This window comes from Brevibacillus nigriterrae (assembly GCF_049846925.1).
Lineage (GTDB): Bacteria > Bacillota > Bacilli > Brevibacillales > Brevibacillaceae > Brevibacillus_H.
Genome location: NZ_JBNCMT010000016.1, coordinates 1 through 115,329, shown reverse-complemented (window position 1 = coordinate 115,329; position 115,329 = coordinate 1). Strand labels below are relative to the sequence as shown.

The following is a 115,329-nucleotide window of genomic DNA, read 5'->3' as shown; positions in this document are numbered from 1 at the left end:
TCCAATAAAGTTGAGTTGATTCTAAACTGCAAAACAATTCACTTGGCTAGTGTTTTGATTCACTATAAAACGCTTTATTGTTCAGTTTTCAAAGAGCATCACAGATTTATAATACTATCACGTCGCCTTTCGAGTGTCAACATTTTTTTGTTTTCCCTCAAGCGACTATATTAATTTAACATATGTGAATAGTATAAGTCAACAGTTTCACGAAAAAAATTTCAACCAAATTAAAAAGATCGAGAATACCCGATCTTTTCGATGCTAACCTTATTTACTTCCCGTTGTTCCTCATTACTTTTTTGATGGATACACTGCGATTTTCCGCTAGATTAATAATCTTGCCGTTCGTCTCAATTAATGGTCTTGTCGGATTATTACGATCTGTAAAGATAATCTTCCCAATGACTCCATTACTTAGTTCAACTACCGTACCAACCGCAAACTGTGTAATTCCATTAATAAAGGTATGAACGATTCCAGGGTCTAACTTGCCGAAGCTATCTTGTAGCAATTGATCAACAACTTCATAGGGTGAGGCTGCTTTTTTATATACTCGATCAGAGCACATTGCATGGTATACATCTGCGACAGCAACAATTTTACTATAAATATGAAGCTGATTTCCTTTTAAGCCAAGCGGATATCCAGAACCATCTTCTCTCTCATGATGTTGAAGTGCAGCCAAGGCAACCCCTTCATTCAAACCTGGAGAAGCTTTAATTAATTGATATCCGTACAACGTATGTTTTTTCATTTCCTCAAATTCATCGTTGGTTAACTTTGTTGGTTTCCACAGAATTTTTGGATCAATTTTTGACTTACCGATATCGACCAATGTCCCTGCTAATGCAATCTGCATCCACTCTTTTTCGGGTAATTTCAACCACTTGGCAATGGTGTAAGAAAGCATACCAACAGCGATGGAGTGCTCGTATGTGTATGTATCAACACTCGCAACCCGGTTGAGGGCCAGCAAAATATTTGGTTGTTCCTGAACATTTTGAAGTAGAGGGGTAATAACCTCTCGTACCTCCAATACAGGAATATTCTGACCACCCTGAACCCGAAGCAATAATTTTTTTAAAGAATTAATGGCTTTATCATACTTTTGCTCAAAACTATTTTTTTCAACTGCTTTCTTAGCAGGGGTTTTGGCTTCGTTCTTTTCCTCTTTACTTTCATCTTTCTTTTCAACCTTGCTTACTTCTATTTCCTCTATGTGTACTTCTCCGATTAAGAAGGCTTCAAGAAACTCCAGATCCTTTTCTTGAATAATTGTACCCTTAGGGAATAAAAGCCCACCAAGCGATGTATGAACTTCTTCAGCTAAAACCGCCCCGATCGGTAGGTGTTTAACAGACACGATGGGCATACGTTATCCTCCCCGCAGCACAAATTCATATATTTATACTACTCTTTTCCCATACAAGTGAAAAGCCCTATCTACTATCCCCACACCCCAAACGCTCTTATATTACACAAAAATGAAAAAAGATGGCAGAATATATCTACCATCTTTATCGGCATTATTGTTACTCAATATTTGTGTCGTCCTCAACAACATCAGTAATCGCTGAGTCTTCATCCGAGCTTGTTTCTGTACTCTCCTCACTCATTTCCACAATAGCGATAGAGCGAACTTCCTCATTCTCGGCAAGTCGAATTAATTTGACCCCTTGTGTGTAGCGTCCCATTAACGAAATACCTTTGGTCTCAGTACGGATAACGATACCCGTTCCTGTGATAACCATGAGATCTTCCGTTGGTTCTACCATTTTCAAACCGACAACATATCCGCTGCGGTCAGTAACATTATGAGTTTTAATCCCTTTCCCGCCACGAGACTGGATTCGATACTCATCAATCGGTGTACGTTTTCCATAGCCCTTGGCAGTAACAATCAATACATCTGCTCCCTGTTTCACTACATCCATGTCAATGACATCGTCGCCTTCATCGAGGGTAATCCCTTTCACACCTGTAGCGGTACGACCCATTGTACGAACATCACTTTCCGGGAAACGAACAGACATACCTAATTTGGTACCCATCATAATCTCCTGATTGCCATCGGTTAATCGAACAGCAATCAATTCGTCGTCTTCCCGTAAGTTAACAGCAAACAAGCCACCTTTACGGATGTTTTCAAAGGACGACAAATCGGTTTTCTTCACGATCCCTTTTTTCGTTGCAAAGAAAAGGTTATGGTCAGCGCTGAATTCTTTTACCGGAATTACCGCACTTACCCGCTCCCCTTTTTCAATTTGAATCAGGTTAATGATCGGGGTTCCTTTTGCGGTACGGCTTAGATCAGGGATTTCGAACCCTCTCAAGCGATACACTTTCCCTTTGCTAGTGAAGAACATGATCGTGTCATGTGAATTGACAATATGGAGATGTTCAACGAAGTCATCATCCTTGGTGCCAGCTCCTTGTACACCTCTACCACCCCGTTTTTGACTCCGATAGGTAGTTGCTGGCAAACGCTTGATATAACCGCCATGGGTTAATGTAATGACGACATCCTCTTGTGGAATCAGATCAGCATCCTCGATACTGTTCTCATCAATCGTGATGACAGTCCGTCGTTCATCAGCGTATCTTTCTCTAATCTCAAGGATTTCTTCACGGATAATCGCATAGATTTTGCCTTCATCCGCAAGAATAGACTTAAGTTCAGCAATTTTAGCAACCAGCTCTTGGTATTCATTTTCGATTTTTTCACGTTCCAACCCGGTCAAACGTTGGAGACGCATATCGAGAATGGCTTGCGCCTGCTCGTAGCTTAACTCAAATCGATTCATTAACTCTTCACGAGCAGACTCGGCTGTCCGGGAAGCACGAATCAAGCTGATGATTTCATCAATATGGTCGAGAGCAATACGCAAACCTTCCAAGATATGCGCTCGTGCTTCCGCCTGTCTCAAATCGAACTCTGTACGTCTACGAACAATGACACGTTGATGCTCAAGATAATAGAATATGAGATCGCGCAAATTCAGCACGCGAGGACGGCTATCTACGAGTGCCAACATATTAACCCCAAATGTACTTTGCATCTGTGTCTGCTTAAACAGATTGTTCAGTACTACCTTCGGAACAACATCTCGACGCAGCTCAATAACAATCCGCATACCTTTACGGTCGGACTCATCACGCAAATCAGTGATACCGTCGATTTTTTTCTCACGAACGAGTTCAGCAATTTTTTCAACAAGTCTGGCCTTATTTACTTGGTACGGAATTTCCGTAACAATAATACGAGATTTTCCTTTGTGTTCTTCAATCAAGGTTTTCGCACGCATGACAATCGAGCCACGGCCTGTTTCATAGGCACGACGAATACCGCTATATCCAATAATTTCCCCATAAGTCGGGAAATCCGGCCCTTTAATAATCTTCATCAAATCCTGGATGGTTACATTCGGGTCATCAATCATCGCAATAACCCCGTCAATAACCTCACCTAAATTATGTGGAGGGATGTTGGTAGCCATACCTACGGCAATCCCCGACGCTCCATTCACAAGCAGATTCGGAAATCTGGAAGGAAGAACAACAGGTTCTTCTACACGTCCATCATAGTTTGGAATAAAATCTACGGTCTCTTTATCAATATCTCTCAGTAGTTCCGATGCTATTTTGGAAAGTCTAGATTCGGTATAACGCATCGCAGCTGCCGGGTCACCATCCACAGAACCGAAGTTCCCCTGACCCTCTACAAGCAAATACCTCATATTGAAATCCTGTGCCATCCGAACCATAGATTCGTAAATAGCAGAGTCCCCATGAGGATGATATTTAGCCATTACTTCCCCGACAACATTGGCCGATTTACGGAATGGTTTATCTGAAGTAAGACCCATATCATGCATGGCATAAAGGATTCTTCGATGTACCGGTTTCATACCGTCACGTACATCTGGAAGAGCACGACTGACAATTACGCTCATTGCGTAGTCGATAAAAGAGTCGCGCATTTCTTGGCTTATATTAATTTTCGTTAATCTTGATTCATCTACCATAATGGATAACCCTCCAACTGGTTTTCGCAATACTTTATTATATCATATTGCGCTTATCTCGTCCAAAAAAGAGAGTCTGATAAACATGAATACTAACCAATTTTCCCAGCAGCCTGGTTTTCTTCAACTCCCAACTTTCTAGCCACAAATGCTGTCGTACTTGCTTGTAATAGAATTGTAATGAGAATTGCCAAAAATGTTACAGAGGCAATGATATCGGCATGTGGAACGCCCATACCTGTTACCATACCGGATAATGCTGCAGGAATGACGCCAGTTTCTCGGACCCAGCACATAAAAAGACGTTCCTTTTGTGTCCATTCCGCTTTTCTGTCCGGGAGAGTACATAAATATACCGTTAGTGGCCGTGCAATAAACATGAAAACAAGGATGACTAAAAGTCCACTCCATAAATATTTACTAATCGCTAACAAATCAACCTGGCTGCCTAATAAAATAAAAATCATCATTCTCATTTTTAATGTCATATTATCAATAAAATGGTTCATCTCGTCCTGTTTTTCTTCCATATGGAATCCAAACAAATACGTATTCCCCCAAACAAGTCCTGCTACGAACGTCGCCATAAATCCACTCACATGGAGTAAATCACCAATTAAATACGGAGCAACTGCTGCTACTACCATAAATATGGTGGTGTAATCTTTGAAAAAGCCAAGCTTGGAGTGTGCTACGAGATAAGATATCGCTATCCCGATCACCAAGCCTACCAGTATCCCGCCAATGGAAACTTTCAGAAAATCTACCACGGCATGTCCCAAGGAAAAGCTTTGCGTTCCTAAAGCAACCGCTAAAACCGAAAACGTCAAGATTGAAGCAGTTGCATCATTGAAAGCTGATTCACTCTCAACCGTTTCTTTTACTTTATGCTTGATACGGATTTGCTTAAAAACTGGAATCAACGTTGCCGGGTCAGTCGAGGCAATAATACTAGCTAATAAAATAGCATAAATCCAAGGTAAATCGAAAAAAGCAACAACTGCATAGGCAACTACAGCGGTTGTAATAAAAACACCTGGAATACTTAACATAACAACTGATAGCCAAACTTTCTTTAGTGTCTCCATTCTGATCAGCCTGCCGCCGTCAAAAAGAATTAACGTTGCACCTAACGTTAAGATAAACTGATTCGTAAACGAGCGACTTGGTTCAATTATCCAATGAAGGCCCTGTCCCAGTATCAAACCAGCAATAAGAAATAGTACAACGTCTGGCAACTTAAGCTTGTTGGCAATTTTCCCTGATATGATCCCAAAAGTTAAAATGAGTACGAGTAATAAAAGAACATGATGAACTAATTGGGTCGTTTCTTCCAAAATCATTTCCTCCTAGAAATACAAATAGATGATTAATACATACATATTATCAAACCTTATGTCCTTTACCAAAAGTCTGCAAAAAAAAAAAGCCGTTTCACTTAACGGCTAAGAGTTTTTCTCCATTTTTAACTTACTCCTTTTAACAATCCAATGCAGATTAACAACAAAGGAGGTAGCCAGGTTAATCTCCGAAACCACTTGATTTGCTCACAACGTTCCCCGATGATGGTTCCAGTAAAAAGTAAAGCTGAACTCATGACAGCAACGAGAATCGAAGTAAGAAAAGGGGGGTAGCCCAATAAAGCAAAGCTCATTCCTGCTCCGAACGCATCCAATGACAAGGCAATTCCCAACATAACTGCTTCCCACCCGGTAATATGACCGGAACGATCCGAGTCTGCATACGAAGGATCACGCAAGATCTGAATGATGATCCCAAAAACTTTTATCTGCGAAATTGGTTTTTCTTCAGTGATTATTTCCGGCTTACTTTGTTCATGGTTTTGCACTTTCATCGTCAACGTTCGCCAAAGGGTAATTACCCCTAAAAAAATGAGTACACTGGCACCGATTTTTTGGCTTGTGGGCGGTGATAGCCATTCCATCAGGCTTATACCTACACTCATAACAAGAAAAACAGCAAAGAAAGAACATAACCCAATCACACACAACGAAAGAAAAGGGATTTTCATTTTTCGCAGTCCGTAAGTCAAACCTACACTAACTCCATCCAGACCGATTGCAATGGAGAGTACCAAGAGGGATAGGTATCCACTCATCTTCTCATCACCTCTTCCTCAGTACCTCTAGTGTATGTGGCTAGGCAAGTCTCTGTTTTAGTTTTTTCCCTATGTGGCGACGACGTTTTGAGGCAGGTCTGGTTGTACGTCGATGTAATCGCAATCTTCTACGCACTTTTCTCTTGCGGAAAGTTGTTCGTAATCGTGTTTTTTTGAATCGCGGCTTTTTAATCCGTCGCTTTCTGTATGGAGACCTTTGCTTTCTCAATCGAGCCTTTGTAGCTAAACAGTCGAAGATGTGTTGCAGAAATTGATCAAAGATCACATGGTGAGAGAAGTTTTCCAAGCAATAGTCGATTACTTCCTCTTGTTTACTCTCAAACAGTTCTTTATTTTGAGAGTACATCAGGATTTTTTGAACAATCTCATCAATATCTGCGCTAATAAACTCTTCAGGGTAAATCAGGTTTGCACCTGGCCATGCAATAATCATCGGAATACAACCCGAGGCCATCCCTTCCGCCAATGAACAGTGAAAGCTTTCAAACTCACTCATTGACAATATAAACCCGATATTGCGAAACCACTCTGGCACATCTGGTCCCTCTTGATCAAAAAACACACTGTCTTGATAAAGCGGGTTTTTTCGTTTTTGATGGATCTCATCCATGATCCGTCTGGCTTCCTCACTGACATTGGGCCTTTCGTTCTCGGTCGGCCCTTTAAAAAAAAGCTTATATCTACTGTCATGCTGTTTTAGTTTTTCAAATATCTCAAATGCTCTGTCTGCTCTTTTTATCTTCACAGAATAACCTAACATTCCGAGGTGGAACTCCGATCCTTCATTTTTATTAAGCTGGAATTTTTGGATATTGATCGGATTATAGATTGCAACTGACTGATGCTTTGACAAACCAATTAAATTTTCCATACGGGATTGAAAAATGGGGCTCGTTGAAACTAATTTATCAATGTTCTTTACTTCAAGCATTTTCGGATGCTCAGTTTCGATTTCAAAGCGATGGTACCGGATGATTAGCGTTTGATTCGGTTTCTTGTGCTGTGAGTACCATACAGCAGGAGCTAACACATAGTTGACTATGATAACATCTGCCCAATTTAATAGGATTTTACTATTTTCATTCGGAGTCCGATCGATCCATTTATCCAATTTGACATCAAAATCTGGATGTTTTTGAAATAATGAGATGACATCCTGCAAGAAAATAAAATTATGGCTTGCAAATAACAGCTTGATTTTCAATCACTCACCCCCGGTACCCTTCGCACTTCGATGTATATTATGTAGGGGATAAGCAAAATGAATAGACAAATTTTCCTCCACGACATCAAGATAAATGGAATTTTCCGCCTTTTTTAACACCAAAAAAGCACCCCCTGGAATTCATCAGATTAACCAAAAGATTTCTCCGATGTCTTCTAAAAGGGGTGCAATTGACTTCAACATATTCGTTTTGTATTGCTAAGCAATAAAAAGACCTCGTGGCTGGTTTATTTCACTGTGATCATTAGCTCATTAGATGCAACTGCCCAATCACCTACAGGCTGCACGCTGTATGTTACCCCTGCCACTAACTTCGCCCCGTTCTGCAGTGCAAACTTGCCGGTTGCACCTTTGCGGGACTGCAACGTATATTGCGCTTTCAGTTCCGACCCATCAGAGCCAATCAGCTTCACTTCACGAGATACGAAGATCTCATCTCCTGGATCATTTGCTAAGGTCACATTCAGAGTAGCTGCATCACCTTGGGAGACAGACATGATTTGCAGTGGTGCAGTTTCCTGTGCAATGAACGTAGGATTCTTGATCTCCAACCAATCGGATGTCACTGTATATTTTACACCTGACTTGAATTTTTCACCATTTGGCAGGCGGAACTTGGGTTCTTGTTTGCCGTCGGTTGATTGTGTAAATGGCAGGTATGCAGCCGTCATCGGCTCACCGCCATCCGGTGTGATCGTCACACTGCGGCTGCGCAAGGATGAGACGATTTGGAATGGCTGACCATTATACATATTGTTCTCGTCTAGAATAAACGCATTTTTGCCACGACCTGCAGAGTAAGCAGAGATTACATAGCCGTAATCCGTCACGCTGTCAGATTTCAAAATTTCGATTTCGAACGAGTCGTTGTCGACCTGACGAGCTTCATTCGTGCGGATCAATTCTTCGTTCCCCTCGACGTTAACACTCTGACGCCCTTTATAGTTCAGTGTGTAAGTCGTCCCTGCCATTTGTGTTTTCGTTGGCAGGATATAAGTTGAGAACGAGCCTGTTTTTAAGCGTGGCTGGTTCACGATTGCCAAATCATGATCAAAAACAAAATTTTTCAGTGATACATCGAGGCTCTCGTCTTCCATCGTCATCGGCCGATCGAACGTCAATTCCATTGTCACCTTATTCAGCGAACGGATAGAAGTGATTTTTGCCGCTTCGGAGCGAATTGATTTTTGTGCTGTTAGGAGTAATTGGCTAGTTTCACCACGGGTCGCAAATTTATTGGCACTAAACATGCCCTTCATCCAATATTGCACGGACATCACGTCTCGCTGTAGTGCTTTTGCAACCACTTGGCTCAACTCCGCATGTGTAACGGGCTTGTTCGGCAAAAATTTTCCGTTGTCACCTGACATGCCACCTAACTCGACGATCGTGTTGACGTAGCTTTGATACCAGTCGCCCGGATTCACGTCTTGCATTGACGTACTGCCGCTCTTTTTGCTTTCCAATTGGAGGGCAAGGACTACCATTTTTGCCAATTCGGCACGGGTTACATTCTGTTCAGATTTCATCTTGCTGCCTGCATAACCTTGCAAGACGCCTTGTCGAATCAACTCTTGAATCGCTTTCTCATATATACCGTAGTCGGCTTTTGCCGCAACTATATTTTTATGGTTCGGATTACTTGCAGCAGCTAATGTACTGCCTCCCATCAAAGCATTCGCTCCAAGGATGGCAACTACAGCCAAGGCTGACATTTTAGTAAGCTGTTTTTTCATCGTTTTCTTCCTCCCTGTTATCGATTCGCTTGCTTACAAAATCTATGATACACGGCGAATCTAAACGGGCTCGAAACGAATGATTAACAATTTCTAAACAGCATCGAAACTCTTTTTAAACGACTGTCATACCCTTATTTCTCATCACACCGTAAACCGATACCCCGCTCCCCAAACGGTTTCGATAAACTGCGGATTTGACGGGTCAGTCTCTATCTTCTCCCGTATCCGCCTTACGTGGACGGTGACTGTCGCAATATCCCCGGTCGAATCAAGTCCCCAGATGCGTTCGAACAATTCCTTTTTACTGAACACCCGGTTCGGGCGAAGTGCTAGAAAGACGAGAAGATCAAATTCCCGTGCGGTGAAAACAACTTCCTTCCCATGGACAAAAACACGGTGCGCCGCTTTATCAATCGTCAGCTCACGGATACAGATCTCGTCCGATGTTGCCTTCTTGCCACTACCGACCAGTCGCTTATACCGTGACAAATGGGCCTTTGCCCGGGCAACCAGTTCACTCGGACTAAACGGCTTCGTCACGAAGTCATCAGCACCGAGGCCGAAGCCCCTGATTTTGTCGACTTCCTCTTTTTTAGCGGAAACAATCAGAATCGGTACGTCGCAAATATCCCGAATTTGCTTGCACAACTCGAAGCCATCGATTCCCGGCAGTTGCAGATCGAGAATGATCAGATCGTAACCGCCATTACGGGCATGCCGCAATCCTTCAGTTCCAGTCAAGCAAATATCAACCTGAAACCCGTGCAGTACGAAGTAATCTCGCTGTAGTTCCGCAATTGCCAATTCATCTTCCACGATCAGAATGTTTGTCATGATTCTGCACCGCCATCTGCTGCGCTTGCCGCAGCTTTTTTCAATGTAAAAAAGACGGATACGCCTTGTCCCCACTCACTTTTCGCCCAAATTTCCCCGCCATGCCCCTCGATCAGTTGTCTAGCGATGGCAAGCCCAAGCCCACTGCCATCTTTATCTGTCTCACTCGGCGTTTCTGCTCTGTAAAACTTCTCGAAAACAAACGGGAGCTGTTCTGGACGGATACCCGGTCCATTGTCCTGGATTTCGATGGTTACTTTCTCTGCCTGTTCCGTAATTCGCATGGTGATACGCTTGTCCGGCTTATCCATATACTTCACACAGTTATCGATTAAATTTAAAACGACCCGCTTCAGCTTCTCTCGATCGATGATGACCATTACCTGATGGTTCGGGAACTCCTTGTCAATGCGGATGCCTTTTAACTCAAAATCAAACTGAACCTCATCGATCATTTCCTGGAAAAAGCAGCGAATGTCCACTTGTTCGAACGAATACGGTACCTTTTGCAAATCCAGCTTGGAATATAAAAAGAGTTCGTCCACCAGACGATCCAGTACGATGACCTTTGCATGGATTGTACCGAGGTACTTGTCCATCATCTCCTTAGAGCTCGCCACACCATCCCGAATACCTTCTACATATCCCTTGATCGTGGTGATTGGGGTTCGCAAATCATGCGAAATATTTGACAGCAGCTCTTTACGGTTTTCTTCATACTGCAACTGCATCTGGACGGAATGCTTCAACTGTCGACGCATTTCCTCAAATGACATGCCCAGTTGACCAATCTCGTCATTCCCCTGCACCTTCACTGAAAACTGCAAATCACCTTCTTTGATCCGTTCCGCCGATTGGCGAAGCCTGTTAAGCGGCATAATAATCGACCGGGTAACCAGACGGTATAATAACCCATTGGTGAGCAGCAGGAATGCAAATAAGACAACAATCAGGATGGGAAACAGCTTTCGGATCATTTCAGCAAAAGGACTTCGTTCCCGAAGCACATAAATGCTGCCTCGCTCTTTGTCCGGAAACATAAAATCGAATTTGGCATAGGAGAAAAAACGGCTCCCGTAGTTAAACGAGTTACGTATGGCATTATTGCTCATTTCGTAGTCAGGCAATGCAGCGCCAAGATTCGGTTCACGAAGGGAAGGCGAAATGAACAATTCATTTGATTCTTTCCGTAAATACAAACCAGCCTGTACCATTCGCAACTGAAAATCGTAATCGCTGAGTAGCTCACTGTCCATTAGTTTTTCGGGATTTGTTTTTACAAGGGACTTCAAATCCAGAAAAATTCGCTCTTCCGCTTCCGTCAACGGATTTAGCTTGTAATGGATTCTGTAAAAATCACTGAAGCTCCGCACGTCACCCGTCACGGTAACTGTGATCAAATAAGCGGTCAGTGCAAAAAGCACGACAGTGACCATAAGAGCGGTCGTGAACGAAAGTAGAAGCCTAAGACGTATGGACACCGCAATCCTCCCCTTATCAGTCGCTACTATTTTTCTCAAAATATAAAAAAGGACTTGGTTATTCAACAGAGTGTATTGTTAAACACTACGTTGGAATAACCAAGCTTTTTTGGGTTGATTAAATATCTAAATTACGCACATTTCTCGCATAATCTTCAATGAATTCACGGCGAGGCTCTACTTCATCACCCATCAGCGTCTCGAACACCATATCAGCATCCATCGCATCTTCCAGGTCCACCTGTAAAAGAGAACGAACTTCAGGATCCATCGTCGTTTCCCACAATTGTTCAGCGTTCATCTCACCCAAACCTTTATAACGCTGGATTGCCGGCTTAGGAATAGGCTTCAGTGTTTCAAGGATTGCGTCTCTTTGACGATCACTATACGCATAGTGCATTTGTTTTCCTTGCTTGATGCTGTATAGCGGCGGTTGTGCAATATAGACATACCCGCCTTCAATCAGCGGTCTCATATAACGATAAAGGAAGGTTAGCAGCAATGTACGAATGTGAGATCCGTCGACGTCGGCATCGGTCATGATGACAATTTTGTGGTAGCGTGCCTTTGAAATATCAAAGTCTTCACCGATACCTGTTCCCAAAGCGGTAATAATCGCTCGAATTTCGTTGTTAGCCAAGATTTTATCCAAACGAGATTTCTCAACGTTGAGTACTTTACCACGCAGCGGTAGAATCGCCTGAAAATGACGATCACGTCCCATCTTGGCAGATCCGCCCGCAGAGTCTCCCTCGACCACGAACAATTCACTCTCGTGAGGATCTCGTGAAGAACAGTCAGCCAATTTTCCTGGGAGTGCGCTTACTTCCAATGCGTTTTTCCGTCTCGTTAACTCTCTTGCTTTACGAGCCGCCTCACGAGCACGAGCAGCCATCAGTGCTTTTTCTACAACCTTTTTCGCAACAGCTGGATTTTCTTCCATGAAGCTATTGAACTTTTCGGAGAACACGGATTCCGTGATGCTTTTTGCTTCCGAGTTTCCTAATTTGGTTTTGGTTTGCCCCTCAAATTGCGGTTCTGGAATCTTCACAGAGATAATGGCAGTGATTCCTTCACGAACATCATCACCGGAGAGATTTTGATCCTTTTCTTTGAGGAAATTAAACTTACGGCTATAGTCATTGATTACACGTGTTAACGCAGCTTTGAAGCCGGATTCATGCGTTCCGCCTTCGTGTGTATTAATATTATTGGCGAAAGAGTAAATATTACTTACATAGCTGTCATTGTATTGGAGTGCAACCTCTACCTGGAGACCGTCTCTCTCACCCTCACAATAAATGACATCGTCATGCATTTTCACACGATTTTTATTCAAGTATTCAACGAAGGAAATAATACCGCCCTCGTAGTAGAATACTTCTGTTTTCTCTTGTTCTTCACGCTCATCATGAAGGGTAATTCGTAATCCCTTATTCAAGAATGCAAGCTCACGGATGCGCTTTTGCAAAATTTCATATTCGAAAACAGTTGTTTCTGTAAAAATGGTCGGGTCCGGCTTGAAGGTTACTGTTGTACCCGTTTTATCCGTCTGACCAACAATAGCCAAGTCTGCTTCTGGCGCACCAACATTGAATTTCATGAAATAAATGTTGTTGTTTTGGTGAACCTCTACTTCCATCCATTCAGAAAGTGCGTTAACAACCGAGCTACCTACCCCGTGAAGACCACCGGATACTTTATAGCCACCGCCGCCAAATTTACCACCAGCATGTAATACGGTCAAAACAGTTTCAACAGTTGATTTCCCTGTCTTCTCGTGGATACCAGTAGGAATTCCTCGACCATTATCCGTTACACGAATCGAGTTGTCAGGACGAATATAGACATGAATATCATCACAATGACCAGCTAACGCCTCGTCAATTGAGTTATCTACGATTTCCCAAACCAGATGATGCAAGCCGCGACTGCTAGTAGAACCGATATACATACCGGGACGTTTCCGAACAGCCTCTAACCCTTCCAAAACTTGTATCTGACTGGCATCATAATTCGTTTCTTGCGTTGGTACTTGTTCCACTACTCTGTCAACTCCTCCAAATCAGTTTGTACAGAAGGAAATTGGTCTAAGCTATTCACAAACTGCGCCCGTCGCTTGAGAGTCAGCGAGGAGATCGGTGAACAGTATATGGCATCCTTGGTTATTACGTAGGATTTGGCTTCTTCCATATCATCTTCTACTAAAACTTTATTTTTTCTTTCATCTTGGATGAATTTCCGCGAAATCTTAGAAGTTTTGACCGACTGATGGTCAATGATGGTAATGACTTCCTTGGTGCTCACCACAGTATCTCCACCGATATGGATAAACATGCCATTCCACCCTAACTTTCTTCGGATATTTTTCCTTCCTGTACGGTAAAACGTGCCGCTTGCTGTAACACCTGATGCTTTAAGCCTTCCACACCAGTCGTACTCACAAACGTCTGTACCTTATCCTGGATTGTTTCTAGCAATAACGTTTGTCTATATTCATCCAGTTCAGACAATACATCATCAAGCAGGAGAATGGGATACTCACCAATCTCCTCTTTAATCAACTCTATCTCAGCTAGTTTCAGTGAAAGAGCGGTTGTCCTTTGTTGACCTTGTGAGCCATAGGTTTGAACATCAATTCCGTTTACTTTGAGCGAGAAATCATCCCGGTGCGGACCGATGAGTGTACTGCCTCTTTGCTTCTCTTTCTCAAAAAGCTGTTCTAATGATTGTATCATGATCTCGCCCGCAAAAGTACTCTCCATCTCATCTCGGACAGGTGAAGAATTTTCATAATGAATCGACAATACCTCTTTGCCGTCCGTAATCCCAGCGTGAATCGTCCTTGCCCACACTTCCAGCTTGCGTAAAAACTCAAAACGTTTCTTTAAAATTTTTACTGTTAATTCAGCCAGTTGAATATTCCAAATGGGCATCATCTCAGTGGAATTCTGTTTCTTCATGGAAAGATCTTTTAACAACTGATTTCGTTGCGCTAGTACTTTATTGTAATTGCTTAAATAATACAGATAGGTTGGGGACACCTGGCCGATTTCCATATCCAGAAATCGTCTTCTCTGGGCGGGAGCCCCTTTCACAATCGCCAAATCCTCTGGAGCAAACATAACGACGTTAAGCGCACCGATGTATTCGCTTAGCTTCCGCTGCTCCAAACCGTTTATTTTGGCTTTCTTGCCCTTGTTTGTCAATTGTATCTCTAAACGAACAGATCCGTAGCGCCGTTCGATCTCGCTACGGATTGTTGCATACTCTTTTCCCCAAGCAATCAGTTCCTTATCACGTGAGGTTCGATGTGACTTTGCTAAAGCAAGGACATAAATCGATTCGAGAAGATTGGTTTTTCCCTGTGCATTATTCCCTACAAACAGGTTGATATTTTTATCAAAAGAAAGAGATACGGAAGAATAATTACGATAGTTGTTTACTTGTAAGTTACGTAACAACAAAACAACCGATCTCCTCTCACTTTCCGGTCACTTGATAGACTCCATATCCTTCCACTTCTACCTGGTCTCCTGGATATAGTTTGCGTCCTCGGCGGTTATCAATCTCTCCGTTAACCTTGATCGGAACTTCAGCGAGAAATGCTTTCGCCATCCCACCCGTATCAATAATCCCTGCTAATTTGAGAAATTGGCCAAGGGGGATATATTCGGTATGAATGGATACGAGTTGGTCCATGGGTAAATCCCCTTTCTACGATCATCTCTGTGACTAGTACGTACGAACCGGCAAAATGAGGTGCAATGTCCAATCATTATCGGTTGGACGAATAATAAACGGGCTCATCGCTCCTGTGAAGTTTGCACGGATTTCTCCACTGTCAACAGAACGTAATGCATCAATCATATATTTTGCATTAAATGAAATTTTTAATTCCTCACCATTCAAGGTGACTGGATAAACGATCTCGGTTACTTTCCCAATCTCCGGAGCATTGGAGGAAATCTCCACATTTCCGTCAGCAAGTGTAGCCAGACGAACCACATTGGATTTTCCTTCTCTGCTCAATAGAGAAGCACGTTCGATAGATTGCAGGAATTCTTTGGTATTCAACACCATGTCAGTTTTACTTCCTTGAGGAATGATTCGGGATGTGTCCGGGTAAGTGCCCTCAAGTAAGCGGGAATAGAACAAAATATTGCGTGAACGAACCAAAATCTGATTGTCACCAACAATAATATCCACTGGCGCTTGATCGTCATCAAGGATTTTCACAAGCTCGTTACAACTTTTTCCTGGCACTACTACATTGTTGAAACGTAGTTCATGAGAACATTCTACCACAGCAGATCGGCTAGCCAAACGATGACTGTCTGTTGAAACAAATTTTAACTGTCCATCTTCCAATGTCCACATCACACCAGTAAGAATCGGACGCATTTCGGAAGTAGACACTGCAAAAACGGTTTGTCTAATCATTGTTTTCAACAAATCGCTAGGAATGCTGAAAATCTTCTCTTCTTCAATTTGGAGAAGCTGCGGAAAATCGTTGGCATTCATCCCGTTAATTGTAAACTCCGCATGACCAGATTGAATCAATGTAGCCAAGCGTTCATCTACCAGCAGATGAACTTCGCTTCCCGGTAATTTGCGTACGATTTCACTGAAAATACGAGCAGGAAGAACGATACTTCCTTGTTGGTGAACGGTGACTCCCCAACTTTCCCCTTCTTCCAATGGCACATGTACTTCAATGGAAATATCTGAATCGCTTGCTGTTAACGTTAGCCCTTCTTCGTCTGCTTTCATTTTGATCCCTGTCAAAATCGGGATAGTCGTTCTAGTAGAAACGGCTTTCATAACATGAGAGACAGCGGTAGCCAATTTTTCTCGTGACACAGTGATTTGCATGATTGGGTAACCTCCATACAAGTGGATGGATTTAATTTTTGGTGCTTAGGCATATCTTTGTGATTCATTTCATAACTTACTAATTTACATTAATTTTTTAACAGAAGTAGTAGTAGGGCGTGTGAATTTGTGGATATCTACGTTAAATAGAATGAAGAGAGCCTATACACATGTGGGTAAGTTGTGTATAGGCCTTTCCTAGTTATTCACAGTTAACTACCATTCTTCAGTTTCTCAATCAGTGTTTGCACAGTTTGTTGAAGCTGGGTATCAGAAACCAATGATGTCGATATTTTCTCATGAGCATGAATAACAGTTGTGTGGTCTCTTCCGCCAAATTCATCTCCGATTTTGGGGAGGGAGGAATCCGTCAATTCACGAGACAGGTACATGGCAATCTGTCTTGGAAACGCTACCGATTTTGTACGTTTTTTTGCTTTGAAATCTTCCAGTTTGAGGTTAAATAAATCGCCTACTGCCCGTTGTATATCAATAATGGAAATGACTCTCGGTTTAGAAGAAGGAATGATATCCTTCAATGCTTCAGAAGCAAGTCCCGTATCAATATCGCGATTGATCAAAGAAGAATAAGCAACGACTCGGATAAGTGCACCTTCGAGCTCGCGAATATTGCTGTCAATTTGGTTGGCGATATACACCATGACCTCATTTGGAATATCGAGATTCTCTGCTTTTGCTTTTTTCCGCAAAATCGCAATCCTGGTTTCCAGATCCGGTGGTTGAATGTCTGTAATCAGACCCCATTCGAAGCGGGAACGCAGACGATCCTCAAGTGTTGGTATTTCTTTTGGCGGTCGGTCAGACGAAATGATAATTTGTTTGCTTTCCTCATGAAGTGCGTTGAAGGTATGGAAAAACTCTTCTTGTGTCTGTTCTTTCCCTGCCAAAAACTGAATATCGTCAATTAATAGAACATCGACGCTGCGGTATTTGTTCCGAAATTCGACTGTTTTATTGTCACGAATCGAGTTAATGAACTCATTCGTAAATTTTTCAGATGAAAGGTATACCACCTTGGCTGCAGGATTATGCTGAATAACATAATGGCCAATGGCGTGCATCAAGTGAGTTTTGCCTAACCCTACGCCCCCGTAAATAAAGAGCGGGTTGTACGCTTTTGCAGGAGCTTCTGCAACAGCAAGTGATGCTGCGTGAGCGAAACGGTTGCCTGATCCGATAACGAACGTATCAAATGTGTACTTTGGATTAAGGATACTCGGCGGTTGGTCATCTCCAACTGGAGAATGCGTATTTTCCTTCACTCGAGCCATAGGGATCTCGTCAAGTAAATGTAAATCGGGATTTTGGGGTACGACGAATTTTACTTTCATATTAATACCCGTCGTTTCATAAAGTGTATCTGTAATGAGTGGCGAGTAGCGGGTTTCTAACCAATCTCGGGCAAACTCATTAGGAGCAGTTACGATGAGTGCATCTTCTTCTAACGTTGTGGCCTTGGTTGCTTTCAACCAGGTATCAAAACTGGGCTTGCTTAATGTTTTTTCTATTGTAGCGAGGACTTTCCGCCATAGTTCACTTATAGCTGCATCCACCAAAAATCCCCCCTTTCTATACCAAACAATTGTGGATAATTTTATTATTAAAATAACGATTATCTGTAGTGAGGCGAAAAAAAGTAGACGGTTATCCGCATCCCTGTGGATGAACATTTTCACAGGAGTGGAAATCTGTCCACAATCTTATCCACATGCTGTGGAAAACAATATCATTGGATTAATTTATTCACGCTGTAAAACACAAACATAATATCAAATAAAATGAGTGTTTTCAATGGTTTTTTCGGGGTTATCCACAAACACTACGGATTGTGCCTAAGATCTATTCACACCTCAATATTTTGTGTACAAGCTGTTCATATCCATGTAGATAAAAAAATGTGGATATTTTCTTTGTCCACAATCTTGGGAAATAATGAATTGGGGATAATAGTTAACGGGTTATTATTGTAGAACACCTTGACTTTTTCATAGTATCTCTTTATAATGCGAAAGAATGCCTTTTGAAATGGAGGTGTAAACACCATGAAACCTTCTTTTAATCCTAACAACCGTAAACGCAAAAAAGATCACGGGTTCCGCACTCGTATGAGTACGAAAAATGGCCGTAAAGTTTTGGCTGCCCGTCGTCGTAAAGGTAGAAAAGTTCTTTCTGCTTAGGCCACAAAACGAAGTGGCCTTTTTTTTCTATATCCATGTCGAATATTTTGGATAAAAAAAGAGGCCATTTTGGATATACTAGGTGGATGGTGCGGTCTTTTTTTACTATAATGTTGATGTTAGGGGTTGTAGTCTTTGCATCACTCGCATCGACTAAGAAAGAATGAAGAGTTTCAAGTTGTTTTTCAGCAGGGGAAGTCAACGGCAAACAAACAATTCATTTTGTATGTGATGCCAAAAGAGGATCAAGCGAAATTCAGGGTTGGTATTTCTGTCAGCAAAAAAATTGGTAACGCTGTTATGAGGAATCGGGTGAAACGATATATTCGTGAAGCAGTTGCTAGTTTGGAAGATAGGATACTTCCTTCTATTGATTTAGTAATCATTGCTAGACCCGCCACTGCTGAGATGACGATTGACTTGATAAAAGGTTCTCTTGCACACGTAATGAAACGAGCCAACATATTTGCGCTTGGATCTATACATATGAAAAGCAGGGATGAATCATAGATGAAGGTTTTATTGGTTTGGCTCATCAGGGGATATCAATTATTCATTTCTCCGTTGAAACCACCGTCCTGCCGTTTCGCTCCTACTTGTTCGCACTATGCGATAGAAGCAATCAAGATGCATGGAGCTTTAAAAGGTGGATGGTTAGCCATTTGTCGTATTTTGAAATGCCATCCTTTTCATCCTGGTGGGTTTGACCCAGTTCCAGATAAAAAGAAGCAGTAATTAAAGGAGGAATACCCCCTTGCGTAGTCGTTTTACTCTTGTGCTCCTGTTTGGACTCCTTATGGTTTTCCTATCAGGTTGCAATGTTCAAAACCCTCCTCCGATTGGTCCTGACGCAACCGGTATATGGGACAAGTTTTTTGTATGGCCGCTTTCCTGGCTAATCAAAGAATCTTCTCTCGTACTAGCTGGAAGCTATGGGTTAGGAATCCTGGTAGCGACGATTATTATTCGTTTGATTACATTGCCTTTGATGATCAAGCAAATCAAGAGCTCCAAAGCAATGCAGGCGATCCAACCAGAACTGCAAAAAATTCGTGAAAAACATAAAAATGATCCGCAAAAAGCTCAACAGGAAACAATGGTTCTGTTCCAAAAGAACAATGTCAACCCATTAGCTGGTTGCTTGCCTTTACTGGTTCAGATGCCAATCTTGATTGCATTCTATCATGCGATTATCCGTACGCCGGAAATCAAGACACACACCTTTATGTGGATGTCACTGGGCGTTCCCGATCCGTACTATATCTTGCCAGTCTTGGCTGCAGTGACTACATACTTCCAGCAAAAGATGATGGGTTCTGCTATGACAGATAATCCACAGATGAAAATGATGCTGGTTATGATGCCATTGATGATCCTTGCGATTGCGGTAACGTTGCCTTCTGCTTTATCGTTGTATTGGGTATACGGAAACTTGTTTACGATCGTTCAAACCTATTTCTTGTATAAAGATACCAACAAGCAAGTGAGTCCTAAGGGGGGAACCGCCAAGTGAAAAAGGTGGTGGCCACGGCGAAAACGATTGATGATGCTATTGTAAAAGCCTTACAAGAGTTGCAAGTGCCTCGCGATCGGGTACAGATTCGTATTATTGAAGAGCCAAGCAAAGGATTATTCGGCTTGTTTGGTACTCGTGATGCGAAAGTTGAAGTGGAATTTCACTATGATCCGATTGAAGAGGGTATTAAATTCTTAAAAGATGTTCTGGCAAACATGAAAGTTGATGCTAGAGTAGAGACTCGTCAGCATGAAGAGGGCGTTCTTTTCGACATTTTGGGCAGCAATCTCGGTATAATCATCGGTCGTCGAGGGCAAACCTTGGACGCTTTGCAGTATCTCGTCAATGTTGTTGCTAATCGTCATGCAGAAAAGCATGTTCGGATTATCCTTGATGCGGAAAGTTATCGTCTTCGCCGCAAAGAGACGTTGGAACAACTAGCAGAACGAATTGCAAAAAAAGCAGTACAAACCAACCGGAATGTTCGTCTAGAACCAATGTCCGCAGCCGAACGCAAAGTCATTCATGCGTTCTTGCAAAAACGTTCTGAGGTCACGACGTTCAGCGAGGGAGAAGAACCTCACCGTTATATTGTAGTAGCACCAAAAGAGGCTTAATCAAAGCCTCTTTTTTTTTTGTGCGTGAAAAATGGTTATGGCAGTATTTTTGTCCACATTTAACGTAGGATGTTTCGTCTGCACTGATAAAGTTCATACTGTGGATAAGTGGATAGCAACCTGAATGGGCAGGTTGCTTTTCCTTTCCCTGTTAATTGTGGATAATGTATGATATCCTATTCTTTTAGGAAGACAGCTCTATTTTTTAAAGTAGTTTTGAGGTGAATCTTTGTGAAAATGGACACGATTGCTGCCTGTGCCACTGCTATGGGAGAAGGCGGGGTTGCCATTATTCGAGTGAGTGGATCAGAAGCGATTCCGATTGTGGATAGAATTTTTAGAGGAAAACACAAGTTATTAACAGTCGATACACATACCATTCATTACGGAACGTTGCGAGTTCCCGAGACAGAAGAGCTTGTGGAAGAAGTTTTGGTTTCCGTGATGAGGGAACCACGGACGTTCACACGAGAAGATGTTGTGGAAATCAATTGTCATGGCGGGCTTGTTTCCGTTGAGAGGGTATTGGATTTGGTCTTGGAAAATGGGGCAAGACTAGCTGAACCTGGTGAATTTACGAAACGAGCTTTCCTGAATGGGAGGATCGATCTATCACAGGCGGAAGCCGTCATTGACATTATACGATCCAAGACAGATAGAGCGATGAAAGTAGCTCTTTCGCAAGTGGAGGGAAAGCTCTCCAAATTGATTCGTGCGTTGCGGCAAGACCTGATTGAGGCAATGGCTCATATCGAGGTTACTTTGGATTATCCGGAACACGATGTGGAGGAAGTAACGCAAAATTTCCTGTACAAAAAGTGTGAAGAGGTTCAAAAGGAGATTTACCGACTGTTGCAAACAGCAAAGCAAGGTAAAATCCTGAGGGACGGCTTGTCTACTGCCATTGTAGGAAGACCGAACGTAGGGAAATCCTCGTTATTGAACAGCCTTGTGCAAGAGGAAAAAGCAATCGTCACTGATGTGGCGGGGACAACAAGGGACGTCATCGAAGAGTATGTGAATGTCCGTGGAGTTCCGCTAAAATTAATTGATACGGCTGGAATCCGCGAAACAGAAGATATCGTGGAAAAGATCGGGGTAGAAAAATCACGTCAGGCCCTTCAACAAGCGGATCTGATTTTATTAGTGTTGAACTACAATGAGCGTCTCACACAAGAGGATCTAGCCATTTTTGAGGCGGTAAAAGGCTTTAATGTAATCGTCATTATCAATAAAACTGATCTGCCTCAAGAAATTGATTTGAATTTGGTACAAAAGCATTTTCCTGGTCAGCCGTTTATCTTGACTTCGGTTAAGGAAGAAAAGGGGATCGAGTTGTTAGAGGAAGCGATTGCCCGGTTATTCTTTAGTGGGCGAGTCCAGCAGGAGGATTTGACCTATGTCAGTAATGCCCGTCATATTCACCTGCTGAGACAAGCAGAACAGGCCATTCGGGAAGCGATCAGCGGGATTGAGGCTCAAATGCCGATTGATATGGTACAGATTGATATTAAACGGGCCTGGGAGCTGCTTGGAGAAGTAATTGGCGATAGTGTGGGTGAAGATTTGATCGACCAGATTTTCTCTCAATTCTGTCTGGGGAAATAAGGGAGGGAAGACAACATGGTAGCGACATATGAAGGCGAAAGCTTTGATGTAATTGTAATAGGTGCAGGTCATGCTGGATGTGAATCAGCGCTTGCTGCAGCTCGTATGGGCTGTAAAACACTTTTGTTGACCATAAATCTGGATGCAGTGGCGTACATGCCGTGTAATCCGTCGGTTGGTGGACCTGCAAAAGGGCATGTAGTACGAGAAATTGATGCCCTTGGTGGAGAAATGGGGATCAACACAGACAAAACCTATATTCAAATTCGGATGTTGAATACGGGAAAAGGGCCTGCTGTACACGCTTTGCGTGCGCAAGCCGATAAAATTGATTACCAATTTGAAATGAAAAAAACCATTGAAAATACGCCGAATTTGATTTTGCGCCAATCGATGGTAGAACGATTGATCATTAATAATGGTGTTTGTGAGGGAGTTATTACACAAACGGGTGCTTGTTATAAAGCAAAAGCAGTTGTTTTGACGACAGGGACATACTTGCGAGGAAAAATTATTATTGGAGACTTGCAGTATGAGAGTGGACCGAACAATATGCGGCCTTCTGTTCAGTTGGCCATGCATTTAAAGGAACTAGGATTAGAACTGGTACGCTTTAAAACAGGGACCCCGCCACGTGTCCATAAGAGCAGTGTTGATTTTGAGGCGATGGAAATTCAACCAGGGGATAAAGAGCCTCGAGCGTTTTCTTTTGAAACGACAACGTATAAAGAAGATCAATTGCCTTGCTGGTTAACGTATACACAGCCAGAGACACACGAGATCATTAATAACAACCTTCACCGAGCTCCGATGTATTCCGGGGTGATTGAAGGAACAGGGCCTCGTTATTGCCCTTCCATTGAAGATAAAGTAGTGCGTTTCAGCGACAAGCCACGCCATCAGATCTTCCTGGAACCAGAGGGACGCAATACGGAAGAAATGTATGTTCAGGGCCTTTCTACAAGCCTTCCTGAAGATGTACAGCTCTCGATGCTTCGTTCCATTACCGGGATGGAAAATGTCAAAATGATGCGTCCAGGGTACGCAATTGAATATGATGCGGTTGTGCCTACACAACTGTGGCCGTCTCTTGAAACAAAAGCAATTGAGGGATTGTTTACAGCCGGACAAATCAATGGCACTTCCGGGTATGAAGAAGCAGCAGGACAAGGCCTGATGGCTGGTATCAATGCTGCTCGCAAGGTACAGGGCAAACCACCTGTGGTTCTTGGCCGGGAAGAAGCATACATCGGTGTGTTAATTGATGATCTGGTGACCAAAGGAACGAATGAGCCGTATCGTTTGCTCACTTCTCGTGCCGAATATCGATTGCTGTTGCGCAATGACAATGCTGACTTGCGGTTGACGGAGATCGGGTATCAGATCGGGTTGATCAGCGAAGAGCGCTATCAACGATTTGTTGCTAAAAAAGAGGCAATCGAGCGTGAAAAAGAACGTCTCCACAATACACGTGTCCGACCTGATCAAGAGATTGTGCAGCAAATGCTGCGAGAAGCCAATTCTCCGGAGCTTACAGAAGTCATTGATCTGGCACAATTATTGCGCAGACCGGAAATTACGTATAAAGACATCGCTGTTATTTCACCAGCACCTGAATCGCTGTCTGCTGAAGTTGCAGAGCAAGTAGAAATCCAAATCAAGTATGACGGATATATTCGCAAATCACTGCAACAAGTGGAAAGAATGCAAAAAGTTGAAGAAAAACGGATTCCGGCAGATATTGAATACAGCCGTATTTCTGGTATGTCGATTGAATCAAGAGAGAAACTGAATAAAATCCGTCCGTTAAACATTGGTCAAGCGTCACGTATTTCAGGTGTGAACCCTGCGGACATTTCGGTTCTCATGGTTTATCTTGAGCAGTATAACCGGGTAGCAGCTAGTTCGTCTGAATAGGAGAGGCGTCGCATGGAAAAAGCGTTGTTTGTTTCAAATCTTGCTGAGAAGGGGATCGAACTTTCCGGGCAGCAGATTGAGCAGTTTGACATGTATTACCGTTTGCTGGTGGAGTGGAATGAAAAGATTAACCTAACTGCAATTACGGAAGAAAATGAAGTATACACCAAGCACTTTTACGATTCCATTAGTGCATCATTTTATTACCCAATGAAGGATGTCAAAACGGTGGCTGATATTGGTGGGGGTGCCGGGTTCCCCAGTGTACCTTTAAAAATCTGCTTCCCGCACTTACAAATGACGATTATTGATTCACTTCAAAAGCGAATCACGTTCTTGGGTTTGGTGGCAAAGGAGCTTGGCTTTACTGGCCTCACGCCTGTTCATAGCCGTGCAGAGGATGCGGGACAGAACCCGAAATACCGTGAGTCATTTGATGTCGTAACGGCACGTGCTGTGGCAAGGCTCAATGTGTTGAGTGAGTTTTGTATGCCGTTAGTCAAGGTTGGCGGGAACTTCGTGGTAATGAAGGGGTCAGATGTCTCGCTTGAATTAAATGAAGCAAAAAAAGCAATTAAAACGCTTGGTGGGAAAACGAAAAAGGTTGAGTCATTTTCTTTACCAGACGAAGCAGGAGAAAGAAATATCATTATCATTGATAAAATCGAAGCCACACCAAAAACGTATCCTCGCAAAGCAGGAACTCCATTGAAAAAACCATTGATTTAATCAGAAAGGGGCGGTCCTTGAACAGGGTATCGCTCCTTTTCCATTGAGGTAGAAGAAAAATGCTTGTCTCAAACTGTCTGGGGGATCTTACAAGGACAACATTTTCTTTATTTCATCATCACTCATACTTTCCATTTCAAGCAATTTTAAATAAGGATCATCACATTCAATTTGAAAGTAGGCAACGAATGCAGGCTCTGTTTTATACCCTGTTGCTTTCAAATCTCTGATGGCGCGATACGATTCTGCACCACCTATAGAAAGGAGACGCTTTTCAATTATCATATGGCGATAGGCATTTTGCTGTTTGGTCGGGATGGGTTGTGCAAAGATTTCAAACTCAAATCCTTCGAAGAAAAAGTTGGTTACAGATGTCGGTATGTCATTGATGTGGAAATTGACCTGACAAAAGCCAGTATGATTACCATAGATATCTTGCAATAAGGGATTAAATGATGGAAAATCATGTACTTCACAAATAATATCCAAATCGCTATTCAATATATCAATTTTAAGTGGTATTGTACCAACCAGTATTGGATCAAATGCTTTTAATGTTTCAATGATATTTAGAGATTGTATTGTTTTATAAGCTGCTTTTTGACGCTCGGTACCACGCAATAAATAGGTAAGGGTTTGCCAATCCATCTAAAATTTCTCCTTTTTTCATATATGACAGGGTGGATGCATCGAATTAATAAGAGCAATATAATAACTCAAAAAGTGAAGAGCCAAGAACCTGACAATGGAATATAATATTAAATCATAAGGTGTTTGTTGAGGAGTTGACCATTTTGGATAGTTTGACTGCTTCCATATTTCCGCCTGAATTACCTACGATCTTACTAAGGCTTTTCCTGGCATTTGTTGCTGGAGCAGTTATGGGTTTAGAGAGAGAATGGTTCTACCGTGACGTCCATAGGCAAAAGGCAGCCGGTTTCAGAACATATAGTCTCGTTTGCTTTGGCTCATGCTTATTTGGACTAGCATCCATTTTTGGTTTTTCTTCCTCGGGTGTCAATCATGACCCCGGACGAGTGGCGGCACAGGTTGTCACCGGGATGGGATTTCTGGGTGCTGGTGCTATACTTAAGTTTAATGGTGAGGTAAAAGGATTAACTACCGCTGCGGGTATGTGGGTTGCGTCTGCTATCGGTTTGTTATTCAGCGCAGGCATGTATATTACGGCGATTGTCGCAGCATTGTTTGCTTACTTGACTCTCGACTTCCATCGGATTTTTCCTAAGTTATTCAAGTTCACGGTAGAGGAAGAGGCAAGTGATCCAAACCTGGTCAGAGATAAAAAAAGCAATATACAGGATGAGGATTAGCTGTGACAATGTTTCACGTGAAACAATCATAAAACTTTGTTTCCAAGGAGCGGTTTATTCTTTTTGCAAGCAGGATTTAGTAACTAAATGAAGAATACTTTTTCTGAGATACATTATTCGCAACAACGGCCCTGACGTCAACTCGAGCTCGGTTTAATCGCCGGGTTTATTTAACGAGTAACAATAATTGGGCATAACCGTTTTGTTGCTGCAACAGCCGTCGCATTAAGCTTGGCAGTCGCCGAGTTTTCTAAGAAGTGGGGGATTCCGGAATGGCAGTAAAAGACCAATTTTCAAGATTATTCGGTTTCTCGGATAAGACAGAAAATGAAGAAATTCGTCAAATCCCAGTTGATGAGATTGTCCCCAATCCTTATCAACCTCGAACTGTTTTTGATGATGAAAAAATTGACGAGCTATGCCAAACCATTCGAACCCATGGGTTAATTCAACCAATTGTTGTACGAATCCGAGATAATCGTTATGAGTTAATTGCTGGTGAGCGTCGTCTTCGTGCGTCAAAAAAGTTGGGGATGGAACGAATCCCTGCTATTGTTAAGGAATTTAATGATTCTCAGACTGCTTCCATTGCGCTCATTGAAAATTTACAGCGTGAAGGACTTACTGCTATCGAAGAAGCAATTGCTTATCAAAAACTGATTGACTTACATAACCTGACTCAGGAAAGTTTGGCACAACGTTTAGGCAAAGGTCAATCTACCATTGCAAATAAACTACGGCTTTTACATTTACCACAAGAAATCCAAGATGCATTACTTTCACGCAAATTGACGGAGCGCCATGCTCGTGCTCTTATCCCATTGAAAGATAGTGCATTACAGTTGCAAGTGTTACAGGAAATCATTGAGCGTGACTGGAATGTGAAACAAACGGAAACACGTGTGAAATATCTATTGGAAGCTACTGAAAATCCTCCGGTTGAAAAAGAGAAGAAACAGAAATGGAAGTCTTTCTCTCGGGATTCACGGATTGCAATCAATACGGTGAGACAGTCAATTAATATGGTCATTGATTCTGGTCTGCCAGTGGAAACAAATGAAGAGGAACACGAAGAGTTTTACCAATTTACGATTCGCATTCCAAAGAAAAAGGAATCGTAGATAGTCCCACAATATTGATGTAGGAGCGGCGGATAAGCCGCTTTCTTTTCGGTTAATTAGTACACAAGTTGCCTAGACCATGAAAAGTCTTTCGGCTATGCTAGTCGAGTAGACTTTTTATACTGTAAAAGGAAAAGTTTTATCCGATACTTGTCCTATTTTTTTACAGTCCATTGAGGTAGAATAGTAGAGTGAAATGGAGAAGGTCCCGGCGAGTTAGGTTATGAAAATGAGGTGAAGACGTTGGGAAAAGTGATTGCAGTAGCCAATCAAAAAGGTGGCGTGGGGAAAACAACAACTGCTGTCAATTTGAGTGCATGTCTTGCTTCCCTCGGTAAGAAAGTGCTCATGGTAGATATTGACCCACAAGGTAACGCCACGAGTGGATTGGGTGTTAATAAAGCAGATGTCAGGTATTGCATATATGATGTGTTAATTAACGATGTAAACCCAGTTGAAGCTACATTACCTACCGAGATTGAAGGATTATATGTTATTCCAGCCACGATCCAACTGGCTGGAGCTGAGATTGAGTTGGTTCCGACGATATCTCGTGAAGTAAGATTGAAAAAGGCTCTGGAAGTAGTAAAGGATAAATATGATTACGTGATTATTGATTGCCCGCCATCGTTAGGGATTCTCACTGTAAACTCATTAACTGCTTCAGATTCCGTTTTAATTCCGATTCAATGTGAATACTACGCACTAGAGGGTTTAAGTCAACTTTTGAATACCATTCGTTTGGTTCAAAAACATTTGAATTCTCACTTGGCAATCGAAGGAGTACTGCTTACGATGCTTGATGCTCGTACGAATTTGGGTATTCAGGTTATTGAAGAAGTGAAAAAGTACTTCCAGGAAAAAGTGTATCGTACCATCATTCCAAGAAACGTACGATTGAGTGAAGCTCCTTCTCATGGTCAGTCAATCATTTCTTATGATCCACGTTCTCGTGGTGCAGAGGTATACACTGATTTAGCCAAGGAAGTGATTGGACTATGAGTAAGCGTCTTGGTAAAGGATTGAACGCTTTGATTACATCCAATCTGATGGAGGAAGGCGAGCAGGTCACTGAGGTACATCTCGGAGAAGTTCGTCCCAATCCGTATCAGCCACGCAAGGAATTTGATCCAGAAGCATTAGAAGAACTTGCCGATTCAATCAAAGAACACGGAATTATTCAACCCTTAATTGTACGTAAAAGCATTAAGGGTTTTGAATTAGTTGCTGGTGAGAGAAGGCTGCGAGCTGCTGAAAAAGCAGGATTATCAAAAGTTCCAGTAATCGTCAAAGCTTATTCAGACCAACAGCTAATGGAAATTGCGCTTATCGAAAATCTGCAGAGGGAAAATTTAAATCCGCTTGAAGAGGCAGAAGCGTATCATAAATTAATCGAACATTGTTCTCTGACTCAGGAAAAGCTGGCTCAGAAGGTAGGGAAAAGCAGACCACATGTGGCTAACATGCTTCGATTGCTTCAGTTGCCTGAAGAAATCAGAAAAATGGTTTCTGCTTCCGCTCTTTCCATGGGGCATGCGAGAGCCCTTTTATCCGTCGAAAATGAGAAGGCTCAATGGCAATTGGCAAATGATGTCGTTGATAATGACTTGAGTGTTCGCCAACTTGAGGGTCTGATTAAACAACTGAATGTTTCACGTGAAACAAAAGTAAAAAAATTGCCGAATAAAGAAACTGTTTTGTTGCAGGTAGAAGAACGATTGCGGAGCAGATTCGGTACTGCTGTACAAATTAAAAAAGGAAGTAAAAAGGGTAAAATTGAAATCGAATTTTATTCCAACGATGATTTGCAGAGGCTAATCGAGTTGCTAGATATTTAAAGAGCCTGAAACATAGAGAATGGAACATACGGAGGTTCTGCAAGATGACGATATACTTGGACAATGCGGCCTCGTCCTGGCCAAAACCACCGGGTGTGAAAGAAGCAATGGCTGAAGTGATTGATCAATTTGCAGCAAACCCGGGGCGGGGCGGACATGCCTTAGCGATCAAAGCGAGTAAAGTATTGTTCCGGACGCGTATGCAATTGTCGCGGTTATTTGGGATTAAGAACCCAAATGACCTCTTTTTTTACTTAAATGCGACTCAAGCATTGAATCAGGCAATTAAGGGTTTTTTGCTGGAAGAAGGAGATCATGTTGTTTCAACTTCGATTGAACACAACTCCGTCAGAAGACCGCTTGAGTACTTAAAAAGAACCCGTAAGATTGAGGTTACTTACGTTAGACCCAGAGAAGATCAACAGTTTTATGCAGATGACTTTGGACAGGCCATTACAGAACGGACTCGACTGGTTGTTGTCAGTCATGCTTCGAACTTGACTGGTTGTATTTTGCCGATTGGGGAGATTGGGGCAATTACTCGTTCAAAAGGGCTTGCCTTTCTGGTGGATGCTTCTCAATCTGCAGGAGTGCTTCCTATCGATGTGGATGAGATGGGAATTGATATGCTGGCCTTTCCAGGGCATAAAGGATTATATGGTCCACAAGGGACAGGTGGTCTGTACGTTCGAAGCGATATCGATTTGGAACCAATGATTCATGGAGGAACAGGAAGTCAATCAGAAGCAATCGATCAACCGACGACAAGACCTGATCGCTATGAAAGTGGAACAGCCAATACGGTTGGACTTGCTGGCTTGCTGGCAGGGGTCAATTTTGTGTTGGAAAAAGGGGTAGAAGAAATTCATCGGCATGAATGGGAACTAGCGAAACATGCCATTATGCAGCTTACACAAATACCAGGGGTTACTGTTTATGGGCCAAATCCTGATATTGAGAGGGTAGGGGTAGTACCTTTTAACATACAGGGAGCGGATGCCTCTGAGGTTTCCTACATTCTCGATCAGCAGTACAACATAGCGACAAGAGCTGGCTTTCATTGTACCCCGTTAGCTCATCAAACTGCAGGGACAGAAACACTTGGGGCTGTACGGGCAAGTTTTGGTGTTTTTAATACGGTAGAAGATGTAAATCAGTTAATTGTGGCAATTAAAGAGATAGCTGAAGTATTTCACATATAAATGAGGAGTGAATGGCTTGATTCTGTTAGGAACGTTGATTAATGCACTTGCTATCATTCTGGGTTCCTTATTGGGACGGTTATTATCCGGGATTCCAGAAGGTATGAGACAAACAGTATTACAAGCCATTGGTTTAGCTGTTGTTTTGCTAGGATTAACAATGGGGTTGGGGACGAAAAACTTTTTGCTGCTCATTTTTAGCATGGTATTTGGGTCCATTATTGGAGAAGCCCTCAAAATTGAAGGTCGGCTGAATGATCTAGGGAACTGGCTGGAGAAGAAAATGGGTGGAAGCAAGCAAGGTTCAATTGCAACGGGATTTGTCACCGCAACGTTGGTATATTGCATCGGGGCAATGGCTGTTCTCGGAGCGATGGATAGCGGGCTTCGCAACAATCACGATATCTTGTACACAAAATCAATGCTGGATGGATTTTCGGCTATTATTTTTACCTCGACAATGGGGATCGGTGTAGCTTTTTCCGCTGTTCCTGTATTTATCTATCAGGGTGCGATTGCTTTGTTATCAACACAAATCTATTCCTTAGTAAGCAAAGAAATGCTGGACGCCATCCTGGTTGAGGTTACGGCTGCGGGTGGTCTTATGATTATGGCGATAGGGATTAATATTCTGGAGATCAGAAAGATAAATGTTGCCAACATGTTGCCTGCTTTAGTTGTAGCTGCACTTGGAGTTCCATTCATCGGGTGGATTTCAGAGGTAATGGGTAAATAAAAAGAGAAAAACGAGCCGTTAATAGGCTCGTTTTTTGCTGAGCGAATGAGTTATTTCTCTGTAGAAATATAACCCCATGATGTACGAAACGGTTTGGAAGAGAAAAACTGGTTGGATGCCTGAAACAGAGAATCAGCAATAATTTCGGACATGCTGAATACGACAAAAAGTCGTGTGTTCTGTAGCACAAAATACTCCATGAAGCCACCGACGTTAACAATTCCTGTGATGTGGAAGTCACCAACGGAAGGAAGTTCTTTTTTGACACCAGCTCCTGGCTTTAGCGGTCCATCAGCTACATTAATGGACCCAACATTGCTGAATTGTCCGAGACAAGCATCGATTGCGATAATAAAAGGATTCCGATGATTTTGATGAATGAGTTCAATCTTCTCAGTGAGATTCACAGCATGTACAGGTTCATCCAGTGAACCGTACACGTGTAAATTGGGTGAGAAATACGAGTTTAACTTGCTACCGACGAGCGGGCCGAGAGAATCACCAGTCGAGCGATCCGTTCCTATACAAAGGATAATGAGGTCTTGATCAAAGGATTTCAGGCGGAAACGCTGAACCAGGTGATGGGACAATTGCTCGACGGCATTATCGTGCTGGTATTCTACCTTAAACGGAGGATGGGGAAAATGTAACCGACCGTCGAATTTATTCATGGTAACCTCCAGAAAAGTAAGTATTCACAGTATATATCCGGAAAAGCCATTTTATACCTGTTTACTAGGGATATGCGAACAATTCGATGTCTGCTAGTCATGAACTGGCAAGGTTAGAAATAAATCGCTACAATAGAAAAATGGGAGGGGGGAGCCAGAAAGTGACTCATGAAACAGTAATTCTTGCCTTTGACTCAACACAACAGGCACTGCGTGCTGAGATGCTGTTGGAATATGCTGATATTGAGATTGATACACGACCTACTCCGAAAGAAATCACTGCGGGCTGTGCTTTGTCGATTGAGTTTCCCTTCGATGACTATGGTCAGGCCAGAGAAATTGTGATAAGTGAGAAAGTTGAAATACGTGGATTTTTTCGGATGGTAGATGGGAAATACGTATTGCTGGATGAAAGGGGATAGAGGATAAAAAAATGGCTGATATCAAATGGATGAATGAATTGTTTACCAAGATATACGATTATTTGGCTGACCCGACACTTTGGGTCAATATAGCTGCAGCATGTATCAAAATCATTGTGATAATAATTGCTGCAAGAGTGGCTGTTTCGATTATTGATACTGCTGTTAATCGAATCTTTCAGAATCGGGAAGGCGGGAAAATTCAATTTGACCAACGGCGAGTGGAAACGCTCCGAGTCCTGGTTAACAATGTTACCCGTTATACGGTGTATTTTGTAGCAATTCTGCTTGTTTTGAAGCAGTTAGGGTTTGACTTGCAGCCGGTATTGGTGAGCGCAGGAGTATTAGGATTAGCCGTTGGATTTGGAGCACAGAGCCTTGTACGTGATGTGATCACCGGATTCTTTATCATTTTTGAAGACCAATTCGCTGTTGGTGATACAGTATCTATTAATCAATTGACAGGAACGGTACAAGAAATTGGACTCAGAATAACCAAAATCAAAAGCTGGACAGGTGAGATGCATATCATACCAAATGGCACCATCGTTCAAGTAACCAACTTTTCGTTACAAAATTCAGTAGCGGTTGTCGATGTGTCAGTTGCCTATGAAGAAGATTTAACCAAAGTGCAGGAGATTATCGGTGAGGTAGCCAAACAAATGGCGGCAGAGTCTGAGGATATTGTCAAGGATCCAGAAGTTTTGGGAGTGCAAGCATTTGGACCGTCAGAAGTGGTAATACGTGTTACGGTTGAATGCAAACCAAACAAGCATCATGCGGTGACTCGAAAACTGCGTGAAATGATCAAGATGGAATTTGATGAACAGGGGATTGAAATACCATATCCCAAAATGGTAACCATGCCTACGGGTAAAGCATAAAGAAAAGCATAAAGAGGAAGGGGGAACGGATATGGAGAGGAAGCAGTTTGGGTTAGGAGATATTGTAGAAATGAAAAAAGCACACCCATGCGGCACGAATGCCTGGAAGGTAATTCGCATGGGGATGGACATACGAATTAAGTGCACGGGCTGCGAACACAGTGTCATGATTCCGAGGTTGGAATTCGAGAGAAAGATGAGAAAGATACTGGTACAAGCACCAACTGACAACAAGGTCGAGTAGACAGAGAGCTTCGTAGAAAAATATTTGTGTACCTCATTTTTCTTTTTCTATACTTGAGGTGAAAAGGGGGAATGAGGATGAAAGTTATAGTTGTCGGTTGGAGAAATTGGATGGTTTTCTTGGTAACTATTCTGTTCGCATTATCATGTGTGTTTTCTTCAGCGAATGTAAGCACTGCTGCAAGCGAGGTGTCAGAAAAAACGTCGGATTTGAACCTGACAATTCAGCCGCAGCATGGACAAACAGGAGTAGAGGTAGACAGCCAATTTCTCGTGGTCTTTAGTGAAGCGATCAAATTGGCCAATGGGGAGACATTGACATCAAAGAATGCGACAACCATTTTCTACCTTCAATCGGCTTCTGATCAGACAAAAGTAGAGACACAAGTGAAGTGGAGTCCTACCTATAAAAGGCTGACGATTCAGCCCAAAACACACTTGGCATATGCAACGAAATACGTTCTTACGATTCCAGCGGGCAAAGTGAAAACAAAATCAGGAACTGTGAATAATTTGTACAGGGTCGAGGTAATGACGGAGCAATTACTACCACCCTTGACCATAACAGTCGATCCCAAGCATAAGGATAAAGATATACCTTTGGAAACAAATATTACCCTTACGTTTAACAAAGACATGCTTTTGCCATCAAAAAAGAAAATAACGGAATCGTCCATTCCCACGTTTATCAAGCTGACAGATTCCAAAAAGAAGAAGGTCCCGTTCAGCGGAAAATGGGATGAAAAAAATTGGACAATCACATTGGATCCAACAGGCAATCTTGCACCGGGGAGTGAGCATACGATCACTCTTTTAAAAGACAAGCTGCAAGACAGTCAAGGTGCGCGAAATCCAGAAATAACATATACGTTTACAACAGTGTCACCTGCTGATACGATAGCCCCATCCATTACTTCAACACCTGCACATGGTGCCAAGGATGTATCGTTAACAGATTCGGTTGTCCTCCAATTTGCAGAGGATGTCGTATTAGCGAATGGAGATTCTCTGTCGAATAAAACAGTGGCTGATCTGGTTACATTTGAGGATTGGCAAGGGAAAGAAGTAAGTCATTATGCAACGTGGAACAAAAGCAAACGGACCATAACGCTTCGAATAAAAGGAAAACTAAGCAGCTATACAGCTTATGTAGTAAAGCTATCTGCAGGCTCTGTAAAAGATATAGCAGGCAATAAGAACAAAGGCTTTTCAGTAAGCTTTACAACTGCAGGAAAATAAGAATCAGGGAAAAAAGGATGCACCTGTGTAATCAGGGCATCCTTTTTTACTTGTTGTTACATGAATTCTCCCGGTGGATAAAAACTTATAGGGGACTAAGAGTGGTGTCCAATTATCGTGGTGATTGATTAATTTTCAGAAGCACCAACGATTACGAGAAGGATAAATAGTACAAGTATCAACGCAAAGTCATCGAAATCTCCGTTGAAAAGACCCAAAGTGAACACCTCCAATCCTAGATTCAATAACTATGCTATGATCATTACGCTGGAGGAGACTGGGCGTTTGTCTAGTGACAAAAGAAAAAAATTTGGGGCAAAAAATAAGGAAGAATAGTGGAGGATGTGGATAAAGTAAAAACCGTTAAAACCTTAGTAACGATAGGCTTGATAAGAATTTTTGCAAAGGGAAACCAAAAAATTTTCCACAGGGTTATCCACAGAAATCGCAAGAAAAAATTGAAATAAAAACGGAATTTTCAAAATAATTTTTATAATAAAGAGGATTTTACAGATTTATGGATAATTGATGTACGATATGCAAAGTTTAACAAAACAGACATAACTGTTTTGAAGCATGAAACATGGAGACAAGGGGGACATTCATTGAAAAAGAAACTATTTCTCTCACTAACTGCAATTGCTGTTTCACTTTCTACGGTATCAGTTCCATTTATTCCATATCAGACGAAAGTGTTGGCGGCTGTGATGGTCGACCAAGCCCCAACCTATAAAACACGTACGGAAATCCCTAACACGTATAAATGGAAACTGGATCATATCTACTCTTCACAATCTGCCTGGCAAACGGATGTGAAAAAAGTAGAAGAGTTGGCTAACCAGTTTGCAAAGTTTCAAGGGAAAGTGGCTACATCAGATACCATGCTGGCGCAAGCGTTGGATAAGTACACAGAATTGATGAGGCTGCATGATAAGGCCTACGTGTATGCTAAAATGTCCATGGATGTAAATACTTCGAATGCTGAGTTGCAAGCATTATCTGATCGTGCTGACAAAATGAGTTTGGTAGTCCGAGAAAAAACAGCATGGCTGGTTCCTGAATTAACAGCGATTCCTGATGATAAATGGAAACGTTTACTAAGCGCTCCGTCCATTGCTCCTTACAAAATGTTTATTGAGGATATCCTTCGTTCCAAGGCGCACACCTTATCCAAAGAGATGGAGGAATTGTTGGCGCAGTCAAGCCCATTGGCAGGAACACCGGAAGATATCTTTAAAATGGTGTCAAAAGACGTCAAACTCCCAAAAATCAAGAATGAAAAAGGGGAAGAGGTGCAACTGACCCGTTCCAACTTTATTTCTTACATGGATAGTAAGGATCAAAATGTACGAAGGGCTGCGTTCCAGGCATATTACAAAACACTTGGCGATTTCCAGGATTCCTTTGCTTCCACACTGGCTGGAAAAGTGAAGTCAGATAATTTTTATGCCAAGGCGCGCAAGTACGACAGTGCTTTGGAAGCCAGCTTGCATCCGAACAATGTACCTGTACAGGTGTACGATGAGCTGATCCAGACGGTAAACGATAACCTGCCACTGTTGCATCGCTACATGGAACTGAAGAAGAAAATGCTGGGTGTAAAAGAATTGCATATGTACGATATTTACACATCGATTGTTCCGGTAAACGACCGCTATATTCCGTATGAAGAAGCGCAAAAAATGGTTCTCGACGGATTGAAACCGTTAGGCGATGAGTATACGAGTGTATTAAAAGAGGCATTTGACAAAGGGTGGGTCGATGTCTATTCTACCGACGATAAGCGGACAGGTGCTTATCAATGGGGGGCGTATGATTCACATCCGTATGTACTCTTGAATTATCAAGGTACGCAAGACGATGTCTCAACGATTGCCCATGAGCTGGGGCATGCGATGCAGTCTTACTATACCAATAAAAAACAACCGTACATTTCTTCCAACTATCCGATCTTTACGGCAGAAGTAGCATCCACCATGAATGAGACACTTCTCTTCAAGAGCATGTATGCCCAAGCCAAAAGCAAAGAAGAAAAAATGTACCTGCTCAATCAGTACCTGGAGAATTTCCGTACAACCTTGTTCCGTCAAACACAGTTCGCTGAGTTCGAAAAGGTGATTCATGAAAAAGAGCAGGCGGGAGAATCGCTGAACGCAGAAGCATTGAAAAAAATCTACCTGGATATCAACAAGAAATATTACGGCAAAACGATGATCTCGGACGAAGAGATTGCCATGGAGTGGGCTCGTATTCCCCATTTCTACTACAACTTCTATGTCTACCAGTATGCGACCAGCTTTGCCGCTTCGGTTGCCCTGGCAAAACAGGTTTTGGATGAAGGCAAGCCGGCTGTTGATCGTATCCGTGATAAATTTTTGGCAGCAGGTAACTCTGCGCCTCCGATTGAAGTACTAAAAGCTGCTGGTGTCGATATGTCTACGGCACAGCCGATTGAGCAAGCGATGAAAGTGTTTGAAGAAACGTTAAATGAACTGGAGAAGCTGATCAACGAGAAGTAAAAGAAAAACGCCTTCCGACAATTCGGAGGGCGTTTTTCATGGAGATCGCTATACTTTGAATGAATGTACCAGCTCATATAAATCTTTGGACATTTGTTTCAAGTCCTGGCTCATTTTTTGCAATTCAACAACGGATTGTGTCTGTTCTTCTGTAGAAGCGGCAATCTCTTGTGTTGTCGCAACACTCTCTTCAGAAATAGCCGATATTTGTTCAACGGCTGACAAAGTATCGGTTGAGAGGGAAGCGATTTTATAGGTACTGTCAGCAATGCAATTGACACCTTTGGTAAGTTCATCAACAGACTGATAGATTTGTTCAAACAGAAGCCCGTTTTCAATAATCAGGGCAACACCTTTGTTGATTTCTTGGAAGCTTTGTTCTGTAGTTTCGGATGCTTTTTCTGTCTCAACAAGGATTTCTTTAATGTTGTCAACGATATGTCCAACGGAGTCATTCGTTTGTTTTGCCAGCTTCTGCACTTCCTGAGCTACTACGGCAAACCCTTTGCCATGTTCGCCAGCGCGTGCTGCTTCAATCGAAGCATTGAGGGCAAGCAAGTTTATATGGGATGCGATGTTACTGATGATATTAATAATATCTGAGATCTCTTTTGTCCGTTGTCCGAGGTTGCGTAGTTGGTGGGAATTGATCTCACCGTATTTTTGAATCTCGGTAATCTGGGACGAGATCACCTGAACTTGCTGATTACCTTTCTTTGCTAGGTTCTGTGCAGATTCAGATACTTCATTCATATTGGTCACTTTATCGTCTACAAACGACACAGAATCAGAGACCTGTTGCACCATATTGAATACTTCCTGGATGTGATTGGAGCGTTCTTCTGCTGCTTTGGCCTCTTCAGAAATAGACATGGTCGTAATTTTAGAGCTATCTGTTAATTTGACCGAGGCGAGTAAGAGATGATCACTAACCGTATCAATGGTTTCGGAATTATCACGGATCAGCGAAATCAACTGTAGCAATTTCTTTCTCATCTCTTCGAAGCCATTACTCAACGTACCTAATTCATCGATCCGGTCGGTAGTAATCGGGGTAGTTAAATCTCCCTGAGCTAGCATTTTGGTTCGTTCTGCAAGAGAAATAACAGGGATGATGATCATTTTTTTCGAAAGGATCGATAAGAATGCACCGATAATGACAGCCGCTACGACAAAGCCAACACTCAACCACAAGATATAATTTTCCAGGTTTTCAATAAAGGAGGCATCCATATCAATACCAATAACAGTATTTGAAGAGACAGGGAGGAAGAGTGATTTATGAACTCCCCAATCATCTTTATAGATGCTGCTCATCACACTCTGCTTTGTTTCCAAAGCCTGATTTTGCTCCGGAGTGAAGGGGAGTTCACTCATATACATATCGTCATTGCTTAATGCGAGGATAACGTCTTTTCCATCCACCTTTGCGATAACATACGCATTCTGCATACCCTCATATTTTTTGGTGAAATTAGTGAGAATGGTAAAAAGCTGTTCATACTTCGAACGGCTTTGTAAAGCCTCTTCAATCAGTTGTGGCGTGGCTTCAATGGTCAGTTTTTCCATATTGGATTCCAAACGGTTTTCAAACTGTACGATGACATGATTGTTGACCAAATTCATAGAGGTTTCATAGAGAACAGTGATGAAGACAAACGTAAACAAAAGCAAAGGCAATAAGACTATTGCTGTCAATTGACGCCGAATCGATTTTCTTAAGAAATTCATCTCTTTTTCTCCTCTTTATCTTAAATCTTTTTACTTTTATATATTTGAAACAATTGATTCGGAATGCTTTATGTATTGGGAGAGATCTAGTTCGAGATATTTTTGATTATCCTCCAGACGATCGGTTCGATAGAAAAGCACAGCCAATGTCCGGGGATCGTTTGGCATGTATGAATGCAGCAAATGAGAGAACTGCTTCTTCAAGGCTTCTACATTGAATTCAGTGATGGAATCAGGATGTATAGTGGTTGGGATGTCGGCACAGAAAAAAGAATAAACTGAGTCGTCCATCGTCGACTGGATGTTATCCCAATCAGGTACATCTTGTTGAATAAATGCTTCATATGGATTAACCCCATAAGCAAAATAGCCCAATTCAGTCGTACCAATTCCTGCGAACCGAAGCGGGTTCACTTCAATAGGGGCGATCTGGCCGTTCCGTTTGATCCGTACCTCGAGGTGGAGAGGGAAGTTGACTAAATTTGCTTTTGATCCCATTGTCTCAAGAAATGCTTTGATGGAATCAATTGATTCTTGCAGAACTGCTTTGCTCGTGAAGTAAATCCGATCAGATGTATCATTTTCATGCAAGAACATGCGCTTGAATACATTGACAATTACAGGAGCCCCTGAATAGTCGAAATAGGCGTCAATCGCATATTCGTCTCCCTGAATCCACTCTTCTACAATGAAAGTAGTAGAGTCAAAGACGGCACCGGAGTACAGAGAGTCGGATAGTAGTAGTTCGTTATGTAGCTGTTCGCAAATTGTAAACCATTCCTGTTCGTTTGTAATTCGATACACGCCCCAACTGGCGTACCCAACTGCTGGTTTTAAAATCACGGGGAAAGGTAAAGCTTTTGGGTCTAGTTGAGATAATTCGTGGAGTGGAAGCTCTAGGAAGAAAAACGAAGGGTCAATCTGTTTCATCCATTTGCGAAAGTTTATTTTGTTCTTGAAAAGAGAAATATTTCGTACCAGTTGAGAATCAGGGAGATGTTTCTCTAATAACTCGAAGGCATTCTCAGAAGTGGTAAGCAAAGGATAATGCTTCTGCTCTCTTATCTGTCCTAGTAGGCCCGGAAGAGAAGTAACATTTAATCGGGACTGTGATGGAACAGAAACATTTTGAATGAACACAGGTGCTTGAGTCTTAGCTAAGGTGTCAGCTAAAAAGGGGGATGCGTATGGTTTGTCTAAAAAGATCAAGCAAATTTACACTCCTTTCATAATTACCTGAAGTATGAAAAAATAAAAAGAGCTATCCACGAATGAGAATAGCCCAATACTCGAAGTATAGGAAGTAAGTAATACTTCTTCAGCCATTCGGTAACCCGGCTATCATAGTCATCTAGACCTTAGACCCGTTGGCTTTGCGTCCTCATTTTTCAATGAGTTTGCCTTTATCGTGGTTATATAAGGTATGAATATACACGATACCGAGTATATAATAGGAAGGAAGTAATTTCAAGAACAAGTAAAATAGTCCTAATATTTGTAACAAATTGGAGCCCTACCAATTAGTAGGGCTCGTTGTTGGTTTTTCTATATTTGCTTCATGATTCTAAGCAGTTGCCGGACGAGCTTCAACTGTTTCTTCGATATGAACCGTATCTTCTTCTACGATGCGATTTGGATCAAATTCATTTTCCATTTTTGCGACGACAACAGTTGCGACACCATTTCCAATAATATTGGTAATCGCACGAGCTTCTGACATGAAACGGTCAACACCGAGAAGCAATGCCATACCTTCTACAGGAATCATTGGGAAAGCGGCCAACGTTGCAGCAAGTGTGATAAATCCAGAACCGGTTACACCAGCAGCGCCTTTGGAAGTTAACATGAGAATTCCAAGGAGAGTAATTTCTTGCCAGATTGTTAAATCAATCCCGTAAGCTTGGGCGATGAAGATTGCTGCCATCGACAAGTAGATCGAGGTTCCATCCAGGTTGAAGGAGTACCCCGTAGGAATAACCAGACCAACAACAGATTTGGAACAGCCGTAGCGCTCCAGTTTTTTCATGATGGGAGGCAAGGCTGATTCGGAAGAGGACGTACCGAGCACTAAAAGAATTTCCTCTTTAATGTAGCGCAGGAAACTAAAGATACTGAAACCATAGTATTTTGCAATACCGCCAAGTACAAGTACGATAAACAGGAACATCGTAATGTAAACTGAAGCCATCAATTTACCAAGGGAGAAGAGAGAAACTAACCCGAATTTACCGATTGTATAAGACATGGCACCGAAAGCTGCAATCGGAGAAAGCTTCATGATCATGTTTACGATTCCAAAGAATACATTCGTGAACTTTTCAAACAAATGAATGACTGGCTTGCCGTGAGATCCCATAGTAGCCAAAGCAAAACCGAACAAGATCGCAAAGAAGAGAATCGGGAGCAGTTCACCTTTGGCAAAGGCAGCCATTACGTTGTCAGGTACGATGTTTACAATAAAATCAATTGCCCCGTGACTGGTTTCTTCCGCTGCTTTGGTGTATTTGGAGACGTCTCCTTTTACATTGCTGGTATCAAGCCCCACTCCAGGTTTAATGAAGTTTACGACTACGATCCCGATCGCCAAAGCGACTGTCGTAACGATCTCAAAGTAGAGAAGTGCTTTTCCGCCGATTTTCCCTACCTTTTTCACGTCACCCATACTGGCGATTCCGTTAACAATCGTAAAGAAAATGATTGGGCCAATTACCATTTTAATCAGTTTAATAAAGACATCCGCCAGTACTTTCAATTCCGCCCCGAATTTAGGAAAGAAATGACCGACTAAAATACCAACAATGATACCGAAGATTACCTGGACGGTGAGATTACGAAAGTTGAGCTTCATCTTTTCACATCCTTCTCACGATATTTTATTTGCATAATGTAAGCGCTTCACGTTTGTATTGTAAGAGTTGTTTGAATAATTTGAAATAATATGGTCATATTGGTCTTTTTGGTCTTTTTGTTCACGTAAAAAAACCACCCGACACAAGAAGATAGCTGGCGGTCGACTAAACGCAACATCCGTGTTGCATCGTCGACACTCGCACGTCCTGAGCATCGTCGTGTAGGGCCCAAAACTAAAGCCCGGGGTGTGATACCCCCGAGCCTGTCAGATCAACTGGATAGATCAATATTTAGGAAAAGTATACTTCATGCGGATCTCTTTGATTTTCGCTACCAGCTCGGGCCCGATCTTGTTGGCATACTTATCGTACAAGGAATCAGTGGCCACAATCCATTGATAGCGTTGCTCATCCGTTAGCTCATCAATTTTCATCACAGCCATATTGCGAAGCTGGTTCAATTGGATATCGTTCATTTTAATAGCCAGATTATTGTTCCATTCGGTAGTTTCCTGAATGGCTTCCAGTAAGACCGACTGAATGTCAGGAGAGAGCTGGTTCCAGAAGTCTTTATTCATAATTACGGCATAACCAAGATAACCGTGGTTGCTGATTGTCATGTACTTTTGTACACGGTAGAGTCGTTTGGAAAAAATGTTGGAAATGGTGTTTTCCTGTCCGTCTACAATTCCTTTTTCGATACTTCGATACACCTCGTTAAAAGGAATGGAAACAGCTTCTGCATGAAATGAGTTGAATTGATCCTCCAAGACCTCGCTTTGGATGATTCGGAACCTTTGACCACTAAAATCATCAGGGACTAACAATCTGCGTTGGTTGCTTGTTACGTGTTTGAAGCCATTATTCCAAAATGCGAGACCTTTCATCTCTTTTTCTTCCAGGGAATCAAACAGCATTCGGCCTACTTCTCCCTGTAAAGACTCGTCTACGGCAAGTTGATTGGGAAATGCAAACGGAAGGTCCAATGCTAACCAACTGGGGAGTATTGTTGAGATATTGGAAAAGGCAGGGGCGATCATCTGAATTTCCCCTTGTTGCAAAGCTTGCATCTCATTGATATCCGTGTAGAGTGTTGCGTTGGGATAGACCTGAACTTCCACTTTGCCATTTGTTTTTTGATGTACTTTGGAGGCAAAATACTCAACCGCCAAGCCTTTGGGTGTATTTTCAGCTACAACATGGCTGAACTTGATGATGATTTTTTGGTTTAGTCCTTTTTGGATATCATCATACGGTAAATCAGGTGAAACGAGCTTCGATTGAAATCCGATAAAAATCGCTAACAATAGCACCGCTACGATAAAAAGGCTAAAGCCGACACTTGATTTCATGGGTGGTGTCTCCGTTTATTAGAAGTTGATTATTTTTCTTTATTATTTCACAATATTTAGAAGACGTAAATTCTCGGCAGTCATTCCAAGTAAGGGAGCCATTCCTCTGTTTAAAAACGTAAAAATTCACTGGAAAATTACATTGCTATCGTTTGGGATCGTTCTTTTCTCACTGCTCATTGGTGGAATTATCCTGTTGGGAAGCATTATTCGCTTAAAAGAGGATGAGGTCGGACAGCGCCTGCTCATTACAGCAAGAACGGTTGCAGAGATTCCATTAATCAAGACGGGCATTACAGAGCCTGATGGTTGGAAAACAGTGGATCCGATTACAAAAAGGTTGCGAATCATCAATGATATTACGTATATCGTAGTCATGGATATGAATCGGGTTCGCTACTCAGACCCGATTCAGGACAGGCTTGGTCTCGTGTTCTATGGCAAAGACGCTGAGCCCGCCTTTGCGGAACATTCCTATACGTCAAAAGTAAGGGGAGAGATGGGAACGGCTATCCGAGCGTTTGTCCCCATTATGGATGAGGAACACAAACAAATTGGTGTAGTCATGACGGGACACGTCCTTCCCGGGATCAAAGAGATTCTTCTCGATCAGAAAGAGTACATCATCCTGACGTTTTTTTTATCGATTTTGTTCGGTATCTGGGGGTCGTGGCGGCTTGCCAAACATATGAAAAAGCAGATGTTTGGTCTAGAACCGCATGAAATCTCACGAATTTTACGGGAAAGAACAGCGACGTTTCATGCCATGCACGAAGGTGTCATAGCGATAGATAAACAGGAGAACATCACGATCTTTAACGAGAAAGCCAAAGAAATATTCGGTATTACCGGAGACGTCCTCGGGAGAAACATTTGGGAAGTGATCCCCAACACTCGTTTGCCAGAGATCGTGCATCTACAGCAGCCCATATACAATCAGGAGCTAAAGCTAGGCAATGCCACCATCATGTCAACCCGCATGCCCATTAAAGTAAGCAACCAGACTGTTGGGGCCCTGGCGATTTTTCAGGATTTGACAGAGGTTACGAAGCTGGCAGAAGAATTGACAGGTGTTCGGGAGTTCGTCGATGCCCTGCGAGTACAGAACCATGAACACATGAACAAGCTTCACACCATTGCCGGACTCTTGCAGCTAGGGGCCACAGAAAAAGCATTGGACTATTTGTTTCAAATTACAGAACAACAAAGGGAGATCACAAACTTCCTTACAGAAAGTATCCGGGATGAGAGCATTTCCGGGCTTTTGTTAAGCAAGGTAAGCCGAGGCAAAGAGTTGGGAATTACGGTTACCATTGATCGAAGAAGTAAAATGGACGAGTTCCCGGCAAATATGGACCATCATGATTTTGTGCTGCTAATTGGGAATCTGATTGAGAATTCCTTTGATGCTTTGCGAGACGTCAATCGAGAAAGTAAAGAGGTCTATGTCAGTATTGAACAGGATGAAGAAGTCATGTCATTGCTTGTAGAGGATAACGGCTGTGGAATGAGTGAAGAAGTTCAGCAGAAAATGTTAGAAAGAGGATATTCAACCAAAGAGCAGGATCACAGAGGAATTGGGCTTCATCTTGTAAACAAGATTATCGAACGAACAGAGGGCGAAATTCGTGTAGAATCAACACAGGGAGTTGGCACGAGTTTTATCCTGACATTTGCAATGAAAGGGGGAACAGATAATGGGGTGCAGGGTGCTCTTGATCGAGGATGACCCGATGGTTCAGGAAGTGAATCGTCAGTTTGTCGAGAAGGTAGCTGGATTCGAAGTGATTGGCGTTGCAAACAATGGACGTGAAGGGCTGGAGTTAATCGGAGAATTACAGCCGGATTTGGTCATTATGGATATATTTATGCCACTTTTGGACGGGATTGAGACGTTGCAGCATATACGAGCCCAATCCTTTCCTGTTGATGTCATCGTCGTCTCAGCCGCTAAAGACATGCCTACGATTCAGAATGTACTTCGAAATGGAGCCGTTGATTACATTATTAAACCCTTTAAGTTTGATCGGATCAAACAGGCATTGGAAAAGTACAAGATTTATCGACAGCAGTTCAACTCGAATCGGCTGATGACACAAAATGAGCTGGATCAACTAATTCTAGGCAATGACATAACCGCTGGTGATGAGCATGAAACGCTTCCCAAAGGGCTTCATGCAATTACATTGAATCAGGTTATTCTCTATATGAAGGACCATGGAAGTTCCCTATCAGCAGATGAGGTAGCCGACCATGTGGGGATTGCCCGTGTTACGGCAAGACGATACTTGGACTATCTGGAGAAAAGAGGGACATTGGAACGTGATGTTCAATACGGCGGAATTGGACGTCCCATCAACCGCTATCGAATGAGAAGAAGCTGACTTCCCTCGCTGAGATGTCAGGCGGAGGGTATATTTGCGTAATTGTAATCTGATAGGCAAATCTTTATACTAAAAAGGATGCGTAAATATCGGAAACCAAGGAGTGTAGATAAATGGGTATGTCATGCGGGATTGTTGGTTTGCCTAACGTAGGTAAATCAACCCTATTCAATGCAATTACACAGGCGGGTGCTGAATCAGCGAATTATCCGTTCTGTACGATTGACCCGAACGTGGGGATCGTAGAAGTTCCAGACCCTCGTTTAACCAAACTGACAGAGATTGTGGTACCAAATAAAGTGGTTCCAACTGCTTTTGAGTTCGTTGATATTGCAGGCCTCGTTAAAGGTGCAAGCCGTGGGGAAGGCTTGGGTAACCAGTTCCTTGCACACATTCGTGAAGTAGATGCGATTGCACAGGTGGTTCGTTGCTTCGAGGATGAGAATATTACCCACGTTGCGGGAAAAGTTGATCCGTTAAGCGATATCGAAACAATCAACCTGGAGCTTGTGTTTGCCGATCTTGACTCCGTTAATCGTCGTATCGAGCGTATTGGACGCAAGGTAAAAGCAGGCGACAAAGAGGCAAAACAGGAGCTTGATGTACTGGAAAAATTACAAGCTGCCTTTGAAGAAGGACATGCTGCTCGTTCTGTAGGCTTGGATGAAGAAGAACAAAAATTGGTGCGTGACCTTCACCTGCTAACCATCAAACCGATGCTGTACGTTTGTAACGTAGCGGAAGATGAGATCAATGACTATGAGAACAATCAACATGTGCAAGCAGTTCGCAATCATGCGGCAAACGAAGGTGCTGAGGTCGTTGTAATCAGTGCGAAAGTGGAGTCTGAGATTGCTGAATTAGAGGGCGAAGATAAAGAGATGTTCTTAGAAGAGCTGGGTATTAAGGAATCCGGCCTCGACCGCTTGATTCGTGCAGCTTACACCTTGCTTGGCTTGGTAACATATTTTACTGCCGGGGTACAAGAAGTGCGTGCTTGGACTATTAAACAAGAAACCAAAGCTCCTCAGGCTGCAGGTGTCATCCATACTGACTTCGAGCGTGGATTTATTCGTGCAGAAGTTGTTGCGTATGCTGATCTCGTGGAAGCGGGTAATGTCAATGCTGCTCGTGAGAAAGGGAAATATCGACTGGAAGGAAAAGAGTACGTCGTAAAAGACGGCGATGTCATTCACTTCCGCTTTAACGTATAATTCCCATCTTGCCTAGCGTTTCTTGATTTGATATAATGCAAAAATGCGAGTATTTAATTGGGTGCATCTTTTTTATGCGAATCAATAGGCACTCGCTCCTTGCCCGTTCAGGGCCGTTTAGTCCAAAAGGAGGTGAAATAGGTATGCGTCAATACGAAGTAATGTACGTATTACGTCCAGACCTTGAAGAAGAAAGAGTGAAAGCGAATGTAGCTCGTTACAGCGAAGTCGTTACTAGCTTTGGTGGGGAAATCACCAAACTTCAAGAAATGGGTAAACGTCGTCTTGCTTACGAAATCAAAAAGTTCCGTGATGGTTTCTATGTTTTGATGAACTTCAAAGCGAATGCTGATGCAGTAGCAGAAGCTGAGCGTCTCATGAAAATTAACGACGACGTTATTCGCTTCCTCTTCGTAAGAGAAGAAAAGTAATAGTCGTTCGCGGGGGTTATGTTCATGATGAATCGAGTTATTCTTATTGGCAGGCTTACTAAGGATCCAGAACTTCGCTACACTCCGAATGGAACTGCTGTTACTACCTTTACTCTGGCAGTAAATCGCGCACGCACTGGTCAAACAGGAGAGCGTGAAGCTGACTTTATTAACATCGTAGCTTGGAGTAAATTAGCTGACTTGTGCGCTAACTATCTTCGCAAGGGTAGACAAGCAGCCGTTGAAGGCCGTTTACAAACAAGATCTTATGATAATAAAGAGGGCAAAAAGGTATACGTAACAGAAGTAGTTGCGGAAAATGTACAGTTTTTGGGCTCGAGGGAAGAAGGAAATGGCTTTGATCCAAGCTTTAGCGGCGGATCGAAACCTGCTGCTAAAGGAAATGACTTTGATCCGTTTAACGACCCCTTCGCCGATGCAGGGAAGCCGATCAACATTTCTGACGACGACCTGCCTTTCTAACGAAGTCAAGTATCTCAAAGTCATATGAATTATCACATTTCCTTAAGAAGGAGGGACTTTTCATGGCACGCAAAGGACGTCCTAATAAGCGTCGTAAAGTTTGTTTCTTTACTGTCAACAAGATCAAAAAGATCGATTATAAAGATCTTGATTTGTTGAAAAAGTTCATCAGCGAACGCGGTAAAATCTTGCCACGTCGTGTGACTGGTACTTCCGCTAAATATCAACGTGCGTTGACTATAGCGATCAAACGTGCTCGTCAAGTAGCATTGTTACCATATACTGCTGAATAAGAGACTTATAAAAAGAGGGGGCACATCTTAGTGACCCTCTTTTTTTTCAAAATACATACTTTGGACTGTGTTCGACATAAGAATATTACTGCACGAGAGGGGTAGCTGACATGCCCAATCGGACAAGGCAACTTGCAGAGAATGCGATTATGCTTGGTATCTCTGCCGTTCTGCTCATGCTTGCTACGTATACCTTTATTGGTTCTACAGCGTTTTTTATCATTCCGGTTCCCTTTATCCTGTTAGCACGACAGAGGTCATTTCGGGATATGCTTTTTATCGTAGGCACATTCGGGTTTTTAGGGATGATCATTACTGGTGTAGCAGGGATTCTTCCGGCATTGTTGCTAGGCGGCATGGGTTTCGTGATGGGTTACTTGTATAAGCGTACGAATTCGGCACTACCAGCCATTCTTGGAGGGGCGGGTGCATGGATTGTATCGGTAATCGTCAGTTTGATTATTACGATTTATGTCATGGGAGTAGATGTGCTCGGGGAATTTAACAAAGTCAGTCAGGCGATGTTGAACGGGGATATGCCATTTGCTCTTCCACCAGGAATGACACAAGAACAGTTCAAGCAACAATACAGCCTGCTATTAAATGACCTGAAACTGCTATTCCCTTCCCTGATGATGATGTCGGCCATCATGGCAAGTGCGATCAATCATTGGCTTGCACGTGTGATTACAAAGCGGATGGGCTCACCCGTACCTGCTTTGAAGCCGTTAAAGGAGTGGAATTTACCCCGCTCCATTTTGTATTACTATTTTGTCGCGTTAATTGGTTTCTTGTTTTTTTACCAGTCCATTACGGATACATTCCTCAAAAGCGCAATTCTCAACCTCAAGACCGTTTTGGAATGGTTGTTTATCATCCAAGGGTTAGGTTTTGTAGCATTTTTCCTCGATTTGAAGTTTAGGAATAAAGTGCCAAAGGTACTAACTGTATCTCTATTTATTTTTCTTCTCTTAACTAATATACTAAGCTTACTAGGTATATTTGATTTGGGCCTTGGTTTGCGTAAGCGACTGGAAAGAAGAATGTAAAGAGGAGCTGAGGAAATGCCCAAGTTCCTTTTAAAGCGTTGGTACGGGCTGCATATGGTATTGGCTCTCAGCTTTAGCTTAATGCTGTTAGCTGTTTTGACGTTTTACCATTGGATGTTCGGAGCGCTTGGCATTGTCTGCGTAATCGGTTTGGTTTTTTATTCGGTACAAGCGGAGAAAGCTTTTCAACGAGAGCTGCGTTTATATTTGGCGACCATTAGCCACCGAGTAAAAAAAGCGGGCGAGAGCGTCATTCAGGAAATGCCAATGGGTATTTTGCTATTTAATGATGAAAAAGAAATTGAATGGACCAATCCGTATATGCTCGAGATTACCGGAGAAGAAGGGTTGATTGGCAAGAGTTTGGCTGATATCTTCCCCGGCCTTGAACTGAAGGCGGATCAGAAGCGTATCGAATTGGCATACAACGAACGGATATATGAAGTGCTTGTCCGCACGGAGGAACGATTACTCTATTTCAAAGACATCAGTGAACATAAAGAGTTAATGCTTCGTTACAACCGTGAAAAATCAGTAGTAGCGATTATTCATCTGGATAACCTGGATGAGGTTGGTCAAGTGATGGACGATCAAAGTCGAACTCTTTTATCAGCAAGCGTTGCCGGTGTAATCACTGACTGGGCGGTTAAGCACAACATTTATTTGCGTCGTTTTACGGCAGATAAGTTCATGGCCTTGTTTGATCGACAAACGCTAGAGAAGTTGGAAGAGAGTCGTTTTGATATCCTCGACGTCGTTCGTGAATTAACGGCGGACAACAAGATTCCGATTACACTGAGTATCGGTATTGGTGCCGGTGTGTCTTCGTTTATTGAGCTTGGGCAAATTGCTCAATCGAGCTTGGATATTGCCCTTGGTCGAGGCGGTGACCAGGCAGCCGTCAGAGTCGGGAATAAACTGTCCTTCTTCGGTGGAAAATCGAATGCGGTCGAGAAGCGGACGCGTGTGCGTGCACGTGTCATTGCTCATGCCTTGCGTGACCTCATTCACGAAGCGGACCACGTCATTATTATGGGTCACAAAAACCCGGATATGGACTCCATCGGTGCATCACTAGGGGTTCTCAAGGCCGTACAGGTTCATAACAAGGTAGGATACATTGTCCTCGATGAAGTAAACTCTTCCATTGAGCGCTTAATGAAGGAAGTGGCAGTACACGAAGCTCTTTCTGAGTCATTCGTTACACCTGAGCAAGCACTTCACCTGATCTCCGGGCGAACCTTGCTCGTCATCGTGGATACACATCGTCCTTCCCTGGTGATTGAACCACGCCTGTTACAGGAGACAAACCGTATCGTGGTAATTGACCACCACCGTCGTGCGGAGGAATTCATCAATGACCCGGTATTAATTTACTTAGAACCATATGCTTCATCTACTGCCGAATTGGTTGCCGAATTGTTACAGTACCAAAGCGATCGAATCAATATCGACAGTTTAATTGCAACGGCGCTTCTTTCTGGAATTGTCGTGGATACCAAGAGCTTTGCTTTCCGCACAGGTTCCCGGACGTTCGAGGCAGCATCTTTCTTGCGACGGAATGGTGCCGATACAGCAACCGTTCAGCGTTTCTTAAAGGAAGATCTACAGCAATTTATCAAACGCTCTCGGATTGTGATGAATACAGAGGTTTATCGTGGGAAACTGGCCATATCCGTTGGAAGTCCTGAAGAGTCCTATACGCAGGTTGAGGTTGCTCAGGCAGCAGAGATTCTCCTGACCCTGTCAGGAATTCAAGCATCATTTGTTGTTGCAAAGCGGGCAGACGATGCCATTTTAATCAGTGCCCGTTCTCTTGGAGACATCAATGTTCAGTCAATTATGGAACAACTGGGTGGCGGAGGTCATTTGACTGGTGCCGCGTGTCAATTAATAGGCATTTCGATGCAAGACGCCGTGAAGCGTTTGAAAGAAGTACTTGATAGCTTGTCTTAAGAGGAGGAATTGTAAGATGCGAGTAATTTTTCTTAAGGATGTTAAAGGACAAGGAAAAAAAGGCGAGATTAAAGATCTCTCTGAAGGATACGTTCGTAATTTTCTTCTTCCGAAAGGTCTTGTAAGAGAAGCGACGGAAGGTAATGTAAAAACACATGAAGCACAACAGCGCAGTGCAGATAAGCGTAAAGAGCAAGAGAAGCAGGATGCACAGGAACTTGCGAAGAAATTCGAGGAAATTACCGTCAAATTAACCGGTAAAGCTGGTCAAGGTGGACGCTTGTTTGGTGCAATCTCAAGCAAACAGGTTGTGGAAGCGCTAGAAGCTCAATTCAAGATCAAGTTGGATAAACGCAAGCTGGATATGGAAGCAATTCGTTCCCTGGGTGTAACTCAAGTGAAAGCGAAATTGCATAATGAAGTAACTGCAACACTCAAGGTTCACGTGGTAGAAGAATAATCACGGGGAAAAAGTCTGGAATAAGTGAGGGATTAATGTTGAGCGACCTGTTTATGGATCGAGTGCCGCCACAAAATGTCGAAGCCGAACAATCCGTTCTTGGGGCTGTGTTCCTTGCCAAGGAAGCTCTCATTACCGCTATTGAAATTCTTCGACCGGAGAATTTCTACAAAGCAGCACACCAACGGATTTTTAAAGTCATGCAGGACCTCTATGAGAAGGGGGAGCCTGTCGATTTAGTTACTGTAACTGCAGAGCTGCAAGACAAGAAGATGCTAGATGAGGTTGGTGGGGTTACCTATCTATCCGATCTGGCGAGCTCAGTGCCGACAGCAGCCAATATCGAATATTACGCCAAAATCGTTGAAGAAAAAGCTCTGTTGCGCAGACTGATTCTCACAGCAACCAAAATTGCAAACGACGGGTACTCTCGGGAGGATGAAGTCGGAGAGATTATCGCTGATGCCGAGAAGTATATTATGGAGATTGGCCAGAATCGTAACAGCGGCGGATTCATTCCCGTTCGTGATGCACTGATGGAAGCCTACGACCGGATTGAGTTTTTGAGTCAAAGGCGGGGAGACGTCACAGGAATTCCGTCGGGGTATCCTGATCTGGACAAAATGACAGCGGGCTTCCAGCGTTCAGACCTGATTATCCTGGCAGCTCGTCCTTCCGTAGGGAAGACGGCTTTTGCGCTGAATGTGGCTCAGAACGTGGCAGCACGTGCGGGAGAGACCGTAGCGATCTTTTCGTTGGAGATGGCAGCATCCCAGTTAGTTCAGCGTATGATTTGTGCAGAAGGGAATCTGGATGCGTCCCGGATGCGGTCAGGCTGGCTGGAAGAAGACGACTGGCAGAAGCTGACGATGGCGATTGGAACCTTGGCAAAAGCGCCAATTTTTATTGACGATACACCAGGTGTAACCGTACAGGACATCCGTGCAAAATGCAGAAGGCTCCAACAGGAACGTGGTCTCGGTATGATTCTGATTGACTACCTTCAGTTGATCCACGGCAGAGGAAAGGGAGACAACCGTCAGCAAGAGGTTTCGGAAATCTCTCGAACACTCAAAGGGATTGCTCGTGAATTAAGTGTACCGGTCATTGCCTTGTCCCAGTTGAGCCGTTCGGTTGAGCAACGTCAAGACAAGCGACCGATGATGTCTGACATCCGTGAATCCGGTTCGATCGAGCAGGATGCGGATATTGTAGCTTTCCTTTATCGTGATGACTATTACGATAAAGAGTCAGAGAACAAAAACGTAATTGAAGTGATTATTGCCAAGCAACGTAACGGCCCTACAGGCACTGTTGAGCTCGCTTTCTTGAAAGAGTACAACAAGTTCGTTAGCTTGGATCATCGATATCGAGATGCGGCAGGATAATACCTGCTGCATTTTTTTAACGAAAAAACTTCTTGATCGCTATGATTCTTTTGCCTAGTTCCGAACGTACATGCAGTTTATTTTTGATATTGTTCGTGATTACATTGACATATACTCTTTAGTTTTGTACACTATGATTGTTTGTGCCCGCTTTAGGAAATGATTAGAATCAGGAGGTGTTTTCTGATGTCAACAGTGGTTGTCGTCGGAACCCAATGGGGCGATGAAGGTAAAGGTAAAATTACAGACTATTTAGCAGAAACCGCTGAAGTGGTTGCCCGTTATCAAGGTGGCAACAATGCGGGACACACCATTATTTTTGATGGCAATAAATACAAACTTCACTTGATTCCATCCGGGATTTTTTATAAAGACAAAGTTTGTGTCATCGGTAACGGTATGGTGATTGACCCGAAAGCGCTGATTGCTGAGTTGGAATATCTCCATGGATTCGGATTCTCTACGAAAAATTTGAAAATCAGTAACCGTGCTCATGTCATCATGCCGTACCATATCAAGTTGGATGGCGTAGAAGAAGAGAGCAAAGGCGAAAATAAAATTGGTACTACTCGTAAAGGTATCGGCCCTGCATACATGGACAAAGCTGCACGTATCGGTATCCGTATTGCTGATTTGTTGGATGCGGAAGAGTTCGAACGCAAATTGTCTCGCAACCTGGCTGAGAAAAACCGTGTATTCGAAAAATTATATGATACAACTGGATTTGAGCTTAAAGAGATTTTGGAAGAGTATCTCGGCTATGCAGAGATCATCCGTCCTTATGTTGCGGATACCTCTGTTGTGCTTAACGATGTAATTGACAAAGGAAACCGTGTGCTGTTTGAAGGTGCGCAAGGAGTCATGCTGGATATTGACCAAGGTACGTATCCGTATGTTACTTCTTCCAATCCGATTGCAGGCGGTGTAACAATCGGTTCTGGTGTTGGTCCAAGCAAAATCCATCAAGTAATTGGTGTAGCAAAAGCTTACACAACACGTGTGGGAGATGGACCATTCCCGACTGAGCTTCACGATGAAACTGGCAATCATATTCGTGAAGTAGGATTTGAATACGGAACGACGACAGGTCGCCCTCGCCGTATTGGTTGGTTTGACAGTGTTGTTGTTCGTCATGCACGTCGTGTTAGCGGTGTAACAGGGCTTGCTATTACAAAGCTTGATACTTTGACTGGAATCAAAACCCTTCGTATTTGCACAGCGTACAAATACAACGGTGAGATCGTTGAGGAATTCCCTGCAAACCTGAATATCCTCGCAAAATGTGAACCAGTGTATGAAGATCTTCCTGGCTGGGATGAGGACATCACGGGCATTACCAACCTCAATGATTTGCCAGAAAACGCTCGCCATTACATTGAGCGAATTACCCAGCTTACTGGTATTCCACTTTCCATTTTCTCTGTAGGACCTGACCGTGAGCAAACGGTTGTTGTTCGTGGCATTTACGCATAAGCCAAATCAATGTACAGATATAAGAAAGACCGTCGCTTGTGACGGTCTTTGTTTTTTATCCTTTTATTTTTGAAATTTGAAATGAGACAGACACCACTGGGCACCTTCTGGGCATATGGTATCCCATACTAAAAACAAATGAGGTGCTGTGAAATGGGATTCGATTCGAAAGCGTTAAAGTTGATCGGCAAAAAGGTTGAAGTGAAAATGTACAATGGCAGTATAATCAAAGGAACCATGTCTCATGTCAGCAAGGGCTATATTTGCTTTATCACTACTTATCAAAAAGAAGATATGGAGATGACATCATTTCGGCGGTTATCCCTGCGTGATGTCACTTCTATGGTAGAGGTCTTAAGATAATGATTCAACGAAAATAGCCACCGTTTCCAGCGAAATGGAATGGTGGCTTCTATTATCATTTTTATACTTCGCCCCCGAATGAACGAATGAGTTGGGTTGCTTGATCCCCCTGATTTTCAGGGACGACGCAGGTAAGCAAGATACTGCTGCCAATCGCATCCTGACCTCCGTCAGACATTCCGCTTGCACTCGGATCAGCAGCAGCAAGCACGCTTGCATCACGTCCATTGGGGAAGTCAGCGTCTAACGTAAGGTTTCCAAGTCCAGGGATTTCACCGGTCAGGGGATTCATCACTTTCTCGACACCCTCGCCCGGATACTGACCGACACTATCCACTTGAACGGTTTGGAAGCCTGATTGTTTCAGTGCTTGTGCCGCTCGTTCTGCAGCGTCTAGCGATTTGAACCCGGCTAATATACTGCGTTCTACCATAAGAAAACCTCCTGAAGTTAGGTGTTTATCACTTGCGACAATTTTTGACAAATGTTAACCTATTTTTACAAAACTATGGACATATTATGACACTTGTCAGATCGAAATATTCGACGGTAATAAACACTTGAAGTCATAAACTTTCTTATGGTAAAGTCGATATAGTGGTTTTTCTAGGTATTTTGGGAGAAATTTACTGTAGGATTAAGGAGAAAAGGACTAAACTCTGTATTTGTAAGAATATTCAGATAGTCCTAAAGGGCAAAAATGACCGTTAGCAAGTACCTTCACTGCCTTTGTCGTTTTGTCACATAATGTTTCAGGGGGGATATGATGCAGCCGGCTGATTGGAAAGCCTGGCTCACGCAACGAGTAAAACCGTTAATTCGTCGCGGAAGTCAGCAGACCAGGCAATTTGCTCAAAATGTTTGGTCATACGTAGGAACCCACAAAAAACAGGCAAGTGCTATAACCGCAGCAATTTTATTGACTGCTTCCATCGGAGGTTTATCTACTTATTATTATCAATCAAATGTACATACTGTCTATCATGTCATCGTGAATGGAAAAGAAATCGGAGTCGTAGATAGTCAAGATGTCATTAATAAGTGGGCGGAAGCAAAACTCAAGGAAGAGCAAGCAAAACATAATGGCCTCACACTTACATTGTCAGATTACATAACTTATACTGAGGAAACTCGGTTCAAACCTGATTTTGACAATACACATGCCATTGCAGAACTCTCAAAAATCGCAGATATTAAAGTACAAGCTGTTAAGATTGTCGTCAATGGACAAATCGTAGGCTACGCACCAGACCAGGCAACTGCTGATGCGGTCTTGAACAGCCTGAAGCAGCGCTTTGGTGGAGTTGAGCCGAAACAAAAATCGGCGGTAGCTGCCTCTGTAGACGTGATTGCAAAAGGAGAGCCTACCAAACAGGTTAAATTTAAAGAAGATGTAAAAACAGTAAGTGATGCAGTACCAGCGGCACAGGTTTTAACAAAGGACAAGCTGGAAGAGCTGCTTCAAAAAGGTACATTGAAACAAGTCGTCCACACTGTACAACAGGGCGATTGTATTGGTTGTATCGCTGAGAAATACGGAATTCGCTCCAAAGATATTTATGCTAACAATCCAGGTGTTACTGAAAATACCGTTTTGCAACTTGGACAAACCATCAACGTAACTGCGCTCAAGCCGCTCGTTACCGTTCAGGTTGAAGAAGAAGTCGTGCAAAGTGAAACGATTCCTTATACGGAACAGTCCCGTACGAACAGTTCTATGCCAAAAGGCGACAGCAAAGTGTTGCAACAAGGCAAAGAAGGGACGAAAAAAGTTCGTTACAAGATCGTCAAGGAAAATGGACAAATGGTTGATCGTGTCGTCCTAAACCAGCAAATCCTGTCTCAACCTGTTGCCAAAATTGTGGAACGTGGAACGAAAGTCATCCCTTCTCGTGGGACAGGCCGTTTCATGTGGCCAGCAAGAGGCTATATCAGCAGCGGGTTTGGCAAGCGTTGGGGTAGGATGCATCAGGGGATTGATATTGCAGGATCAGGTTCCATTCGGGCAGCAGACAACGGTCGTGTTGTACAAGCTGGCTGGAATGGCAACTACGGCAAATCAGTCATTATCGATCACGGCAATGGCGTTCAAACACTTTACGGACACATGCGTTCAGTCAGTGTTGACGTAGGTGACGTAGTCGCAAAAGGGAAAACGATTGGAATCATGGGCTCAACTGGTGACTCAACAGGTGTACACTTACACTTTGAAGTGAGAAAAGGCGGACACAGCCAAAACCCGATTCGTTTCCTCAGATAATTAAATAGCTGAAAACTAGAGCCGCTTCTTTCATTAGAGCGGCTTTTCCTTTTTTTGTGCGGTATTGTAAAGGCAGGAAAAACCATTGTAGAGTGGAATTGGAGTATATAGAAATGAGGTGTCGTGATGGCGAAACTTCTCGTTGTAGATGATGAAAAACCGATTGCGGATATTCTGAAATTTACACTCGAAAAAGAAGGATATCAAGTGATTGTAGCTTATGATGGTGATTACGCCATTCAGTTGGTTGAAGCTGAAAAACCGGATTTGATTCTGTTAGACGTCATGCTCCCCGGTAGAGACGGAATGGATGTCTGCAAAATCGTTCGTAAACAATATGAAATGCCAATTATAATGCTGACAGCCAAAGATTCAGAAGTAGACAAAGTGCTGGGGCTGGAACTAGGCGCTGATGACTACGTAACAAAACCGTTTAGTGCCCGTGAGTTGGTTGCCAGAGTAAAAGCCCATTTGCGCAGACAAAAACCGAAACAGGTCGATAAGGAAAGCCACTTGATGCGTATTCATGACCTGGACATTGATATTCACTCGTATACGGTTACCAAATTGGGTGAGTCGTTAGAGTTAACACACAGAGAGTTTGAATTGCTCGTCTATTTGTCACGCCATCAAGGGCAGGTAATGACTCGTGAACACCTTTTGCAGGCTGTTTGGGGATTTGATTACTTCGGCGATGTACGGACAGTCGATGTTACGGTAAGACGACTTCGTGAAAAAATCGAGGATGATCCGAGTCAGCCCAAATACATTATCACGAGGCGAGGCCTGGGCTATACATTGCGCAACCCTAGTCTCGGGGGAACAATCTGATGTTTGGTTCATCACTGTTCAAAACGATCCAGTGGAAGCTTGTAGTCATTTACATGCTGCTCATCCTGATCGCCATGCAATTTATTGGAGCGTACTTTGCAAGAGAAGTAGAAAGTTACTACAACAACAACTTCAATGAGACCCTCAATGCACAGGCGACCTTGTTGGCAGCACACCTTGATGGATATTTGCGTTCACCTATAGATGAAAAGCATGATTCTGCTAGCCTGAAAGAAGATATTGATAACCTGATATACAACTTTGTCGGATTAAAAGATGCTCATGTCCGAGTGATAGACCAAAGCGGAACGGTGCTTAGCACGTCGGAGAAGGATAAACAGATCATTGGCCAAAAGACCTCTCAGAGTGAAGTCACGATTGCTTTAATGGGTACACGTAATGAGGCTCTCCGCATTGATCCGCAGACAGGACATCGAGTGAAGATGCTGGTTATCCCTGTGAAAAAGGGAAACGTCGTGTATGGTGCCGTCTATATGGTTGCCTCTATGGAGGAAATGTACAAAACCATCGGAAAAATCACGAATATCCTGGCGACAGGAACGGGGATCTCGCTTCTATTGACGGCAGGGTTAGGAGTAGTTCTGGCACGAACAATCACTACTCCAGTGAAAGAGATGACGAGACAAGCTAAAGCGGTTGCCAATGGCGACTTTAATCGGAGTGTACAGGTATATAGCCGGGATGAGATCGGACAGTTGGGGATGGCTTTCAACTATATGACGACTCGATTGCAAGAGGCCATTCTTAATCAGGAAGAAGAACGAGAAAAGCTGTCGCAGGTGTTGGCAAACATGAGTGACGGGGTCATTGCGACTGATCGGGAGGGCCGGATTATCCTCATGAACCGATCGGCTGAAGAAATGCTTGAAGTGAAGAGGATCGAAGTACTGTCAGAAGGAAAAACACTGTACGACGTGCTGCGCTTGCCACCGGAAGACGAGATGCCTCTGTTTGGTGAATCGGAACCGCTGATTCTCGAAATGATGTTAGCCAATCGGGAAACCATCTTGCTGCGAGTCACCTTCACACCATTGCAACAGGATAGCGGTAAAAAAGGCGGGCTAATCGCTGTTTTACAAGATGTAACAGAGCAGGCTAGAATGGAACAGCAACGGCGAGAATTCGTTGCCAATGTGTCACATGAATTGCGTACACCGCTTACAACGATCAAAAGCTATGTCGAGGCGCTGCTGGACGGAGCGAATCAAGATCCTGAGATATCCGAGCGGTTCCTTGGAGTAACCATGAATGAGACAGAGCGGATGATTCGTCTGGTTAACGATTTGCTCCAGCTTTCTCGTTTTGATTCGCAGGGTGTGCAAATCAAGAGAAGAGAGCTTCAACTATCCGACTTGCTCCGATATGCGGCGGATCGCTTCTCTATGCAGGCAGAACAACAAGAAATTGAACTCATCGCAGATATTCCTGAATTGCTACCAGTTATAGATGCTGATCAGGATGCAATTACACAGGTACTGGATAATTTAATATCCAACGCAATCAAATACACGCCAAAGGGTGGAACCGTTACAATCGACGCCAAAGTGAATCCGGAAGCGAAGAGAATCACGGTGACGATTGTGGATACGGGGATTGGAATTCCGAAGCGGGATATACGAAAGATTTTCGAGCGATTCTATCGGGTAGATAAGGCCCGTTCAAGAAGTCAGGGAGGGACAGGCCTCGGGCTGGCGATTGCACGTGAGCTGGTTCAGGCACACGGTGGAGATATTGAGATTCTCAGTGAATGGAATGAAGGCACAACTGTCTCTTTCTGGTTGCCAATCGCAGAAAAAGGAGGACAGATAGCATGAGTAACTGGAAAGAAAATGCGAAATCTGTGCTTCTCAATGTTCTGATTCTGGCGAGCTTTGTTCTCACGTGGTCTCTTTGGCAAAAGCAGCCCCAGTTTGAACTGATTGCTCCTGCCACCTATGTAGAGAGTAAACCAGTCGGACAAACTAAACAGTTGGAAGAAATGATTGAACCAGAGTCCATTGTATTTCATTACGGAGACAACCATCATACCAAGGCCAATGCAAATGACGGGCAGTATCGGGTACTAAGCTCGTTAATGTCGAAGTGGTACTTTTATGATTTTCTCTATTTTCCTTTACCCGAGGAAAAATGGACAGCGTTAACCAGAAACAAGCTGGGAATCGAAATTCAATTTCGTTCCACCATTCCGCTTTCTTTGGTCAGCCAGTTGTTTACCTTGCGAGGGGAAATTGAGGGAGATATCAAAGGAATCAGCAGGCTGTGGCTGTACTATGAGGAACGGGACGATATGGTCTACGCTTTATTCCTCTCAGATGAGGATCAGCGAGTGATTCGAGCCCGAACTGTAGTGAGTCCCAAGGATCTGCGTGACTCCTATCTGACATTAGGCAAAAATTTGCCTGAACAAATCTTGAAAGCCAATGCAAGCTTCAAATCTTCAACGAACCCGCAAGTGATGACATACTGGAATATTTACTATCTACCCAAAGAACCGGTTGAGATGAGACAATTTCTCTATTCCTACATGCCGATCCAAAATGATGGATTGGTACAGGCGTTCTTTTTAGACCCGACACTAGTTCGACAAGTAGTAGAACGAGATGGAACGATTATCTTTACGGACGGAAGTCGCTCCATACAAATTCGTCCAGGCCAACCAGCTATGATTTACACAGATCCTGCCCTGCCGCAGCAAAAAGGGATGCTTACCAACGAAGACAAGCTTCGAGGGGCGGTTACTTTCATTAATCAGCATCTCGGCTGGACCGATACTTTCCATTTTGAGCGGCTTGATGAGCGAGCAGGAGAAGGGGAGACGATTCGTTTTCGCCAGTACCTTGGGGCCTATCCATTTGTCAGCCGTGGCAACTCCTCGCTGGATGAGATTACGGTGACGTCAGAAGAAGGCCAGATTATTACGCTAAAACAGCCGACGATCGATCTGGATCGATATATCGGCTACAATACAAGTACTCTTATGTCAGGGCCTGAGCTGTTTCAGTACCTGCGTGACCAAAAGTTCGATAGCAATGCGGTAACGAATGCTTATCTGGCATATGAAACAACTATTCATCAAAAGTATGTAGACGTCAAACCTACGTGGGTTGTTGAAATTGCGGGCGGATCGAGCGTCTATGTTTCAGCGAAGTCGAAACAGTCTGGAGGCGGAAAGACAAATGGATTGGAGTAGAGCCAAGACTATTCTCATCTGGGCTTTCCTGTTCCTAGATATGTTCTTGGGTTATCAGGTATACGTTTCACGGACCCAGCATTGGATGGATCAGGAAGTCAATGCAGGACAGGCATCCGATCTCAAACAATACCTTCAGCAACAGCAAATCGCTCTCTTAACGGAGATTCCACAAGAGACGAGAGAGATGAATTACGTGAATGTGGAATACCTGGGTTTTGATTCGTTGTCGGCGAGAGAAATGCCAGGCCAACGGATTACGTTGGAAAAAACAGGTCTGTTCTCTCGATTTATTCAACCAATTGTAGCGAATCAAAGAAACCCGGATGACTTTTTGCGTGAAATAAGCCAAAAGATCATGTATTCCAGCCAATACAGACAAGATACCCGTTATTTGCGGGAGGATACGATTTTGTTCTGGCAGATGTTCAATGGAATCCCCATCTATGTAGCACCACTGGAGGTGTACGTAAAAAATGGGGCAGCGATTGGCTACAGGCAGACATATGTTCAAATTCGCAACCAGGGAGCGGGAAGACAGGTAATCTCTGCATATACCGCACTTCGATCATTGGTAGACAAAGAAATCATCAAAAGTGGTGAGAAAATAACCGACGTAGAATTGGGCTATTTCGGCCATGAATACGATGCAGATTTCCAAATCCTTGCCCCTGTATGGCGTTTTCTCCATGATGGGAAAATTCATTATGTAAATGGGTTTACTGGGGCCATCGAACAACCAGTAACAGACAAAAATCGGTCATAATAGAGAGCAGCCAGGAAAGAGGAGCGAATCATGTTGAAGTTTAGTGTGCTTGCTAGCGGGAGCACAGGCAACTGCATCTATGTGGGGACAGAGCGATTTTCCCTGCTGATTGACACAGGCATCTCAGGAAAGCAGGCGGAAGCGGCACTTCAGGAGATTGGTGTGAATCCGGAAGAGATCAACGGGATACTCGTTACGCATGAACATTCCGATCATATCAAGGGAATCGGGATTATGGCGAGACGTTACAAAATTCCTGTTTACGCTAACGCAAGGACATGGAATGAGCTGCTGCCTCAAATTGGAACAGTTCAGTTAGAGCAGCAGCAGGTTTTTGAAACAGGAGAGACCCGTGAGATGGGCGATCTGGTGGTTCAGTCGTTTGGGATTTCCCACGATGCGGCGGAACCGATGGGCTATTGTTTTTACCACGGCAACAAAAAACTCAGTGTAGCAACTGATTTGGGATATGTAAGTGAAAAGATCAAGGAGACAATCAAGGGAGCAGATGCGTATGTCTTTGAGTCGAATCACGATGTAGAACTGCTGCGCATGTCTCGTTATCCTTGGAGTATCAAACAGCGAATTCTGAGCGATGTCGGTCATTTATCCAATGAAACGGCCGCAGAAGCATTAACCGATATTTTGGGTGGACAAGCCGAACGCATTTACCTTGCCCATCTGAGTAAAGAAAATAACATGATGGATTTGGCCAAATTGACGGTGAAGGGCATTCTTGAAGAAAAGGGCCTCCGTGTTGGCGATGATGTTCACTTGAGAGAGACATATCCCGACCGCCCGACCAAAATTGAAATCGTGTAAAAAGGAGATCAACTCGTATTTCAGATTCCACAACCTTTCCATATTTCTCACGTTATTTCTCTACAAAGCATTTATATACTAAAGTTGCAAGTAGGAAGTATATGAGAATTCAAAACCTGTTACCCTAATAATAGATGGAAGGAGAATGGAGTATGGGTTATTACGATGATCTGTATCAAACCGAAAATAAAAGGAACAGACAATCTGGCACTGGACGCATGATTCTGACTTCAGTGACGTCTGCTGTGATCGGAGGCATGGTCGTACTACTTATGCTTCCGACGCTTTCCAAAACGGGTTATATCCCACAGTTACAGCAAGGCGCACCAATGAGCATGAACGAGACGATTCCAGCAAGTCCAGTGAGTACGTCTGTTCAACCGATCTCTATCAACGTAGATACAGCAACAGTCCGTGCCGTATCCAAGGTCGAGAATGCGGTAGTAGGAATTATCAATATTCAACGAGTGAACAACTTCTGGTCCGAAGAACAGAATCCTGTTGAAAGCGGAGAAGGTTCCGGAGTAATCTTTGAGAACATGAAAGGCAAGGCACGCATCATCACCAACTATCATGTAATTGAAGGAGCAGAGAAAATTCAGGTATCCTTGCCGAGTGGTGAGAAAGTGGACGCCAAAGTGTTGGGAGCAGATGCACTGACAGATATGGCTGTGCTTGAGATCGACGGTTCCAAGGTTACGCAGGTAGCCGAACTGGGGGATTCATCAGCACTCAAAGTAGGAGAACCAGCCATAGCAATCGGTAATCCACTCGGGCTGAAATTCTCCCGTACAGTCACACAAGGAATTGTAAGTTCACTGAACCGTTCCATGCCCGTTGACGTAGACAACGATAACCAAACGGACTGGGAACTGGATGTTATACAGACTGATGCTGCTATTAACCCGGGTAACAGCGGGGGGGCACTCGTCAATATTTATGGTCAAGTAATCGGGATCAACACGATGAAAATCTCTCGTGAAGGTGTAGAAGGTTTGGGATTTGCCATCCCGATCAACGACGTGAAGAAAATTACTGAGCAATTAGTAAAAGACGGTCAACTGAAACGCAGCGTAATCGGAATCACCCCACGTGATCTGACAAATGTGCCTCGTTATCATTGGAAAGAGACACTTCGTCTACCGGATGAAGTTAACGCTGGTGTTGTCGTAATGAAGACAGCCGAATTTACTCCAGCCTATAAATCAGGCATTCGTGAATACGATGTCATTACGAAACTGGATAACCAGGATATCACGAACAGTGCACAATTGCGCAAGTACCTTACACTAAATAAAAAGCCAGGTGATAAAGTAGTTGTCACCTACTATCGTGAAGGATTCAAGAAAACTGCAACAGTTACTCTAAGCGATCAGAGTTGATATAGATAGTACCAAAAAGAGATGCCCCAGCCATGGCATCTCTTTTCTTTTGCTAGGAAAGTTGGGTACAATAACAACGAGAAAGAATACGGCAAACTAAATTTACGCCGAGAGATATTATTGAAATATACCAATAAGGGAGCAAGTAAAGTGAAAAAGACAACACACTCATATAAAACCATCCAAATTCAAGGAATAGCAACGGAAGTCTATGCGGATCATCCTGTACGTGTCTGCTGCTTGGAACACGTCGAGCGAGAATTGGACGATTACGCAGACAACATTGAAATAGCCCCGGATATGTTTAAGAGAGAAGAAGTAGAAGCAGAAGGACTCGGGCGTGAGTGCATGGTGTGCGGAGCAGAAGGCACGTTTGTGCTATTGCATGTGAAGGGAATGTAGATTTCGTGCAGATAACGATCATAACGGTAGGCAAATTGAAAGAGAAATATTTGAAGGAAGGCATCGACGAGTACAGCAAGCGCCTTTCTTCTTATTGCAAGCTGCAAGTCATTGAAGTAAGCGATGAGAAGGCCCCGGAAGAACTCAGCGCAACAGAAATGGAGCAAGTGAAGCGCAAAGAAGGCGAGCGTATTCTTGCTCAAATTAAACAGGACCAGTATGTGATTGCTCTTGCTATTGAAGGTAGTATGTGGTCCTCTGAAAAGCTATCCAGTGAACTAGACCGTCTCGCCACCTACGGCAAAAGCCAAGTCGCTTTTGTTATTGGGGGCTCTTTGGGCTTGGCCGATACGGTGCTGAAGCGGGCTGATGCTCAGTTGTCGTTTTCCAAGATGACGTTTCCTCATCAGTTGATGAGGTTGATTTTGGTGGAGCAGATATATAGAGCGTTTCGGATTAGTCGGGGGGAGCCTTATCATAAATAACAGCTAAATTATTGGACGAAAAGGGTGTAGGGGCCCAACAAAATTTACTTGCGAAGATGACCCTATAAGATCAACTCCGCAAGACGATGAATCCCCTGCTCAATCGATGCTTCATCTACTTTTGCAAACCCCAACACCCATCCCTTTCGTTTGCTTTCCAAACAATAGGGTCGAAGAGGATATATACGTAATCCCTTTTGAAGAGCTAACTTTGTTACAGTCTCTTCGTCGTATGACTCTTCAGCTTCAAGGAACATATGCAATCCCGTTTCTACCCCACTTAGTTTGAAACGCTCTCCTAAACCGCTAGCCATAATAGCCTTTGTCATGACTTCGTGTCTTCGTCGGTACACATTTCTGACTCTTCTCATATGGCGCATAAAATGCCCATTCTTGATGAAGTGGGTTAGAGTCAGCTGATCCATAATCGGAAGATGACGGTAAATCAGCTCCTGTACCCTGGCTAGTTGAGCAATTGCCTCCACAGAGCCAACGATAGCCGAAATACGAATGCCTGGAGCAATCATTTTAGAAAAACTCATGAGGTACAAGGTATTATTAGATGCCTGGCTAAACAGCGTTGGAAGTGGTTCCCCGCGATATCGAAACTCACTATCATAATCGTCCTCGATGATCCAGAATTGTTCTTGAGCAGCCTTATGTAGCAATTGTTGCCTACGCGGCTCCGACATCACGACCCCGACTGCGCATTGGTGCGAAGGGGTCGTAAAGATTAGTTTGGATTGCGGGTGAATATGCTCAACCACTAGACCGTACTCATCAACGGGAACGGGCACCACATTCATACGACGATATTTCATCGCCATCCAAGCAGCTGGAAAACCGGGGTCTTCTACAGAGATAGTGTCCCCGTCAGCTAAAAGCGATTGTGCTATTAAATCAATACTATGCTGAGCTCCTGAGGTCAACAGAATCTGATTTGTTTGGATATGGATGCCTCGTTCAAGTGATAAATAACGCTGAATTTGCTCACGTAATGGTGTGAAACCATAGGGATTACCGTAAGCCCAGTTTGATAAATCCATTGCAGCGGATGCGTGAAGAAGCGATTGTCGCCAGTTCTTTTGAAATTGTTCATCTAAATAGGGTTCATGGGGACTAAAATCAATATCCACTTCTCGCTGTTCTTGGCCTCCGAACCAGTCATGTAATTGATCGACAGCCGAGTTCAACAAAGGAAGTGAGGGGGGGATGGGGCCATCTGCTATTATTTCCTTCGTTGATTCAGTGACTTGCTTCCATTTACTAACCCGTGTCCCTCCTCGGCGAGATGTAACCGTATAGCCTCGACTTAGCAATTCCTCATAGACGATCTGAATCGTTGAGCGAGAGACACCTACCATGTGAGCAAGTTCGCGGGAAGGAATCAGCAATTCCCCTGGCGCCCAGATCCCGCTAGTAATATTATGAATCGCTTGATCAAGCAATTGCTGCCAGATCGGTCTCTTGTCATTACGAATTACTTTCATCATCGTACACGCCTCCAAATAGAAGCTCCAACCATAATCTATTAATTATGGATTGCCCATAACCTCGATGTTTGGATGTTTTAGCGCAATCCATTCACTGATATACTACCGTAGTAACGCCGGTATTTGCAATCTAGTCGTTGCTACACCCTAGAAGAGTATCGGGGTTTGGAGTGGGTTGAATATGTTATGAGTGGAAGGGGAGATTTTGAAATGAATACGGTTCGTTACAAGATCAGGGAATGCCAGGATCAAGAGAAAATTGAAAGCTTCCTTCATCAAGCGAGAATTGGGTATCTTGGGTTGGTTGATGGGAACCTGCCCTATGTTGTACCGCTTAATTATGTGTGGTCTGAGGGGAAGCTCTATTTTCACGGGGCCGGAGATGGAAGGCGTAATCATGTCATGAGTGAAAATTCAGAGGTATGTTTTACGGTATGTGAGGAATACGGGAACATCACGGATCCGGTGCCTGCCAAAACGGATACGGCTTATATGAGCGTAATGATATTTGGACAAGCAGAGCCAATCACAGATTTGGATGAAGCCACCCATGTACTTCAGGAAATGATCAATAAATACGTACCTGGCTATTATGACCGCCCCTTGTCGAAGCAGCATGTGGACAAGTATAGGTCGGCTGTGTTCGGCGGACCGGTTCAAGTTTGCCGTGTTATTCCGCACCATATGACGGCAAAAGAAAGTCCAATTGAAGCAGAAAAAATGTATAGAACGGTCATGAATGTCGGAAGAGAGATTTAACGACAAGATACCGTTACGACTTGCGCTAAGCTAACGTGTGCGGTAGTTCAATGAAAGTGCTCTATAAACGATCAGGGAGCTGCCGCGGCATGCTTCTTTCGTTTCTTCGCCGTTAGACCCGTTACGGAGAACCTTATCACAAGTGATGGATAAAATATAGAACGGTCTTGGCAAGCACACTATCCAGACGAGCTCGGCGGCCATGCTAGCGGACTTTTATCAGCCGAGGATAGGCCGACAAGCATTTTTTCCTACCTTGTTTTTGAGGTGAAACAATAAAACAGCCCTAGCCAAAAGACTAGAGCCTGTAAGGAAAAATTGATTCTGAGTGTCCTAATAATATGACCAATACTTGCAACGCCCCTGTGAGATCAGCGCTGTCAATGGCTTACTATTTGACCGTGATCGTAGCAACCATAAAATTGTGTGGCTTGCAGTAGATGTTGTACACACCTGCTTTGGAAAACGTTTTGGAGAATGTCTTTCCTTTTGCCAAAGAACCGCTGTCAAAAGTTCCGCCTTGATCCGTGACGGTGTGGCTGACGTCGTCAGAGTTGGTAAACGTGACAGTTGCTCCCGTTTCTACCGTCAGATTTCCAGGTTTAAAGGCATAACCGGAAATATTGACGGCATACGTTTTGGGCGCTGCTTTTGCGGGCATTGCTTTTTGGGGCGTTGCTTTTGTTGTAAAATGAACCACTTGTTTCACTTCAGGAAGAATGGGCTTGTGATTGGCTCCGACCAATTGAACGGTAAGGGTATGATTTCCCGGCTTCACATGATCGAACACAGCCGGGTTCCCGTTTACTTGTTTGTAGGCTGCTTTCGGGTCGTTGACATTCCTGTCCAGCCAGATATGTACGTGGCCTTCCCCTGCGGCAACCATATTATTAGTTCTAAAATCATCCAGCTTGAAATGGGATACGCTTGTCGTCACTGTCACTTTATCTCCGTTGATGGTTTCTCCTTCCTTAGGCCCCGTAATTTGAATAGAAGGAGTCAAGGCTGTGGTAAACGTAATTACCTGCTTTGATTCCGGAGAGATTGGTTTATGGTCATTTCCAACCAATTGAACTGTTACCGTATGTTTTCCGGGCTGTACGTTTTCAAAAACAGCTGGTTCTCCATTTATCATTTTATAGGCGAGCTTTGGATTGGTGACATCGGTATCCAACCAGACGTGTACATGTCCCTGTGCTTCTTTTGGCTGCGTATTGGTACGGAAATCTGTCAGTTCATGGTTAAAAGCTGCAACGGCTACTTTTACCTTGTCTGTATACAAAATGGCATCCTGAGAAGGGCTTAGCAGTTTCACGCTGGGAGCATCATCGGATGTGAGAGCAACGGTTTGAGTGGCTTGATCATACTCCACTTTCAATCCCAGACTTTCTGAGACAAAACGAAGCGGCACTAAGGTAACGTCCTTTTCGATCTGGGCAGGTACATCCAGCGGAACAGCAACCCCATTTAACACAGCTGTTTTCCCGCCGATCGGGAGGGCATATGAATTGGCTCCTTTCGTTACTTTTACGGTTTTCTGGGCTGTATCATAGCCGACTTCAGCACCAACTGCTTCAGCGATTACGCGAAAAGGAACCAACAGGTTGCCATTTACGTTCTTTGGCGGTTGGCTGAATGTAAGCTCCTTGCCGTTTAACGTCACCGTCATGCTGGATTTTTGGACATGGGAAGATGGATGTGAGTGAGTGTTGGCCTGAACACTGCCAAAGGCACTAAATAGCAAAACAGATGATAAAACGAATGAACCTAGCTTGTTCATGTTTTTCCCTCCTGTATCGTGGTCTCATTCTAAGTAAACGTTTGATACAGAAGATCGGTTTGAATGTTTTGAAAAAAAACATACCCTGATGCCAGGATAATGGATCTTTAGATTGTTACGTTCCCAATACTTTTTTTCCACGAGGTTTATCGCCAAAGGTATCACTTTCCAGTGTAATGCCTATCCCATCAAATTGTACGGGTTCCTTCATTTCAAAAGTAAGTACACCATTTCCGAATGAATCGACACGGAAAACCCCCGCATTTTGCCTTGTTCCCTGATGAATCAGCCAAACCTGATATGCTTCCTCTCCTTTTGTTGCCGATAATCCTTGCAGATAAAGCACCAGTTTTTTCTTTCCGCCTTGCTCCATCAGCCATGCGTTGCCTTTTGCCTTGTTCAGTTCTGGATCAGCTGAAGACAAGTGATATACCTGTACGATCTGAGCCGGAAGTGATAACTGGCTTTCGATTGTCTGAAGTTGCTTTTTGAGCTCCAAATTACTCCAAAATGTGGAGCCTAGCGCAAGCAGCAGAGCCGCGACTGCCAGCTTGTTCGCATGCTTGGAAACCTTCTGCCAAACGGTTTTCCCCTTCCCTGAGACAGATGGTGTATGCTCGGTTTCTGCTTCTTCCTGTTGGAAGATCGTGCTCATTACTTCTTGTTTTAAATCAGCAGGTACTTCCACGTCCATTTTTTCTAACTCAAGAGGAATGGCTTGCCATGCTTGCTGTAGCTCTTCTAGTTCCTGTTGGCACGATAAACATGTATGTAAATGAATTTTCAGGAGATCCATTTCATTTTTGGGCAGTTCCTCGATCAGATAGCCTATCAGATGATTCGAATAATGACAGCTGCTGGTTCCCATGTTTATTCCTCCTTTACAAGAACCAAATGTTTACGTAATATTTTCAACGTTTGGTGCAGTCGGCTTTTTATCGTACCAATCGGTTCATTTCTCATCAAAGCAATTTCACTTAATGAGTAACCCTCCCAATAGAGAGACTCAATCAAGTCAATCTGGCTTTGTGTAAGAAACTGATAGGATTGCCTTATCTGTTCTCTTACCAGTTTTCGTGATACAACCTGCTCAGGATTATTATCCGTTCGATCAGGGATGTGCTCCCACTTTTCCGGTTCAATCATTGTGACGGTCTGTTCTTTCTTTTCTTTGCGAATGTGGTCAATGGTTATGTTGCGTGTAAGAGTGATCAGCCAATTAATAAATTGTCCTTTATCGGCATCATAGCCTTTTTCCGTTGTCCACAGTCGAGTAAATACCGACTGTACAATGATCCGGGCGTTACCTTCATCTTTTAGCGCCTTCAAGGCAAAAGAGTAGACCAGCTTGATGTACCGGTCATATAATTCCTCCAATGCCGGACGATGTTTTTGCATCACGAGGTGCATGAGCTCTCCATCCGTTTTTGTCTTCATGAGAAAAGGCACTCCCTCTTTCCAGCTCTCTCACTATAATAAACGTTCACTTGGGTACTACGGTTTTTGTTTTAGATTGTAAGGCGTCAACAATTGTTTGGTAAAGAGAATTTTCTTGAAAAAGAGGACGTGCTTCCTGGTGAAGCTACTTCGACAGGTGCACGAAATTCAGATGAATAATAAAATAGAAACGAACTGCGAGTTCATTTCTCAAGCCGAGCAAGATATACAGATGGTGGAGCCCCTTATGGGTAATTTCAGGATGAAGATTGTGATTGTAACGACAGATTTCGCTGATAAACATCATGAATTTGTAATAATGAGGAGTGGGTATATGATTGAAATTATTGCAACAACACCGGATGATGCATTGTGTATTGAAGCTTGTGGAGCAGATAGGATAGAGCTTATCAGTGCATTTTCTGAAGGCGGACTGACTCCAAGCTATGGAATGATAGAGAAGGTTGTGCAGGCGGTCAAAATTCCTGTAAATGTTATGATAAGGCCCCATGCTAAATCCTTCGTATATTCAAAAGAAGAAATAGATGTAATGAAAAAGGATATAACTGTAGCAAAAGAGCTGGGCGCAAACGGAGTTGTATTCGGGGTTCTGAATGAAAGAGGGGAAATATGTGAAGAAAGTATTAAGGAATTGATAGAACTTTGCAACGGACTAGATATAACCTTCCACAAGGCTATTGATGAACTGTCTGATATTCTATATGGGGTGAAGGTAATTTCCAAATACCCTCAGATAAAAACAGTGCTGACATCAGGAGGAAAAGGAAGTATAACAGAAAATTCTCCTATCATAAAGGAAATGATAAAAAGCTCAGGTCATATAAATGTCATGCTAGGAGGGGGCCTGAACTTTGAGAATGCTAAACAAGTAATCGAAGAAACTGGAGCTTCGGAATATCACTTTGGGACTGCGGTGCGATACAATAAATCTGTCTTTGGTGATATTGATAAGACGCGACTTAAGGACCTCATTGAAAGATTGAACACATTTGCGTGTTAATAGATAAGCTATTTCAATATTGGTTTTGTGCTTATGCACATTCCGGTGAGCCTTATCATAAGTAACAGATAATTTTTCGAATTTTGTTGGCTGAATAGATTCAGTGCGATTTTCACAGAAAAATATGAGATGTTCAGCAAGGATCTTTCTAGTTGGAGGTCTGTTTTCTACTGTCTGGAAAAATGATACAAATTTGATATTTATTTGAGTTTGTTATGAAATACAATTTTAATTCCAAGGTGTTAAGATAGTAGTGTAAAAGATGGTAGATAGATAATTGTTAATCCAAATTTCCTCTATTTTTCAAGAAGTAGTATCTCTTAATATCGTTAAGAGAGTGAAGGGATGTCAATATGATCGATCTCAAAGAAATGTACTTAGATATGGTGCAAAGTAAGAAGTACATGAATACTACGAAGAGTACATTGTTAAAAGAATTGAAGATACAAGCTATTGAAATTGGATATCTAGAAATTGTATTTGATTTTTTCCTTGACATCCAAGGGTACGATTTATCTAAGGAAACGTTACGTAAAGTGTACAGGATCATGATGGAGCACTTTCAAAACAATGGTGAATGGATATCTACTGATGAAGCCAAGTTGACTAAGACATGGAGTATAGCAAAACAAAAGATAAGACTAATAAAAGAGTTCTAGTTGAATGTCTATCTCTTAAAGTACCTAAATAGGTACTTTTTTTATTGTAAAAAATGAAATTGGGAAAATATTTAATATCAACATAAAATAGGATAAAATAAGAACAACTGTTCTGAATTAGGATATTTGTTCTTGGATTTTTATTTATCAATTTACTTAGGCGTGCCAAGAATCGTGCCAAATCTAGGGGGAGCTAAATCATGATTAATCAACAGGAGAACAAAAGCTTGGACAGCTTAGTTCAACAGTTCATAGATAAGGTGATTAGTTTTGAAGATGTTCTGGCCGCTATGAGAAAACAAATTCATTGTATTACCTGGAGGGCGGCAAACGCCTTTCAACGATATAAACCAGTGTATGATGTGAAAGACTATGAAACCATTGTTTTGTTTGCACTAGTAAAGGCGTTGGAAAAATGGAATCCTTCAAAGGCAAGCTTTGCCACTTACTTTGAGAAGGTGGCTTATACTGCATTAAACGATGTTCGAAAAGAGATGAGCGCATTATCAAGACAAAGTAATCTGGATACATTTAGTTGGGAGTTTGACATCGTAGCTGGAGAATCTGTAGATATATCTTATGATGATAAAGGTTATAAACAATCCGAATTTTGGATGATGTATCATGAGTTGGAGTTGACAGAACGACAGGATGTCATATGCAAGATGATTATGCAGGGGTATAAAAGTAAGGAGATTGCGTCACATCTTGGCATCTCGGAAGGAGCAGTAAGCATGACATTAACAAGGCTTCGCGATACGTTTAAGGAATTTACAGTGGCTCCCTAACAAGGGTGCTTTTTTTGGTAGAACGACTCTGCTGTCGCCTTAAGGCTCGGCAATCGCCGAGTTTTCTAATGATTATTATTTTAGATTGTTAAGAATAAGAGAGATTCTTCCTATATTGGTTATGTAAGGGAAGTATACACCGCAAGGAGGAGTGAAAAGGAAGCTTTGTGTTTGACGCAAAAGTAACACTAGTTTGTAGTGATAAAAATAGGGGGGGTTGCAGTTTGAATCAAGCATTGGCTTTTTTACTACCAAAAATTAATCATGCAAGCACGATGAAAAATGTAAAAGTGGCATTAGATCTGGCAAGAGATTTTATTTGCATGGGCTTTCATCCAAAAGTAGAGGTAGGAACAACGGCTGGATATCAGCTTGTTCTCAGATCTGAGACAAATCAATTTCACAGTAGTACAGAGAGTGCGGCAATCAAGAATGCTGATATTGAGCGAATGCGATCAGAGCATGTGAGGAACGTGTTAGAGGCTGTAAATTCTCTGCCGAAAAAGGAACGAGAACTAATCATGGTCCGATGGTTTGGTGATGACGATATGACAGACATCGAAACATACATTCAACTGGATATGACACATGCAACTTATTATCGTCTTCGATCACGTGCATTTAATAAATTGGCCCATGCTTTGAAAATTGAGGTATATGAGTAATAGCAGCAGGAGAGGAGTGATTACCTTGAATAAAAAGGAATTGCTGCCGGAACAAAGAATAGCAATCAGCTATTTAGCTTTGCCAAAGGAATTGCGTCCAACTCTAGCAAAAATAGCGAGGGAATGTGGGACTACAAAAAAAATCATTGAAGAATGGAAAAATGATGATTTTTTTCTCGAACAGTTAAAAAGAGAGATGATCAAGCAAACCACTGATAAGTTGCCAGATTTGTTGAATAGAATGCCTGAAATAGCGATTGAGCAAGGAAATGCTACGATGGCGAAAACTTTTCTGCAAGCTCATGGTCTTCTTACAGAGCAGGTTCACTTAATGAAGCATACAGGGATGGCTACTTGGGACACCGAGGCAATTAAAAAACGTCTTGAGGAGTATAAACGTAATCGAAAAAAGGTGACAGAGGGTCCATCCATCAGTGATGATACGAAAGAGTAGGGATAGGAGGGAGATGTTCTGGCATGGATTCATAACCGTTGGGTCAAGCGAGAAGAGCGGGAGGAAATCATTCATCACTATTACGAGCTGATCGATGTGATGGCGGAGAATGAACACGTAAGCAAGGAGGAGCTAGTGGAACTGAATGCCTTGCTAGATGAGTTGGAACGATTGGAGAGGATTCATCGAGCGGAGGTAGACCTATTATTTTTTGCTCATGAATACTTTGGAGATGTATACAATCCGGGAAATAGCGGTAATTGGATACCTTTGCCGATAGAAGATGCACCAGAATTTCACCATGAGCTTTGTAATATGATGAATGTCATTTCTACCAAGCAACCTAATGGCAAGGTGTGTTGGGCAGCTCCGAGAGGTCATGCGAAATCGTCTTATTTGTCCAAGACATTTCCCATTCACCAGGTTTGTTATCGTAAACGTAAATACACGATCATCATATCAGAAACACCTCATGTATCTACGGCAAACTTAGCTTGGATCGCTGATCAGTTAAAACATAACGAGAAGCTGCGAAATGATTTCGGCCCATTGTTATCACCAAAGAAACAAACGAATGATAAAGACAACTCCACTGAATTTATCGCATGGCAGCCAGCCGCTGATAAAGGACGACATATGCTTTGCAAGGTAGAAGCAGCATCTACTGGAGAAGCTCTTCGAGGTCGAAACTGGGATGCTACCCGACCCGATCTGATCATATGTGACGATGTCGAAGGACGAAACAATACTGAGACACCAGCAAGCAGGAAAAAGCTGCGTGATTGGTTCGCTCAATATGTTATGCCGCTTGGTGATCCTTCTGGTAAGAAAACAGCGTTTATTTTTTTGGGAACAACTGTTCATTATGATTCCTTGCTTTTATATGTGATGAAGGAGTATACAGACTTTACTTCGCGATTATTTAAGGCACTTATGAAATTCCCCGATCGGATGGATTTGTGGGAGGAGTGCAGGCGGATTTATAAAAACAAAGAAAATCCTCATTGCGTTACGGAGGCAGAAGACTTTTATCTTGCGAATAAAGCGGAAATGGATAGAGGAGCGGTTGTTCTTTGGGAGAAAGTAAAACCTATTTGGGAACTTATGACTTGGAAGTGGAACAGGGGCTCAAAAGCATTTCATACAGAGTATCAAAATGAACCTATAGATGAAGAAAACCAAGTGTTCAAGCCTGAACGCTTTTTTTATTGGACTGATACAGAGCCTCATCGTGAATTTAGCCAAGTGGAGTATGACATCTATTTTGGATTAGATTTCGCCATGGGTAAAAAACGCGGAGATTATTCAGCGATGGTAGTCATCGCGAAGCACCGTGAAACAGGAGTCATTTACGTAATTGATACTTTTATCGAACGAGCTGCTCCTGATAAATTTATGGGCGTTATCGTAGATCGAGTATTGTTTTGGCAACCAGTAGGGATAGCAGCAGAGGCCCAGATGGCACAGGAATTCTTTGTACACAAGCTAAAACAAGCTCTGATTGAAAAAGGGTACCCAGCTAAAACAAGAGTTCATGAGATACACCAACGTACTCGCAAAGAGCTCCGCATCGAGTCTATGCTCTCGGATATTGAAAATACCGCTATTCGTTTTAGTCGCCGCCATATGACGTTGTTAGAAATGTTTGAAAAATACGGTACTGGTTATCATGATGATGGACCAGATGCTTTGGAGATGGCAGTAAGTATCAGCAAAAAAGCCAAGAAAAAACAATCGCGTACGCGAAAACATCTGTATTGAGGGAGGAAAGTAGATGAACAAGGTTAATGTTCGTGTTATTAAGTCACAGCAAAATCAAATTTCGAAAGCCGAGGGTAAAACTGCTGTCGAAGAAGAAAAGTACCATCGTTTTTACCAAGACAATGATTTGATTGAACTTCCTTATTCACCTGAGGATCTGTATTCGATTTATGATAACAGTACAATTTTGAAGCAATGTGTAGAGACATACAGACGTAATATTGTAGGCTTTGGAGCAACGCCAAAATATGTAGAAGATGAAACCAAAATGGAAGAAACTCCAGAAATGAAAGCGGAATGGGACTTTCTGAAATCATTTATAAAACACTTCAACTTCGACCAATCGTTTGAAGATGTTTTAGGGGAAGCCATTGAGCACAGGGAAATTTATGGAAATGCCTATTTAGAAATTTTACGAAACGGCACGGGCCGTCCAGATGGTGGCGAGATCGTCGACCCGACGTATGTACGTCTGACAAAGTTGGGGGAACCCGTTAATGTTACCTACATGCGAGACGGTAACATATTCTATCGAAAAAAACGGTTTCGAAAATACGCTCAAAAAATAGGAACACGCAATGTTTGGTTTAAAGAGTTTGGTGATCCGCGCAAAATGGACAGTCGTACCGGGGAGTATGTTTTGGAAGTAGAACCTGAATTTGAAGCAAATGAAATGCTCCACTTGAAAATTGGCAGCGGAACGTATGGGGTGCCAAGATGGGTAGGACACTCTATTCACATGACAGGCGCGCGTAGGGCAGAAGAATTGAATTATCGTTATTTTGAGAATGGTCGCCATACACCAGCGGCTATTATTATTTCAAACGGTACATTGTCTGAACAGAGTGAACAAGCCTTGGCCGATTATGCATCATCTGTCGAAGGTACTGAGAACGCTCATAAGTTTCTGCTCATTGAAGCAGAGGGACTGGAGAGGGAAGTGGATGGAAAAGCAGATAAAGGCGTCAAGATCGAGCTGAAAAGCCTGGCAGATATGTTGCAGCAGGATGCGCTTTTTCTGGAATATGACGAAGCTTCACGGAAAAAAGTACAATCTGCCTTCCGTTTGCCGGATATCTTCGTCGGCCGTTCAACGGATTACAACCGAGCTACAGCAGATACCGCAAGAAAATTGACGGAAGATCAGGTGTTCAAACCAGAGCGCAATTCATTGGAGTTTATTATTAACCACAAGTTATTGGCTGAGTATCAACTGGCATCCACGATTCTATACTTCCGAGGACCAGAGATTAGTGATTCGGAAGAGAAAGCGAGATTGTTGGATGTCTATGTGAAAGCAGGCGCGGTAGCCCCTAATGATTTACGCGAGGAAGTAGGTAGGGTGATCGGCAAGGAGCTTGAGAACTTCACGGATGCCAAGTTCAACCTGCCAGCAGGAAATACGGCAGAATCAGGGGCTGGCTCAGATGCTGCTGTAGCAGTAACCAAATCTGAGGATATGATTTCAGTACTGAAGGATGTCAGGGATGTTTTAGAGGAGGCGACTTTGATTGGAAAAGATCAAACGTCTACTAAAGGCTATTAAACGAATTATCAAAGGGGAAGACGATGAATTACTGGAGCAGTTGTCTGACTTTCCAAATTCAAAGGACATTGTGAATCTAGAAAGTGAATATGAAAAGAAGATTGCTAAACTCCTTCGAAAAGAAAGGAGTTTTTTTATTGGTCAAATTTCCGCTGACGTATCGGAAAAGACCACATTGGATGACATCTCCACCCACTTGAAAAAAGAAGTATTTGCTAGTGATGAGTTTGACAAAGAGATGGAAAAGGTGAACAAGACGTTTCTGGGTCAGGCAGTAAAGCATTTTTCCAAAACGATCATGGGGGACATAGATAAAGATGTTCCTTTTGTCGGAGTCTCCAAGGATGCTAATGATCGGATCAAAAACTGGTCAAAGGAACTTGCCACCCATGTGAAGGAGTATACTCACCAAGCAATAGAAAGAGAGTTGCTTTTGGAGAAAGCGACTAAAGGTTCGCCTGAAGCCTTTCTGCGAGTTTTGAGGAATCTTCCAGAGTTTGACCGTTCCCGCGCACGTACGATAGCAGTTACAGAGACCATGACGGCACAAGGAATAGCTGAGTGGGAGGCATATCGGCAATCTCCAGCGGTTAACGGGAAGACATGGCAGCATAGTTTATCTGGAGGGGGCATGAGCAGACCAGCTCATGTCTCTTTAAGCGGTACGACGATTGGAACAAATGAAGAATTTCAGGTGAATGGATATCAAGCGCAATTTCCGAGAGACCCTTCTTTGCCTGCGAGTGAGCGGGTGAGGTGTCGTTGCAGGCTCGTGCCTTCTATTGATCAGAGTGTGCTAAAGTTGCCTAAAGTAGAGAAAGAGAAGATGTTAAGGCAAGTCATTCAAGAATTAAAAGTAAAAGTTCCAAAGGATAATAATCAAGCTGTAGTTAGGGTTATTGATGGTGTTAAAAAAATTATTCCTATCGGTTATACAAGTTTGGAAGAATGCTTGAATAAAGTAGAGTCTGTAAAAGGATATGCTAGCAAGGAAGAGTTTAAAAAGACGATTGAAAATGTTGAAAAGTATTTAAATGATCCTACAAATAATCGTCCTTCCATTAAAAATCAATCAAGAGCAGGTACTGTTTATAAAGATGTAGAATTTGATATAATTGGTTTTCCAATATTTGATAAGTATTCCAAGTATGAACTACAATTAGAGGCAAAAAATTTTAAGTTAGATAGAGATGACCATTTCAAGATTTGTACACAAAAATTAAAAGAATCTATAGAAAGAGGAGAAATAGACAAAAGTAATTTTACTTCAGAACAACTTTCTGATATAGAAAAAGGCGCATCCAAAATATCAGGCCTAACATGGCATCATCATCAAATAGAAGGAAAAATGCAATTAGTGGATGAGGATTATCATGATGAAGCGAAGCATACTGGTGGAAATGCAATTTGGGGAAAGGGAAATTGAAATTTTTTTAAGGGGAGTAAATAGATGGATAATTCCAATAAGGTAAAATGGGATTCTAGAATTAATCCACCAACAATAACAGACATAAGAAATGTAGAAGAATTTTTTGACGTCAAGTTTCCTCAAGATTATATTTTATGTGTTTTAGAAAACCATGGTGGCAAACCCTACCCTAATCGTTTAGACATTGGTAGCAATGATGCTACATCATTCGGAGAGTTATTAACTTTTGATCCTACCAGTAAAATCTATATTCCGGAAAAATACAACAGGATTTCTGAAGAATTACCAGATGGAATCATTCCTTTCGCAAATGATCCAGGTGGAAATTATATCTGTTTTGACTACAAAAATGGAAAACAAGACGAACCAATTATTGTGTTCTGGGATCATGAACTCAGTGTATCAGAAGATGACCTTTCTGAAGAAGAACTTGAAGAAAAATCTCTTGAAGAATATCAACGGGAAGCGATTGTCCCTATCTGTAGTACCTTTACGGAATTACTGTCAAAACTTTATACAAAATAATAAGTATACGATTAAAATGATAAGCCTTCTACTCCAACAGAGTAAAAGGCTTTTTCTATACCCTAAAACCTTCAAAACTCCTTTGAAAGGAGGTGAAACTATGCCAAGACAATTAACAAACGCTTTTATTACCCATGTGTCCTATGTTGACAAAGCTGCGAATCGGCACCGTTTTTTTCTGCTTAAGTCAAATCAGCCGCCTGTGTTCCAAAAGGAAGTCAAAGTGTTAACCAAAGCCAGTGATGAGCAGAAGCTGGTATATGGGATCGTCTATCAGCCTGACGTGGTGGATTCGCAGGGGGATTATATGACCGCTGAAGAAATCGAGCAAGCTGCCCATCGTTTCATGGAAAACTATCAAAACATCGATAAGCAGCATAACTTTGAAGCTGGATTTGGAAAAGTGGTTGAATCCTATGTGGTGCCAGAAGATTTGGAAATAGGCGGACAAATCATTCCCAAAGGCTCCTGGGTACTGGTTACCAGAGCTTCCGATGATATCTGGGAAGAGATCAAAAATGGACATATCACAGGCTACAGCATGGGTGGCACTGCCGAAGTGATAACAGAAAGCTCAGAGGATGATGTCAGCATGATGAAAAGCTTCCAAACTGCTCAGAACTTTTTTCAAGGAAAAAAAGTTGCCAAAGAAGAGACAATCGGCAACATGTATGGCGAAGAACAAAAGCCTGTATTCTGGGGTGAGTTTACAAAGTTTGAAGACGTTTTTTCAAGTGAGATGCAGAAGGAATTTCCTGATGTGGAACAGCTGCGAAAAGTTGCACTTGATTTTGCGAACGTGCTGACGACGGTTGCAACCTGCAACGATTTATTGCAAGCAGTGGGAAAAAAGCCAAATGAACAACCTATTGCTAAGCAATTCCACGATGTGATTGCATCAGAAATTACGTCACTGCACGAACGCATTGGAAATTTAGAGAAAGCTCGAGGAATTTCCAAAGCACTTGAAACACAGGGGCACATGTATACACAGAAACAAAAATCTGTGTGGGATGGGCTTTTTAAGCTATAGAAACCAAGGAGGCACGGTAACAATGGGACTAACCAATAGACAAATTATCGAAAAAGCAGCAATGAGCCTATCTGATCTCTCTTCTGGCGGGCTGATGAGTCCAGAGCAATCCATCAAATTTTTCAGTATGATCCAAGCAGCTCCAACTCTATTAAAGGATGTTCGTCTGGTACAAATGAAATCAGATCAGATGAAAATTGAGAAGATTGGATTTGGCTCTCGCATTCTCCGTCCTGGTGCTGATAGTGCGGCTAGTGCCGGACCTGGAACGATCCAGCTTGATGCCAAGGAAGTGATGGCAGAAGTGCGTATTACCTATGATTCGCTAGAAAACAATATTGCTGGCAGCAATATGCAAGATGTCTTGATGCAAATGCTTGCCGAGCGTATGGCGATTGATTTGGAAGAGTTAGTCGTTAATGGAGACCCAAGTTCTTCAGACGCATTCCTCCAATTGCTTCCCGGCATTCGTAAACAAGCTGTTTCTCATGTCGTTGATTTTGCTTCGGCACAGCTTGATCGTACAGCGTTTAAGAAAGGGCATCTTGCCATTCCAGCTAAATATCTACGCAACCCGGCAGAGTGGAAATTCTATACCTCATACGCTGCTGAATTGGAGTGGAAAGATATGATCGCCGCTCGTCAGCCTGTGGCGGGTGATGGAGGTCCGTCAACGGTTTACGGTATTCCAGTAAAAGGAATTGCAATGCTGCAAAACTACGACAATGGCTCTGGAACAATCGTATCCGATATGCTGCTATGTCATCCTAAAAATATTGCAGTGGGTATCAACAGTGATATTCGAATCGAAGTGGAGAAAGATATTCGTGCGAGACAGTTCATCATCGTATTGACAGCCAAGATTGATGCGAAATTCGAGGAAGAAGATGCAGTGGCAAAAGTGATTAAGGTGAAGGCGTAAGAAAGCGGGAGGAGGTTGCAATCATGTGGGCAAAACTTGTACATGGGAAAAACTATTACGTTTTTGGCCTTCATTTTCATCATGGTATCCCGCAAGAGGTTGATAAAGACATTTATGATTATCTTAAAGGCAATCCGCAGTTTGAGATTGGAGACGGTTGCCCTGATGTGAATCACAAATCAATGGAGGCAGAACCTGTCCGTACTAGTCGCAAACGTCGATCTGCTAACCTCTAAGGTATATCACTCGCATTCGATCATTTGCCTCTACCTAGTCCAATGATCAAGTAGGTGAAAGATATGATTACACCGCAAGAAGTAATAGATTACACAGAATTCGATGTGGTCAAAAAAAGAGATCCACGCAAGCTGATGCAGGATATCATCCAGGCAAAACATGAAATCTATCAGTTCGTTGGTCATAAATTTGATAACACGAAGTACCTGACCATACCCGATGAGGTTGTTCTGGCATGCCTGAAACTAACAGAATTCTTTGCGCTGTATAACAGTGACGCATCCATTGCTAAGGGATACAAGTCAGAGAAAATTGGTGACTACTCTTATACAGTTGAGGACGGACCTGCCATGAATAAGCCAAGTCTAACAGCTTTGTTGGCAGATTACGTACAAGACGGTAAAAAAAGTGGCGATATTCGATTTAAAATGAGGTCGATCTGATGAGTTACGCAGGTTTACTTACTGATCGCTGCAATGTTTACCACCTGAAGCAGAGAAGCAGACCAAGTCTATATGGCATACCAAGCGAACCAGAGTATGATTACGATGCACAGCCTGATCTATTTGATGTCCCTTCCTATTGGGTATTGCGGGGAAGCGGAGAAGTTGTACAGGGAGAGCCGCATGCTAAGGTAGTAGAAAGCTATCTTGTTCATTTTGACAAGAGTGCGGATATTCGGCTGAATGACCGTGTGATTTTTAACGGCATAAGCTTTACGTTACAGATTCCCAGGAACATTCGCAATCACCATTGGGAAGTCGTGGCAGTAAGGGAGGAAATCCTTTGAGTGGGCGCTCCTATAATATTGACACATTTACGAAACGATTGGATCAACTGACCAATGGTGAACTGAAAAAAGAAATGTCAAAATGGCTTGCGAGCATCGGTTTTCAATTACTGAAAGAAGTGCAGCGTGAGATTATGCAAACAGGTTCTATTGATACCAGAAAGCTTCTTCATAGCTTTGAGAAAGGTAATACAGAAAATGTTTGGCAGATATCTCGCGGAGGTCTCACCCTTGAAGTAGGTACAAAAGTTGAATATGCAGGCTTGGTCAATGATGGCCATTGGCAAGAAAAGCGCTTTGTCCCTGGGGTATGGAAGGGAGAGCGCTTTATTTATGACCGTAATGCCAAGACAGGGATGATGCTTAAAGCGAAGTGGATCAAAGGTACCCATTATTGGGATGCGGCAGTCTCTATCATGGAGCATACGCTAGAGAATTCATTTGAGAGACTCATGCAACGTTTTCTAGATCAATTGTAGGAGGAGTCATATGTTTCAGGAATTGGGATCTGTGGTGAACTTTTGCTTGTCAAAATTCAATGCCAAAGTGTACACACACAATGTCCCTGAAGGAATGGTTATACCAGCGCTCTTCGTTCCACCTCCTGCTGTTGTGGATGGACCAGATACAACAATAACTTTTCAAAAAAGTTATACGTTGCCGATAAAAGTTTTTCATATGGACAATCACGAGGCTTATCTGGCAGCCGAACAAATTGCTGATGGCATCCGCTTCGCAAGAAATCTGGTTCCTATCCTTTCAGAAGATGGAAATCGAACGGGGCAATATCTGAGAATCTCTTTGTCCGAAGTGAAAATGATAGACGATGGAGTAGCACAGATAACCCTGAAATGGCGCAGCCGATACCATTACAGCAAAGAGACTTTTATGAAAATGGCGAAGTTTTATCTTCAGGAGAGGACGAAAAACGATGACGACACGAAAAGCACGTGATGGAAAAAAGGAAGGTGCATCAAGCAAACCTTCAGAGGATCTGGTGAAATACCCGATTGAGAGACTTCGTTCCCATGCTGCTCCATTATTCGGAGTTGCACTGGAGGTTTTTGACGGGGCTCTCTATGGCGTACAGGAAGCAGAACTAAGCAAATCAGAAGTGGAACAGAAAATCAGGGTGTTTTTAGAGAGGGAGGTTAACTAATGGCGGGCGGAACATGGATTGAAGGAGTAGACAAGGTAAGACCAGGGCTATATGTGAATTTCAAGGCAAAGGCTTTGGAGCGAATTAAATCAGCCGAACGCGGAACGGTTACGATGCCGCTTGTTTTGAACTGGGGGGCACCAAAAACGTTTCTACGTATTGAAACGGAAGGAGATGTCATGGCACAGCTCGGCTTTGACATCAACGCTCAGGAAATGCTGTTGGTTCGTGAAGCGAAGAAAAAAGCAAAAACACTGCTCATTTACCGTCTAAACGATGGTGAGAAGGCAAGCGCAACATTTGGAACAACTCCGAATGTGACAACAATTACAGCGAAATACAGTGGAACACGCGGTAATGATATCACCGTTTCGTCTGAGGTCGATGTTATTGATGCGACGAAAAAGGTTGTGAAAACATTACTTAAAGGTCGCGTGGTAGATGAACAAAAAGTAACCAACATTCAGGACTTAAAACAGAATGCTTGGGTGACCTTCTCTGGTACTGGAACTGTTCAAACCACGGCAGGAACGCCGCTTACGGGAGGAACGAACGGTACCGTAATCAGCCAGGATCACACCGATTACTTAGGAGCAACAGAGACTCAGCACTTTGATGTCATTGCGTATCCTTATGACGATCCAACGTTGAAAACATCTTTTGTGACATTTATCAAGCGTATGCGTGAGGAAGAAGGCAAAAAGATTCAGGGTGTTGTAGCTAATCATCCAGCTGATTACGAGGGCATTATCAATGTTGCTAATGGCGTGAAATTAAACGATGGAACACTTATCGATGCGGTCAAAGCAGTAGCTTGGGCAGCAGGAGCAACAGCGGGGGCTTCCATTGTCCACTCCAATACCTATACAGCGTATGAAGGCGCAGTGGACGCTAATCCTCGTTTGAAAAATAGTGAAATCATTGATGCCTTGAAGCAAGGCAAATTTGCTTTTATGCACGACGGTGTACGTGTGAAGGTAGAAAAAGATATTAACTCTCTCGTCACATATTCTCAGGAAAGAAATAATCGCTTCAGCAAAAACCGAGTGATTCGTGTATTAGACGCGATTGCGAACGACTTTGCACGCGTCGTAAACGAAAGCTATATCGGTAAGGTAGATAACAGCAAGGATGGTCATGCCCTTCTCAAGGATGCCGCTAATCAATATTTGCGTGCACTTCAAGATGCAGGTGCCATTCAGAATGTAGATTTTATTAACGATTTTGTAGTTGATCCGCAAAAATCTCTAGGCGATGAGGTGTACGCAACAATTAGTGTACAACCTGTGGACAGCATGGAGAAATTTTACTTTAACGTGGAGGTGCGCTAATCCATGGGGAAATTTCGCGCAGAGAATACGATTAACGGAAAAGAAGCCCGTTTGTTCTTAAATGGAGAAGAAATTGCTTATGCCAAATCGTTTGAGGCAAATATTGAAAAAAATAAAGCAGATGTGCAAGTCCTTGGAAATCGCTGGATGGGTAAAAAGACAACCGGTCTAAGCGGTTCAGGCACGATTACGCTCTATAAAGTAACCTCCAAATTTACACAGATGATTCTGGAATACGCGAAAACAGGAAAAGACGTATATTTCACCCTTCAAGGCGTACTAGATGATGCAGGGTCCGGCCGTGGTACTGAGCGTGTTACCTTGCTTAATTGCAATATTGATTCTGTGAAAATTGGTCAGTTCGACGTAGAAGCAGAAGCGTTGGAAGAAGAAGTGCCATTTACTTTTGAAGGTGCCGAGTTGCCGGAGGCTTTGAAAGAAACATTCTAATGACTCACCTAAGTGGACCGCATCGTGAACAAGCATGATGCGGCCTTCTTTTCTTACTAATCCATATCAGACCTTGGGAGGTATGACGATGATTCCAAAAACAATGGATGCTTTTATGAAAGGTAAGGCGAAGCAAGTCGTTACCGAAGAAGTGATTGTAACGAATCGCTATACCGATGACAAAGGGAATCCAATCCCATTTGTATTGAAAGCAATTGATACGAAACGTATTGAGGAATTGCAGGATGAATGTACAGTTCCACAATTTAAAAAAGGCAAAAAAGTGGGAGAAAAAGTGGACTGGAAACGTTTTGCCAACCGCCTTGCTGTTGAAACCACAGTCTTCCCCAACTTTAAAGATCCAGAACTGTTGAAAAGTTATAGCCTGGTTGACCCATGTGATCTCGTAAAAGAAATTCTCCATGTGGGCGGCGAATATGCTGAGCTTATCCAAGCGGTTCAACGGGTAAATGGCTTTGACAACGATTTCGAGGACTTGGTTGAAGAAGCAAAAAACTGATAAAAAGTGGTGATTACCATGCCATCATCTCTCATCGGGTATGGCAAAAGCATCATCTGCTTCCGCATGAATTATGGGACATGGATGATTACCACAAGGCTTTTATCTACGCATCTGAGTTAGTTGAGATTGATGCTGAAAAGAAAGCGGATAGAGCTGCGAAACGAAGATAATCGTCACATCATAAGTATCTTTGCAAGAATGGAGGTGATTGTGTGGCGAGAATAACCGCTGTTTTCGATTTAGAGGACAGGATTTCTGGCAAGCTTCAAGCGATATCGAATCGATTACGGTCTTTAAGCGGTATGGATCTGACCCCGCAAGTAAATATCCAAGATAATACGAAGGGTGCCATTTCGGCAATCAAAAGCCGCCTGACAACGAACATGAACGCAACTTCTGAGATAAATGTCCAGGATAATACGAAGGGTGCTATTTCGGCTATCAAAGGCAGACTGTCAACGAACATGGACGCAACTCCCGAGGTAAATGTCCAAGACAATACCAAAGGCATCATCGCATCCATCAGGGACCGCTTGAGCAGTTTGAGCGGAGTTGCATCTTCGATTGGGCTTGGTGGAGGTATAGAGAAGTTTGCGAAATCAACAATTGGAGCTGCCAATGATTTAGAAAAACAAAAAATTTCACTTGAGCATTTCATGGGGAAGGGTAATCCATCCATGGATGCCTCAGGGGTTAAAAAGGCTTCGGAGTCCTATTTGGAAGGATTGCGTCAAAACGCCAATGCGACTCCTTTTTCAACAAAAGAGGTTGTCGCAGGCGGAACAAGAGCCTTACAGGTAGCAAAAGGCGACCCTAAAGAAGCGATGAAGCTACTAAAAATTGCGGAAGACATGGCAGCACTCAATCCTGGTAAAACCCTTGAACAGTCGATGGAAGCCATTGCCGATGCAAGAATGGGCGAGTTTGAACGGATGAAGGAGTTCGGCTTAAAGTTCTCCAAAGATCAATTCGACAAGGTTGGCTGGCAAGGATTCATGAAAGAGGCAAATGGCATGTTTGAAGGTGGTGCCGAAAAGCTATCAAAATCAGCAAGCGGCTTATGGTCAACGATTACAGGTGGCATCGAAACATCCCTTCAAAACGCAGGTGTCGGGGCTTTAGAAAAATTAAAGCCACAGCTTGAGGCCCTCGGTACATGGCTTACGGAGGGTGGAGGATTCAAAATGCTGGAGGAAATAGCTACAGCAACAGTAGATACATTGGTGAATGGCTTCCTGTGGCTGGTCGCTACAGGCAAAAGCATGATACCGACATTCCAAGCGATATGGAGCAGTGCTCAGCCAGTGTTTAATGGATTAGCAACCGGGATCAAGTGGGTCATTGCCAACTTTGATACGCTTAAACCTATTATTTTTGGAATTGTTACTGCTTTTATGGCATTTGGTGCAATTTCCAAAATCCAAACAGCGATTACAACTGTAAAAAGTGTAGTCACGGCTTTTCAAGCAGGTGGAGCAGCTATTGGCTTACTGACAAATCCAATCTTTTGGGTAGTAGCAGCAATTGGATTGCTCGCAGCCGCATGGTACGGCAATTGGTTTGGAATGCGAGAAGTAGTAGCGAATATCATTGCTTGGCTCATGCCTTACATTCAACAGGCAATGACCTTTATTATGACTGTGTTCAATCAAGTGTGGACGTACATTCAGTCTATCATGCCGATGCTGCAAACACTGTTCACTGCGGTCTGGGGAGTAATTTCAGCAGTAGTCATCAACAATCTGACCATTATCTGGACCATTGTGCAAATTGCCTTCCAGACGGTTTGGAACGTGGTTTGCGTGGTGATGACAACGATTTGGAATTACATTTCTCTGGTGTGGGGCATAATTGCAGGCATTTTTAAAGCGGTGCTGCAAGTGTTGACGGGCGATTTTTCAGGAGCTTGGGAAACGATGAAGCAAACAGCTCTTGGTGCGATTGAAAACATTAAACAGCTCTTTTCAGATTTTATTGCTGGTGCTGTGAAAATTGGCGCTGACTTCATGACAGGAATCAAGGATGGATTTTTACAAATCTGGGAGTCCATCAAGCAAACCGCGCAAGATATCTGGGATTCCATCACAGGTATTTTTAAAGATAAACAAACAGTCAAAGTGGGTGTGGAAGCAAGCGGCAGTGGAATTAATGGATCGCATAAAACAGGGTTAGAGAACGTGCCTTTCGACGGATATATTGCTGAGTTGCATAAAGGCGAAATGGTGTTGACGGCAAGCCAGGCACAGCTTTATCGCAGCGGTAGCATGCAATTTGGAACAGGTGAAACGGGCTCAAGCATTGGCGGAAGCGGAACATTAACCCCAGAACAAACAGCGACTATGTTGAAGACGCCAAATCAGGCAACTACAACCCAAAATCAGTCCAGATCAGTCAACGTGAATACATTGGTTGGCGAGGTACACATCCATCAAGAAGCTGATGAAGAACGATTTATTCAAAAGCTCAAACGAATGCTGGAGGAAGAATTACTGACGGAAGGGGATGGTGTGTATGTCGGTTGAGATATGGTTAACCTTTAACAAAAATAGTGAAAAGCTGCAACTGCCAGTTAACCCTTCCCAATTAGGTATGAAAGCTGGATCAGCCAATGAAAGCGTATCGGTACAGCGTTTGGGTGAAGTAACCATTATTCAGGACCCTGTTCTGAAAGCCTTTGATTTCTCGTCACAATTTCCCAAATATCATGCACCCTTTTGTGAATATACAGACATTCCTGACCCGAGAGAAGCAGTTGCCATGATTGAACAATGGAAAGAAAGCGGTTATCCCATCCGTTTCATGGTAATCAATGACGAGGGAATTGAATGGAATTATCTGGTTACCATTGAATCGTTTCAACCAAGAGAGGATGCTGGGGACGTTGGTACCATCTATTACGATATTTCTCTGAAGGAATACAAATTCATAAAGGTTCGCACGACGGAAACAAAGACAGAGAATGGAGAAACCTACGCTCGGGTAAATCAGAAGGGGAAGCGCCCAAATGAAAAAATGAAGCCGAAATCCTACAATGTAAAGTCAGGCGATAATTTGTATCTCATTGGCAAAAGTGTCGGGGTTGACTATCTTAAAATCGCCCAAGCAAACAAAATAAAGCCTCCCTACACGATCTATCCAAACCAGGTGTTGATTATCCCATGATACAAGTCCTAGTCGTTACGAAAAACAAAACCATGGACATTACAGATACAGTAGAGAGTGTTGACTGGTCAGGAGCCAAAACAAAGGCGCCTCGCCAGGTCTCTGTAAATATCATTTATACGGATCGTGGCATGCATGAGACGGTACAGGTAAGTAATGGGAATGGGATCATCCTGCGAAAAGATGATGTGGAATTGTTTAGAGGAATCGTTTTTTCCAGCAACTTCACACGTTCTCATCAATCGATTGTCGCTTATGACACACTTATTTACCTTACCAATAATAAAGACACCTATTTGTTCACCGGAAAAAAAGCCTCTGACATCACCAAGAAAATATGCAGTGATTTTTCGATTCAGACGGGTGATATCAAAAATACAGGACACGTGATCCCTTATTTGTTGTTTGATGGTGACACTCTCTACGATATGGTCATGAAGGCATTGCACATCACCTATCAACATTCCGGGAAGCGATATGCGCTTTTTTCTAAAGAAGGAAAGCTCCATTTAATTCCTCGTACTGAAAATATCAGAAAATGGGTTATTGAGAGTGGTGTGAACCTCGTTGATTATACGTTCTCAAAATCAATTGAGAATACGGTTACCAAGGTGAAGCTGGAAGCGGGAGAGGAAAAGAAAACGATTATCGTGACAGCCGAAAATAAATCCTTACTGGAGCAGTTCGGGGTCCTGCAGCATTACGAAAAGGTAAGTGAAAAAATAAACCGAGCGCAATTGCAGGAGCGAGCGAACCAGATTCTTGCGAAAGAAGGAAAAGAGAAGCAATCCTTTAAGCTAAGCAACATCCTTGGAATACCTGATGTGATCACAGGCACGTCGATCTATGTCATCGTACCTGAATTGGGAATCAAGCGAGCTTACTATGTGGAAGAGGACAGTCACTCTTTCAAAGGGAAAAAGCATACGATGTCGCTTACTTTGTCTGAATCTGATGATATTGCGGCAGTGAAGTAGGGGTGGTCTTATGTCATTAGGAAATCTAATCAAACAACACAGCTTAAAGGGATTTCAGTCCATGAAGGTAGCCAATCTGATGGAAGCGGAAGTGATTGCTGCACCGCCGGAGTTGAAAATTCGGGTGAAGAGCAACGACAAACTGATCATCCCAAAAGAACTGATCGTAGTTGCTGAATATTTGTGCAAACACAAACGCAAGGTTACGATCACGAACAAAGGTAAAACCACGATAGATAGCTCCAGCGTTACTGACTCGATGTCGGTGGAGGGTTATAGACCGCATGTTCACGACATTTCATCATTGAAGCTTGGTGACAGCAATTTTACGCTGACTGATGGTGAAATTGAGTTTCTGGATGAATTGAAGAAAGGCGACAAAGTAATGGTAGCAACATTCGAAGGTGGGCAAAAGTTCTTTATCATGGATCGACTTATCACTTACTAAAGGGGGATAAGATATGGGATTATCACCCAACATTCATTTTCCAACTATATTGGACACCCAGCCACAACCATCTAAAACGTACAAGTTAGATATAGAGACAGGCGAGATTGGTGAAAAATTAGATGGAAGAAAAGCGATTGAACAATTTATCACCAAAGCGATTCACACCATTCGTCATCATTTTTCCATCTATTCAGATGATTATGGCTGCGAAATAAAAAATTTATTTGGCAAAGGTTTTTCTGATCGATTTATTAAAACGGAAATTGTGCGAATGGTGACGGAAGCGATCATTTATGATGATCGGATTGATCGGGTCTATGATTTTGAGATCGTACCTGACAATGACGAAGTGTATATTTCCTTCTCCGTAGATACAGTAGAAGGGATCATTCCATACAAGGGGGTGATGTAGTGTGGCAATAACAGAAGTGGATAGCTTCGAATCCAAGCTTCAACAAATGCTTAACCGAGTACCGAATGAATTGGATAAGCGTGAAGGGTCCATTATTTATGATGCCCTGGCACCGATCGCGATGCAATTGTGGATTGAGGAGAGCAAGTTTCGCGAGATTTTGGAGCAAGCCTTTGCTGTCAAGGCAGAGGGGTATTATCTTGACTTGATTGCACAGGATCATGGTATTTCACGCACGCCAGCCAGTCCCGCTACGGTAATGCTAGAGTTTACAGGGGCTGTAGGAAAAGTAGTTCCCAAAGGGACGACTTGTGGTATTCCTGATTCTGATCTGTCCTTTACGACAGATGAAGCCGTAACGATTGACTCTAACGGGAGAGCAAGAGTTGGAGCGACCTGCAAAATTGCTGGCATAATTGGGAATGTGCCTTTTCATACCATTACACTGATATTTGATCCAATTCCGGATATTTGGACGGTAACAAATCCAGACCCGGCGAAGGGTGGAACGGATGAGGAAAGCGACCAGAGTTTGAGAAATCGGATTTTATATCAAAAACGCAATCCCGAGCATGGGGGAACTGACTCTGATTATGTGCGGTGGGCATTAAGTGTTACGGGTGTCACTTATGCAAAAGCGATCGACAAACCAAGAGGTATCGGATCAGTCGATGTGGTTGTTGGCGGCAATGAAATGCAAATGAATAAAATCGTCGCAGACACACAAAAATTTATCGATCTGAAAAAACCAAGTGGTGTAGATGTAAAAGTACGCAAGGTACAAATGCAGACAGTACCAATCACCATAAAGGTAGTAGGTATTCCTGAAGCTGCCGCTGCAAGTGCTATCCAGGAATATCTGCGTAAAATCGAGGTAGGCGGAACAGTCTATTGGGCCAAAATTCTTGCCGCTGTTATGAATGCAGGTGCGACCGATGCAACTATGATTGAACCACTGCAAAACATTACATTAAGCAATGATAGCGCCATTCATCCGGTGGTGACCATCCTATGACGATCCAGCTCATGAAGTACTTGCCTGACTACTATCAGGAAAGTCGGCAAATGAAAGCAATTATGGAAGCTGTCCAAATCCATATGCCTGATGTAGACGGTGAGATGTGGAAAGCTTTTTTTACTAGCCTGCTAAGCAAAAAGTCGATTGATCTATGGCGTGAGGAATTTGGAGTCGATAGCTACGAGGAATTGATCACAAGACTCAGGTCCTCTGGAACGATGAACCTGGAAACCCTTCTGGCCCAAGGGTTCAAGATTCGGGAAACATATCGAGATATGCCAGAGGATGGAATGGTACTCTCCGAATCCGGTGTCATGGCGGACGGGATGGAATTTATGCCGTTAACAACAGTTATTTTTTCAACTCCCGAAATGTTATTGATTGCCAAAGGTCTAGTTAAATTGATGGGGCTGTCCGGCTTTCAATACTTATTCTCTGTCCTTCTGCAAGAAAAAATCAAGGTTGATCTGGGATCGGTGGCTTCCACTCGGTCCCTTTTTACTGACGTAACGATGCATGATCGATTCGGTGATGAGCTGAGTGGAGAAGACGTGATTCGTGCCAATCATCACTCTCTTTTTTTATCAGAGCATAGGGACGCCGACAGAAAAAGCTGGTGGACGCCAAATGTCTCCTTTTCTGATGATGTTCATTTTAGTGATGAAACGTTTTCTATTCAGCAATGCACAATTAAAAAAATGACGTAGGGGGTGCTGGAATGCCAAGTTATACGAGTGATGTGAAGGGCTTGCGAACGTTTGAAGCGTTTAAGCTCGTAAAAGATGAAAGTGTTTGGGTTGCGGTGGGAAAAACGGCTCAATGGAATGAGACAGAAACGGTACCCCAAGTAACCGAAGGAACAACTTTGCAAGAATTGGTAGCTCTAAAACGTGCTGATCAAGTAGCATTCGTCGTTCCCGATCCAAACGGGACCATTGAGCAGCAAGGACAAAAGTGGAAAATCATTTCTGAACAGGAAGCGAAGTCGATTGATTGTCGTTGGGTCTATATTCAAGTATGGCTCAATTACGATCAATTCCCTGTCGTAACCTATCGACAAACAGGTATATACACAGGATTGGCGTTGAAGCCAGGAGTGCCAGCCAATAAGCAAATCATTACAATCAGCGATGTTGCGGATCTTGGCTTTTTCATTGTTGCCAATAACCGTTCACCGATTCCACGTGAAGCAACTCAAAAAGAGTCGATCGAATTTATCATCGAGTTTTAAGGAGGTTGAATTATGCCAACACATTACAACCGTTTTGATCCCTCGAAGCGTTGGGTATCTGTTCAAGCGGTAGGGGGAAGACGACTACAAACCGCTGAGATCAACGAAATGCAATCCATTGCTTTGCAGCGGGACAAACAAATAGGAGACGTCATTTTTGGATCAGGCCATATTATTGAGGGCGGTCAATTATACGTTAATGGAAACAAAACAAGCTTGAAAATTTCGCCTGCAAGAGTGTATCTGGATGGGATAATTCACGATATTCCCGAAACAACATTGACGATTACAGGTGTCGGTGAAGAGGCAATTGGATTAAAAGTAGAATACGACACAATCACCTACGAAGATGATAAAAGCTTGCTCGACCCTGCTCTCGGATATTCTAATTTTGGTTTGCCTGGCGCAGACAGACTTGTCGCTAATCCAAAATGGATTGCTAATGATGCGACAGCAACAACAATGTACCGTTTGCAGGATGGTCAGCTAATCACTGCCAAACTGCCTCCCGAACTAGAGGGCTTTGTTCCTGTGCTTGCACGCAGAACGCATGACACAAGCGGCAACTTCCTTGTATCTGGGATGGACGGGTTTATTGAACCAAAGGATGAAAATAACGTCACACTGGTTGTAGATGCAGGAAAAGCGTATGTGCAGGGCTATGAAATTATGAAATTGGTTCCTTTGCGCATAAGTATTCCCAAGGCTTTTGATACGCGAGCGGTATTGAATGAAACAAAAACATACGCCAACGGAACAAGTGATTACCTGCTAAATTCTCGACCAGTCAAGGCTATTCAAACCGTTACAGCCACCGTCGAAACAACAGCTACGCTTACGAGAGGAAATGTTGGGGGAACACAAGATTTATTACCCAAAACTCCTGCTGTTGACATCGTTTCCATTACGGCAGGATCAATCACCTATACGAAAGGAACAGACTACCAGCTATCTGGCAATGCTGTTGATTGGTCTTTGGTAGGAACAGAACCGTCTGGAGGAACGACTTATACGGTTGTTTATCGCTACACGAAAACGATGGTGCCAGGCACCGATTTCAAATTAGAAAATGACAAGGTGAAATGGTTATCTGGTGATAAGCCAGTAAATAACACAACGTTCCAAACTACCTATGAATTTTATCTAGCCAGAAAAGATGTGTATTTTCTTACTGCTGATGGCGAAATCAAAGTGATTACGGGACAATCCGATGTTTATCCGCCTACGCCAGCTGCACCTCAGGATGTGTTGGAATTAGGCGAAATCTATTTGCCTCCGAATAGTAATGATGTTCGGGTGATAAATCGTAAGCCTAAACGATTAACCATGCTGGAATTGCGTTCGTTGCTTGATCGACTGGAACGCGCAGAGTACAACCAGGCTGTAAACGATCTCGATAAATCAGCTCAGTATTCTGATCCAACCTTACTGAAAAAAGGGGTGTTCACCGATAACTTTACCAATTTCGAAAGGTCGGATGTAACGCACCCATTGTTTGATGCCATGTTGAATCCAAAAGAAAAGGTGTTGCAGCTCCCGATTGATCAAACGTTTTTTGAGCTGACTTTGGATAAGGTGAATTCGACAGTAAAATTCCATGAAAAATTAGTGACGATGAATTACACAGAAGAAGTGTTGATCGATCAATCGTTCGCAACAGAAACAATGAATGTAAACCCCTACCTAGTATTTGGCAACATAGCAACAATAAGACTAACACCTTCTCATGACTCGTGGGTGGAATCGTCAACTGTTACTCGAACCGTATGGGGCTGGTGGTGGGATTGGTGGACTGGAACACGCACGGAAACACGAGTGATTCTGGATGAAAACATACCTTTCATTCGTCAGCGAGAAGTGATTGTGCAGGGAGAAGGCTTTGAACCGTACAGCGACAATATCAAAGCAACGTTTGATGGTGTAGAGATTGCGCTTACAGCAACGGATGGAGCGCAACGAGGGACGTTAAACGGGACGATGAAAGCAGATGGCAGAGGACGATTTACGTGTAAATTTACCATTCCTGCGAACATCCGTACAGGTACAAGGGAAGTTCGATTCTGGAATGAAGTGTAGAAGGGGTGAAAGAGATGGCTATTCAAAATGAAGCAAGAGCATCGTATGTTGGGATCGGTCGCAGACAAGTCATAGAGCAGACCATTTGGCAAATCCCTTGGTGGCGACGTACCGATCCATTAGCACAAACATTTCTTTTAACAGAGGAAAAATACGTTACGTCTATTGATCTTTTTTTCGCAACAAAAGACCCGATTGCTGATGTAACGGTGCAACTCCGCCAAGTAGCAAACGGATACCCTTCGATGAACGTTCTCACATCGAAGGTGTTGAACTCGTCCCAAGTCAAGATTTCCAACGATGGATCGCAAGCGACAAGGGTTACGTTTCCCGATCCGATTCTGTTACAGCCAAATGTTGAGTATGCGATTGTCATACTTACAAGCTCAAGCCAATATCGATTGTACGTAGCTCGCATGGGAAATAAAGATTTGCAATCGCAGAATGTCGTGGCCAGACAACCTTATGCAGTGGGATTGTTATTCTCGTCTTCAAACGGATCGGCATGGACAGCACACCAAGATATGGATTTGAAATTCAAGCTGTACGGTGCGAAATTCAGCGGCGAATCGATCCTGAAATTTGCGCCAATGAGTGTGACACAAGCTACGCAAATGGTTCTGGCAGTAACGCAATTAGTACCACAGGGTGGGGAAATCTTGTGGCAATATTCAACGGATAATCAGGAATGGTATGCCTTGGCTGATTCAGACGTGACAAAGCTGCTCTCACCTGCCAATACCATCCATGTGAGAGCGAAATTGAAATCGAAGGGATCATCTCCTGTGGTTCAAGCCAATGTTGGCGCGATTGCCATGGCCTATAAAGAAAACGGGACATATGTGAGCCGTGAAATCACGTCCGTGTCGCCATTCACCAAAATTACGGTTTATGTTGATCTCGCAAGTCCGTCAGGCACGAATCAAACGGTTGAATATTCTTTGGATGGCACCACGTGGACAAGCATGGGCTCCTCCGTTGCGCAAATCCCAGTGGATGCTGATTTTACCCAATTGAAGTTTGAGAAAACCGTTGCATCATCAACAAAGTTGCGCGTGAGAATCAAGCAAAGCACAACCGTGCCAACGGTAACACCAATGGCCCGTAATTTAATGGCGCATCTATCTTAATAAAAAGAGAGGTGAAGAGAGAATGGCAGTGACCAATGCCAGAATCTCGGTTGACCTAGCAGCCCCCGATTCATTGAAATCGGGGGCTTTAAAGATTAACGAGAATTTTGATCGAATCAATGTCCATTTTGCGCGAGTGGAAACAGATGTCATCCGCTTCGACAGAACAGAAGTGCAGATTACTCATCAGCTCCAGAGCTATCCTTGTCACGTAAGAGTGATGATGAGAAATGCCTACGGGGCTTTCGGCTTTGGAGAATCTTCGCCAGACAGCAATGTGAAAGTGCAAATCCCTGTAAAGATGGAGTATCTGGATGAGAATCGAGTGATTTTGCACCTGGATGAGGAGATCGTGGGAAGCTATACCGTTACCAAAGGAGCAGATTCTAATACCTTCCAAGTTGCCTTTGCAAATGGTATTGACTTGGATGTGAAATTCATCTAATCGGGAGGAAGCTATGATCGAAAAAACAAGAAATTATTCGCTTCATAAGCCAGACAAAGGGACAAGAAACTGGCATACGTACCTGAATGAAAATGCAGATGTGATGGATGCTGAGTTGATCAGACAAAAAGAAGTGGATGAACACCTGGCAACACGGATTGATATTATCGTTGGAAGTTCAGGAATGAGCAATACAGAGATTGTTGACGCAAGGAAATCTACCTTGTCTGGCAAAATTCATGACACGTTAAACGGGAGATTGGAAGAGGCGGAGGGACGTACGAACGATTATCACGTTACCGCATCCAACCGGGACAGCAACGGCCTTTTCACGGTGATCGAGTACAAACGAAATGATGCTACCAAAACGCTGTACGCCAGAGCAAAAGCGACAGACCCTGATGAAAACGGAAACTACCAGACAATTGCCGTCGAGTATTTTGCCAAGGACGGCGTAACGTTAGTGCGAACAATCACCTTCCAGATTTCCTATGACGAGCAAGGATTTATCACGAAAAAGGAGGTTGTGAGCTAATGCGTATTGATAACATTTTAAAAGACATGGGACTTGGTGAGCGAATCCAGGACGGAACTGTTAGTACCTCGAAAATTGCGAATGCTGCCATCACAAGTGAGAAACTAGCCGATGGGGCAACTACAACAGCAAAAATTGCTGATAATGCAGTAACGACGGGGAAAATTGCAGATGCGAATGTGGTTACAGCAAAAATTGCGGACAACGCAGTAACGACGAGCAAAATCGTTGATGCGAATGTGATTACTGCGAAGATAGCGGATTTGGCGATTACGACGCTGAAGATTGCTGATCAAGGAGTTACGACACCGAAGATTGCAGACAAAGCTGTGACAACGCAGAAATTAGCTGATGGAGCAGTAACGAATGTGAAGATTGCTGATGGAGCGATTGACTATGCGAAGCTTAGTACGGAAGCTCTTGATAATTTTCTCGGTAAGCTAAATGGCTTTGGCGGTGTACCAATAGATTTGACCGGTGACTATGGTTTTACCCCAATCATTCGTTTCTTTGAATGGTGGAGTCATTCTTCGAGTATGCCAGATAATTGGGCTCCACGTTATGCCTTCTCATGGGCTAATGATATGCGTGAACGCAGTGGTGCAGCATGGAGGTTCTTTCGAGGATTAGAATATATGAGCCAAAATCACGGGCGTTGGTACGATAAAGATGTCCAACCAGTTACTTGGAGCGGCTGGTACTATGCGGATAACGTTTCTGTTGTTTGTATGAAGAATGTTACGAATGCGGCGCAGACGTTTGCACCATATGCCTATTACTCATCTGCCTATGGAAACCATAATAGCGCTTCTGCAAGTGTGGCATATCAGATTATTGATCCTAACGCTAAACCGAACTTGGGAGGTTTTACGAATCATTGGGAGCAAACAAGTAGTACTTGCTCTACTGTTAACTTCTCAATCTCTGTTCCAGCCGGTCAGGTAATCATTTTTGTTCTTAAGACGAGTCCACAACCGTATACTGGAACCAACTCCTATCACTATTACAACTACCACGGCTTCTTCAACTTCAACACAACGAACAACATGTCAACCAACTTCAAGCCACACGTCGCCACATATCGCCGCCTCTTGCAAGGCAAGTGGGACTAAAAGGAGGAATAGAGGATGTTTGTTAAATTCAACGACGAAGGAAAGATCTCGGAAATCTACTTTTCAGAGAAACCGAGCAATGCGGAAGGCTTCATTGAGACGGATAAAATCACGGCAGAAAATCAGCATCTAGCTCGTCTTGTAGACGGAAAAGTAGTTTTCATCGAGGAAAGTGACTATAACCGGGAGAATACTCTTGTCATTGCAAAACAAGAGCTTGTGAACAACTTGCTGGACCTGCGAAATCGCATCGACCTGAATCAGTCAGTAGCTGAGCTGACCAAAAAACTGGATCTCGTGATTCAAGTGCTCCACGCGGTCGTCCTCGCGAACAACCTTAAACCAAATTTACCTGAAAATGAACAGAAAAAATACGACGAGACCGTCGCCTTTTTTGCTGATCAGGTTAACATGATGAACGTGTATGATTACCAAAAAACCTTGCAGGATATTCAAAAGATGTACGAGCAGCTTGTTAAAGAGATAAAAGAATACTACGTGCAAAAACAGGGAATCTATCAGAAGCACAACCTGTCAGAGGCCGATCTGGTGATTTAGGAGCGATCTAGTACACTTTTGAATGATAGTAGTATCACTGAAAAAGTCCCCTGATCCAGAAAAAGGTATAGTCCCTCAGGAAAACTGAGGAGACTGTACCTTTTCCCTGTATATTTCCAATGATTAAGAAATAGTTAATCAAAACAGCAGCAAAGGAGAACCTAGCCATGACCCTAAAACGCTTCGACCTCCTTTTCATCAAAGGAAAAACCCCAATCAGCAGAATCATCAAAAAAATCACCAGATCGCCATACTCCCATGTGGCGATTTTTCTCTATGAAAACCACATAGCAGAAACCGATTGGCAAGTACCACTACAGGTACGCCATCTACCATACCGACCAGCACAATACGATGTCTATCGCTATCACAAAGATTTCTCTCCTGAACAAATAGAAAAAATGAACACTTTCTTGCAAGAGCATCTCATGGCTGAATACGACACTTGGCAAAGCATCACAAACGGAATACACCTTCTAACAGGCCTTCCGATCATGAACGCCCCAGACAGACTTAACTGCTCTGAAACAGCAGCGAGAATGCTTTCGACAGCAGGTATAGATGTACCGCCAGGCATCACGCCAGGAGAGTTATCCCAACTTCCTATTCTAAAACGCATTGCGTAGTAACGCCTTATTCATAAACGAATGAGGCGTTTTTATTTTCCCCATAGGGGGTGAGGAGGAACGTACATCATGAGAGAATACGGATTACAAATTTATACGGCAACCTTTGCTACAGCAGTAACATACTTCATGGGAGAAATGACCCCATTATTAGGTGTGTTGATGTGGCTAGTTGCGATTGATTACAGCACGGGTGTTTTTGCAGCCTATATAGAAAAGAATTTATCCAGTCGGGTAAGTTTCATGGGACTGGCTAGGAAGATCCTTATTTTTGTACTGGTAGCCGTAGCCCACAAGCTAGATATTGCATTAAACTCCCCAGGTTTTTTGCGGAATCTTACTATCTATTTTTACATTGCCAATGAGGGACTTTCATTGCTGGAAAATATCGCCAGAGCAGGCGTGCCGATTCCCACACCACTCAAATCGGCACTTGTTCAATTGAAAAAACGCTCTGATGGAAACAGAAACATCGACACAGAAGAGCACAAAGAGGAGGGTAAGTAATAATGATCCCTATGATGAAAGAATATAGAGTCTCCTCACTATTTGGAAGACGCACTAGTCCAATCACTGGCAAGCAGGAATTCCACACTGGAATCGATCTTGTAAAAGCTCCTTTTTCCCCCATCAAAGCATTTGTATCAGGGACTGTTGTTCATGCCAAAGTGGGACAACGAGGAACAGGAGTAGGGGGCTTTGGCGTAATCGTCATCATCAAAGATAAGTTCGATCATCTCCACCTGTATGCCCATCTCACAGATTCCTGCGTATCGTTAGGCGAACAAGTCCAAGCAGGACAAGTCATCGGCAGACAGGGCAGTACAGGACAATCAACAGGTCAGCATCTTCACTATGAAGTAAGGAAATATGGTCAAAACTTTGGTTTTGGCAATCATATCGATCCAGTAAAGTACTTGGATGAGTACGAAATAAGAGAACAGAAGAGTCATTCACAAGTACAAGATCAAGCACAAGCTCAAACTCAAACACAAGAAAAAGAAAGAGCGGCAGATCGACCTGATCTTAACACTTGCAATGTAGAGCTGAACGGTAAACGTTTGAATATCAAAGGTGTGATAGATAATGGAAAATCACTTATCCCTGTCCGCTCCTTCGCAAAAGAAATCAACAAAGAATCATTAGTAGAATTTTGCGCAGCAACCAAAAAAATATTATTAATCAATAAAGCATTGACTAGCACCAAACTAATTGGAGACACAGGTTACGCTTGGATAAAAGAAATTGCCGATGTTTTGGGATATCAAGTGGAATGGGATAACGCTGCGAAAACAGTAAAGCTAAAAGAAAGTCAGTAGAATTGGACACAATACGGATAAGCTTAATATCACCTCAATGATGATAAGAGAAAGAAAACAGAGAACATAGACTCTGAAAAAAACTAGTATTCTAACACCTTAATAATGAGACGGAGAACCCTTTAGTAGCAAGGCTTCTCCGCTTCTCTATCGAATAAAATAATCAATCACTGGATAAATTATGGAGTTTTTTTTAGGATTTGGTATATGTATGGGGAATCAATGAGCCAATCCTTTGTTAGGGGAGTAACTTTTGTTGTTACTTCGCTATGAGAAAGATGGACAAACACAACATCAATAAAGCGTTAATCGCCATATACGGTTTATGTTTAGCTCTGAATAAATGGGCGTGGATAGCACCTACCATAAGAACTGCAAGTAATGAAGCAGAGTAGTTCAATAGTTCGGGGAACATAAATCCACCCAGTATTCCTATGACTCCAATCGCCTCAAGAGTAGCAATAACATACATAAACCAGTACGGGTAACGATATTCATTCCAGTGTTGAACCATTTGTTTGGTTCGGAGAAATTTCATTGCCACCGAGATGCTAAACATAACAGCCAAGATGACTTGAATGATAGAAATGAGCATATACAAACACTCTCCCTTTTGATATTGTGCAAAGCTTTTACTATATACTATAAAGTAGTGGGGCTATGGCTGAATGTAGGCTAGCCTACAAAGTTGGTGGCAGGAGGGGGTTTTTTATTGGATAAGATGAAGTATTTATCACGAATTCAATTATTTAATGAATTGGATATGGAACAAATAAAAAACCTGGAGCATGCTACTCCAGCCGATGTCATTAAAAGAAAAACAACAATTGTTTCTCCTCATATGCCGCAAAAACGGCTGTATTTGGTGAAATCAGGGATGGTTCGATTGTATCGGATTCTAAAATCAGGGAAAGAATTGACTGTTGATATATTAGGAGAGGGAAACATCTTTGGTGAGATCGAACTCTTTACGACATGGTCAGATGGTTTGTATGCGGAAGCAATGGAAGATTCAATTATTTGTAGTATAGGTAAAGAGGAATTTGAATCGATTGTAAAATCACACCCGGAGCTAGGGCTTAAAATGATTGAGATCGTTTCGTCACGGCTAAAGGAAGTAGAGGAAATGCTAGAGCTCATAGCCTATGGAAGCGTACGAAAAAGACTCCTTTACTTGCTCTATAAATTATCTCAAAAGTTTGGGCGAGCACTGGATTCAGACCAGGGGTGGGTTCAGTTGGAGGTCAAGCTAACGCATCAAGAATTAGCTAGTACGGCTGGAAGTATTCGTGAAACGGTGACCGAGCAGTTAAAGAGTTTTGTTTCAGAAGGGTTGATAAGTCAGGCTAGTTTACGCAGCCCCTTGTCGATACAGCCGGAACGGATTCTGAGTGCGATGGAAAAATGCCATTGAAAAATTTGCTGTTACAAGCAGCATGGTCAACTGTGCCACAAGCAACGGAAACGGTCTCGGTCTGGGGGACGTTGCAGATTTTCCAAACTCGCTGGAACTGTATCATAAATAACTGACGTTATTAAAAGACCTTTGCCCAATGGACAAAGGTCTTTGCTAGAAATGGCGATTTGTTTATTTTTCCGGATCATGAAATCCTAGAGATCTTGAGATTAAATTGCTGTATAACTTTATCGATTTTATTAACTCACTGCGTTGATTTAAGGTTATTCTGTGGCTTGGCCCGGATACAGATATAGCTGCTACATTTGATCCGGTGTTATCGAACACAGGCGCAGCAATGGCGTAAACTCCTTCTTCTTGTAATCCATCGTTAACGGCAAACCCCGTTTCTCTTATTCGGGAAAAATAATCCTCAGTATAATATGTGTCATTTCCAACGATTCTTCTTCTTTCGTTATACGGAAGCCATGCAAGTAAAACCTCTCCAACAGCACCCCGCTTTAAAGGTAAGACCTCCCCGACAGACACAGACCTTCTCAACGGTTGATGGCTCTCTACACTGGCAATACAGACACGATTTTCATTTTGAACAATATATAAACTGGCTGTTTCATTATAGATGTCTCTTAAATTGGTAATCACGGGCATTGCCAAATCCCTGATATTTGACTTATCCATCAATACTTTCATAAATTGGTACATTTTATCTCCAAGAGAGTATTTCTTTTGGAAATCTTTTTGTAAATAGCCTGCTTCCACAATCGTTTGAAGTAGTCTTCCCACGGTACTTGTACTTAGTCCAGTCTTTTCAGAGATTTCCGTTAAGGACAAGTTTACATTTTCTTCGTTAAAGCAATCTAAAATGAGTAACCCTCTCTCCAAAGATCGTACGTTTGGTGAATTTGTTGAATTTGTCATACTACCCTTCCTTGCTAAAGTGATCTATATGCCACAGCAGGTCTATCAAGATTGAAAATAATTAAGAATAACAAACCCATATTGACTACTGTAAATAAAGAAAAGTCAAAGTTCAATAGGCAAACATAGTATTTTATAGAAACCTTTACTGATTGAAAAACCTTATAGAGATAACCAGTGGATAATTGACTGGTATAAAATGGATGATTCAGTTTTTTGTGTATCCCTATCAAAATCATGTACTTGGTTGCTAACTTTATAACACATTGTCTGGGGAATCACTTTTGCTAGATGGTAGGTCATTTCAGGTGGAACATCCTGGTCATGGTTGCTAACAGCCAGGAAAGTCGGAGGAAATTTGGCCAACTCATCATCAGATAATGAGTAATTTCCCGCCGATGAACCAGAATCCAGCAAATTGGAAATCCATTCCCCTTTTTGACGATAGTACATGTAAATCGAATATCTCTTATGAATACTTCCACTTGTCAAAGGGTTTGCTTGAATGCTGCGTTCTACTATTTGAGCAGGGATGGCGGTTAAGCTTTGGTAATGCGGATTAGGGAGGCTCAACCCTGGATGTTCCAATGAAAAATAGCTGTATAGACTGATTAGCTTTAATGGCTTTTTCCCCTTGTATCTTGCCGTTAAATAGTTGGAAAGGAAGCCTCCGCTTGATCTGCCAAAAAGGATGTATTCATTCGAGTGAAGATTTAGTTCTCGAACGGCATGGTTAGTAAACCAATCCAACGCCTGCTCACATGAATGCAGGATATCGTTCAGCTTTGATTCAGGGCATAAAGGATAATCGATCGCTAGAAAATTGTAACCGTTTTCCAAAAATAACTTTACATATTCTTTGGGCAAATCATCTCTCGATCCGTAAATAAGTCCCCCACCGTGAATATAAATAATGGTTTTATGTCGATGATGGTCTATAGATTGATAAAAATCAGCTTCTAACAATGCTCCTTCTATTTCTCCATAAAAGATGGTTTGTGTAGGTTTTAACATATACATACTTCCCTTCCCTTTGTAAAACAAAAACCAGAGCGGACAGAATGCTTATTGACATCTTAATAGTACATAAAGTTCATTTTACCGTCCAGTGGCAAAAGTTAAAAAACGTAGCTAATGGAGCAGCAGGTTATGTCCCTATGCTTTTTTTGTCATTAATCGACAAAAAACGACTAAAAACACCATATTCTCACAGCTAATTAGGGATAATTGGGATAAATTATGAGAAAAATGACGAAAAAATTGACGAGTTAGTGACATGTATTGACGCATTTTTGTTCCGGGTTTATTATTGCGGTGTTCACAAATTCCTAAGGAGTGGGAAAATGAAAAAGAAAACAGTAGTCCGCAAGGGTGTGTATTATGACTCAGTGAAGCTGATGCTGGTGACCAACGAGTTAAACACATTTGAAGGAATAAAAGAAGCAGCTGTTGTAATGGGGACGGATCTTAATAAAGAAACATTGGAACGAACAGGGTTAATGTCCGAAGAAGCAGCGGAGGCTGTTCCGACCGATATGATTATTGCCATAGAAGGGGAAAATGAACAGACAATTGAGGAAGCTTTACTAAAGCTGGACTCATTATTGAATGCTAAATCATCATCCAATTCTGGTGACCGGTATAGACCAAAAAGCCTTGAAACTGCAGTGAAAATGCAGCCAAACAGTAGTTTGTGCATCATCTCTGTCCCTGGAAAATATGCAAAAGATACAGCAATGGAAGCATTAAAAAACAATCTGCACGTTATGTTGTTCAGCGACAACGTGACGCTGGAAGAGGAACTGGAATTAAAAAATTATGCGGTTAAAAAGGATCTGCTCGTTATGGGTCCAGACTGTGGGACAGCCTTAATTAATAATGCACCGCTATGTTTTTCCAATAAGGTAAAACAGGGGGATATTGGGATAGTCGCAGCTTCCGGAACGGGAGCTCAAGAAGTCATGACACTAATCTCGGCCAATGGCGGCGGTCTAACTCAGGTAATTGGTACGGGTGGAAGAGATTTAAGTGAAAAGATATCTGGACTTATGGTTTTACAAGGGCTGAAAGCGCTTAACAATGATGAAGCAACAAAGGTCATTGTTCTGATCTCGAAGCCGCCAGCAAAAACAGTTAGTGACAAAATTATCAAATTCATTCATGAGAATGTAAACAAGCCTGTCATCATTAACTTCTTGGGAGAAAAATTTGAAAATAACCAAGACGGAGACATTTATTTCGAATCAACACTGGAGGATACCTCACTCAAGGCGTTAGAGCTGGCAGGATACCGTCAGGGCAATGCTCCATTACTGACTGATGCGCAAATTATCAGTATTGCTCGAGAGGAATCCCAAAAACTGCAAAAGGGCCAAAAGTATATTAGAGGATTGTTTAGCGGTGGAACGTTGGCTTACGAATGCTTGTTCATTTTGGAAGAAAAATTTGAACTGGTAGAGTCCAATCTATCGAAAAAGCATAAAGTGAAAAACATCCAAAGCTTAACTAGCCATACTACGATTGATTTTGGCGAGGATGAATTTACTGTTGGACGTGCTCATCCAATGATTGACCCCACATTGCGGCATGAAGTTTTTGAGAAAACCCTAAACAATAAAGAAACAGCGGTTATTGTTCTCGATATTGTTTTGGGTTATGGAGCCAATCTCCAGCCACAGAAGACATTTGTCGAGACACTGAAACAATATAAAGGACAATATGTTTCGGTTATTGCGAATATCTGTGGTACGGATGAAGATCCACAGGATTATGAAACCATCGTAAATGAATTAGAGAACGCAGGGGTTATCATCATGCCTAGTAACCAAACCGCAACGAAACTGGCATTGCGAATCGTGGAGGAACTGAAACAGGAGGGGTAATGGATGAAAATCAATGATTTATTTAATAAAAAGCTTGAGGTTATCAACATCGGAATCGAGCAATTCCATGATGATTTAGTCAAACAAGGCTTTGAAGTGATTCAACTAAGATGGAGTATTCCGACTACAGATAACGAAAGAATCAAAAACGTTCTGGACAAATTGGCTCTATTAGATGAGGAGGAATAAGACAATGAGTAGAAAAGAAGCAAACGCTGAGGTATTAAAAAGATTTCAAGATTCAGATGTACGATTGATCGGTATGGGATTGGCAAAAGATGTGATCCCTGGAATGCATGAAAAACTGTTTTTACACGCTGGACCTCCCATTGAGTGGGAAAGAATGTGCGGACCAATGAAAGGAGCTATTATTGGCGCAATCCTTTATGAGGGATTAGCAGAAACAGAAGAGCAAGCCTATCAATTGGCTGAATCGGGAGAAATCCAGTTTGATGCGAACCATGAGCACCAAGCGGTTGGACCAATGGCAGGGATTATCTCCGCTAATATGCCAGTGTTTATTATGAAAAATATGACATATGGAAATATTGCTTTCTCGAATGTAAATGAAGGTCCTGGAAAAGCTTTGCGGTTTGGTGCCTATGGAGAATCGGTAATTCAAAGGCTGCACTGGATGAAAAATTCATTGTATCCCGTTTTGAAACAGGCGATTGAGCTGTCTGGCGGAATTGATTTCAAGGCTATCGCTACCCAAGCATTGCAAATGGGCGATGACAACCATAATAGACATAAAGCTTCCACAAGCTTATTCATGCGTGAGCTAGCTAAGTATTTGGTGATGGTTGATGCACCGAAAGAAGATGTGTTTGCAGTTGCCGAACATATCGAGAAAATTGACATGTTTAACGTAAACCTGGTTATGGCAATGTGCAAAGCCATGGCTGATGCTGCTACAGGCATTGAAGGCAGTTCCATCGTGACCGTAATGGCCAGAAATGGCGTCGACTTTGGAATCAAAGTAAGCGGAACTGGAAACAAATGGTTCAAAGCTCCTGCCAATATTCCAACAGGGCTCTACTTCCCAGGATTCTCAGAAGAAGACGCGGCTCCGGACATTGGTGACAGTGCCATCACAGAAACATATGGAATGGGCGGATTTGCTCTGGCTGCAGCTCCAGCAATCGTTCAGTTTATCGGTGGAACCTATCAGGATGGGGTTAATATTACCAACGAAATGTATGAAATTACCGATGTTGAGAACAAAAACTTTAAAATGCCAACAATGGATTTCCGTGGAACACCAACAGGAATTGATATTGTCAAAGTCTTAAAAACGGGAATTCAGCCTATCATTACTACTGGTATGGCCCATAAGGAGCCAGGAATTGGACAAGTTGGCGCAGGAATTGTAAAAGCTCCAATGGAGTGCTTTATCCTTGCTGCTGAAGATTTAGTTAAGTAAAAATAGAAACAGGAGGGTTATATAATGGAAGCTTTGAAAAATTGGAAGCTGCATCTATTTGCACTCATCATTGTTGTGATCAGTGAATTGATTGGGATCAGACATATAGGAATTATGGTGTTAATGCCGATTCTTTATGCCACCATTCTTGGCGGAGTAATAAGCTGGCCGAAATTAAAAATATTAAATATGAAAGACATGGAACATGCTAGCGCTATTTTCCCAGTCGCTCTTATGATTTTGCTTGCAAAAGTTGGATTGGGAGTTGGTCCTCAGTTAGATGCCATCATGGCTGCAAAGGGCACCTTGTTCATTCAAATGTTTGCGCACTTCTTGGGGATTGTTATTTTGGGCTTACCGGTAGCCATGCTGTTAGGCTTGGGAAGAGAATCCATCGGGGCAACTTACTCGCTTGGACGTGAGGCTCAAGTAGCTATTATCGCTGACAAATTCGGGTTGAACACTCCTGAAGGACATGGAGTTATGGGTGTATTTATTGTAGGAACAGTGCTAGGTGCATTATGGACAAGTGTTTTTGTAAGTGTTATTGCGGCTCTGGATATTTTCCATCCATATGCTCTAGCCTTAGGTGGAGGAAATAGCAGTATGAGTATGTCTACCGCGGCCTTAGAGGTTATTACCCAGAACTATCCAGATGCAGATATTGATAAAGTTCAAGCTTATATGAATACGTCAAACCTCATTACAAACGTCATGGCGATTTATGTAAATATGTTCTTGACTTTACCGTTAACGGTTTGGTTATACAACTTCTTTGATAAATTCAGAAAAGGGAATAAACCCCAAGTGAATGCAGCTGCTTAATTGAAATGAATGTATATGGAGGCGAAAAAAGATGGACGACAAATCGAAAGTTTTCGAGTTTGGAAAAGTAAAAATCGCATTCTTCCTGCTTTTCATTGCCGGTATATTGACTGCAATCGGTAACACAATTCAGACCCATGTTAAAGAAGGATTGCATCCTGTTTCTTTCGGACAATCACTTACAGGCGCCATGGTAATCTTCGGTGTGGCCATGGTCGGTTATGTGATCAGTCAATTGCCTTATCTGAAGAAACTGTCACCTGTTTTCTGGGTTGGTATCATCGGAGTCATCATGTCTTCACCAATCTTCCCAGGACACGATTTCATTGCAAGCCAATCGAAAGTCATTCAATTTGCCGCTTTAGGAACACCAACTTTGGCATTCGCAGGTTTGGCGTTGGGTAAGGACCTACCAATCTTAAGAAGACTGTCGTGGAAGATCGTTCTTGTAGGTCTGGCTGTTATTTTGGGTAGTGTCTTGTTGGCAGCGATTATCTCAGAATTCCTGTTGAGAATGGAAGGCATCATTTAATAATTGAACGGAAGGCTTTACTTAGAGGAAGACATGTATGATTCTACTTGTAATCGTTAAAAATTAGATTGGAGATTTCATACATTTCTTCCTTCATTTTTGTCCTCCTAGATTGGGCTGAATAACACGAAAAGTCCTTAAAATCCAACAAGCTTCGTACTTGAAGGAGGTATCGTTCGATATGAATGATGGCCTTTTAACAAAGAAAACATCGATAACCGAAAGAATTTTAAACTCTTTGGAGAAATCCGGCAATAAACTGCCGCAGCCTACCACTCTATTTGCCATACTTGCTCTTATGGTCATGATTGGTTCAGCTGTTGCTTCGTTTTTCCAGGCATCGGTAGATATTCAACAAGTCGATTCTGCAACAGGACAAATTAAGGATATTACCATTACGGCCAAAAGCCTTGTAAACGAAGATGGAATTCGTTTCATATTTGAAAATGCCATTGCGAACTTTACCGGCTTTGCTCCGGTAGGAATTGTTTTGGTGGCGTTATTTGGGGTTGCAGCGGCAGAAGGTACCGGTTTATTAAAAGCATTAGTCAAAAAAATGATTTATGGAATTAATCAGCGATATATAACGGCTATGATTATCTTTTTGGGTGTATTGTCACATGTAGCATCTGATGCCGGATATGTGGTTGTTATTCCGCTTGGGGCCATAATTTTTAATAGTCTTGGAAAAAATCCCTTAGCGGGGATTGCGGCCGGATTCTTTGGAGTCTCTGGTGGTTTTAGCGCCAATTTATTGCTAGGGTCCATCGATCCATTGTTGGGAACATTCAGTACAGCAGGTGCAAATGTTTTAGACCCAAGTTATTATGTATCTCCCACTGCGAACTACTATTTTATGGCTGCTTCGGCTTTTTTAGTAGTTATCGTAGGGACACTCGTTTCGGAAAAAATAGTGGAGCCGCGATTGGGAAAATATCGTGGTGGCATTGAAGAAAAGTTGGAGCCGATTACCAAGGAAGAAGCAAGAGGGCTGAAATATGCCTTGGTTACCTTACTCATATCCTTGGGAGTTCTTTTTCTCATGATATTACCGGAAGGGGCAGTCCTGAGAAATCAAGAGACAGGCGATATTATCACAAATTCTCCTTTCATGAATTCAATTGTGATTATCGTTACGCTTCTATTCTTCCTCCCGGGAGTCTTCTATGGAATAGGTGCCAAAACGGTTAAAAATGATCGCGATTTATTGAACGCAATGAGTACCATGGTTAATACGATGGGAAGTTATTTAATTTTAACGTTTGTAGCGGCGCAATTTGTTGCCTTTTTCAAATATTCAAATTTAGGCACAATACTCGCTGTAAATGGTGCCGATGTATTGAAAACTACAGGATTAAAGGGAATCCCCTTGTTAGTTGTGTTTATATTGCTTTCGTCGAGCATCAATCTCTTTATAGGTTCGACGGTAACAAAATGGAGCATAATGGCACCTGTTTTTATCCCAATGTTTATGATGTTAGGTTTTTCGCCTGAATTAACTCAATTGGCTTATCGAATTGGTGATTCGGCCACACACATCATTTCTCCACTGTTGCCATTCGTAGGGTTGGTGTTGGCATTTGCCGACAAATACCAAAAGAATATAGGCATCGGTACCATGATGTCTATCATGTTTCCCTATTCGATAATTCTTTTAATTACTTGGACAGTGTTCCTAATCATTTGGCTGTTGTTGGGAGTGCCTATTGGTCCCGGGGTGCCGGTTAACTTTTAAGGAAAGTGAGGACTAACATGCATATATCCCGAATCGACAGTGAGTTATTCAGGTTAATAAAAGAAGAGAAAGTGACCAGCATCAATATCCAATCATCATTTCAAACATCATTAAGCGGGTATTCAGGTGATTATTTCATAACGATTTTAAACAGCACAAAAGAACTGCTGCCTATGAGTATGGTCATAGGCGGAAATGTTGACGAACTAAACATACACAATAAGAACAGTTTAACAATTTCAAACGATGAAGCCTCTCCTTTGTTTTACGATGAACGTACTGCTGGTGAAGACCTCCATGTCCAAAAGGCGGAAGACAGTTCAATAAACAGAGAAACTCTTCATGAGGTGAGGAATTTTCTGATTGAGAGCGCCATGGCTGAAAGCTTCTACCCGCTTCTGACCAAGACTAGAATGGTAGAGCTGCCTGCTGGAAAGGAAAGTAGTTTCTTTGGGAATGAAAGCTTCATGATCGAGAAGGTTAAAACCTTTTTGGTTTGTTTATCTAAAGGGGATTTATGCTCAGCACCTAATATAACCGGTTTCGGCCCAGGACTTACTCCCTCATCAGACGACTTTTTGCTTGGTTTATTAAGTGTCTTGCTGTATGCCGGGGATGAGAAATCAAAAACACTCATCCAATATCTAACTGCATACAAGGAAAAAACAACAGAAGTGAGTAAATGGATGCTGCATTATGCTTCCATCCACAGCTTGTTTCCCAATGTAGTTAAGCGATTTTTCAAAGCTTCAGGGGAAAACAGGAAAAAGGTGTTGCAAGATTTTTTATCCCATGGAGGAACGTCTGGAATCGATTTGCTATGTGGCATCTATACGGGTTTGTTTCTGTTATTTAAAGATGAAGGAAGCTGAATGGGGAGTCAGGCAAATGAAAAATCGGATTGTTATTGCACTGGGTGGAAATGCCATATTTAATCAAGACCTGACAGCTGCCGGTCAACAAAAAGTATTGATTGAGACGGTGAAAAAAATTGTTCCGCTGATTCGAGAGGGAAACCAAGTCATTATTACTCACGGGAATGGCTCTCAGGTTGGGAACCTTTTGCTGCAACAGAAAGCAGGGGAATCAGAACAAACGCCAGCTTTGCCACTTGATACTTGTGTCTCGATGACCCAAGGAAGCATTGGATATTGGTTACAGAATGCTTTCATTAATGAGCTGAGGAAGAACAGTATCAATAAAAGTGTTGTTTCATTAATAACACAAGTAAAGGTTCGAAAAGGGGATTATGCCTTTCATCATCCGACAAAGCCAATTGGTCCCTTTCTAAGCAGAGAAGAGGCTATTGCCGAAAAAAAACGAACAAACTCCGTTTATATCGAAGATGCAGGCAAGGGCTGGAGAAAGGTAGTCCCTTCGCCAGACCCGGTAGAGATAGTTGAAGAAGAGATTATCAGAAAAATGGTGGAAGAAGATGTTCTGGTTATTACCTGTGGCGGCGGCGGTGTCCCTGTCATTGAGGAAAACGGACAGTATGCAGGGGTAGAGGCAGTAATTGAAAAGGATTTGATTTCGTCAAAGCTTGCAAGAGTCATAAACGCAGACTACTTGGTTATTCTGACAACAGTCAGTAACGTGTATATCCACTTCAACACACCACATCAAAAGAAAATTGAACGAATTGATAGCAAGTCACTCAATACCTTGAAAGAAGAAGGGCATTTTGCAAAGGGAACGATGCTTCCTAAAATTGAAGCAGCATTGCAATTTTTGGAGAATAATCCTCAAGGGAAAGCAATTATCACTTCGGTGGACAATGTTGCAAATATCTTTTCATCAAAGCCAGGTACGCTTGTGACCACTACGATTCAATCATCCAATCAGGATATTTTTATGAAGACGTAATCTTAACATAATCTTGCCCAAATAGTGGGGATCAAGGCAACAGGAGGAGAATACAGTGAAGGAATTAGTAATTGTCGCGATTGGTGGCAACTCATTGGTAAGGGATAATGGTCGGGATTCCATTAATGACCAATATGAAGCGGTCTGTGAAACAGCGAAGCACATTGCTGACATGGTTCAGCAAGGCTACGATGTGGTTGTTACACATGGGAATGGTCCACAAGTTGGCTTTGGCCTGAGACGAGCAGAGATTGCAAACGATATTGCAGGAATGCCAACTCTTCCGCTTGTCAACTGCGTAGCGGATACCCAGGGAGGAATTGGATACCAGATTCAACAAGCATTAACGAATGAATTTGCAAAAAGAAATATCAACAAAAAAGTGGCAACGGTTATTACACAGGTCGAAGTAAGTCCGGATGATGCCAATTTCAAAAATCCAACAAAGCCGGTGGGATCGTTCTTTTCACCTGAACAGATAATAGAAATGCAGAAAGAGCATCAGGATTGGATTTTCGTTGAGGACGCTGGCCGCGGCTATCGAAGAGTGGTTCCATCACCAAAGCCAATCGATATTGTAGAAAAGGATGCAATTAAATCATTAATTGCTTCAGGGTTTGTTGTGATTGCAGTTGGCGGCGGCGGGGTTCCTGTCGTAAAGAAGGATAAAGACTCTTATGTGGGCGTAGATGCTGTGATCGATAAAGATTTTGCAACAAGCTTGCTAGCCGAACAAATTGAAGCAGATACGTTAATTATTACAACTGGCGTATCAAGGGTTTACATTAACTTTGGAAAACCAAATCAAAAGGCACTTGAGGAAATCTCTGTTGAAGAAACAAAACAATATGTCCTTGAAAACCACTTTGCAAAAGGCAGTATGCTTCCTAAAATTGAGGCAAGCCTTAATTTCTTGGAAAACGGAGGCAAAAGGGTAATAATTACTGACCCGGAAAGCCTAAAGAAAGCTTTACTTGGACAATCGGGTACTCATATTGTGAAAAGTCAAATGTATACAAAAATATAACACTTAATCAAGAGGAACTATGATTCGCCAGCCTGGTATACATCAGGTTGGCGATTTCTTTGTCCACTTCTAGGATGAAGCCATGCATGTTATTCCTAACTATTATTGTTGAAAAATAGGTTGATAGAGTAGGTAAAATATACAATCACTTATTGATAGTCTTCATATAATGCTTTTGAAAATGGAAAACATTTTCGAAAATATATATGGAGGAGAAGATGCATTATGGCTTTTAAGTATTTTTCAACAGGAGTGATAAGAACGGGTATTGCCACTGCTAAAGTTCACGCTGAATTATTAAATCTTGACCCAACTAATACCCGGCAAGTACAAGTCAAAATAAAAAACTGGGCTAATGGAACTATCATTCATGACCAACTTTATACACTAAATCCAAATTCCTGGAGCTTTGCTGTAGATGTTGCTTTAGCGCCTTTCGATCACTATGAAGTGCGTTTTGCTCTAGAACCTGATATCATTGCCAATGTTTTTGGTTATGATGGTAGCAGTCCGGATTTAGTAAATATTGTAGGAAACACTGTTTTATTCCATCAGTTAGTTCCGATTCAATCATCATCATTTGCATTAAACTAACTATAATTCATGACCCTTCCATATATTGTGGAAGGGTGTTTTGACTCAAAAAATTCACCGATAGAGGCGTTAAGGTGAGCCATATCATAAGAAACGGCATAGTGGGGCTGAAAAATAACAATATCGATTGCAGTATATCGTGCCTATAAAGAGGTAGTACTAGATTTGTTTACATCCCTTATTGTCAGTTTCTGTTTGGCAAACAAGATTGCTAAGCCCATAATCAATACTGTGGAACCAAATAACATCAAAATTCCTCCCCCTTGGTAAAGCAGACTTCCCAGTAAGGGTGCTGTTGCCATCCCTATTTGGGTGATCTGACGAAGAATTTACGAAGAAGTTCATGGTATTGGAAAAAATTATTGATCGGCTATTGGGAAGGCTACTCTGCTACACGCACTTGTGGCAATGGCAATCACTTCAACAAGTGTACGAACCACATTGCTTTCAGCCGAAATGGTTCCATTATGTTGCGATACAATATTCTTAGTAATGAATAAGCCAAGACCTGTACTTCCCTCTTGATGGGTTCGGGACTGGTCGCCGGTGAAGAACATATCAAAGAGATGCGGCAAAATATCCGGCGGGATCACATCACCATAATTGATTACTTGAATCACGACATCTTGGTCATCAATATAACCATTGATATCAACATACAGACCGTCGCTTCCATAACGGATATGCAAGTGTGGTAAATGTAAAGAAAACCACTCCATTGTTAGGAGTGGTTTTGTTATACAATTGTAAACTTTTCTCACCAACAGTTAGCACACTTGTGCCAGTTTCAACAGCCAACAATTTGTACTATCTAAAGTGAGAGTGTTCTTTGCTTTATTAACTGCCGAGATAGCTAAAAATATTAATACATCATCACCGGTATTGTTGTGAAAAAGAACTTTATTTGGCTTCAGATCGCCAAAACCACCTCGAGCTCTGAAGGTTCCTGTAGACGGCAAAGCTTTCACTACAAACGTAAAGTCTTCATTTCCTAGTAAAAAATTTAACCTTTTAAGCACTAGCCGTTGCCCCTTTTTTACATTGATCACGATAATTTGTAGGTCTCTGGATTGGCCAGGACTTACAGGAATAGGATTTTTTCCGCCGACAATTCCATTTAGTTGAAGCATGCAATTCTCCTCCTTATAGTTGTTATTCTGTAGAATATTCTTAGAATCTAGAATGGTATAAGAAAGATGCCAGAGAAAAATGAAATTGTGCAGGAGGTTATTGAATACCTTATGGTCTGAGATCATTGGTAAGATAGAGATTCATGTGAGGTGAATCCCGATAATGGACTAGAGTTGGGAGCATCTACTATTATGCAAGAACCCAAAGTAGCAAAGCAGCGAGAATGCGATAAAATGGATGATTGAATATTGGCTGCAGTGCGATCGGCAAAATATCTCGATAACTGGATTGGCAACGGGGCAAAGAAAATGATGGAAGACCGGGATTGGCGGAGAAAAAGAAAAAGTCGCTTTGCTATCATCAGATAGTGGTCAAGACCCCATTTAGTGGACATTGAAAAAAGCTCCTAAACCGCAAGCTGGCGTCGGTACTCAATCGGCGTCAGCTTCTTTAATTTTCTTTGTGGT

119 protein-coding genes, 1 pseudogene and 1 riboswitch are annotated in these 115,329 nt (G+C 42.6%); of the genes and pseudogenes, 89 read left to right on the top strand and 31 right to left on the bottom strand.

Annotation, left to right across the window (positions count from 1 at the left end; translation table 11 throughout):
• Positions 1-274 precede the first annotated feature (274 nt).
• The 14 genes from ACPW7N_RS13665 to dnaA all read right to left on the bottom strand — a co-directional run bounded on the left by ACPW7N_RS13665 (position 275) and on the right by dnaA (position 17,896).
• Positions 275-1,375 carry an HD-GYP domain-containing protein gene (locus ACPW7N_RS13665; RefSeq protein WP_425651650.1) on the bottom strand — a complete coding sequence of 367 codons (1,101 nt, stop codon included), beginning with the start codon at positions 1,373-1,375 and terminating at the stop codon, positions 275-277.
• 160 nt (positions 1,376-1,535) lie between these two features.
• On the bottom strand, positions 1,536-4,028 hold the full coding sequence (gene gyrA / locus ACPW7N_RS13660; RefSeq protein WP_425651649.1) for a DNA gyrase subunit A: 2,493 nt from the start codon (positions 4,026-4,028) through the stop codon (positions 1,536-1,538).
• A 92-nt stretch (positions 4,029-4,120) separates the two neighbouring features.
• Positions 4,121-5,365: a cation:proton antiporter gene (locus ACPW7N_RS13655; protein ID WP_425651648.1), complete on the bottom strand. Its 1,245-nt coding sequence runs from the start codon at positions 5,363-5,365 to the stop codon at positions 4,121-4,123.
• A 128-nt stretch (positions 5,366-5,493) separates the two neighbouring features.
• Positions 5,494-6,147: a sporulation membrane protein YtaF gene (gene ytaF / locus ACPW7N_RS13650; RefSeq protein ID WP_425651647.1), complete on the bottom strand. Its 654-nt coding sequence runs from the start codon at positions 6,145-6,147 to the stop codon at positions 5,494-5,496.
• 40 nt (positions 6,148-6,187) lie between these two features.
• On the bottom strand, positions 6,188-7,372 hold the full coding sequence (locus ACPW7N_RS13645) for a glycosyltransferase family protein (RefSeq protein ID WP_425651646.1): 1,185 nt from the start codon (positions 7,370-7,372) through the stop codon (positions 6,188-6,190).
• Positions 7,373-7,620: 248 nt separating this feature from the next.
• Complete coding sequence (locus ACPW7N_RS13640; protein ID WP_425651645.1) at positions 7,621-9,129, bottom strand: S-layer homology domain-containing protein; 1,509 nt, start codon at positions 9,127-9,129, stop codon at positions 7,621-7,623.
• Positions 9,130-9,273: 144 nt separating this feature from the next.
• Complete coding sequence (locus ACPW7N_RS13635; RefSeq protein WP_425651657.1) at positions 9,274-9,969, bottom strand: response regulator transcription factor; 696 nt, start codon at positions 9,967-9,969, stop codon at positions 9,274-9,276.
• Positions 9,963-11,447, bottom strand: coding sequence for a sensor histidine kinase (locus tag ACPW7N_RS13630; protein WP_425651644.1), 1,485 nt, complete (start codon positions 11,445-11,447; stop codon positions 9,963-9,965). Before ACPW7N_RS13630 ends, ACPW7N_RS13635 begins: the two co-directional genes overlap by 7 nt.
• Before the next feature lie 118 nt (positions 11,448-11,565).
• Entirely contained in the window at positions 11,566-13,491 is a 1,926-nt protein-coding gene (gene gyrB / locus ACPW7N_RS13625) for a DNA topoisomerase (ATP-hydrolyzing) subunit B (protein ID WP_425651643.1), read from the bottom strand.
• Positions 13,491-13,784, bottom strand: a complete 294-nt coding sequence (remB, locus tag ACPW7N_RS13620) for an extracellular matrix regulator RemB (protein ID WP_425651642.1) — start codon at positions 13,782-13,784, stop codon at positions 13,491-13,493. The genes gyrB and remB overlap by 1 nt, the downstream gene beginning before the upstream one ends.
• Positions 13,785-13,795: 11 nt before the next feature.
• Positions 13,796-14,914 (bottom strand): DNA replication/repair protein RecF, encoded by a 1,119-nt coding sequence (gene recF, locus ACPW7N_RS13615; RefSeq protein WP_425651641.1) that lies wholly within the window; start codon positions 14,912-14,914, stop codon positions 13,796-13,798.
• Between the two features lie 16 nt (positions 14,915-14,930).
• The gene (gene yaaA / locus ACPW7N_RS13610; protein WP_425651640.1) at positions 14,931-15,149 is read right to left on the bottom strand and encodes a S4 domain-containing protein YaaA; all 219 of its coding nucleotides are present in this window, start codon (positions 15,147-15,149) and stop codon (positions 14,931-14,933) included.
• 33 nt (positions 15,150-15,182) lie between these two features.
• Positions 15,183-16,322, bottom strand: coding sequence for a DNA polymerase III subunit beta (gene dnaN / locus ACPW7N_RS13605; protein WP_425651639.1), 1,140 nt, complete (start codon positions 16,320-16,322; stop codon positions 15,183-15,185).
• 212 nt (positions 16,323-16,534) lie between these two features.
• Positions 16,535-17,896 carry a chromosomal replication initiator protein DnaA gene (dnaA, locus tag ACPW7N_RS13600; RefSeq protein WP_425651638.1) on the bottom strand — a complete coding sequence of 454 codons (1,362 nt, stop codon included), beginning with the start codon at positions 17,894-17,896 and terminating at the stop codon, positions 16,535-16,537.
• Between the two features lie 489 nt (positions 17,897-18,385).
• Here dnaA and rpmH point away from each other — a divergent pair, with 489 nt between their 5' ends.
• From rpmH to rsmG, 8 genes are all read left to right on the top strand, one after another.
• Positions 18,386-18,520 (top strand): 50S ribosomal protein L34, encoded by a 135-nt coding sequence (rpmH, locus tag ACPW7N_RS13595; protein ID WP_425651637.1) that lies wholly within the window; start codon positions 18,386-18,388, stop codon positions 18,518-18,520.
• A 135-nt stretch (positions 18,521-18,655) separates the two neighbouring features.
• Positions 18,656-19,030 carry a ribonuclease P protein component gene (gene rnpA / locus ACPW7N_RS13590; protein WP_425651636.1) on the top strand — a complete coding sequence of 125 codons (375 nt, stop codon included), beginning with the start codon at positions 18,656-18,658 and terminating at the stop codon, positions 19,028-19,030.
• Positions 19,031-19,255, top strand: coding sequence for a membrane protein insertion efficiency factor YidD (gene yidD, locus ACPW7N_RS13585; RefSeq protein WP_425651635.1), 225 nt, complete (start codon positions 19,031-19,033; stop codon positions 19,253-19,255).
• A 61-nt stretch (positions 19,256-19,316) separates the two neighbouring features.
• Entirely contained in the window at positions 19,317-20,033 is a 717-nt protein-coding gene (gene yidC, locus ACPW7N_RS13580) for a membrane protein insertase YidC (protein ID WP_425651656.1), read from the top strand.
• Positions 20,030-20,653: an RNA-binding cell elongation regulator Jag/EloR gene (gene jag, locus ACPW7N_RS13575; RefSeq protein ID WP_425651634.1), complete on the top strand. Its 624-nt coding sequence runs from the start codon at positions 20,030-20,032 to the stop codon at positions 20,651-20,653. The genes yidC and jag overlap by 4 nt, the downstream gene beginning before the upstream one ends.
• Before the next feature lie 231 nt (positions 20,654-20,884).
• Positions 20,885-22,261, top strand: coding sequence for a tRNA uridine-5-carboxymethylaminomethyl(34) synthesis GTPase MnmE (gene mnmE, locus ACPW7N_RS13570; RefSeq protein WP_425651633.1), 1,377 nt, complete (start codon positions 20,885-20,887; stop codon positions 22,259-22,261).
• Positions 22,262-22,276: 15 nt separating this feature from the next.
• Positions 22,277-24,178, top strand: a complete 1,902-nt coding sequence (gene mnmG / locus ACPW7N_RS13565; protein ID WP_425651632.1) for a tRNA uridine-5-carboxymethylaminomethyl(34) synthesis enzyme MnmG — start codon at positions 22,277-22,279, stop codon at positions 24,176-24,178.
• Positions 24,179-24,190: 12 nt separating this feature from the next.
• Positions 24,191-24,907: a 16S rRNA (guanine(527)-N(7))-methyltransferase RsmG gene (gene rsmG, locus ACPW7N_RS13560; protein WP_425651631.1), complete on the top strand. Its 717-nt coding sequence runs from the start codon at positions 24,191-24,193 to the stop codon at positions 24,905-24,907.
• Positions 24,908-24,994: 87 nt separating this feature from the next.
• On the opposite strand, the gene ACPW7N_RS13555 is transcribed toward rsmG, so the two are convergent.
• Positions 24,995-25,555, bottom strand: a complete 561-nt coding sequence (locus ACPW7N_RS13555; RefSeq protein WP_425651630.1) for a DUF4269 domain-containing protein — start codon at positions 25,553-25,555, stop codon at positions 24,995-24,997.
• Positions 25,556-25,701: 146 nt separating this feature from the next.
• Between ACPW7N_RS13555 and ACPW7N_RS13550 the strand changes: the two genes are divergently transcribed.
• The 6 genes from ACPW7N_RS13550 to ACPW7N_RS13525 all read left to right on the top strand — a co-directional run bounded on the left by ACPW7N_RS13550 (position 25,702) and on the right by ACPW7N_RS13525 (position 31,135).
• On the top strand, positions 25,702-26,238 hold the full coding sequence (locus ACPW7N_RS13550; RefSeq protein ID WP_425651629.1) for an MgtC/SapB family protein: 537 nt from the start codon (positions 25,702-25,704) through the stop codon (positions 26,236-26,238).
• A 272-nt stretch (positions 26,239-26,510) separates the two neighbouring features.
• Complete coding sequence (gene noc / locus ACPW7N_RS13545) at positions 26,511-27,359, top strand: nucleoid occlusion protein (RefSeq protein ID WP_425651628.1); 849 nt, start codon at positions 26,511-26,513, stop codon at positions 27,357-27,359.
• Between the two features lie 243 nt (positions 27,360-27,602).
• A complete protein-coding gene (locus ACPW7N_RS13540) occupies positions 27,603-28,361 on the top strand; it encodes a ParA family protein (RefSeq protein WP_425651627.1) in 759 nt (252 codons plus the stop codon).
• A complete protein-coding gene (locus ACPW7N_RS13535) occupies positions 28,358-29,197 on the top strand; it encodes a ParB/RepB/Spo0J family partition protein (protein ID WP_425651626.1) in 840 nt (279 codons plus the stop codon). Before ACPW7N_RS13540 ends, ACPW7N_RS13535 begins: the two co-directional genes overlap by 4 nt.
• Before the next feature lie 44 nt (positions 29,198-29,241).
• Positions 29,242-30,399, top strand: coding sequence for an aminotransferase class V-fold PLP-dependent enzyme (locus ACPW7N_RS13530; protein ID WP_425651625.1), 1,158 nt, complete (start codon positions 29,242-29,244; stop codon positions 30,397-30,399).
• Between the two features lie 16 nt (positions 30,400-30,415).
• Entirely contained in the window at positions 30,416-31,135 is a 720-nt protein-coding gene (locus tag ACPW7N_RS13525) for a DUF554 domain-containing protein (RefSeq protein WP_425651624.1), read from the top strand.
• Positions 31,136-31,185: 50 nt separating this feature from the next.
• Here ACPW7N_RS13525 and yyaC read toward each other — a convergent pair whose 3' ends face one another.
• Complete coding sequence (gene yyaC / locus ACPW7N_RS13520; protein ID WP_425651623.1) at positions 31,186-31,806, bottom strand: spore protease YyaC; 621 nt, start codon at positions 31,804-31,806, stop codon at positions 31,186-31,188.
• Between the two features lie 140 nt (positions 31,807-31,946).
• Here yyaC and ACPW7N_RS13515 point away from each other — a divergent pair, with 140 nt between their 5' ends.
• From ACPW7N_RS13515 to ACPW7N_RS13500, 4 genes are all read left to right on the top strand, one after another.
• Positions 31,947-32,228: a putative Se/S carrier protein gene (locus tag ACPW7N_RS13515; RefSeq protein ID WP_425651655.1), complete on the top strand. Its 282-nt coding sequence runs from the start codon at positions 31,947-31,949 to the stop codon at positions 32,226-32,228.
• Between the two features lie 11 nt (positions 32,229-32,239).
• Positions 32,240-33,112 (top strand): mechanosensitive ion channel family protein, encoded by an 873-nt coding sequence (locus ACPW7N_RS13510; protein ID WP_425651622.1) that lies wholly within the window; start codon positions 32,240-32,242, stop codon positions 33,110-33,112.
• 31 nt (positions 33,113-33,143) lie between these two features.
• Entirely contained in the window at positions 33,144-33,356 is a 213-nt protein-coding gene (locus ACPW7N_RS13505; RefSeq protein WP_425651621.1) for a DUF951 domain-containing protein, read from the top strand.
• Between the two features lie 77 nt (positions 33,357-33,433).
• Complete coding sequence (locus tag ACPW7N_RS13500; RefSeq protein WP_425651620.1) at positions 33,434-34,594, top strand: Ig-like domain-containing domain; 1,161 nt, start codon at positions 33,434-33,436, stop codon at positions 34,592-34,594.
• Between the two features lie 128 nt (positions 34,595-34,722).
• Here ACPW7N_RS13500 and ACPW7N_RS13495 read toward each other — a convergent pair whose 3' ends face one another.
• A complete protein-coding gene (locus tag ACPW7N_RS13495; RefSeq protein ID WP_425651619.1) occupies positions 34,723-34,821 on the bottom strand; it encodes a YjcZ family sporulation protein in 99 nt (32 codons plus the stop codon).
• A 378-nt stretch (positions 34,822-35,199) separates the two neighbouring features.
• Here ACPW7N_RS13495 and pepF point away from each other — a divergent pair, with 378 nt between their 5' ends.
• Positions 35,200-37,113 (top strand): oligoendopeptidase F, encoded by a 1,914-nt coding sequence (pepF, locus tag ACPW7N_RS13490; RefSeq protein ID WP_425651618.1) that lies wholly within the window; start codon positions 35,200-35,202, stop codon positions 37,111-37,113.
• Positions 37,114-37,161: 48 nt separating this feature from the next.
• Here pepF and ACPW7N_RS13485 read toward each other — a convergent pair whose 3' ends face one another.
• The 4 genes from ACPW7N_RS13485 to ACPW7N_RS13470 form a co-directional block, all read right to left on the bottom strand.
• On the bottom strand, positions 37,162-38,844 hold the full coding sequence (locus ACPW7N_RS13485; RefSeq protein ID WP_425651617.1) for a methyl-accepting chemotaxis protein: 1,683 nt from the start codon (positions 38,842-38,844) through the stop codon (positions 37,162-37,164).
• Positions 38,845-38,880: 36 nt separating this feature from the next.
• The gene (locus tag ACPW7N_RS13480) at positions 38,881-40,053 is read right to left on the bottom strand and encodes an ATP-grasp domain-containing protein (RefSeq protein WP_425651616.1); all 1,173 of its coding nucleotides are present in this window, start codon (positions 40,051-40,053) and stop codon (positions 38,881-38,883) included.
• Positions 40,054-40,169: 116 nt separating this feature from the next.
• Positions 40,170-40,256: riboswitch (cyclic di-GMP riboswitch) on the bottom strand.
• Positions 40,257-40,408: 152 nt separating this feature from the next.
• Positions 40,409-41,692: a dicarboxylate/amino acid:cation symporter gene (locus ACPW7N_RS13475; protein WP_425651615.1), complete on the bottom strand. Its 1,284-nt coding sequence runs from the start codon at positions 41,690-41,692 to the stop codon at positions 40,409-40,411.
• A gap of 285 nt (positions 41,693-41,977) precedes the next feature.
• Entirely contained in the window at positions 41,978-43,045 is a 1,068-nt protein-coding gene (locus ACPW7N_RS13470; RefSeq protein ID WP_425651614.1) for a DctP family TRAP transporter solute-binding subunit, read from the bottom strand.
• Positions 43,046-43,151: 106 nt separating this feature from the next.
• Between ACPW7N_RS13470 and ACPW7N_RS13465 the strand changes: the two genes are divergently transcribed.
• The 12 genes from ACPW7N_RS13465 (at position 43,152) to ACPW7N_RS13410 (ending at position 54,539) form a co-directional block, all read left to right on the top strand.
• The gene (locus ACPW7N_RS13465) at positions 43,152-44,774 is read left to right on the top strand and encodes an ATP-binding protein (protein ID WP_425651654.1); all 1,623 of its coding nucleotides are present in this window, start codon (positions 43,152-43,154) and stop codon (positions 44,772-44,774) included.
• Positions 44,743-45,429 carry a response regulator gene (locus ACPW7N_RS13460; RefSeq protein ID WP_425651613.1) on the top strand — a complete coding sequence of 229 codons (687 nt, stop codon included), beginning with the start codon at positions 44,743-44,745 and terminating at the stop codon, positions 45,427-45,429. Before ACPW7N_RS13465 ends, ACPW7N_RS13460 begins: the two co-directional genes overlap by 32 nt.
• A gap of 113 nt (positions 45,430-45,542) precedes the next feature.
• The gene (gene ychF / locus ACPW7N_RS13455) at positions 45,543-46,643 is read left to right on the top strand and encodes a redox-regulated ATPase YchF (protein ID WP_425651612.1); all 1,101 of its coding nucleotides are present in this window, start codon (positions 45,543-45,545) and stop codon (positions 46,641-46,643) included.
• Positions 46,644-46,786: 143 nt separating this feature from the next.
• Positions 46,787-47,074, top strand: a complete 288-nt coding sequence (gene rpsF, locus ACPW7N_RS13450) for a 30S ribosomal protein S6 (protein WP_425651611.1) — start codon at positions 46,787-46,789, stop codon at positions 47,072-47,074.
• A gap of 24 nt (positions 47,075-47,098) precedes the next feature.
• The gene (locus ACPW7N_RS13445; protein ID WP_425651610.1) at positions 47,099-47,557 is read left to right on the top strand and encodes a single-stranded DNA-binding protein; all 459 of its coding nucleotides are present in this window, start codon (positions 47,099-47,101) and stop codon (positions 47,555-47,557) included.
• Positions 47,558-47,619: 62 nt separating this feature from the next.
• On the top strand, positions 47,620-47,850 hold the full coding sequence (gene rpsR / locus ACPW7N_RS13440; RefSeq protein WP_425651609.1) for a 30S ribosomal protein S18: 231 nt from the start codon (positions 47,620-47,622) through the stop codon (positions 47,848-47,850).
• A 110-nt stretch (positions 47,851-47,960) separates the two neighbouring features.
• Positions 47,961-48,899, top strand: coding sequence for a YybS family protein (locus tag ACPW7N_RS13435; RefSeq protein ID WP_425651608.1), 939 nt, complete (start codon positions 47,961-47,963; stop codon positions 48,897-48,899).
• Between the two features lie 15 nt (positions 48,900-48,914).
• Positions 48,915-50,855: a DHH family phosphoesterase gene (locus ACPW7N_RS13430; protein WP_425651607.1), complete on the top strand. Its 1,941-nt coding sequence runs from the start codon at positions 48,915-48,917 to the stop codon at positions 50,853-50,855.
• Between the two features lie 16 nt (positions 50,856-50,871).
• Complete coding sequence (rplI, locus tag ACPW7N_RS13425; RefSeq protein ID WP_425651606.1) at positions 50,872-51,315, top strand: 50S ribosomal protein L9; 444 nt, start codon at positions 50,872-50,874, stop codon at positions 51,313-51,315.
• Positions 51,316-51,353: 38 nt separating this feature from the next.
• Positions 51,354-52,703: a replicative DNA helicase gene (gene dnaB, locus ACPW7N_RS13420; RefSeq protein WP_425651653.1), complete on the top strand. Its 1,350-nt coding sequence runs from the start codon at positions 51,354-51,356 to the stop codon at positions 52,701-52,703.
• 186 nt (positions 52,704-52,889) lie between these two features.
• Complete coding sequence (locus ACPW7N_RS13415) at positions 52,890-54,176, top strand: adenylosuccinate synthase (protein WP_425651605.1); 1,287 nt, start codon at positions 52,890-52,892, stop codon at positions 54,174-54,176.
• A 153-nt stretch (positions 54,177-54,329) separates the two neighbouring features.
• Positions 54,330-54,539 (top strand): hypothetical protein, encoded by a 210-nt coding sequence (locus ACPW7N_RS13410; RefSeq protein ID WP_425651604.1) that lies wholly within the window; start codon positions 54,330-54,332, stop codon positions 54,537-54,539.
• 61 nt (positions 54,540-54,600) lie between these two features.
• Here ACPW7N_RS13410 and ACPW7N_RS13405 read toward each other — a convergent pair whose 3' ends face one another.
• Positions 54,601-54,972 carry a hypothetical protein gene (locus ACPW7N_RS13405; RefSeq protein ID WP_425651603.1) on the bottom strand — a complete coding sequence of 124 codons (372 nt, stop codon included), beginning with the start codon at positions 54,970-54,972 and terminating at the stop codon, positions 54,601-54,603.
• Positions 54,973-55,305: 333 nt separating this feature from the next.
• Here ACPW7N_RS13405 and ACPW7N_RS13400 point away from each other — a divergent pair, with 333 nt between their 5' ends.
• From ACPW7N_RS13400 to rlmH, 9 genes are all read left to right on the top strand, one after another.
• A complete protein-coding gene (locus tag ACPW7N_RS13400) occupies positions 55,306-56,799 on the top strand; it encodes a peptidoglycan DD-metalloendopeptidase family protein (RefSeq protein ID WP_425651602.1) in 1,494 nt (497 codons plus the stop codon).
• 126 nt (positions 56,800-56,925) lie between these two features.
• Entirely contained in the window at positions 56,926-57,630 is a 705-nt protein-coding gene (gene yycF, locus ACPW7N_RS13395; protein WP_425651601.1) for a response regulator YycF, read from the top strand.
• Positions 57,630-59,465 carry a cell wall metabolism sensor histidine kinase WalK gene (walK, locus tag ACPW7N_RS13390; protein WP_425651600.1) on the top strand — a complete coding sequence of 612 codons (1,836 nt, stop codon included), beginning with the start codon at positions 57,630-57,632 and terminating at the stop codon, positions 59,463-59,465. The genes yycF and walK overlap by 1 nt, the downstream gene beginning before the upstream one ends.
• On the top strand, positions 59,462-60,841 hold the full coding sequence (locus ACPW7N_RS13385) for a YycH family regulatory protein (protein WP_425651599.1): 1,380 nt from the start codon (positions 59,462-59,464) through the stop codon (positions 60,839-60,841). Before walK ends, ACPW7N_RS13385 begins: the two co-directional genes overlap by 4 nt.
• Positions 60,828-61,607 carry a two-component system regulatory protein YycI gene (locus ACPW7N_RS13380; RefSeq protein WP_425651598.1) on the top strand — a complete coding sequence of 260 codons (780 nt, stop codon included), beginning with the start codon at positions 60,828-60,830 and terminating at the stop codon, positions 61,605-61,607. The genes ACPW7N_RS13385 and ACPW7N_RS13380 overlap by 14 nt, the downstream gene beginning before the upstream one ends.
• A gap of 27 nt (positions 61,608-61,634) precedes the next feature.
• Positions 61,635-62,429: an MBL fold metallo-hydrolase gene (locus tag ACPW7N_RS13375; RefSeq protein ID WP_425651652.1), complete on the top strand. Its 795-nt coding sequence runs from the start codon at positions 61,635-61,637 to the stop codon at positions 62,427-62,429.
• A 152-nt stretch (positions 62,430-62,581) separates the two neighbouring features.
• A complete protein-coding gene (locus tag ACPW7N_RS13370; protein ID WP_425651597.1) occupies positions 62,582-63,811 on the top strand; it encodes a S1C family serine protease in 1,230 nt (409 codons plus the stop codon).
• 150 nt (positions 63,812-63,961) lie between these two features.
• Positions 63,962-64,213 (top strand): CxxH/CxxC protein, encoded by a 252-nt coding sequence (locus ACPW7N_RS13365; RefSeq protein ID WP_425651596.1) that lies wholly within the window; start codon positions 63,962-63,964, stop codon positions 64,211-64,213.
• A 5-nt stretch (positions 64,214-64,218) separates the two neighbouring features.
• On the top strand, positions 64,219-64,698 hold the full coding sequence (gene rlmH, locus ACPW7N_RS13360) for a 23S rRNA (pseudouridine(1915)-N(3))-methyltransferase RlmH (RefSeq protein ID WP_425651595.1): 480 nt from the start codon (positions 64,219-64,221) through the stop codon (positions 64,696-64,698).
• A gap of 62 nt (positions 64,699-64,760) precedes the next feature.
• Here the strand turns inward: rlmH and pdxR are convergent, their stop codons facing one another.
• Positions 64,761-66,191 (bottom strand): MocR-like pyridoxine biosynthesis transcription factor PdxR, encoded by a 1,431-nt coding sequence (gene pdxR / locus ACPW7N_RS13355; protein WP_425651594.1) that lies wholly within the window; start codon positions 66,189-66,191, stop codon positions 64,761-64,763.
• A 210-nt stretch (positions 66,192-66,401) separates the two neighbouring features.
• On the opposite strand from pdxR, the gene ACPW7N_RS13350 reads away from it, so the two are divergent.
• On the top strand, positions 66,402-66,950 hold the full coding sequence (locus tag ACPW7N_RS13350; protein ID WP_425651593.1) for a pyridoxamine 5'-phosphate oxidase family protein: 549 nt from the start codon (positions 66,402-66,404) through the stop codon (positions 66,948-66,950).
• A gap of 391 nt (positions 66,951-67,341) precedes the next feature.
• Here the strand turns inward: ACPW7N_RS13350 and ACPW7N_RS13345 are convergent, their stop codons facing one another.
• The 3 genes from ACPW7N_RS13345 to ACPW7N_RS13335 all read right to left on the bottom strand — a co-directional run bounded on the left by ACPW7N_RS13345 (position 67,342) and on the right by ACPW7N_RS13335 (position 70,167).
• A complete protein-coding gene (locus tag ACPW7N_RS13345; protein WP_425651592.1) occupies positions 67,342-68,730 on the bottom strand; it encodes a stalk domain-containing protein in 1,389 nt (462 codons plus the stop codon).
• A 115-nt stretch (positions 68,731-68,845) separates the two neighbouring features.
• On the bottom strand, positions 68,846-69,598 hold the full coding sequence (locus ACPW7N_RS13340) for an anti-sigma factor (protein WP_425651591.1): 753 nt from the start codon (positions 69,596-69,598) through the stop codon (positions 68,846-68,848).
• Positions 69,599-69,600: 2 nt separating this feature from the next.
• The gene (locus tag ACPW7N_RS13335; protein ID WP_425651590.1) at positions 69,601-70,167 is read right to left on the bottom strand and encodes an RNA polymerase sigma factor; all 567 of its coding nucleotides are present in this window, start codon (positions 70,165-70,167) and stop codon (positions 69,601-69,603) included.
• Positions 70,168-70,282: 115 nt separating this feature from the next.
• On the opposite strand from ACPW7N_RS13335, the gene ACPW7N_RS13330 reads away from it, so the two are divergent.
• The 37 genes from ACPW7N_RS13330 to ACPW7N_RS13150 all read left to right on the top strand — a co-directional run bounded on the left by ACPW7N_RS13330 (position 70,283) and on the right by ACPW7N_RS13150 (position 100,512).
• Positions 70,283-71,188 carry a copper homeostasis protein CutC gene (locus tag ACPW7N_RS13330; protein WP_425651589.1) on the top strand — a complete coding sequence of 302 codons (906 nt, stop codon included), beginning with the start codon at positions 70,283-70,285 and terminating at the stop codon, positions 71,186-71,188.
• Positions 71,189-71,541: 353 nt separating this feature from the next.
• A complete protein-coding gene (locus tag ACPW7N_RS13325) occupies positions 71,542-71,847 on the top strand; it encodes a hypothetical protein (protein ID WP_425651588.1) in 306 nt (101 codons plus the stop codon).
• 200 nt (positions 71,848-72,047) lie between these two features.
• Positions 72,048-72,635, top strand: a complete 588-nt coding sequence (locus ACPW7N_RS13320) for a sigma-70 family RNA polymerase sigma factor (RefSeq protein ID WP_425651587.1) — start codon at positions 72,048-72,050, stop codon at positions 72,633-72,635.
• A gap of 224 nt (positions 72,636-72,859) precedes the next feature.
• A complete protein-coding gene (locus tag ACPW7N_RS13315) occupies positions 72,860-73,300 on the top strand; it encodes an ArpU family phage packaging/lysis transcriptional regulator (RefSeq protein ID WP_425651586.1) in 441 nt (146 codons plus the stop codon).
• A gap of 25 nt (positions 73,301-73,325) precedes the next feature.
• Positions 73,326-73,754, top strand: a complete 429-nt coding sequence (locus tag ACPW7N_RS13310; RefSeq protein WP_425651585.1) for a hypothetical protein — start codon at positions 73,326-73,328, stop codon at positions 73,752-73,754.
• Positions 73,755-73,889: 135 nt separating this feature from the next.
• Complete coding sequence (gene terL / locus ACPW7N_RS13305) at positions 73,890-75,515, top strand: phage terminase large subunit (RefSeq protein ID WP_425651584.1); 1,626 nt, start codon at positions 73,890-73,892, stop codon at positions 75,513-75,515.
• 13 nt (positions 75,516-75,528) lie between these two features.
• Entirely contained in the window at positions 75,529-77,061 is a 1,533-nt protein-coding gene (locus tag ACPW7N_RS13300; RefSeq protein ID WP_425651583.1) for a phage portal protein, read from the top strand.
• On the top strand, positions 77,027-78,487 hold the full coding sequence (locus tag ACPW7N_RS13295; RefSeq protein ID WP_425651582.1) for an HNH endonuclease: 1,461 nt from the start codon (positions 77,027-77,029) through the stop codon (positions 78,485-78,487). Before ACPW7N_RS13300 ends, ACPW7N_RS13295 begins: the two co-directional genes overlap by 35 nt.
• 24 nt (positions 78,488-78,511) lie before the next feature.
• Complete coding sequence (locus tag ACPW7N_RS13290; RefSeq protein ID WP_425651581.1) at positions 78,512-79,015, top strand: SMI1/KNR4 family protein; 504 nt, start codon at positions 78,512-78,514, stop codon at positions 79,013-79,015.
• Positions 79,016-79,115: 100 nt separating this feature from the next.
• Positions 79,116-80,048: an XkdF-like putative serine protease domain-containing protein gene (locus tag ACPW7N_RS13285; protein ID WP_425651580.1), complete on the top strand. Its 933-nt coding sequence runs from the start codon at positions 79,116-79,118 to the stop codon at positions 80,046-80,048.
• Positions 80,049-80,070: 22 nt separating this feature from the next.
• On the top strand, positions 80,071-80,970 hold the full coding sequence (locus ACPW7N_RS13280; protein WP_425651579.1) for a phage major capsid family protein: 900 nt from the start codon (positions 80,071-80,073) through the stop codon (positions 80,968-80,970).
• 23 nt (positions 80,971-80,993) lie between these two features.
• On the top strand, positions 80,994-81,206 hold the full coding sequence (locus tag ACPW7N_RS13275; protein ID WP_425651578.1) for a YqbF domain-containing protein: 213 nt from the start codon (positions 80,994-80,996) through the stop codon (positions 81,204-81,206).
• Positions 81,207-81,269: 63 nt separating this feature from the next.
• Positions 81,270-81,650, top strand: a complete 381-nt coding sequence (yqbG, locus tag ACPW7N_RS13270; RefSeq protein ID WP_425651577.1) for a protein YqbG — start codon at positions 81,270-81,272, stop codon at positions 81,648-81,650.
• Positions 81,650-81,997 carry a DUF3599 family protein gene (locus tag ACPW7N_RS13265; protein WP_425651576.1) on the top strand — a complete coding sequence of 116 codons (348 nt, stop codon included), beginning with the start codon at positions 81,650-81,652 and terminating at the stop codon, positions 81,995-81,997. The genes yqbG and ACPW7N_RS13265 overlap by 1 nt, the downstream gene beginning before the upstream one ends.
• Positions 81,994-82,476 (top strand): HK97 gp10 family phage protein, encoded by a 483-nt coding sequence (locus ACPW7N_RS13260; RefSeq protein ID WP_425651575.1) that lies wholly within the window; start codon positions 81,994-81,996, stop codon positions 82,474-82,476. The genes ACPW7N_RS13265 and ACPW7N_RS13260 overlap by 4 nt, the downstream gene beginning before the upstream one ends.
• A 10-nt stretch (positions 82,477-82,486) precedes the next feature.
• On the top strand, positions 82,487-82,951 hold the full coding sequence (locus ACPW7N_RS13255) for a phage portal protein (protein ID WP_425651574.1): 465 nt from the start codon (positions 82,487-82,489) through the stop codon (positions 82,949-82,951).
• Complete coding sequence (locus ACPW7N_RS13250; protein WP_425651573.1) at positions 82,929-83,156, top strand: YqzN/YkzM domain-containing protein; 228 nt, start codon at positions 82,929-82,931, stop codon at positions 83,154-83,156. The genes ACPW7N_RS13255 and ACPW7N_RS13250 overlap by 23 nt, the downstream gene beginning before the upstream one ends.
• Complete coding sequence (locus tag ACPW7N_RS13245; RefSeq protein ID WP_425651572.1) at positions 83,156-84,487, top strand: phage tail sheath family protein; 1,332 nt, start codon at positions 83,156-83,158, stop codon at positions 84,485-84,487. Before ACPW7N_RS13250 ends, ACPW7N_RS13245 begins: the two co-directional genes overlap by 1 nt.
• A gap of 3 nt (positions 84,488-84,490) precedes the next feature.
• Positions 84,491-84,937: a phage tail tube protein gene (locus ACPW7N_RS13240; RefSeq protein WP_425651571.1), complete on the top strand. Its 447-nt coding sequence runs from the start codon at positions 84,491-84,493 to the stop codon at positions 84,935-84,937.
• Positions 84,938-85,025: 88 nt separating this feature from the next.
• Positions 85,026-85,457, top strand: a complete 432-nt coding sequence (locus ACPW7N_RS13235; RefSeq protein ID WP_425651570.1) for a phage tail assembly chaperone — start codon at positions 85,026-85,028, stop codon at positions 85,455-85,457.
• A gap of 215 nt (positions 85,458-85,672) precedes the next feature.
• A complete protein-coding gene (locus tag ACPW7N_RS13230) occupies positions 85,673-87,982 on the top strand; it encodes a phage tail protein (protein ID WP_425651569.1) in 2,310 nt (769 codons plus the stop codon).
• On the top strand, positions 87,972-88,622 hold the full coding sequence (locus tag ACPW7N_RS13225; protein WP_425651568.1) for a LysM peptidoglycan-binding domain-containing protein: 651 nt from the start codon (positions 87,972-87,974) through the stop codon (positions 88,620-88,622). Before ACPW7N_RS13230 ends, ACPW7N_RS13225 begins: the two co-directional genes overlap by 11 nt.
• Complete coding sequence (locus ACPW7N_RS13220; protein WP_425651567.1) at positions 88,619-89,599, top strand: XkdQ/YqbQ family protein; 981 nt, start codon at positions 88,619-88,621, stop codon at positions 89,597-89,599. The genes ACPW7N_RS13225 and ACPW7N_RS13220 overlap by 4 nt, the downstream gene beginning before the upstream one ends.
• A 10-nt stretch (positions 89,600-89,609) precedes the next feature.
• Positions 89,610-90,047, top strand: a complete 438-nt coding sequence (locus ACPW7N_RS13215; RefSeq protein ID WP_425651566.1) for a DUF2577 family protein — start codon at positions 89,610-89,612, stop codon at positions 90,045-90,047.
• Positions 90,048-90,060: 13 nt separating this feature from the next.
• Entirely contained in the window at positions 90,061-90,462 is a 402-nt protein-coding gene (locus ACPW7N_RS13210; protein ID WP_425651565.1) for a DUF2634 domain-containing protein, read from the top strand.
• Position 90,463: 1 nt separating this feature from the next.
• Positions 90,464-91,477: a baseplate J/gp47 family protein gene (locus ACPW7N_RS13205; protein WP_425651564.1), complete on the top strand. Its 1,014-nt coding sequence runs from the start codon at positions 90,464-90,466 to the stop codon at positions 91,475-91,477.
• Positions 91,474-92,187, top strand: a complete 714-nt coding sequence (locus ACPW7N_RS13200) for a hypothetical protein (RefSeq protein ID WP_425651563.1) — start codon at positions 91,474-91,476, stop codon at positions 92,185-92,187. Before ACPW7N_RS13205 ends, ACPW7N_RS13200 begins: the two co-directional genes overlap by 4 nt.
• Before the next feature lie 11 nt (positions 92,188-92,198).
• On the top strand, positions 92,199-92,711 hold the full coding sequence (locus ACPW7N_RS13195) for a hypothetical protein (protein WP_425651562.1): 513 nt from the start codon (positions 92,199-92,201) through the stop codon (positions 92,709-92,711).
• Positions 92,712-92,723: 12 nt separating this feature from the next.
• A complete protein-coding gene (locus ACPW7N_RS13190) occupies positions 92,724-94,787 on the top strand; it encodes a DUF4815 domain-containing protein (RefSeq protein WP_425651561.1) in 2,064 nt (687 codons plus the stop codon).
• A 14-nt stretch (positions 94,788-94,801) separates the two neighbouring features.
• The gene (locus ACPW7N_RS13185) at positions 94,802-95,917 is read left to right on the top strand and encodes a hypothetical protein (RefSeq protein WP_425651560.1); all 1,116 of its coding nucleotides are present in this window, start codon (positions 94,802-94,804) and stop codon (positions 95,915-95,917) included.
• Between the two features lie 22 nt (positions 95,918-95,939).
• On the top strand, positions 95,940-96,362 hold the full coding sequence (locus tag ACPW7N_RS13180; protein ID WP_425651559.1) for a hypothetical protein: 423 nt from the start codon (positions 95,940-95,942) through the stop codon (positions 96,360-96,362).
• 13 nt (positions 96,363-96,375) lie between these two features.
• A complete protein-coding gene (locus ACPW7N_RS13175; RefSeq protein ID WP_425651558.1) occupies positions 96,376-96,897 on the top strand; it encodes a hypothetical protein in 522 nt (173 codons plus the stop codon).
• Positions 96,897-98,009, top strand: coding sequence for a hypothetical protein (locus tag ACPW7N_RS13170; RefSeq protein ID WP_425651557.1), 1,113 nt, complete (start codon positions 96,897-96,899; stop codon positions 98,007-98,009). The genes ACPW7N_RS13175 and ACPW7N_RS13170 overlap by 1 nt, the downstream gene beginning before the upstream one ends.
• A gap of 15 nt (positions 98,010-98,024) precedes the next feature.
• Positions 98,025-98,567 carry a hypothetical protein gene (locus tag ACPW7N_RS13165; RefSeq protein ID WP_425651556.1) on the top strand — a complete coding sequence of 181 codons (543 nt, stop codon included), beginning with the start codon at positions 98,025-98,027 and terminating at the stop codon, positions 98,565-98,567.
• 167 nt (positions 98,568-98,734) lie between these two features.
• Positions 98,735-99,193 carry a C40 family peptidase gene (locus ACPW7N_RS13160; RefSeq protein WP_425651555.1) on the top strand — a complete coding sequence of 153 codons (459 nt, stop codon included), beginning with the start codon at positions 98,735-98,737 and terminating at the stop codon, positions 99,191-99,193.
• 69 nt (positions 99,194-99,262) lie between these two features.
• Positions 99,263-99,700: a phage holin family protein gene (locus tag ACPW7N_RS13155; protein ID WP_425651554.1), complete on the top strand. Its 438-nt coding sequence runs from the start codon at positions 99,263-99,265 to the stop codon at positions 99,698-99,700.
• Positions 99,701-99,702: 2 nt separating this feature from the next.
• Positions 99,703-100,512, top strand: a complete 810-nt coding sequence (locus tag ACPW7N_RS13150; RefSeq protein ID WP_425651553.1) for a peptidoglycan DD-metalloendopeptidase family protein — start codon at positions 99,703-99,705, stop codon at positions 100,510-100,512.
• A 259-nt stretch (positions 100,513-100,771) separates the two neighbouring features.
• Here the strand turns inward: ACPW7N_RS13150 and ACPW7N_RS13145 are convergent, their stop codons facing one another.
• On the bottom strand, positions 100,772-101,107 hold the full coding sequence (locus ACPW7N_RS13145; protein WP_425651552.1) for a DoxX family protein: 336 nt from the start codon (positions 101,105-101,107) through the stop codon (positions 100,772-100,774).
• Positions 101,108-101,233: 126 nt separating this feature from the next.
• On the opposite strand from ACPW7N_RS13145, the gene ACPW7N_RS13140 reads away from it, so the two are divergent.
• On the top strand, positions 101,234-101,926 hold the full coding sequence (locus ACPW7N_RS13140) for a Crp/Fnr family transcriptional regulator (protein ID WP_425651651.1): 693 nt from the start codon (positions 101,234-101,236) through the stop codon (positions 101,924-101,926).
• 174 nt (positions 101,927-102,100) lie between these two features.
• On the opposite strand, the gene ACPW7N_RS13135 is transcribed toward ACPW7N_RS13140, so the two are convergent.
• Complete coding sequence (locus ACPW7N_RS13135; RefSeq protein WP_425651551.1) at positions 102,101-102,847, bottom strand: IclR family transcriptional regulator; 747 nt, start codon at positions 102,845-102,847, stop codon at positions 102,101-102,103.
• 162 nt (positions 102,848-103,009) lie between these two features.
• Positions 103,010-103,861 (bottom strand): alpha/beta hydrolase, encoded by an 852-nt coding sequence (locus tag ACPW7N_RS13130; RefSeq protein ID WP_425651550.1) that lies wholly within the window; start codon positions 103,859-103,861, stop codon positions 103,010-103,012.
• A 329-nt stretch (positions 103,862-104,190) separates the two neighbouring features.
• On the opposite strand from ACPW7N_RS13130, the gene fdrA reads away from it, so the two are divergent.
• The 10 genes from fdrA to ACPW7N_RS13080 all read left to right on the top strand — a co-directional run bounded on the left by fdrA (position 104,191) and on the right by ACPW7N_RS13080 (position 113,731).
• Positions 104,191-105,729 carry an acyl-CoA synthetase FdrA gene (gene fdrA, locus ACPW7N_RS13125; protein ID WP_425651549.1) on the top strand — a complete coding sequence of 513 codons (1,539 nt, stop codon included), beginning with the start codon at positions 104,191-104,193 and terminating at the stop codon, positions 105,727-105,729.
• 3 nt (positions 105,730-105,732) lie between these two features.
• Positions 105,733-105,918: a hypothetical protein gene (locus ACPW7N_RS13120; RefSeq protein ID WP_425651548.1), complete on the top strand. Its 186-nt coding sequence runs from the start codon at positions 105,733-105,735 to the stop codon at positions 105,916-105,918.
• 4 nt (positions 105,919-105,922) lie between these two features.
• A complete protein-coding gene (locus tag ACPW7N_RS13115; protein WP_425651547.1) occupies positions 105,923-107,152 on the top strand; it encodes a YlbE family protein in 1,230 nt (409 codons plus the stop codon).
• Between the two features lie 24 nt (positions 107,153-107,176).
• Positions 107,177-107,977 carry a DUF3100 domain-containing protein gene (locus ACPW7N_RS13110; RefSeq protein WP_425651546.1) on the top strand — a complete coding sequence of 267 codons (801 nt, stop codon included), beginning with the start codon at positions 107,177-107,179 and terminating at the stop codon, positions 107,975-107,977.
• Positions 107,978-108,008: 31 nt separating this feature from the next.
• The gene (locus tag ACPW7N_RS13105; RefSeq protein WP_425651545.1) at positions 108,009-108,509 is read left to right on the top strand and encodes a hypothetical protein; all 501 of its coding nucleotides are present in this window, start codon (positions 108,009-108,011) and stop codon (positions 108,507-108,509) included.
• A gap of 181 nt (positions 108,510-108,690) precedes the next feature.
• Entirely contained in the window at positions 108,691-110,244 is a 1,554-nt protein-coding gene (locus tag ACPW7N_RS13100; protein WP_425651544.1) for an AbgT family transporter, read from the top strand.
• Positions 110,245-110,261: 17 nt separating this feature from the next.
• Complete coding sequence (locus tag ACPW7N_RS13095) at positions 110,262-111,116, top strand: oxamate carbamoyltransferase subunit AllH family protein (protein WP_425651543.1); 855 nt, start codon at positions 110,262-110,264, stop codon at positions 111,114-111,116.
• 16 nt (positions 111,117-111,132) lie between these two features.
• A complete protein-coding gene (gene arcC / locus ACPW7N_RS13090; protein WP_425651542.1) occupies positions 111,133-112,110 on the top strand; it encodes a carbamate kinase in 978 nt (325 codons plus the stop codon).
• Positions 112,111-112,165: 55 nt separating this feature from the next.
• Positions 112,166-113,137: a carbamate kinase gene (gene arcC / locus ACPW7N_RS13085; protein WP_425651541.1), complete on the top strand. Its 972-nt coding sequence runs from the start codon at positions 112,166-112,168 to the stop codon at positions 113,135-113,137.
• Between the two features lie 225 nt (positions 113,138-113,362).
• Complete coding sequence (locus ACPW7N_RS13080) at positions 113,363-113,731, top strand: hypothetical protein (protein ID WP_425651540.1); 369 nt, start codon at positions 113,363-113,365, stop codon at positions 113,729-113,731.
• Between the two features lie 359 nt (positions 113,732-114,090).
• On the opposite strand, the pseudogene ACPW7N_RS13075 reads toward ACPW7N_RS13080, so the two are convergent.
• Positions 114,091-114,411: pseudogene (locus tag ACPW7N_RS13075) on the bottom strand (ATP-binding protein); the annotation flags it as partial.
• 87 nt (positions 114,412-114,498) lie between these two features.
• Positions 114,499-114,861, bottom strand: a complete 363-nt coding sequence (locus ACPW7N_RS13070; RefSeq protein WP_425651539.1) for a hypothetical protein — start codon at positions 114,859-114,861, stop codon at positions 114,499-114,501.
• Positions 114,862-115,329 lie beyond the last annotated feature (468 nt).

Excerpts from the sequence above, each read along its gene's own strand:
- ACPW7N_RS13665 (WP_425651650.1), bottom strand. The coding sequence starts at position 1,375 with ATGCCCATCGTGTCTGTTAAACACCTACCGATCGGGGCGGTTTTAGCT.
- gyrA (WP_425651649.1), bottom strand. The coding sequence starts at position 4,028 with ATGGTAGATGAATCAAGATTAACGAAAATTAATATAAGCCAAGAAATG.
- ytaF (WP_425651647.1), bottom strand. The coding sequence starts at position 6,147 with ATGAGTGGATACCTATCCCTCTTGGTACTCTCCATTGCAATCGGTCTG.
- ACPW7N_RS13640 (WP_425651645.1), bottom strand. The coding sequence starts at position 9,129 with ATGAAAAAACAGCTTACTAAAATGTCAGCCTTGGCTGTAGTTGCCATC.
- remB (WP_425651642.1), bottom strand. The coding sequence starts at position 13,784 with ATGTTTATCCATATCGGTGGAGATACTGTGGTGAGCACCAAGGAAGTC.
- yaaA (WP_425651640.1), bottom strand. The coding sequence starts at position 15,149 with ATGGACCAACTCGTATCCATTCATACCGAATATATCCCCCTTGGCCAA.
- dnaN (WP_425651639.1), bottom strand. The coding sequence starts at position 16,322 with ATGCAAATCACTGTGTCACGAGAAAAATTGGCTACCGCTGTCTCTCAT.
- rpmH (WP_425651637.1), top strand. The coding sequence starts at position 18,386 with ATGAAACCTTCTTTTAATCCTAACAACCGTAAACGCAAAAAAGATCAC.
- yidD (WP_425651635.1), top strand. The coding sequence starts at position 19,031 with ATGAAGGTTTTATTGGTTTGGCTCATCAGGGGATATCAATTATTCATT.
- yidC (WP_425651656.1), top strand. The coding sequence starts at position 19,317 with ATGGTTTTCCTATCAGGTTGCAATGTTCAAAACCCTCCTCCGATTGGT.
- mnmG (WP_425651632.1), top strand. The coding sequence starts at position 22,277 with ATGGTAGCGACATATGAAGGCGAAAGCTTTGATGTAATTGTAATAGGT.
- rsmG (WP_425651631.1), top strand. The coding sequence starts at position 24,191 with ATGGAAAAAGCGTTGTTTGTTTCAAATCTTGCTGAGAAGGGGATCGAA.
- ACPW7N_RS13555 (WP_425651630.1), bottom strand. The coding sequence starts at position 25,555 with ATGGATTGGCAAACCCTTACCTATTTATTGCGTGGTACCGAGCGTCAA.
- noc (WP_425651628.1), top strand. The coding sequence starts at position 26,511 with ATGGCAGTAAAAGACCAATTTTCAAGATTATTCGGTTTCTCGGATAAG.
- ACPW7N_RS13535 (WP_425651626.1), top strand. The coding sequence starts at position 28,358 with ATGAGTAAGCGTCTTGGTAAAGGATTGAACGCTTTGATTACATCCAAT.
- ACPW7N_RS13530 (WP_425651625.1), top strand. The coding sequence starts at position 29,242 with ATGACGATATACTTGGACAATGCGGCCTCGTCCTGGCCAAAACCACCG.
- yyaC (WP_425651623.1), bottom strand. The coding sequence starts at position 31,806 with ATGAATAAATTCGACGGTCGGTTACATTTTCCCCATCCTCCGTTTAAG.
- ACPW7N_RS13515 (WP_425651655.1), top strand. The coding sequence starts at position 31,947 with ATGGGAGGGGGGAGCCAGAAAGTGACTCATGAAACAGTAATTCTTGCC.
- ACPW7N_RS13510 (WP_425651622.1), top strand. The coding sequence starts at position 32,240 with ATGGCTGATATCAAATGGATGAATGAATTGTTTACCAAGATATACGAT.
- ACPW7N_RS13505 (WP_425651621.1), top strand. The coding sequence starts at position 33,144 with ATGGAGAGGAAGCAGTTTGGGTTAGGAGATATTGTAGAAATGAAAAAA.
- ACPW7N_RS13500 (WP_425651620.1), top strand. The coding sequence starts at position 33,434 with ATGAAAGTTATAGTTGTCGGTTGGAGAAATTGGATGGTTTTCTTGGTA.
- ACPW7N_RS13485 (WP_425651617.1), bottom strand. The coding sequence starts at position 38,844 with ATGAATTTCTTAAGAAAATCGATTCGGCGTCAATTGACAGCAATAGTC.
- ACPW7N_RS13475 (WP_425651615.1), bottom strand. The coding sequence starts at position 41,692 with ATGAAGCTCAACTTTCGTAATCTCACCGTCCAGGTAATCTTCGGTATC.
- ACPW7N_RS13470 (WP_425651614.1), bottom strand. The coding sequence starts at position 43,045 with ATGAAATCAAGTGTCGGCTTTAGCCTTTTTATCGTAGCGGTGCTATTG.
- ACPW7N_RS13460 (WP_425651613.1), top strand. The coding sequence starts at position 44,743 with ATGGGGTGCAGGGTGCTCTTGATCGAGGATGACCCGATGGTTCAGGAA.
- ychF (WP_425651612.1), top strand. The coding sequence starts at position 45,543 with ATGGGTATGTCATGCGGGATTGTTGGTTTGCCTAACGTAGGTAAATCA.
- rpsF (WP_425651611.1), top strand. The coding sequence starts at position 46,787 with ATGCGTCAATACGAAGTAATGTACGTATTACGTCCAGACCTTGAAGAA.
- ACPW7N_RS13445 (WP_425651610.1), top strand. The coding sequence starts at position 47,099 with ATGATGAATCGAGTTATTCTTATTGGCAGGCTTACTAAGGATCCAGAA.
- rpsR (WP_425651609.1), top strand. The coding sequence starts at position 47,620 with ATGGCACGCAAAGGACGTCCTAATAAGCGTCGTAAAGTTTGTTTCTTT.
- ACPW7N_RS13435 (WP_425651608.1), top strand. The coding sequence starts at position 47,961 with ATGCCCAATCGGACAAGGCAACTTGCAGAGAATGCGATTATGCTTGGT.
- ACPW7N_RS13430 (WP_425651607.1), top strand. The coding sequence starts at position 48,915 with ATGCCCAAGTTCCTTTTAAAGCGTTGGTACGGGCTGCATATGGTATTG.
- rplI (WP_425651606.1), top strand. The coding sequence starts at position 50,872 with ATGCGAGTAATTTTTCTTAAGGATGTTAAAGGACAAGGAAAAAAAGGC.
- ACPW7N_RS13415 (WP_425651605.1), top strand. The coding sequence starts at position 52,890 with ATGTCAACAGTGGTTGTCGTCGGAACCCAATGGGGCGATGAAGGTAAA.
- ACPW7N_RS13410 (WP_425651604.1), top strand. The coding sequence starts at position 54,330 with ATGGGATTCGATTCGAAAGCGTTAAAGTTGATCGGCAAAAAGGTTGAA.
- ACPW7N_RS13405 (WP_425651603.1), bottom strand. The coding sequence starts at position 54,972 with ATGGTAGAACGCAGTATATTAGCCGGGTTCAAATCGCTAGACGCTGCA.
- ACPW7N_RS13400 (WP_425651602.1), top strand. The coding sequence starts at position 55,306 with ATGCAGCCGGCTGATTGGAAAGCCTGGCTCACGCAACGAGTAAAACCG.
- yycF (WP_425651601.1), top strand. The coding sequence starts at position 56,926 with ATGGCGAAACTTCTCGTTGTAGATGATGAAAAACCGATTGCGGATATT.
- walK (WP_425651600.1), top strand. The coding sequence starts at position 57,630 with ATGTTTGGTTCATCACTGTTCAAAACGATCCAGTGGAAGCTTGTAGTC.
- ACPW7N_RS13385 (WP_425651599.1), top strand. The coding sequence starts at position 59,462 with ATGAGTAACTGGAAAGAAAATGCGAAATCTGTGCTTCTCAATGTTCTG.
- ACPW7N_RS13380 (WP_425651598.1), top strand. The coding sequence starts at position 60,828 with ATGGATTGGAGTAGAGCCAAGACTATTCTCATCTGGGCTTTCCTGTTC.
- ACPW7N_RS13370 (WP_425651597.1), top strand. The coding sequence starts at position 62,582 with ATGGGTTATTACGATGATCTGTATCAAACCGAAAATAAAAGGAACAGA.
- pdxR (WP_425651594.1), bottom strand. The coding sequence starts at position 66,191 with ATGATGAAAGTAATTCGTAATGACAAGAGACCGATCTGGCAGCAATTG.
- ACPW7N_RS13350 (WP_425651593.1), top strand. The coding sequence starts at position 66,402 with ATGAATACGGTTCGTTACAAGATCAGGGAATGCCAGGATCAAGAGAAA.
- ACPW7N_RS13345 (WP_425651592.1), bottom strand. The coding sequence starts at position 68,730 with ATGAACAAGCTAGGTTCATTCGTTTTATCATCTGTTTTGCTATTTAGT.
- ACPW7N_RS13340 (WP_425651591.1), bottom strand. The coding sequence starts at position 69,598 with ATGGGAACCAGCAGCTGTCATTATTCGAATCATCTGATAGGCTATCTG.
- ACPW7N_RS13335 (WP_425651590.1), bottom strand. The coding sequence starts at position 70,167 with ATGAAGACAAAAACGGATGGAGAGCTCATGCACCTCGTGATGCAAAAA.
- ACPW7N_RS13325 (WP_425651588.1), top strand. The coding sequence starts at position 71,542 with ATGATCGATCTCAAAGAAATGTACTTAGATATGGTGCAAAGTAAGAAG.
- ACPW7N_RS13320 (WP_425651587.1), top strand. The coding sequence starts at position 72,048 with ATGATTAATCAACAGGAGAACAAAAGCTTGGACAGCTTAGTTCAACAG.
- ACPW7N_RS13300 (WP_425651583.1), top strand. The coding sequence starts at position 75,529 with ATGAACAAGGTTAATGTTCGTGTTATTAAGTCACAGCAAAATCAAATT.
- ACPW7N_RS13290 (WP_425651581.1), top strand. The coding sequence starts at position 78,512 with ATGGATAATTCCAATAAGGTAAAATGGGATTCTAGAATTAATCCACCA.
- ACPW7N_RS13285 (WP_425651580.1), top strand. The coding sequence starts at position 79,116 with ATGCCAAGACAATTAACAAACGCTTTTATTACCCATGTGTCCTATGTT.
- ACPW7N_RS13280 (WP_425651579.1), top strand. The coding sequence starts at position 80,071 with ATGGGACTAACCAATAGACAAATTATCGAAAAAGCAGCAATGAGCCTA.
- ACPW7N_RS13275 (WP_425651578.1), top strand. The coding sequence starts at position 80,994 with ATGTGGGCAAAACTTGTACATGGGAAAAACTATTACGTTTTTGGCCTT.
- yqbG (WP_425651577.1), top strand. The coding sequence starts at position 81,270 with ATGATTACACCGCAAGAAGTAATAGATTACACAGAATTCGATGTGGTC.
- ACPW7N_RS13265 (WP_425651576.1), top strand. The coding sequence starts at position 81,650 with ATGAGTTACGCAGGTTTACTTACTGATCGCTGCAATGTTTACCACCTG.
- ACPW7N_RS13255 (WP_425651574.1), top strand. The coding sequence starts at position 82,487 with ATGTTTCAGGAATTGGGATCTGTGGTGAACTTTTGCTTGTCAAAATTC.
- ACPW7N_RS13250 (WP_425651573.1), top strand. The coding sequence starts at position 82,929 with ATGACGACACGAAAAGCACGTGATGGAAAAAAGGAAGGTGCATCAAGC.
- ACPW7N_RS13245 (WP_425651572.1), top strand. The coding sequence starts at position 83,156 with ATGGCGGGCGGAACATGGATTGAAGGAGTAGACAAGGTAAGACCAGGG.
- ACPW7N_RS13240 (WP_425651571.1), top strand. The coding sequence starts at position 84,491 with ATGGGGAAATTTCGCGCAGAGAATACGATTAACGGAAAAGAAGCCCGT.
- ACPW7N_RS13235 (WP_425651570.1), top strand. The coding sequence starts at position 85,026 with ATGATTCCAAAAACAATGGATGCTTTTATGAAAGGTAAGGCGAAGCAA.
- ACPW7N_RS13225 (WP_425651568.1), top strand. The coding sequence starts at position 87,972 with ATGTCGGTTGAGATATGGTTAACCTTTAACAAAAATAGTGAAAAGCTG.
- ACPW7N_RS13220 (WP_425651567.1), top strand. The coding sequence starts at position 88,619 with ATGATACAAGTCCTAGTCGTTACGAAAAACAAAACCATGGACATTACA.
- ACPW7N_RS13215 (WP_425651566.1), top strand. The coding sequence starts at position 89,610 with ATGTCATTAGGAAATCTAATCAAACAACACAGCTTAAAGGGATTTCAG.
- ACPW7N_RS13210 (WP_425651565.1), top strand. The coding sequence starts at position 90,061 with ATGGGATTATCACCCAACATTCATTTTCCAACTATATTGGACACCCAG.
- ACPW7N_RS13200 (WP_425651563.1), top strand. The coding sequence starts at position 91,474 with ATGACGATCCAGCTCATGAAGTACTTGCCTGACTACTATCAGGAAAGT.
- ACPW7N_RS13195 (WP_425651562.1), top strand. The coding sequence starts at position 92,199 with ATGCCAAGTTATACGAGTGATGTGAAGGGCTTGCGAACGTTTGAAGCG.
- ACPW7N_RS13190 (WP_425651561.1), top strand. The coding sequence starts at position 92,724 with ATGCCAACACATTACAACCGTTTTGATCCCTCGAAGCGTTGGGTATCT.
- ACPW7N_RS13185 (WP_425651560.1), top strand. The coding sequence starts at position 94,802 with ATGGCTATTCAAAATGAAGCAAGAGCATCGTATGTTGGGATCGGTCGC.
- ACPW7N_RS13180 (WP_425651559.1), top strand. The coding sequence starts at position 95,940 with ATGGCAGTGACCAATGCCAGAATCTCGGTTGACCTAGCAGCCCCCGAT.
- ACPW7N_RS13175 (WP_425651558.1), top strand. The coding sequence starts at position 96,376 with ATGATCGAAAAAACAAGAAATTATTCGCTTCATAAGCCAGACAAAGGG.
- ACPW7N_RS13170 (WP_425651557.1), top strand. The coding sequence starts at position 96,897 with ATGCGTATTGATAACATTTTAAAAGACATGGGACTTGGTGAGCGAATC.
- ACPW7N_RS13165 (WP_425651556.1), top strand. The coding sequence starts at position 98,025 with ATGTTTGTTAAATTCAACGACGAAGGAAAGATCTCGGAAATCTACTTT.
- ACPW7N_RS13160 (WP_425651555.1), top strand. The coding sequence starts at position 98,735 with ATGACCCTAAAACGCTTCGACCTCCTTTTCATCAAAGGAAAAACCCCA.
- ACPW7N_RS13155 (WP_425651554.1), top strand. The coding sequence starts at position 99,263 with ATGAGAGAATACGGATTACAAATTTATACGGCAACCTTTGCTACAGCA.
- ACPW7N_RS13150 (WP_425651553.1), top strand. The coding sequence starts at position 99,703 with ATGATCCCTATGATGAAAGAATATAGAGTCTCCTCACTATTTGGAAGA.
- ACPW7N_RS13145 (WP_425651552.1), bottom strand. The coding sequence starts at position 101,107 with ATGCTCATTTCTATCATTCAAGTCATCTTGGCTGTTATGTTTAGCATC.
- ACPW7N_RS13140 (WP_425651651.1), top strand. The coding sequence starts at position 101,234 with ATGAAGTATTTATCACGAATTCAATTATTTAATGAATTGGATATGGAA.
- ACPW7N_RS13135 (WP_425651551.1), bottom strand. The coding sequence starts at position 102,847 with ATGACAAATTCAACAAATTCACCAAACGTACGATCTTTGGAGAGAGGG.
- ACPW7N_RS13130 (WP_425651550.1), bottom strand. The coding sequence starts at position 103,861 with ATGTTAAAACCTACACAAACCATCTTTTATGGAGAAATAGAAGGAGCA.
- fdrA (WP_425651549.1), top strand. The coding sequence starts at position 104,191 with ATGAAAAAGAAAACAGTAGTCCGCAAGGGTGTGTATTATGACTCAGTG.
- ACPW7N_RS13120 (WP_425651548.1), top strand. The coding sequence starts at position 105,733 with ATGAAAATCAATGATTTATTTAATAAAAAGCTTGAGGTTATCAACATC.
- ACPW7N_RS13115 (WP_425651547.1), top strand. The coding sequence starts at position 105,923 with ATGAGTAGAAAAGAAGCAAACGCTGAGGTATTAAAAAGATTTCAAGAT.
- ACPW7N_RS13110 (WP_425651546.1), top strand. The coding sequence starts at position 107,177 with ATGGAAGCTTTGAAAAATTGGAAGCTGCATCTATTTGCACTCATCATT.
- ACPW7N_RS13105 (WP_425651545.1), top strand. The coding sequence starts at position 108,009 with ATGGACGACAAATCGAAAGTTTTCGAGTTTGGAAAAGTAAAAATCGCA.
- ACPW7N_RS13100 (WP_425651544.1), top strand. The coding sequence starts at position 108,691 with ATGAATGATGGCCTTTTAACAAAGAAAACATCGATAACCGAAAGAATT.
- ACPW7N_RS13095 (WP_425651543.1), top strand. The coding sequence starts at position 110,262 with ATGCATATATCCCGAATCGACAGTGAGTTATTCAGGTTAATAAAAGAA.
- arcC (WP_425651542.1), top strand. The coding sequence starts at position 111,133 with ATGAAAAATCGGATTGTTATTGCACTGGGTGGAAATGCCATATTTAAT.
- ACPW7N_RS13080 (WP_425651540.1), top strand. The coding sequence starts at position 113,363 with ATGGCTTTTAAGTATTTTTCAACAGGAGTGATAAGAACGGGTATTGCC.
- ACPW7N_RS13070 (WP_425651539.1), bottom strand. The coding sequence starts at position 114,861 with ATGCTTCAACTAAATGGAATTGTCGGCGGAAAAAATCCTATTCCTGTA.